At 72.7% G+C, this 110909-nt stretch carries 105 protein-coding genes and 2 pseudogenes (2 of these 107 running past the window's edge); 39 read left to right on the top strand and 68 right to left on the bottom strand.

Features of this window, described 5'->3' with window-relative positions:
- Both ACNNMR_RS08580 and ACNNMR_RS08575 read right to left on the bottom strand, forming a co-directional pair.
- A protein-coding gene (locus ACNNMR_RS08580) for a PhoX family protein (RefSeq protein WP_419993933.1) crosses the window boundary here: on the bottom strand, positions 1-1483 show its 5' portion. Its footprint begins 608 nt before the window's first position; 1483 of the gene's 2091 nt are visible here — the first part of the coding sequence; the start codon lies at positions 1481-1483; its stop codon lies beyond the left edge, outside the window.
- A gap of 111 nt (positions 1484-1594) precedes the next feature.
- Positions 1595-2119: a GNAT family N-acetyltransferase gene (locus ACNNMR_RS08575; RefSeq protein ID WP_419993932.1), complete on the bottom strand. Its 525-nt coding sequence runs from the start codon at positions 2117-2119 to the stop codon at positions 1595-1597.
- A 66-nt stretch (positions 2120-2185) separates the two neighbouring features.
- Here ACNNMR_RS08575 and ACNNMR_RS08570 point away from each other — a divergent pair, with 66 nt between their 5' ends.
- Complete coding sequence (locus ACNNMR_RS08570; protein WP_419993931.1) at positions 2186-3130, top strand: hypothetical protein; 945 nt, start codon at positions 2186-2188, stop codon at positions 3128-3130.
- Between the two features lie 265 nt (positions 3131-3395).
- Here ACNNMR_RS08570 and thiO read toward each other — a convergent pair whose 3' ends face one another.
- Both thiO and ACNNMR_RS08560 read right to left on the bottom strand, forming a co-directional pair.
- Positions 3396-4535, bottom strand: coding sequence for a glycine oxidase ThiO (gene thiO, locus ACNNMR_RS08565; RefSeq protein WP_419993930.1), 1140 nt, complete (start codon positions 4533-4535; stop codon positions 3396-3398).
- Positions 4536-4617: 82 nt separating this feature from the next.
- On the bottom strand, positions 4618-5604 hold the full coding sequence (locus ACNNMR_RS08560; RefSeq protein ID WP_419993929.1) for an aldo/keto reductase: 987 nt from the start codon (positions 5602-5604) through the stop codon (positions 4618-4620).
- A gap of 145 nt (positions 5605-5749) precedes the next feature.
- On the opposite strand from ACNNMR_RS08560, the gene ACNNMR_RS08555 reads away from it, so the two are divergent.
- Positions 5750-6358, top strand: coding sequence for a hypothetical protein (locus tag ACNNMR_RS08555; protein ID WP_419993928.1), 609 nt, complete (start codon positions 5750-5752; stop codon positions 6356-6358).
- A gap of 4 nt (positions 6359-6362) precedes the next feature.
- Here ACNNMR_RS08555 and ACNNMR_RS08550 read toward each other — a convergent pair whose 3' ends face one another.
- On the bottom strand, positions 6363-7220 hold the full coding sequence (locus ACNNMR_RS08550) for a sigma-70 family RNA polymerase sigma factor (protein ID WP_419993927.1): 858 nt from the start codon (positions 7218-7220) through the stop codon (positions 6363-6365).
- A gap of 136 nt (positions 7221-7356) precedes the next feature.
- Between ACNNMR_RS08550 and ACNNMR_RS08545 the strand changes: the two genes are divergently transcribed.
- Positions 7357-8580, top strand: a complete 1224-nt coding sequence (locus tag ACNNMR_RS08545; RefSeq protein ID WP_419993926.1) for an amidohydrolase family protein — start codon at positions 7357-7359, stop codon at positions 8578-8580.
- 14 nt (positions 8581-8594) lie between these two features.
- Here ACNNMR_RS08545 and ACNNMR_RS08540 read toward each other — a convergent pair.
- The 3 genes and pseudogenes from ACNNMR_RS08540 to ACNNMR_RS08530 all read right to left on the bottom strand — a co-directional run.
- Positions 8595-8808, bottom strand: a pseudogene (locus tag ACNNMR_RS08540) (integrase core domain-containing protein); the annotation flags it as partial.
- A gap of 17 nt (positions 8809-8825) precedes the next feature.
- Positions 8826-8936, bottom strand: coding sequence for a helix-turn-helix domain-containing protein (locus ACNNMR_RS08535; protein ID WP_419993925.1), 111 nt, complete (start codon positions 8934-8936; stop codon positions 8826-8828).
- Between the two features lie 69 nt (positions 8937-9005).
- Entirely contained in the window at positions 9006-9869 is an 864-nt protein-coding gene (locus ACNNMR_RS08530) for an alpha/beta hydrolase (RefSeq protein WP_419993924.1), read from the bottom strand.
- Positions 9870-9994: 125 nt separating this feature from the next.
- Between ACNNMR_RS08530 and ACNNMR_RS08525 the strand changes: the two genes are divergently transcribed.
- Together ACNNMR_RS08525 and ACNNMR_RS08520 are read left to right on the top strand one after the other, a co-directional pair.
- On the top strand, positions 9995-10651 hold the full coding sequence (locus ACNNMR_RS08525) for a TetR/AcrR family transcriptional regulator (RefSeq protein WP_419993923.1): 657 nt from the start codon (positions 9995-9997) through the stop codon (positions 10649-10651).
- Between the two features lie 131 nt (positions 10652-10782).
- The gene (locus tag ACNNMR_RS08520) at positions 10783-11181 is read left to right on the top strand and encodes a VOC family protein (protein ID WP_419993922.1); all 399 of its coding nucleotides are present in this window, start codon (positions 10783-10785) and stop codon (positions 11179-11181) included.
- 64 nt (positions 11182-11245) lie between these two features.
- On the opposite strand, the gene ACNNMR_RS08515 is transcribed toward ACNNMR_RS08520, so the two are convergent.
- Both ACNNMR_RS08515 and ACNNMR_RS08510 read right to left on the bottom strand, forming a co-directional pair.
- Positions 11246-12514, bottom strand: a complete 1269-nt coding sequence (locus ACNNMR_RS08515; RefSeq protein WP_420000296.1) for a TerD family protein — start codon at positions 12512-12514, stop codon at positions 11246-11248.
- Positions 12515-12530: 16 nt separating this feature from the next.
- Positions 12531-13568 (bottom strand): DMT family transporter, encoded by a 1038-nt coding sequence (locus ACNNMR_RS08510; RefSeq protein ID WP_419993921.1) that lies wholly within the window; start codon positions 13566-13568, stop codon positions 12531-12533.
- 81 nt (positions 13569-13649) lie between these two features.
- Here ACNNMR_RS08510 and ACNNMR_RS08505 point away from each other — a divergent pair, with 81 nt between their 5' ends.
- On the top strand, positions 13650-14234 hold the full coding sequence (locus tag ACNNMR_RS08505; RefSeq protein ID WP_419993920.1) for a TetR/AcrR family transcriptional regulator: 585 nt from the start codon (positions 13650-13652) through the stop codon (positions 14232-14234).
- Between the two features lie 9 nt (positions 14235-14243).
- On the opposite strand, the gene ACNNMR_RS08500 is transcribed toward ACNNMR_RS08505, so the two are convergent.
- Complete coding sequence (locus tag ACNNMR_RS08500; protein ID WP_419993919.1) at positions 14244-15053, bottom strand: NAD-dependent epimerase/dehydratase family protein; 810 nt, start codon at positions 15051-15053, stop codon at positions 14244-14246.
- A gap of 147 nt (positions 15054-15200) precedes the next feature.
- On the opposite strand from ACNNMR_RS08500, the gene ACNNMR_RS08495 reads away from it, so the two are divergent.
- Together ACNNMR_RS08495 and ACNNMR_RS08490 are read left to right on the top strand one after the other, a co-directional pair.
- Complete coding sequence (locus tag ACNNMR_RS08495; protein ID WP_419993918.1) at positions 15201-16142, top strand: 5-dehydro-4-deoxyglucarate dehydratase; 942 nt, start codon at positions 15201-15203, stop codon at positions 16140-16142.
- Positions 16143-16168: 26 nt separating this feature from the next.
- On the top strand, positions 16169-17368 hold the full coding sequence (locus tag ACNNMR_RS08490; protein WP_419993917.1) for a hypothetical protein: 1200 nt from the start codon (positions 16169-16171) through the stop codon (positions 17366-17368).
- A gap of 90 nt (positions 17369-17458) precedes the next feature.
- Here ACNNMR_RS08490 and ACNNMR_RS08485 read toward each other — a convergent pair whose 3' ends face one another.
- On the bottom strand, positions 17459-20236 hold the full coding sequence (locus ACNNMR_RS08485; RefSeq protein WP_419993916.1) for a reprolysin-like metallopeptidase: 2778 nt from the start codon (positions 20234-20236) through the stop codon (positions 17459-17461).
- 174 nt (positions 20237-20410) lie between these two features.
- Between ACNNMR_RS08485 and ACNNMR_RS08480 the strand changes: the two genes are divergently transcribed.
- The 3 genes from ACNNMR_RS08480 (at position 20411) to ACNNMR_RS08470 (ending at position 25393) form a co-directional block, all read left to right on the top strand.
- Complete coding sequence (locus ACNNMR_RS08480) at positions 20411-21001, top strand: TIGR03086 family metal-binding protein (RefSeq protein ID WP_419993915.1); 591 nt, start codon at positions 20411-20413, stop codon at positions 20999-21001.
- A gap of 92 nt (positions 21002-21093) precedes the next feature.
- Positions 21094-22548 (top strand): NCS2 family permease, encoded by a 1455-nt coding sequence (locus tag ACNNMR_RS08475; RefSeq protein WP_419993914.1) that lies wholly within the window; start codon positions 21094-21096, stop codon positions 22546-22548.
- A gap of 19 nt (positions 22549-22567) precedes the next feature.
- The gene (locus ACNNMR_RS08470; RefSeq protein ID WP_419993913.1) at positions 22568-25393 is read left to right on the top strand and encodes a DEAD/DEAH box helicase family protein; all 2826 of its coding nucleotides are present in this window, start codon (positions 22568-22570) and stop codon (positions 25391-25393) included.
- A gap of 11 nt (positions 25394-25404) precedes the next feature.
- On the opposite strand, the gene ACNNMR_RS08465 is transcribed toward ACNNMR_RS08470, so the two are convergent.
- Positions 25405-26466 carry a P1 family peptidase gene (locus ACNNMR_RS08465; RefSeq protein WP_419993912.1) on the bottom strand — a complete coding sequence of 354 codons (1062 nt, stop codon included), beginning with the start codon at positions 26464-26466 and terminating at the stop codon, positions 25405-25407.
- Between the two features lie 184 nt (positions 26467-26650).
- Here ACNNMR_RS08465 and ACNNMR_RS08460 point away from each other — a divergent pair, with 184 nt between their 5' ends.
- Complete coding sequence (locus ACNNMR_RS08460) at positions 26651-26968, top strand: hypothetical protein (RefSeq protein WP_419993911.1); 318 nt, start codon at positions 26651-26653, stop codon at positions 26966-26968.
- Between the two features lie 86 nt (positions 26969-27054).
- Here ACNNMR_RS08460 and ACNNMR_RS08455 read toward each other — a convergent pair whose 3' ends face one another.
- The 3 genes from ACNNMR_RS08455 to ACNNMR_RS08445 are packed head-to-tail and all read right to left on the bottom strand — an operon-like array spanning position 27055 to position 29518.
- On the bottom strand, positions 27055-27627 hold the full coding sequence (locus ACNNMR_RS08455) for a hydrolase (protein ID WP_419993910.1): 573 nt from the start codon (positions 27625-27627) through the stop codon (positions 27055-27057).
- A gap of 41 nt (positions 27628-27668) precedes the next feature.
- Positions 27669-29066, bottom strand: a complete 1398-nt coding sequence (locus tag ACNNMR_RS08450) for an MFS transporter (RefSeq protein WP_419993909.1) — start codon at positions 29064-29066, stop codon at positions 27669-27671.
- The gene (locus tag ACNNMR_RS08445; protein ID WP_419993908.1) at positions 29063-29518 is read right to left on the bottom strand and encodes a MarR family winged helix-turn-helix transcriptional regulator; all 456 of its coding nucleotides are present in this window, start codon (positions 29516-29518) and stop codon (positions 29063-29065) included. The genes ACNNMR_RS08450 and ACNNMR_RS08445 overlap by 4 nt, the downstream gene beginning before the upstream one ends.
- Before the next feature lie 128 nt (positions 29519-29646).
- On the opposite strand from ACNNMR_RS08445, the gene ACNNMR_RS08440 reads away from it, so the two are divergent.
- Genes ACNNMR_RS08440 through ACNNMR_RS08430 form a run of 3 tightly spaced genes read left to right on the top strand, consistent with a single transcriptional unit; the run spans position 29647 to position 33274 of the window.
- The gene (locus tag ACNNMR_RS08440; RefSeq protein WP_419993907.1) at positions 29647-30129 is read left to right on the top strand and encodes a (2Fe-2S)-binding protein; all 483 of its coding nucleotides are present in this window, start codon (positions 29647-29649) and stop codon (positions 30127-30129) included.
- Positions 30126-31136, top strand: coding sequence for an FAD binding domain-containing protein (locus ACNNMR_RS08435; protein WP_419993906.1), 1011 nt, complete (start codon positions 30126-30128; stop codon positions 31134-31136). The genes ACNNMR_RS08440 and ACNNMR_RS08435 overlap by 4 nt, the downstream gene beginning before the upstream one ends.
- Entirely contained in the window at positions 31133-33274 is a 2142-nt protein-coding gene (locus ACNNMR_RS08430; protein ID WP_419993905.1) for a xanthine dehydrogenase family protein molybdopterin-binding subunit, read from the top strand. The genes ACNNMR_RS08435 and ACNNMR_RS08430 overlap by 4 nt, the downstream gene beginning before the upstream one ends.
- On the opposite strand, the gene ACNNMR_RS08425 is transcribed toward ACNNMR_RS08430, so the two are convergent.
- From ACNNMR_RS08425 to ACNNMR_RS08410, 4 genes are all read right to left on the bottom strand, one after another.
- Complete coding sequence (locus ACNNMR_RS08425) at positions 33271-33612, bottom strand: DUF6191 domain-containing protein (RefSeq protein WP_419993904.1); 342 nt, start codon at positions 33610-33612, stop codon at positions 33271-33273. The two genes, ACNNMR_RS08430 and ACNNMR_RS08425, sit on opposite strands and share 4 nt — an antisense overlap.
- A 4-nt stretch (positions 33613-33616) precedes the next feature.
- Positions 33617-34267, bottom strand: coding sequence for a response regulator transcription factor (locus ACNNMR_RS08420; RefSeq protein WP_420000295.1), 651 nt, complete (start codon positions 34265-34267; stop codon positions 33617-33619).
- 113 nt (positions 34268-34380) lie between these two features.
- Positions 34381-35814 carry a histidine kinase gene (locus ACNNMR_RS08415; protein ID WP_420000294.1) on the bottom strand — a complete coding sequence of 478 codons (1434 nt, stop codon included), beginning with the start codon at positions 35812-35814 and terminating at the stop codon, positions 34381-34383.
- A 12-nt stretch (positions 35815-35826) separates the two neighbouring features.
- Positions 35827-36831 carry a hypothetical protein gene (locus ACNNMR_RS08410; RefSeq protein WP_419993903.1) on the bottom strand — a complete coding sequence of 335 codons (1005 nt, stop codon included), beginning with the start codon at positions 36829-36831 and terminating at the stop codon, positions 35827-35829.
- 136 nt (positions 36832-36967) lie between these two features.
- On the opposite strand from ACNNMR_RS08410, the gene ACNNMR_RS08405 reads away from it, so the two are divergent.
- The gene (locus tag ACNNMR_RS08405; RefSeq protein ID WP_419993902.1) at positions 36968-38128 is read left to right on the top strand and encodes a serine hydrolase domain-containing protein; all 1161 of its coding nucleotides are present in this window, start codon (positions 36968-36970) and stop codon (positions 38126-38128) included.
- A gap of 18 nt (positions 38129-38146) precedes the next feature.
- On the opposite strand, the gene ACNNMR_RS08400 is transcribed toward ACNNMR_RS08405, so the two are convergent.
- Positions 38147-38920, bottom strand: a complete 774-nt coding sequence (locus ACNNMR_RS08400; protein ID WP_419993901.1) for an IclR family transcriptional regulator — start codon at positions 38918-38920, stop codon at positions 38147-38149.
- A gap of 117 nt (positions 38921-39037) precedes the next feature.
- On the opposite strand from ACNNMR_RS08400, the gene ACNNMR_RS08395 reads away from it, so the two are divergent.
- The gene (locus tag ACNNMR_RS08395; protein ID WP_419993900.1) at positions 39038-40558 is read left to right on the top strand and encodes an aldehyde dehydrogenase (NADP(+)); all 1521 of its coding nucleotides are present in this window, start codon (positions 39038-39040) and stop codon (positions 40556-40558) included.
- Between the two features lie 7 nt (positions 40559-40565).
- The gene (locus ACNNMR_RS08390) at positions 40566-41162 is read left to right on the top strand and encodes a DUF1349 domain-containing protein (RefSeq protein ID WP_419993899.1); all 597 of its coding nucleotides are present in this window, start codon (positions 40566-40568) and stop codon (positions 41160-41162) included.
- Between the two features lie 7 nt (positions 41163-41169).
- On the opposite strand, the gene ACNNMR_RS08385 is transcribed toward ACNNMR_RS08390, so the two are convergent.
- The 8 genes from ACNNMR_RS08385 to ACNNMR_RS08350 all read right to left on the bottom strand — a co-directional run bounded on the left by ACNNMR_RS08385 (position 41170) and on the right by ACNNMR_RS08350 (position 48288).
- Positions 41170-41898: an N-acetylmannosamine-6-phosphate 2-epimerase gene (locus ACNNMR_RS08385; protein WP_419993898.1), complete on the bottom strand. Its 729-nt coding sequence runs from the start codon at positions 41896-41898 to the stop codon at positions 41170-41172.
- Positions 41895-42893 carry an ROK family protein gene (locus ACNNMR_RS08380; protein WP_419993897.1) on the bottom strand — a complete coding sequence of 333 codons (999 nt, stop codon included), beginning with the start codon at positions 42891-42893 and terminating at the stop codon, positions 41895-41897. Before ACNNMR_RS08380 ends, ACNNMR_RS08385 begins: the two co-directional genes overlap by 4 nt.
- 14 nt (positions 42894-42907) lie before the next feature.
- The gene (locus tag ACNNMR_RS08375) at positions 42908-44365 is read right to left on the bottom strand and encodes an exo-alpha-sialidase (RefSeq protein WP_419993896.1); all 1458 of its coding nucleotides are present in this window, start codon (positions 44363-44365) and stop codon (positions 42908-42910) included.
- 118 nt (positions 44366-44483) lie between these two features.
- On the bottom strand, positions 44484-45173 hold the full coding sequence (locus tag ACNNMR_RS08370) for a FadR/GntR family transcriptional regulator (protein WP_420000293.1): 690 nt from the start codon (positions 45171-45173) through the stop codon (positions 44484-44486).
- Positions 45174-45250: 77 nt separating this feature from the next.
- Positions 45251-46333, bottom strand: a complete 1083-nt coding sequence (locus ACNNMR_RS08365; protein WP_419993895.1) for a hypothetical protein — start codon at positions 46331-46333, stop codon at positions 45251-45253.
- A 26-nt stretch (positions 46334-46359) separates the two neighbouring features.
- The gene (locus tag ACNNMR_RS08360; RefSeq protein WP_419993894.1) at positions 46360-47535 is read right to left on the bottom strand and encodes a serine hydrolase domain-containing protein; all 1176 of its coding nucleotides are present in this window, start codon (positions 47533-47535) and stop codon (positions 46360-46362) included.
- A gap of 88 nt (positions 47536-47623) precedes the next feature.
- Entirely contained in the window at positions 47624-48016 is a 393-nt protein-coding gene (locus ACNNMR_RS08355; protein WP_419993893.1) for a fic family toxin-antitoxin system, toxin component, read from the bottom strand.
- Entirely contained in the window at positions 48013-48288 is a 276-nt protein-coding gene (locus ACNNMR_RS08350; RefSeq protein ID WP_419993892.1) for a hypothetical protein, read from the bottom strand. Before ACNNMR_RS08350 ends, ACNNMR_RS08355 begins: the two co-directional genes overlap by 4 nt.
- A gap of 82 nt (positions 48289-48370) precedes the next feature.
- On the opposite strand from ACNNMR_RS08350, the pseudogene ACNNMR_RS08345 reads away from it, so the two are divergent.
- A pseudogene (locus tag ACNNMR_RS08345) lies at positions 48371-48660 on the top strand (aminoglycoside phosphotransferase family protein); the annotation flags it as partial.
- Here ACNNMR_RS08345 and cobC read toward each other — a convergent pair.
- The 17 genes from cobC to ACNNMR_RS08260 are packed head-to-tail and all read right to left on the bottom strand — an operon-like array spanning position 48638 to position 68768.
- Entirely contained in the window at positions 48638-49726 is a 1089-nt protein-coding gene (gene cobC / locus ACNNMR_RS08340) for an Rv2231c family pyridoxal phosphate-dependent protein CobC (RefSeq protein WP_419993891.1), read from the bottom strand. The pseudogene ACNNMR_RS08345 and the gene cobC overlap by 23 nt on opposite strands.
- Complete coding sequence (locus ACNNMR_RS08335) at positions 49713-50654, bottom strand: sirohydrochlorin chelatase (protein ID WP_419993890.1); 942 nt, start codon at positions 50652-50654, stop codon at positions 49713-49715. Before ACNNMR_RS08335 ends, cobC begins: the two co-directional genes overlap by 14 nt.
- Positions 50651-51316, bottom strand: a complete 666-nt coding sequence (locus ACNNMR_RS08330) for a precorrin-8X methylmutase (RefSeq protein ID WP_419993889.1) — start codon at positions 51314-51316, stop codon at positions 50651-50653. Before ACNNMR_RS08330 ends, ACNNMR_RS08335 begins: the two co-directional genes overlap by 4 nt.
- The gene (locus ACNNMR_RS08325; RefSeq protein ID WP_419993888.1) at positions 51313-51516 is read right to left on the bottom strand and encodes an indolepyruvate ferredoxin oxidoreductase subunit alpha; all 204 of its coding nucleotides are present in this window, start codon (positions 51514-51516) and stop codon (positions 51313-51315) included. The genes ACNNMR_RS08330 and ACNNMR_RS08325 overlap by 4 nt, the downstream gene beginning before the upstream one ends.
- Entirely contained in the window at positions 51504-53258 is a 1755-nt protein-coding gene (cobJ, locus tag ACNNMR_RS08320) for a precorrin-3B C(17)-methyltransferase (RefSeq protein ID WP_419993887.1), read from the bottom strand. The genes ACNNMR_RS08325 and cobJ overlap by 13 nt, the downstream gene beginning before the upstream one ends.
- Positions 53255-54625: a precorrin-6y C5,15-methyltransferase (decarboxylating) subunit CbiE gene (gene cbiE / locus ACNNMR_RS08315; protein WP_419993886.1), complete on the bottom strand. Its 1371-nt coding sequence runs from the start codon at positions 54623-54625 to the stop codon at positions 53255-53257. The genes cobJ and cbiE overlap by 4 nt, the downstream gene beginning before the upstream one ends.
- On the bottom strand, positions 54622-55773 hold the full coding sequence (locus ACNNMR_RS08310; protein WP_419993885.1) for a cobalt-precorrin-5B (C(1))-methyltransferase: 1152 nt from the start codon (positions 55771-55773) through the stop codon (positions 54622-54624). The genes cbiE and ACNNMR_RS08310 overlap by 4 nt, the downstream gene beginning before the upstream one ends.
- Positions 55774-55791: 18 nt before the next feature.
- Positions 55792-56598, bottom strand: a complete 807-nt coding sequence (gene cobM, locus ACNNMR_RS08305) for a precorrin-4 C(11)-methyltransferase (RefSeq protein WP_419993884.1) — start codon at positions 56596-56598, stop codon at positions 55792-55794.
- A complete protein-coding gene (gene cobI / locus ACNNMR_RS08300) occupies positions 56595-57335 on the bottom strand; it encodes a precorrin-2 C(20)-methyltransferase (RefSeq protein ID WP_419993883.1) in 741 nt (246 codons plus the stop codon). The genes cobM and cobI overlap by 4 nt, the downstream gene beginning before the upstream one ends.
- Positions 57332-58777: a cobyrinate a,c-diamide synthase gene (locus tag ACNNMR_RS08295; RefSeq protein WP_419993882.1), complete on the bottom strand. Its 1446-nt coding sequence runs from the start codon at positions 58775-58777 to the stop codon at positions 57332-57334. Before ACNNMR_RS08295 ends, cobI begins: the two co-directional genes overlap by 4 nt.
- Positions 58771-59370: a cob(I)yrinic acid a,c-diamide adenosyltransferase gene (gene cobO / locus ACNNMR_RS08290; protein WP_419993881.1), complete on the bottom strand. Its 600-nt coding sequence runs from the start codon at positions 59368-59370 to the stop codon at positions 58771-58773. The genes ACNNMR_RS08295 and cobO overlap by 7 nt, the downstream gene beginning before the upstream one ends.
- Complete coding sequence (locus ACNNMR_RS08285; protein ID WP_420000292.1) at positions 59370-61457, bottom strand: putative cobaltochelatase; 2088 nt, start codon at positions 61455-61457, stop codon at positions 59370-59372. Before ACNNMR_RS08285 ends, cobO begins: the two co-directional genes overlap by 1 nt.
- 38 nt (positions 61458-61495) lie before the next feature.
- Positions 61496-65218, bottom strand: a complete 3723-nt coding sequence (gene cobN / locus ACNNMR_RS08280) for a cobaltochelatase subunit CobN (protein ID WP_419993880.1) — start codon at positions 65216-65218, stop codon at positions 61496-61498.
- Positions 65215-66720 (bottom strand): cobyric acid synthase, encoded by a 1506-nt coding sequence (locus tag ACNNMR_RS08275; protein ID WP_419993879.1) that lies wholly within the window; start codon positions 66718-66720, stop codon positions 65215-65217. The genes cobN and ACNNMR_RS08275 overlap by 4 nt, the downstream gene beginning before the upstream one ends.
- Positions 66717-67754: a cobalamin biosynthesis protein gene (locus tag ACNNMR_RS08270; protein WP_419993878.1), complete on the bottom strand. Its 1038-nt coding sequence runs from the start codon at positions 67752-67754 to the stop codon at positions 66717-66719. Before ACNNMR_RS08270 ends, ACNNMR_RS08275 begins: the two co-directional genes overlap by 4 nt.
- A complete protein-coding gene (locus ACNNMR_RS08265) occupies positions 67751-68521 on the bottom strand; it encodes a CbtA family protein (RefSeq protein ID WP_419993877.1) in 771 nt (256 codons plus the stop codon). Before ACNNMR_RS08265 ends, ACNNMR_RS08270 begins: the two co-directional genes overlap by 4 nt.
- Before the next feature lie 22 nt (positions 68522-68543).
- On the bottom strand, positions 68544-68768 hold the full coding sequence (locus ACNNMR_RS08260) for a CbtB domain-containing protein (RefSeq protein ID WP_419993876.1): 225 nt from the start codon (positions 68766-68768) through the stop codon (positions 68544-68546).
- A 318-nt stretch (positions 68769-69086) separates the two neighbouring features.
- Here ACNNMR_RS08260 and ACNNMR_RS08255 point away from each other — a divergent pair, with 318 nt between their 5' ends.
- Positions 69087-69902, top strand: a complete 816-nt coding sequence (locus tag ACNNMR_RS08255) for an AfsR/SARP family transcriptional regulator (protein ID WP_419993875.1) — start codon at positions 69087-69089, stop codon at positions 69900-69902.
- A gap of 8 nt (positions 69903-69910) precedes the next feature.
- On the opposite strand, the gene ACNNMR_RS08250 is transcribed toward ACNNMR_RS08255, so the two are convergent.
- Together ACNNMR_RS08250 and ACNNMR_RS08245 are read right to left on the bottom strand one after the other, a co-directional pair.
- On the bottom strand, positions 69911-70810 hold the full coding sequence (locus ACNNMR_RS08250; protein WP_419993874.1) for an HAD family hydrolase: 900 nt from the start codon (positions 70808-70810) through the stop codon (positions 69911-69913).
- The gene (locus ACNNMR_RS08245; protein WP_419993873.1) at positions 70807-72222 is read right to left on the bottom strand and encodes an MFS transporter; all 1416 of its coding nucleotides are present in this window, start codon (positions 72220-72222) and stop codon (positions 70807-70809) included. Before ACNNMR_RS08245 ends, ACNNMR_RS08250 begins: the two co-directional genes overlap by 4 nt.
- 144 nt (positions 72223-72366) lie before the next feature.
- On the opposite strand from ACNNMR_RS08245, the gene ACNNMR_RS08240 reads away from it, so the two are divergent.
- A complete protein-coding gene (locus ACNNMR_RS08240; RefSeq protein WP_419993872.1) occupies positions 72367-73161 on the top strand; it encodes a class I SAM-dependent methyltransferase in 795 nt (264 codons plus the stop codon).
- 10 nt (positions 73162-73171) lie between these two features.
- Here ACNNMR_RS08240 and ACNNMR_RS08235 read toward each other — a convergent pair whose 3' ends face one another.
- Both ACNNMR_RS08235 and ACNNMR_RS08230 read right to left on the bottom strand, forming a co-directional pair.
- Positions 73172-73747, bottom strand: a complete 576-nt coding sequence (locus ACNNMR_RS08235) for a histidine phosphatase family protein (protein WP_419993871.1) — start codon at positions 73745-73747, stop codon at positions 73172-73174.
- Between the two features lie 69 nt (positions 73748-73816).
- Complete coding sequence (locus ACNNMR_RS08230) at positions 73817-75124, bottom strand: alpha/beta fold hydrolase (RefSeq protein ID WP_419993870.1); 1308 nt, start codon at positions 75122-75124, stop codon at positions 73817-73819.
- A 36-nt stretch (positions 75125-75160) separates the two neighbouring features.
- Here ACNNMR_RS08230 and ACNNMR_RS08225 point away from each other — a divergent pair, with 36 nt between their 5' ends.
- The gene (locus ACNNMR_RS08225; protein ID WP_420000291.1) at positions 75161-75673 is read left to right on the top strand and encodes a GNAT family N-acetyltransferase; all 513 of its coding nucleotides are present in this window, start codon (positions 75161-75163) and stop codon (positions 75671-75673) included.
- 56 nt (positions 75674-75729) lie between these two features.
- On the opposite strand, the gene ACNNMR_RS08220 is transcribed toward ACNNMR_RS08225, so the two are convergent.
- Entirely contained in the window at positions 75730-77769 is a 2040-nt protein-coding gene (locus tag ACNNMR_RS08220) for an ATP-binding protein (RefSeq protein WP_419993869.1), read from the bottom strand.
- Between the two features lie 87 nt (positions 77770-77856).
- Between ACNNMR_RS08220 and ACNNMR_RS08215 the strand changes: the two genes are divergently transcribed.
- Together ACNNMR_RS08215 and ACNNMR_RS08210 are read left to right on the top strand one after the other, a co-directional pair.
- Entirely contained in the window at positions 77857-78489 is a 633-nt protein-coding gene (locus ACNNMR_RS08215) for a DsbA family oxidoreductase (protein WP_419993868.1), read from the top strand.
- Positions 78490-78549: 60 nt separating this feature from the next.
- On the top strand, positions 78550-79611 hold the full coding sequence (locus tag ACNNMR_RS08210) for an aminotransferase class V-fold PLP-dependent enzyme (protein WP_419993867.1): 1062 nt from the start codon (positions 78550-78552) through the stop codon (positions 79609-79611).
- 31 nt (positions 79612-79642) lie between these two features.
- Here the strand turns inward: ACNNMR_RS08210 and thpD are convergent, their stop codons facing one another.
- The 4 genes from thpD to ectA form a co-directional block, all read right to left on the bottom strand.
- Positions 79643-80536, bottom strand: coding sequence for an ectoine hydroxylase (gene thpD / locus ACNNMR_RS08205; protein WP_419993866.1), 894 nt, complete (start codon positions 80534-80536; stop codon positions 79643-79645).
- 6 nt (positions 80537-80542) lie between these two features.
- Positions 80543-80941: an ectoine synthase gene (locus ACNNMR_RS08200; protein WP_419993865.1), complete on the bottom strand. Its 399-nt coding sequence runs from the start codon at positions 80939-80941 to the stop codon at positions 80543-80545.
- Between the two features lie 89 nt (positions 80942-81030).
- Entirely contained in the window at positions 81031-82293 is a 1263-nt protein-coding gene (gene ectB / locus ACNNMR_RS08195; protein ID WP_419993864.1) for a diaminobutyrate--2-oxoglutarate transaminase, read from the bottom strand.
- Positions 82294-82360: 67 nt separating this feature from the next.
- Entirely contained in the window at positions 82361-82912 is a 552-nt protein-coding gene (gene ectA / locus ACNNMR_RS08190) for a diaminobutyrate acetyltransferase (protein ID WP_419993863.1), read from the bottom strand.
- Between the two features lie 322 nt (positions 82913-83234).
- On the opposite strand from ectA, the gene ACNNMR_RS08185 reads away from it, so the two are divergent.
- Positions 83235-84332 (top strand): amidohydrolase family protein, encoded by a 1098-nt coding sequence (locus ACNNMR_RS08185; RefSeq protein ID WP_419993862.1) that lies wholly within the window; start codon positions 83235-83237, stop codon positions 84330-84332.
- Positions 84333-84444: 112 nt separating this feature from the next.
- On the top strand, positions 84445-85395 hold the full coding sequence (locus ACNNMR_RS08180; protein ID WP_419993861.1) for an SCO1860 family LAETG-anchored protein: 951 nt from the start codon (positions 84445-84447) through the stop codon (positions 85393-85395).
- Positions 85396-85513: 118 nt separating this feature from the next.
- On the opposite strand, the gene ACNNMR_RS08175 is transcribed toward ACNNMR_RS08180, so the two are convergent.
- Both ACNNMR_RS08175 and ACNNMR_RS08170 read right to left on the bottom strand, forming a co-directional pair.
- Positions 85514-85741 (bottom strand): hypothetical protein, encoded by a 228-nt coding sequence (locus tag ACNNMR_RS08175; RefSeq protein WP_419993860.1) that lies wholly within the window; start codon positions 85739-85741, stop codon positions 85514-85516.
- Between the two features lie 26 nt (positions 85742-85767).
- Positions 85768-86961: an anion permease gene (locus ACNNMR_RS08170; RefSeq protein ID WP_419993859.1), complete on the bottom strand. Its 1194-nt coding sequence runs from the start codon at positions 86959-86961 to the stop codon at positions 85768-85770.
- Positions 86962-87198: 237 nt separating this feature from the next.
- On the opposite strand from ACNNMR_RS08170, the gene ACNNMR_RS08165 reads away from it, so the two are divergent.
- Positions 87199-87792 (top strand): class II aldolase/adducin family protein, encoded by a 594-nt coding sequence (locus ACNNMR_RS08165; protein WP_420000290.1) that lies wholly within the window; start codon positions 87199-87201, stop codon positions 87790-87792.
- A 50-nt stretch (positions 87793-87842) separates the two neighbouring features.
- Here the strand turns inward: ACNNMR_RS08165 and ACNNMR_RS08160 are convergent, their stop codons facing one another.
- The gene (locus tag ACNNMR_RS08160) at positions 87843-89228 is read right to left on the bottom strand and encodes an alpha/beta hydrolase (RefSeq protein WP_419993858.1); all 1386 of its coding nucleotides are present in this window, start codon (positions 89226-89228) and stop codon (positions 87843-87845) included.
- Between ACNNMR_RS08160 and ACNNMR_RS08155 the strand changes: the two genes are divergently transcribed.
- Positions 89194-90963, top strand: a complete 1770-nt coding sequence (locus ACNNMR_RS08155; protein ID WP_419993857.1) for a serine/threonine-protein kinase — start codon at positions 89194-89196, stop codon at positions 90961-90963. The two genes, ACNNMR_RS08160 and ACNNMR_RS08155, sit on opposite strands and share 35 nt — an antisense overlap.
- A gap of 118 nt (positions 90964-91081) precedes the next feature.
- On the opposite strand, the gene ACNNMR_RS08150 is transcribed toward ACNNMR_RS08155, so the two are convergent.
- On the bottom strand, positions 91082-92443 hold the full coding sequence (locus tag ACNNMR_RS08150) for a hypothetical protein (protein ID WP_419993856.1): 1362 nt from the start codon (positions 92441-92443) through the stop codon (positions 91082-91084).
- Positions 92444-92558: 115 nt separating this feature from the next.
- A complete protein-coding gene (locus ACNNMR_RS08145) occupies positions 92559-93464 on the bottom strand; it encodes a neutral zinc metallopeptidase (RefSeq protein WP_419993855.1) in 906 nt (301 codons plus the stop codon).
- A 181-nt stretch (positions 93465-93645) separates the two neighbouring features.
- Here ACNNMR_RS08145 and ACNNMR_RS08140 point away from each other — a divergent pair, with 181 nt between their 5' ends.
- From ACNNMR_RS08140 to ACNNMR_RS08130, 3 genes are all read left to right on the top strand, one after another.
- Positions 93646-95244 (top strand): ABC-F family ATP-binding cassette domain-containing protein, encoded by a 1599-nt coding sequence (locus ACNNMR_RS08140; RefSeq protein WP_419993854.1) that lies wholly within the window; start codon positions 93646-93648, stop codon positions 95242-95244.
- 311 nt (positions 95245-95555) lie between these two features.
- Positions 95556-95774 carry a helix-turn-helix domain-containing protein gene (locus ACNNMR_RS08135; RefSeq protein ID WP_182853556.1) on the top strand — a complete coding sequence of 73 codons (219 nt, stop codon included), beginning with the start codon at positions 95556-95558 and terminating at the stop codon, positions 95772-95774.
- A 64-nt stretch (positions 95775-95838) separates the two neighbouring features.
- On the top strand, positions 95839-96630 hold the full coding sequence (locus tag ACNNMR_RS08130; protein ID WP_419993853.1) for an enoyl-CoA hydratase/isomerase family protein: 792 nt from the start codon (positions 95839-95841) through the stop codon (positions 96628-96630).
- A gap of 532 nt (positions 96631-97162) precedes the next feature.
- Here ACNNMR_RS08130 and ACNNMR_RS08125 read toward each other — a convergent pair.
- On the bottom strand, positions 97163-97771 hold the full coding sequence (locus tag ACNNMR_RS08125) for a hypothetical protein (RefSeq protein ID WP_419993852.1): 609 nt from the start codon (positions 97769-97771) through the stop codon (positions 97163-97165).
- Positions 97772-97875: 104 nt separating this feature from the next.
- Between ACNNMR_RS08125 and ACNNMR_RS08120 the strand changes: the two genes are divergently transcribed.
- From ACNNMR_RS08120 to ACNNMR_RS08095, 6 genes are all read left to right on the top strand, one after another.
- Positions 97876-98343, top strand: coding sequence for an Asp23/Gls24 family envelope stress response protein (locus ACNNMR_RS08120; RefSeq protein WP_420000289.1), 468 nt, complete (start codon positions 97876-97878; stop codon positions 98341-98343).
- Positions 98344-98362: 19 nt separating this feature from the next.
- Positions 98363-98557, top strand: a complete 195-nt coding sequence (locus ACNNMR_RS08115) for a hypothetical protein (RefSeq protein WP_165235135.1) — start codon at positions 98363-98365, stop codon at positions 98555-98557.
- Positions 98558-98617: 60 nt separating this feature from the next.
- Positions 98618-98992 (top strand): hypothetical protein, encoded by a 375-nt coding sequence (locus ACNNMR_RS08110; RefSeq protein ID WP_420000288.1) that lies wholly within the window; start codon positions 98618-98620, stop codon positions 98990-98992.
- Positions 98989-99639, top strand: a complete 651-nt coding sequence (locus tag ACNNMR_RS08105) for a DUF6286 domain-containing protein (RefSeq protein WP_419993851.1) — start codon at positions 98989-98991, stop codon at positions 99637-99639. Before ACNNMR_RS08110 ends, ACNNMR_RS08105 begins: the two co-directional genes overlap by 4 nt.
- Positions 99640-99644: 5 nt before the next feature.
- Entirely contained in the window at positions 99645-100241 is a 597-nt protein-coding gene (amaP, locus tag ACNNMR_RS08100) for an alkaline shock response membrane anchor protein AmaP (RefSeq protein WP_419993850.1), read from the top strand.
- Between the two features lie 296 nt (positions 100242-100537).
- Positions 100538-101890, top strand: coding sequence for an NAD(P)/FAD-dependent oxidoreductase (locus ACNNMR_RS08095; protein WP_419993849.1), 1353 nt, complete (start codon positions 100538-100540; stop codon positions 101888-101890).
- 37 nt (positions 101891-101927) lie between these two features.
- On the opposite strand, the gene ACNNMR_RS08090 is transcribed toward ACNNMR_RS08095, so the two are convergent.
- The 5 genes from ACNNMR_RS08090 to ACNNMR_RS08070 form a co-directional block, all read right to left on the bottom strand.
- The gene (locus ACNNMR_RS08090) at positions 101928-102683 is read right to left on the bottom strand and encodes an SDR family oxidoreductase (protein WP_419993848.1); all 756 of its coding nucleotides are present in this window, start codon (positions 102681-102683) and stop codon (positions 101928-101930) included.
- Positions 102684-102687: 4 nt separating this feature from the next.
- Complete coding sequence (locus ACNNMR_RS08085) at positions 102688-103494, bottom strand: SURF1 family protein (RefSeq protein ID WP_419993847.1); 807 nt, start codon at positions 103492-103494, stop codon at positions 102688-102690.
- A 43-nt stretch (positions 103495-103537) separates the two neighbouring features.
- The gene (locus tag ACNNMR_RS08080) at positions 103538-103771 is read right to left on the bottom strand and encodes a hypothetical protein (protein WP_419993846.1); all 234 of its coding nucleotides are present in this window, start codon (positions 103769-103771) and stop codon (positions 103538-103540) included.
- A 62-nt stretch (positions 103772-103833) separates the two neighbouring features.
- Positions 103834-104862, bottom strand: coding sequence for a DEDDh family exonuclease (locus ACNNMR_RS08075; protein ID WP_419993845.1), 1029 nt, complete (start codon positions 104860-104862; stop codon positions 103834-103836).
- An 85-nt stretch (positions 104863-104947) separates the two neighbouring features.
- The gene (locus ACNNMR_RS08070) at positions 104948-106414 is read right to left on the bottom strand and encodes an MFS transporter (protein WP_419993844.1); all 1467 of its coding nucleotides are present in this window, start codon (positions 106412-106414) and stop codon (positions 104948-104950) included.
- A gap of 27 nt (positions 106415-106441) precedes the next feature.
- Between ACNNMR_RS08070 and ACNNMR_RS08065 the strand changes: the two genes are divergently transcribed.
- Positions 106442-107347, top strand: coding sequence for a LysR family transcriptional regulator (locus tag ACNNMR_RS08065; protein ID WP_419993843.1), 906 nt, complete (start codon positions 106442-106444; stop codon positions 107345-107347).
- Positions 107348-107375: 28 nt separating this feature from the next.
- On the opposite strand, the gene ACNNMR_RS08060 is transcribed toward ACNNMR_RS08065, so the two are convergent.
- Both ACNNMR_RS08060 and ACNNMR_RS08055 read right to left on the bottom strand, forming a co-directional pair.
- On the bottom strand, positions 107376-109940 hold the full coding sequence (locus ACNNMR_RS08060) for an MXAN_6230/SCO0854 family RING domain-containing protein (RefSeq protein WP_419993842.1): 2565 nt from the start codon (positions 109938-109940) through the stop codon (positions 107376-107378).
- 171 nt (positions 109941-110111) lie between these two features.
- Positions 110112-110735 (bottom strand): TetR/AcrR family transcriptional regulator, encoded by a 624-nt coding sequence (locus ACNNMR_RS08055; protein ID WP_419993841.1) that lies wholly within the window; start codon positions 110733-110735, stop codon positions 110112-110114.
- A 58-nt stretch (positions 110736-110793) separates the two neighbouring features.
- Between ACNNMR_RS08055 and ACNNMR_RS08050 the strand changes: the two genes are divergently transcribed.
- On the top strand, positions 110794-110909 hold the start of the coding sequence (locus tag ACNNMR_RS08050) for an acetoacetate decarboxylase family protein (protein WP_419993840.1). It continues 682 nt past the right edge of the window; only the first 116 of its 798 coding nucleotides appear in the window; its start codon is at positions 110794-110796; the stop codon falls past the right edge of the window.

The raw sequence follows: 110909 nt of genomic DNA, 5'->3' as shown, positions 1-110909 counted from the left end.
CCATCTTCGTGGCGCCCATCTTGTCGGCCGCGAGCCGGGTGTAGACGTACACCTCCTCGGCGCTGAAGCCGGGCACGAACGACTTGTCGCCGCTGGCCAGCGCGATCCACTCGCCGCTGCCGTCGAACTCGCCGTCGGCCGGGTGCTTGCCGGTCCCGTCGATCTCGCCCGCCGGGGAGTCGCCGGTCAGCTTGGCGACGTAGAGCGTGCCCTCGTCCAGCAGCCCCATGTTGTGCTCGCGGTCCGCGCGCGAGTGGCCGCGGCGCATCCTCTTGCTGCTGACGAACTTGTAGAAGTAGTCAAAGCGCTCGTCGTCGCCCATGTAGACCACGGCCCGCCCGTCGCGGGTCAGCCGCGGCTGCGCCGCCTCGTGCTTGAAGCGGCCGAGCGAGGTGTGCTTGCGCGGCGTGGAGTCCGGGTCGTACGGGTCCAGCTCGATGACATAGCCGAAACGGTTCGCCTCGTTGGGCTCCTTCAGCAGGTCGAAGCGGTCGTCGTACCGCTCCCACTTGCGCTCGCTGGCCTCGCCGATGACGCCGTAACGGGCCAGCTTCGCCTTGGTGTCGGCGTCCGCGACCTTGCCGCCGTTGGCGAAGTACTGGTTGAAGTTCTCCTCGCCGGACAGCACCGTGCCCCACGGCGTGGTGCCGCCCGCGCAGTTGTTGAGGGTGCCCAGCACCTTGCGGCCCGACGGGTCGGCGGTGGTGCGCAGGTGCTTGCTGCCGGCGGCCGGACCGGTGACGCGGAACTCCGTGGTGGCGGTGATCCGGCGGTTGAGGTGGTGCCGCGGTACGGCGCTGAGCTTGCCGCTGCGGCGCTCGCCGGCGACGGCGACGACCGACAGGCCGTGCGCGGCCCAGGCGATCTCGACCTGCTCGCGGGTCGGGTTCTCCTCGTCGTAACCGGCGAACATGAGCACCTCGTCGGTGTACTCGTGGTTCGCCACCAGCAGCTGGCGCCCGCGCTCGCCGCGCAGCGGCAGCAGCGTCAGGAAGTCGTTGTTGTACCCGAACTGGCCGGCCTGGGCCTTGGCCGACTGCTTGTCCGGGTCGAAGGCGGGGGCGCCGCGCAGGATCGGTTCGCCCCAGCGGATGACGACGTTCTGCTCGTAGCCGTCCGGGATGGTGACGGCGTCGTTCTTGTTCGGCGCGACGGCGTCGAAGCGCAGGCCGCGGGCCGCCTTTCCGGTGCTGCCCGCGAACGTACCGCCGGGGGCGGTCGGCTCGGCGGCGGCTGCCGGGGTGCCGTTCGCGGTGCTCGCCGCGACCGCGCTGCCGGTGGCGACGGCCACGGTCGCGGCGGCGCCGGCGCGGAGCATGGAGCGGCGGGATACGGCCGACGCGATGATGTCGCCTGCATAGGCGTTGTCGCTCTTGTTCGGCACCTCGTGGAAGCACGCGTCGCCGCAGCGGAAACGGCAGGTCATGGCGGACCGGCCGCCAGGGTGCGAGCTGGTGCCGATCAGCGGCAGGTTCTTGCGCACTCTTTTCCCCTCCCAGGGTTCGGGACGGTGTGGACGCTAAGTGCGCATGCCTGACGCGGGGCGTCGGGCGTCTGAACCCTGGGTGAACACCGGTGTCCTTGTGGGCGGTGCCTATAGGCGGCCGAAGGGCTCGGCGTACGTGAAGGGGCCCTTGAGCGCCGGGTTGCCCGGGTCGTACGCGGTCAGCGGGCGGGCCTGGAAGGCGGTGGTCCAGCTCGGGTCGGGGGACTCGATGCCCAGGTCGGCGGCGGGGACGAAGCCGTAACGGCCGTAGTAGCGCGGGTCGCCGAGCAGCACGACGAGGGGCTCGCCGAGGGCGTCGGCGGCGCCGAGGACGGCGTGCATGAGGGCGAGGCCTACGCCGCGGTGCTGGTGGTCGGGGCGTACGGAGATGGGGCCGAGGCCGAGGGTGGGGGTGCCGGCGATGTGGGCGCGGGTGCAGACGACGTGGCCGGTGATTTCGCCTTTGGCGTCCTCCGCCACGAGTGACAGGGCGGGCAGCCAGCCGTCGCACTTGCGCAGCTCGTCCAGCAGCCAGGTTTCGACGGGCTCTTCGGCGCCGTCCTTGCCGAAGGCGGCCGTGGTGACGGCGCGTACCGCCGGGATGTCGGCGGGGAGTTCGCGTCTTACGATCATGGGGACAGTCTTCCATCCTCGCCGTGTCACCGCTGCAGGTGGGCATAACGGACATACCGTTGCCTCGTGGATCTGGAGAGCATCGCCGAGGAGTTGTACGGGCTGCCGCCGGCCGAGTTCATCGCGGCCCGGGACGGCCATGTCGCGACGGCCCGGCGGGCGAAGGACCCGGCCCTCGCCAAGCAGATCGCCGCACTGCGCCGCCCCACGCTCGCGGCCTGGGCGAGCAATCTCCTCGTACGCTCCGAGCCCGCCCAGGTCAACACCCTGCTCCACCTCGGCGAGGGCCTCCGCGAGGCCCAGTCGACCCTCGCAGGCGACCAGCTGCGCGAGCTGTCCCGCCAGCGCAACACGCTGGTCGGCGAACTCGCGCGCGCCGCGCGCCGGCTGGCGTCGGAGGCGGGTCATCCCGTCGGCGACGCGGTGCAGCAGGAGGTCGAGTCGACGCTGCACGCGGTCCTCGCGGACCGGGACGCGGCGGGGGAGTGGGCGTCGGGGAGGCTGGTGAAGCCGCTGGTGGCGGGGGCGGGGTTCATGGCGGGGGGTGGCGGTGGGGAGGGGCGGCATCTGACGGCGGTCCCGGATCTTGCGTCGGGTGCGGACGGGGACGAAGGCGACGGGGCGGTGAAGCGCCGGCGGGCGGGGGCGGCGAAGGGCGAGGCTGCGCGGAGTGCCGCCCGGGGCAAAGCCGAGGCCGCTCGGGCCAAAGCTGAGGCCGCCCGATCCGCCGCGGACGAGGCCGAGGCAGCGGCCCGCGAGCGGGAGGCGGAGGCGGTGGAGGCCGCCTCTCAGCGGGACGCGGCGGCGGACGAGCTGGCGGCCGCCGAGGCCCGTGTCGCCGACCTGGAGCGGGAGCTCGCGGCCGCCCGCACCACGGCTCAGGAGGCCCGTACGAGCCACGACGAGGCCCGCCGCCGCGTCACCGCCGCCACCCGCGCCGAAACCAAGGCCCACCGCGCGGCGGCCACGGCCGCGACACACGCGGAGAAGCTGGAGGCCGCGGCGCGGTAGCTGCCGGCTGTCCGCCAACACGACGGCCCTCGCTGCGCAGTGCTCCCGCTCTGCCGCCGCGCGGCGCTCCCGGCGCCCGCCCGCTTCCGGCGCTCGCCCGCTCCCGGCGCTGCCGCCGCGCAGCGCTCCCGGTACCCGCAGGCTCCGGCGCTGCCGCCCCGCGGCGCTCCCGGCGCCCGCCCGTTTCCGGCGCTCCCGGCGCCCGCCCGCTCCCGGCGCTGCCGCCCCGCGGCGCTCCCGCTCCCAGTCTCGCGCCCCGCGCCCCTCACCCCCCGCCGAAGCGCCCCGCCGCAAACGGCTCCGCCACCCCCGGCAGCTCCCCCTCCACCAGCGCCTCCGCCACCACATCCGCCGTCACCGGCGCAAGCAGCACCCCGTTCCGGAAGTGGCCGCTCGCGACCAGCAGGTCAGGCAGCGCGGTCGGCCCCAGCACCGGAGAGTCGTCCGGGGTCGCCGGGCGGAGGCCCGCCGTGGTGCCTGCGAAAGTGAGCGTGTCCACGTCGGGGAGCAGGGACTGGGCGCGGGTGAGGAGTTCGCGTACGGCGCCTGCGGACGGCGTCGTGTCGTGGCCGGCGTCCTCCTGCGTGGCGCCGATGACGAGTTCGCCGTCGCGGCGGGAGACCACGTACACCGGGGAGCCGTCCACCATGCCGCGCAGGCTGCGCCGGACGGACGGCGACGCCGAACGCAGCCGCACCGTCTGCCCCTTCACCGGCCGGATCGGCGGGACGGCGCCCGCCGGCACCCCGCCGATCGCGTGCATGCCGCTGCCCGCGGCCAGCACCGTACGCCCGGCCCGCACCTCCCGCCCGTCCGCCAGCCGCACCCCCGCCGCCCGGCCGCCCTCGGTGAGGAGCGCGGCGACCGGCTGGTCGTAATGCGTGCTGCCGGTCTTCAGCGCCGCGGTGAGCAGCGCCGGTACGAGCCTGCGCGGGTCGATGCTGCCGTCCTCGGGCAGGAGCAGCCCGCCGCGTACGCCCGGCGTCAGGCCCGGCTCCAGCTCGCGGCATTCGGCTTCGCCGAGGGTGCGGCTGGTGACGCCCAGCGACTCCTGGAAGCGGCGGAGCTCGGCCAGGTAGCCGAGCCCGGCGTCATCGAGGGCGACCTCGAGGATGCCGTCGGCGCGGTATCCCGTATCGGCGCCGGTGAGCTCCTCCAGCTCGGCGACGAAGGACGGAAAGCGGAGGCTGGAGGCGATGCAGAGGCGCAGCAACGGCTCCTTGCCGTATTTGAGTTCGCCGACGGGCGTGAGCATCCCGGCGGCGGTGTGCGTGGCCCCGCTCCCCGGCGCCGGGTCGGCCACCGCGACCCGCAAGCCGCGCGCGCCCGCCTGCCAGGCGATCCCGAGTCCGATGACCCCGCCACCGGCGATGACCACGTCGTACGGCATGCTCCTCAGCCCCATCCCTGTCGACTGTGCGGTCAGCTGCCGGCAGCAGCGTCCGCCGGCTCACTGATCCAGCTGCCCGCCCAGTCTCACAGCCCCCTCATCGCACCCCGTCCAGCCGCGCCCGCTGCTCCGCCGTCAGTTCGAGGTCCACCGCGGCCAGGCTCTCCTCCAGTTGCGCCACCGACGACGCGCCGATCAGCGGGATCACCGGGACGTCGCCGCCGAGCAGCCATGCCAGCACGACCTGGTTCACCGTGGCGCCCGTGGCCTGGGCGACCTCGCGGAGGGCTTCGAGGCGGCGTGGGGTGCCCGGGTGGTCGAGTTCGGGGGCGAGGGGCTTGTCGGCGCGTACGTACGCGCCCTGCAGCAGCGGGGAGTAGGCGACCAGCGTCAGGTCCGGCTCCTCGCGTACGTAACTGAGCAGGTCGCCGTCGGCCACCCCCTGGCTGCCGTCGGGGGACAGGTCCCCGGGCAGGTCGGTGCGCCGTCGCAGGTAGGTGTGGTGGTACTGCAGCACGTCGTACCCCGGCAGCCCGGCCTCGGCCGCGATCCGCCGCGCCCGCTCGACCTTCCACGTCCAGTGATTGCTCACCCCGAGCAGCCCGACCGCGCCCTCGGCGACCTGCTCGGCGAAGCCCTCCACGGTCTCCTGCAGCGGCGTCCGCGCGTCCTCGATATGCGCGTACAGCAGATGCAGCCGCTCCATCCCGAGCCGCTCCCGGCTCGCCTCCACCTGCTCGCGGATCACCTTCGCGGACAGCCCTTCGGCGTTGTCGAGGTACGAGGTGCCCGGCGCCAGCGGCCGCGCCCCCAGCTTGGTCGCGACGGTGAGCTCGTCGCCCACCCCGCGGCTGCGCAGCCACCGCCCGAGGACGGCCTCGCTCTGCCCGCCCTGCGATCCGTCGTTCCAGAAGGCGTAGTTATTGGACGTGTCGACGAAGCTGCCACCGGCCTCCACATACCGGTCGAGAATCGCGAACGCCGTCTCCTCATCGGTGCGGGTCCCGAACAACATGGCCCCAAGACTCAGCACACTCACCTCACGCCGCTGCCCGGAAGCAGCCCCGATCACGCGATACTTCATGCTCTCTCCTCCCACACCGGCCCGCCTTCCGGGCCGCCGCTGCGGGGGAGTCTGCGTCCTGGAGCGCACTCCAACGCAAGGCCTTCGAGCGCTCGGCGCTGACGGGTAGGGTGGCGGGCCGACCGGGGTCGTATTAGGGGGAAGATTGCGTAGCACTGCCATTTGGCGTATTTCCGTCGCTGTTGCTATCGCCGTTATCGGGGGCGTCACGCTTGGCTCGCTTTTCGGCGGGGAGGGCGAGGACAGTCCGCCATCGGCGGCGGGGCAGCGGCTGTCCAAGTACGAGGCCATTCCGCTGAAGGGGAAGGGGGCTTCGGAGGCCGACGAGGCCATGGATGGTGGCCGGTTGATAGCTGCCGCTGAGGCCGGCAGAGCCCGGCTGTTCTTTTATGTGGAGGGGAAGCGTTGCGGCGTTTACGTGACCAGTCCTGATCCCAAGAAGGTGGAGGACAGGATCAATCTTCTCGCCGGGGCGCCCGAGGATGTCGAGCCGGACGACGATTCCGTGCCGGGCGGGCCCTACATGAAGGCAAGCATCTCGGGTGGGGTATCGGGTAAGCCGGCGCCCGCGGCGACGCTGGCGTGTGCTGACGGCACGATGTATGTCGAATACGACGCTGCTGAGCGGGCTAAGGCCACGAACCCGACGGGGCCGGTGGCGGTTGCCGATTCCGGCGAGAATCCGGGCAGCACGGTATTCGTTGTCGGGCGCGATTCCACCCGTCAGGCCGTCCTGGAGAAGGTCGCCGGCTGACGGGTCAGGGGAGTCGGGGGAGCTTGTCCGGGTTGGTGGTTGAGTAGATTCGGGTTATCTGTCTGCCGTCTTGGGTGAGATTCAGGACGAAGAGGGCTAGTGGGGAGCCGTTTAGGGACATTACGGCTGCGGAGTCGGTGCCGGCTCTGTGGTGTTGGATCGTTAGGTGGCCCGGTAGGCGGCCGTGGATCGCCGTGAATAGTTTCGCGATTCGGCCGCGGCCGTGCACCGGGTGCGGGCTCCAGGCCGGGCCCTTTCCGCCGCCGTCGGTCCACAGGGTTACGTCCGGCGCGAGGATGCGGAGCAGGGCCTCCAGGTCGCCTCCTACCGCGGCGTCCAGGAAGCGTTGCGTCACCTCTCTGCATACCTTCGGGTCGGCGCGGTAGCGCGGGCGTCTGGCGTGTACGTGTTCGCGGGCGCGGTGGGCCAGTTGGCGGATCGCGGCCGGGCGGCGGTCGAGGATGTCGGCGATCTCGGTGTGGGCGTAGCCGAAGACCTCGTGCAGGACGAAGACCGCGCGTTCCAGCGGGGTCAGGGTCTCCAGGACCACCAGCATCGCCATCGAGTACGACTCGGCGCGGACGGCCGGATCGCCGTCATCCGCGATGAGCAGCTCCGGCAGCCACTGGCCGACGTAGGTCTCTTTGCGGCGGTTGATCGCGGCGCGGCGGGCCAGGGCCTGGTTGGCGGCGATGCGTACGAGGTAGGAGCGCGGGTTCTCGACCCCGCCTGAACTCGACTGCCACGACAGCCACGTCTCCTGCAGCACCTCTTCGGTGTCGGCGACGCTGCCCAGCATGCGGTAGACCACCGAGAACAGCAGCTCGCGGTGGCCGAGGAAGATCTCGGTGGAATTGGTCATCACAGCTGAGAGTGCGGGCGGCGGTCCGAGTGTGACATCGCGGCGCGGAAGTGTAACTCACGTCACACGGTGTCACACTCGCCGGCTCCACTTCCCTCTTGGTTCGCGTAATCAATCTCAACGAGAGGGGCACGGAATGATTTCCCGGAGGGACTTCAGCTTGGCTGCGGCGGCGAGTGCGCTTGGGGCGGGGGTGACGGTGGCGGCGGGGTCGGGCGCCTCGGCCGAGGCCGAGAGTCGCCCGCAGCGCCGGCATCGTGGGCGCACGGTGATCCGCAATGTTCGGGTGTTCGACGGCGAGCGGACCCTGCCGCGCGCCAGCGTGCTGATCGACGGCGACCGCATCGCCGGGCTCCACGGCGGGCGCGCCGATGTCGTGGTGGACGGGGCGGGGATGACCCTGCTGCCCGGCCTCATCGACGCGCACACGCACGTCGATGACGGGAATCTGGCGCAGGCGCTGCGCTACGGGGTCACCACCGAGCTCGATATGTTCTGCCTGCCGGAGAACTTGGCCGGGCAACGGAAGCTGGCCGCCGAGCGGGATGACGTGGCTGACCTCCGCAGCGCGGGCGTGCTCGCCACCGCTCCCGGCGGGCATCCCAGCCAGCTTGTGCCCGGGGTCGAGTTCGACACCGTCGCCCATGCCGGGGAGGCGGAGCGGTTCGTCGCCGACCGGGTGGCCGAGGGCTCCGACTACCTGAAGATCGTCATCGATGGTGGGGTGCAGGCCGGGAAGCCCTTGCCCAGGTTGTCGCCCGAGACCGTCGTCGCGCTGGTCCGTGCCGGCAAGGCCGCCGGGCTGCGTACGATCGCGCACGCGATCACCCTGCGGGACATCGAGAGCGCCCTCGACGCGGGGGTCGACGGCCTGGCACACGTCTACTGCGACACCGGGCCGCAGGCCGAGCGCATCACCAGGAGGATCGCCGCCCAAGGCGTCTTCGTCATCAGCACGCTCGCTTACTTCGAGGCCGTCGACCTCGGCGCCGAGAACGCCGTCCGGGCCGCCGACGCCCTGCGCCGCGCCGGGGTCTGCGTGCTCGCCGGTACGGACGCCACGCCGGCCACTCCCGCGCACGGCGCCGCGCTGCACCGCGAACTTGAGCTGCTGACCGAGGCCGGGTTCCGTAACGAAGCGGCGCTCGCGGCCGCCACCAGCATCCCGGCCCACCGCTTCGGCCTCACCGACCGCGGCCGGATCGCCCCCGGCCAGCGCGCCGACCTCCTCCTCGTACGCGGCAACCCCATTACCGACATCACGGCGACCAGCGCAATCGCCGGAGTCTGGCGCGGTGGCGTAAGGGATTCCGGGATGGCCGTGAGCGGTTCGGGCGGCTGGTCGAACACGATCCGGTAGTCCCTCCCGGCAGTCCGGCTGATAGGTGGTCGTCCCCCGAGTGCGGCATGGGGTCGATCATGGTTGTAGTAGTTCACGAACTCAGCGAGGGTGACGCGGCGTTCACGCTCGGAGCTGTAATCGCGGACGTGCGGCCGCGGTGACGGCCTTCTCGTCGTCCAGGGCCTCGGTGTAGGCCAGGCGGGAGTGGTCGTCGAGCGCCGAGTGCAGATAGGTGTAGCCGACCTTGCCTGTCCCCCGACGCACTAGGACACGGTGCACGGGTTCTCGCCGTGGGAGCGCCAGCGGGCGTACCACTTGGCCAGGCAGCGGCGGGAGATCCCGGCTTCCGTCGCGACGTGCGCGATCGTGTGCATATGGGCACCAGCAGGCGCGTGTTCGTGCTGAACGGCATACAGGCCGATGCGGGATTCGGATGTGCGGCGTCACTGGAGGTCGGTGGTGAACCAGCGGGTGGTGAGGTCGATGGTCTCTTGCAGATGGTCCTCGAAGAGTTCGAAGTGTGTTTGGGGGATCTCGACGATGTCGAGGCGGGGGATGGGGCTGAGGGCGGTGCGGGCGGCGGCGGCTGGAGTGATGGCGTCGTCGGCTGCGAGTACCGCGTGTACGGGCGACGCGATCGCTGAAAGGTTCTCGGCAGGACGGTAGTTGGCGAGGTTCCACAGGGAGGCGAGCGTGACCTCGTTGCGGTAGCTGGGCGCGTTCACGGTCATCCGCTCGGTCCAGCCCCAGGCGCCGTCGCTGGTCATCGCCGCGAAATCGCCGGGGTGACCCACGCTGGCGATCATCTGCGGCTCCTCGCCGGCGGCCATACGCTTGGCGGCGTCCTCGATGGCCGCCAGGAGTTCGGCGGGCTGGGCCGAGACGTCCAGCCCGGTGAAGGGGATGAGGACAACGGTGGAGCGCACCCGCGGGTCACCGGTGGCCACACCGAGGGCGTGGCCACCGGACATGCTGGTGCCGAAGACGCCGAGGCGGTCGGCGTTGATGTCGTCGCGGGCGGCGAGGTAGTCGAGTGCGTGGCGGTAGGCGCTCTGCTGGGCGTCGAGGTCCATGTGCTGGCGCGGCTCACCGTCACTGGCGCCGAAGTTCGCGTAGTCGAAGGTGAGGACGGCGATGCCCGCCTCGTTCAAGGCCGCGGCATAGGACGGCATGAGCATCTCCTTGACGCCGCCGAACCCCGGCGCCATCGCCACTGCCGGGACCGGGCCGGTGGCGCCGTCCTGCAGGTAAAGGTCGCCGGCCAGGCGGATGCCGTCCGAGTCGAAGTTCACCGTGGTCATGGTCATCGCATGCTCCCTGGGCGGTCAGAGGCCCGACGGTCGAGCCTTCCTCAAACATAACCGAATCCAAGTTCAGGTTCACATTTTGCTATTCTGTAAAGGTCCACAGGTGCGAAACCGGGAGGAACCGTATGCCGTCGCCGGGAAGGCGCCCTGCGCAGCAGGAGCGCAGCCGGATCACGGAGCGCAAGATCCTTGACGCGGCCCGGCGCGCGCTGGCCGAGGGCGGCTGGGAAGGTCTTGCCGTGGCGAAGGTGGCGGCGGTGGCCGGGGTGTCGGTCGGGTCGGTCTACGACCGGTTCACCGACAAGAACGGCCTGGTCCATGCCGTTCAGCACGACATGCTCGACGAGGTCGACGTGGACCTGCGCAACGCCTTCGCCCGGCTCGCGGAGCACACTGAAACGCCCCCGGCCCAACTGGTGGCGGACGCGGTGCACGCGCTGGTCCTGCAGGTGATCCGGCACGGTGCGGTGATGAGCCCGCTGATCCTGCGTGCCGCCGCTGACCCGCCCCTGCAAAAGCGCGGCAACGCCACCAGTGCCCTGGCGGAAGAGCTGTTCACCTCGCTGATACTCGACCGCGCGGGTCAACTCACCTGCCCGCACCCGCAGACGGCGGTGCCGATGGCCTTCCGCGCGGTATTCAGCACGGTCATGTGGCAGGTCATATTCGGCCCCGGCGCGGGAGCGCACCATCCGATCTCCGAAGACCAGCAGCTCCAGGAACTGATCACGCTCTGCCAGGCGTACCTGCTGCCCGCCAAAGCGGCGGAGGACGGACGGTGAGTGCATGCCGTACGTTCAGGCGCTGACGGCCGGCATGCTGGTCGGAGCGGTGTACGCGCTGCTGCGGGTGCGCTCCCTGAAGCACGCCAGCGGCACCAATCTCCAGAGACATCACAACTAGGCTGCGCACGATGACTGCCCCCAAGCGCCACCTCGACATTGTGCTCGACTGCCAACGCGCCGCCCCGCTCGCACGATTCTGGGCCGTGGCGCTGGGGTGGGAGGTGCGGCCGTATGACGAGGCCGAGGTGAGTCGGCTCGCGGCACTGGGGCTCACCCCTGAGACCGATCCCTCGGTGGCCGTGGATCATCCTGACGGGACGATGACGCTGTGGCTGGACGAGGTGCCCGAGCCGAAGCAGGGCAAGAATCGCATGCACCTCGACATCCGGGTGCGGGATTCGGCGCACCTGGAGGAGTTGCTGAGCCTCGGGGCCCGGGTCTTGGCGCGGCAGAGCGAGTGGTGGACGCTTGCCGATCCTGAGGGGAATGAGTTCGACGTGATGGAGCCGCCGGGTACTTCGCGGTGATTCCCCGTGGCCACCGCCCTCGCCGCCCCGAACCGGGCGGCGAAGGTGGTGGCCCGCGTGCGCGTTACAGGGCCGCGGCCGCCGGCTTGATCAGGCTGCGGACCGTGCGGCCGTCCAGGTACTGGCCCATGGCGGTCATTTCCCATTCGCCGCTGAACTGCTTGATCATCTTGCACATCAGGACCGCGGTGTTGGGCTGGGAGCCGGTCAGGTCGAAGCGGACCAGTTCCTCGTTGGTCTGGGCGTCCAGGAGGCGGCAGTAGGCCTTGGCCACGTCGGTGAACTTCTGGCCGGAGAAGGAGTTCACCGTGAAGACCAGGCCGGTGACCTCCGGGGGGAGGCCGCTGAGGTGGACGGTGATGGCTTCGTCGTCGCCTGCGCCCTCGCCGGTGAGGTTGTCGCCGGAGTGCTGGACCGCGCCGCCCAGGATCTGGAGCTTGCCGAAGAAGCAGGCGTCGATCTTCTTGCGGTCGGGGCCGTACGCGATGACGGACGCGTCCAGGTCGATGGACTTGGCGCGGCGGCCGGCGCCGTAGGCCGGCTCCCAGCCGAGGCCCATCTTGACCGAGCTGAGGAAGGGCTGGCCGCCCTTGACCAGGGAGACGGTCTGGTTCTTCTGGAGGCTTACCCGGCCCTTGTCGAGATTGATCTTGCCGCCGCCACCGGCGGCAGCCGGGGCCGGGGGTGCGGCATGGCCCTGCGGGGGCGGCAGCGGGGCCGCCTGCTGGCCGGCCGGCGGGGGCGGGGGCGTCTGCGCCATCGCGCGGGGCGGGGGCGGCGGCGTCGCCTGCGCCGGGGCCGGGGGCGGCGGGGCCGCCTGGGCCTGCGGCGGCGGGGTCGGGCCCGGGTCATCGACGCTCACGCCGAAGTCCGTGGCGATGCCCGCCAGGCCGTTCGCGTATCCCTGGCCCACCGCGCGCACCTTCCACGCGCCGCCGCGGCGGTAGATCTCCACGACCAGCAGCGCCGTCTCCGCGCCCAGCTGCGGCGGGGTGAAGGTGCCGATCACCGTGCCCGCGACGGCGTCGCGGACCGTGGCGGTCGGCTCCGTGCCCGAGAAGGTCGCGCCCGGCTGGTCCAGGCTCGCCGTCACCACCACCTTGTCGATGTCGGCGGGGACGGCCGCCGTGTCCACCGTGATCGTGTCGGCCGCGCCGGTCGACTGGTGGGTCACGCCCGGGCCCGACGGCTGGTTGAAGAAGATGAAGTCGTCGTCAGAGCGGACCTTGCCGGCCTCGCTGATGAGGAGGCCGGAGACGTCCAGGCGGACGGGGGCGGTCACGTCCACCGCCACCCGCACGGCGCTGAGCGGGAGGTTCGAGCCAGGGGTCATCGCAGTCATGACCGGGCTAACGAACGGTCTGGCTTTGCGGTTCCTTTGCAGTTCCCTTTTCCGAGGTCAGGTACGCCGGATTGGGTACGGAGCGGGTGGGTTCGGAGGGGATCGTTCCGGCCCCGGCGCGCTGCCGGCGTCCACCCACGCTCGCCGCGATCACCCCCGCGAGTGACACCGCCATCCCTGCCACGGCCAGCGGGCCCGGCCGGTCGCCGAACATCGCGTACGCCCACACCGCCGTCGTCGGCGGCGTCAGATACATCAGCGCGCTGGTGCGGGTCACCCCGCGCCGGGACAGGCTCAGCCAGTAGAAGCCGTAGCCGCCGACGGTCGACAGGAGCACGACCCAGGCCACCGCCGCCCAGAAGGCCCCGCCCTCCGGCGGCGCGCCGCGGCCGCCCGCGAGCGCCACGGCCGAGAAGAGCGCGGCGCTGGTCAGGCAGTGGATCGGGAGGGCGTCGACGGCCGGGAGCGGAGCCTTGGCGCGCCGCTCCAGGAAGCTCGCGCCGAGCAGCGCCGCCATCCCCGCGAAGGGGAGCGCGTACGCCCAGGTGGGGGTGGTGCTCGCCGTCGACATGTCGTCCCGTACGACCATGGCCACCCCCGCGAGGCCGATGACCAGGCCCGCCCACTGGCGGCGGGTGACGGTCTCGCCGAGCAGCCGTCCCGCCAGGGCGCCGGCGGCGAGCGGCTGGAGCGCGGCGATCAGCGCGGCGGTGCCCGTGGGGACGCCGAGGCCGACCGACCAGACGGTCGCGCCCAGGTAGCCGCCCTGGGAGAGGGTGCCGATGGCGGCCTGTTCCGCGAGGGCGCGGCGGGTGAGGGGGGTGCGGCGGGCGGCACGAGTGAGGCGGCTGCGCCTGGCGCCGATCGCGCGATACAGCAGCCAGGCGCCGCCCAGCAGTGCCGTCGCGGCGATGAAACGCCACATCAGCAGGGTGTCGGCGGGGGCCTCGCGGGTGCCGAGTTCGGCGCCTATGAAGCCGGAGCTCCAGAAGACGACGAGGCCGGCGGCGATGCCGGTGCCGGTGGCGGTGGCTGCGCCGGGCATGGAGTCTCCCTCCGCGGAGGTATACAGATCGGTTTACGTTCCGCCCCCCAGTGAACTAGACCGATCTGTATACTGCAAGTCATGGCTCAGACGACGGTTACGCCCGGTGCGCGGAAGATCCTCGACGCGGCCGCGGAGCTGTTCTACGGGCAGGGCATCAACGCGGTCGGCGTCGATCTCATCGCCAAGCACGCCGGGGTTACGAAGAAGACGCTGTACGACCGGTTCGGGTCGAAGGACGCGCTGGTCGTGGCGTATCTGACGGAGCGCGATCAGCGCTATCGCGACTGGCTGCCCGCGGAGGTCGAGCGGCGCTCCGCAGGGGCGAGCGCGGGCGAGCGCGTCCTCGCCACCTTCGACGCGCTGGGGGAGTGGATGCGGATCGAGAATCCGCGCGGCTGCGGCTTCGTGAACGCCGCGGCGGAGCTGCCGGACCCGGCGCACCCGGGCCGGGCGGTGATCGACGCGCAGAAGCGCTGGATGCGCGGCTATCTGCGCGAGCTCAGCCAGGAGGCGGGAGTTGATGACCCCGGCCGCCTGGCCGACGAGCTACTGCTGCTGCATGAGGGCGCGACCGTGCTCAACGGCCTCGCGGTCGTCGAGGACGTGATCGCGCTGGCGCGAGGGTCAGCCGCCCGGGCGCTTGATGAACGAATGACAGGCTGAGCGGCCCCGTCAGCTGGGCCACCGCGGCGGGTTGCTGACCCACGGCCCGCCCATGTGCGCGTGGTCCGGATTCGCCGGATCCAGCTCGCCGTCCTCCGCCACCAGCTTCGCCGCCCACGGCTCCGAGTCGTCCCGCGGCTCGTACCCGAGCGAGCGCGCCGTCGTCAGATCCCACCACAGCCGGGTGTTGGCCGACGACCCGTACACCACCGTGTGACCCACCTCCGGGGCCGTAAGCGCCGCATGGAAGAGCCGCGCCCCGTCGTCCGGGCTGAGCCACAGCGAGAGCATGCGGACCGTGGACGGCTCCGGGAAGCAGGAGCCGATGCGGATCGAGACGGTCTCGATGCCGTGCTTGTCCCAGTACAGCTGCGCGAGGTCCTCGCCGAAGCACTTGGAAAGCCCGTAGAACGTGTCCGGGCGATGCCGCGTCTCCGGCGGCAGCTCTGCCGAGCCCGCCTCCGGCGTCGGGCTGAAGCCGATCGCGTGGTTGCTGGAGGCGAAGACGATACGGCGGATGCCCTCCTGGCGGGCCGCCTCGTAAATGTTGTACGTGCCCTGGAAGTTGCTTCGCAGCACGCTCTCGAAGTCGGACTCGAGGGAGATCCCGCCGAGGTGCAGGATCGCGTCGACCCCGCGCACCGCCTCCCGTACCGCCGCCGGGTCGGCCAGATCCGCGGTGAGCGCGTCCGGCGCGTCGGGCACCGGCTTCACGTCGCACAGCCGCAGCTCGTATCCGTACTCCGGGAGCCGGTCGCGCATCAGCGTGCCGACGCCGCCTGCCGCTCCGGTGACGAGGACGGTGCGGGGAGCGGGCATTGGGGCCTCCTTGCGGCGCTTTACGGGCGGTGATCCGGGACCTTGACCGGTGTGCGCGGGCTAGCCTAGCGTGGCTGCGTTCACGAATATAGACGACAGTCAGAAACGTGTACCCGTGCTGTCACAGGGATATCGCAGGGAGCTTCGATGACTCAAGGCCCGCCCGCGCTCGCCGACCGGCTCGACGGTCTTCTCTTCTTCCCGGTCACGGCCTTCGGCGCGGAGGACGGCGGCGTGGATCTCGAGGCCTACCGCGCCCACGTACGGGCCGGGGTCGAGGCGGGGGCGGGGGCCGTCTTCGCGTGCTGCGGGACCGGGGAGTATCACGCGCTGTCCCCCGAGGAGTTCAGCGACTGCCTCAGCGTCGCCGTCGAGGAGGGCGCCAGGGGCGGCGTGCCGGTGATCGCAGGGGCCGGCTACGGCACCGCCCTCGCCGTCCGCTACGCCCGGCTCGCCGCCGCCGCGGGCGCCGACGGGCTGCTGGCCATGCCGCCGTACCTCGTCCAGGCCGAACAGGCGGGCCTGGTCCGCCACTACGAGACGGTCGCCGCCGCCACCGACCTGCCCGTCATCGTCTACATGCGCGACAACGCCGTCTTCACCCCCGCCGCCGTCGTCGAACTCGCCCGCCACCCCAAGGTGATCGGCCTGAAGGACGGCCTCGGCGACCTCGACCTGATGCAGCGCATCGTCAGCGCCGTACGGGCCGAGGAGGCCGACCGCGACTTCCTGTACTTCAACGGCCTGCCCACCGCCGAGCTGACGGGGCTCGCCTACCGCGGCATCGGCATCACCCTCTACTCCTCCGCCGTCTTCTGCTTCGCCCCCGAGATCGCCCTAGCCTTCCGAAAAGGGTTGGTCGAAGGGGACGACGCGCTCTGCGAGCGGCTGCTCGACGGCTTCTACCGGCCATTTGTCGAACTGCGCAACCGTGGTCGCGGCTATGCGGTTTCGCTCGTCAAAGCCGGGGTACGCATGCGCGGACTCGACGTCGGCGAGGTGCGGCCACCGCTCACCGAACCTGCGCCGGAGCATGTGAAGGAGCTGGCCGCGCTGATCGAGCGCGGTCCGGCGCTCATCGACGGATGACCGATCACTGAGGAGAGTCCTTACCCGTGAAGACCTCCGCCTTCCTCTACCCCTGGGACGTCGTCGGCGACCCCGCCGCCGCCGACCGCGTCGCCGCCCTCGGCGTCGACCAGGTGACGCTGGCCTCCGCGTACCACTCCACCCGCGCCCTCACCCCGCGCCACCCCCGGCACCGCATCGTCACGGCCCGCCACGCCGCCGTCCTCTACCCCGTGGACGAGGCCCGCTGGCTGGGACGGCGGCTCCGGCCGTACGCACAGGACTGGGTCGCGGGCGAGGACCCCTTCGGGGAGGCGGCGACGGCGCTCGGCGCGGCCGGCCTCGACGTACACACGTGGGTGGTGCTCGCGCACAACTCCCGTATGGGCGCCGAGCATCCGGACACCTCCGTCGTGAACGCCTACGGCGACCGCTACCCATGGGCCCCCTGCATCGCCCAGCGCGAGGTCCGCGACTACGTCGTGGAGCTGGCGGCGGAGGCCGCGGTGCGGCCGGGGGCGGCGGGCTGCGAGCTGGAGTCCCTCGGCTGGTACGGGCTGGCGCACCTGCACGCGCACGACAAGATCGGTGGGGTGGCGCTGGGCGGGGCGGCTCAGTATCTGATGTCGCTGTGCTTCTGCCCGGCCTGCGAGGCCGGTTACGCGTCGGTGGGCATCGGGGCGGCGGAGCTGCGCTCCGTCGTGCGGCGGGCGCTGGGGCCGGTGTGGTCGGGCGAGCCGGGCGCGGGCTCCGCCGACCGGGCCGGGGAGTGGGCCGAGGTGGAGAAGCTGCTCGGCGCGGACCTCGCGGCGGCGACGCTGGCGTGGCGCACGCGGGCGGCGCGGGAGACGCAGGAGGCGGCGATAGACGCGGTGCGGGTGCACGCGGAGCCGGGCTTCCAGGTGCTGCTGCACGCGGATCCGGCGGTCCACCGGTGCGGCGCGAATGCCGGCGTCGACCCCGGGCACATCCTTGCCGAGGCGGACGGGGTGGTGCTGCCCTGCGGGGGCGGGCGCGCGGCCCGCGAAGCGGTGCTGGGGCCGTTCAAGGCGGCCGGCGCCGAGGGCGAGTCGAGGGTGCTCGCGGCGAACTTCACCGTGGTCGGCGGCATGGGCGGCAGCCCGGCGACGCTGGGGGACGACGCGGCGCATGCGGTGTCGCTGGGCGCGACGGAGCTGCGGCTGTACCACGCGGGCCTGGCGTCGGACGGCGACCTGGCGGCGGTACGGGACGCGCTGCGCGCGTAGACGCGGGGGCGCATAGCCGCGTAGGCGCGGGACGAAGCGCCGAAGGCGCCGCCGGACCACCCCGGCGGCGCCCGGTGTACGCGGGTCGGGTTACTTCCTCTTGGGCTTCGCCTTGGCCTTGGCCTTGCTCCCGTGGATCGTCGCGCGAGTCTCCGCGGCCTGTGCACTGATGGTCGCGAGGACCGGCTTGGGAAGGCCCTTGTCGCGGAATGTCGCCACCATCTTCTCCAGGACGGCGTCCGCCTCCACGAGGTTTCCGTCCTTGGCGTGGACGCGCGCGAGGCGGCGCATCGCCGCGTTGAGCGTGATGTTGTCGAGGCCCACCTCGCCCGTGGAGGCCTTGATGGCGGCGCCGAGCTGCTGGACGCTCTCCTTGATGTTGGGGTCGCGGACGACGACCCGGCCGTCGCGGATGTGCTGGAAGTGGCGGCCGGCGTTGGCGCCGCGGGCCAGCAGGGCGTGTGCCGTCAGCGGGTGGTCCGGGTAGCGCTCGATGGCCTCCTGCAAGGCGTCGTTGCCGTGCTGCAGTTGCGGTGCGTCGGAGCCGTGGAAGGCCAGCAGCTGGCCCTGGTCGTCGCCCATCAGGTACTCGCCGACGGCCCGGTCGCCCGAGGCGATCGGCTGGCGGACCCGGAGCGCCCGGGTGGCGGAGACCACCCGCGAGCCGTCGGGACCGCGATAGACGGCGGTGACCTTGTACAGGCCGGGCTCGCTGAAGTAGAGCCCGTCAGCGCCGTAGCCGAGGTATGCGCTCGCGTAGACGGCCGGCATGGCCGCGGTGAGCTTGACGGTGGTCTCGTCCGCGCCATGGCCTCCGCAGGTGCGCGAGAGGGGACGGAAGAGGCGGGCCCGGCCGTACGGGTCGATGACCGACACGGTCACATGGCCTGCCGTCGGGCTCAGGTCGGACGCGACGGTGACCTCGTCGCCGTTGCCGCTGCCCAGCTTGAGCTGGGCGACGACCGGCTCGCCGTACTCGAAGACGGACTGCCCCTGAAGCTCCAGCACGAGGCCGGATTCGTCCGTCAGCGGCTGTGCGAAGATCTCGCCGGCCGCGAGGTCACTGGCCGCGTTGGTGGCCCAGTTGCTGCCTCCCATGATCACGTGCCGGTAGAAGCCGTGTCGCAGGTGCCGGAGCTCGTTGTCGGTGAACCGGAACGGGAACGAGCTCCAGTACGCGTCGGTCCCGTTGGCGGTCGGCCCCTGATAGTTCTGCGGGTAGTTCATCCACGACAGATCGCCGTAGCCGTTCCGGGGCCCGAGCGGCGCCGGCGGGTTCACGCTCGCCTTGTCCCACGAGTGCACCAGGTTGAAGGCATGGCCGAGCTCGTGGACGTACGTATGCATGTCCCAGGCGCGGCCCGCCAGGCCGGCGTCCTGGATGCTCTGCGCGAACACGGCCATGCCCTGCCGCTGCAGCCCTGCCAGGTAGTCGAACATGATCCCGATCGCCCCCGAGCCGCCGGCGTACTTGCCCGCCACCAGGGCCCACAGCTTCCACTGCGGCACATCGCGGTACCCGCTGAAGTGGGCCACCATCGCCGTGTGCAGCTCGGCGTCCGACCACAGCAGGTCGGTGCCCGATTCGGTGGTGTCGAGGACATTGCGAGTGCCGGTGGTGCGCAGGTCTATGCCCGCCTCGGAGAAGGCGCTGGGCACGGTGATGACCCGGTTGACGTATCCGGGCGGGGTGGTGGCGTCGGCCGTGTCGTAGCCGGCGAGCTCGGTCTGCCCGGTCACCATGTCGAGTTCGTAGTCGACGGTGCGGAAGGCGGCCGTTTGCCAAAGGAGTTGCTGCCAGAGGTGGTGGTAGTAGTTCGCGTCGTTCAGCGTGAGCCAGGGGGCGGGCCGGCGCGACTGACCCACCTCGGTCAGGTAGATGAGGAAGTTGGTCTTGATGAGCTCTGGCGCCGGGGTGTCCCAGGCCAGGCCCTCTCCCGTCACCACGACGTAGGTGTCCGTCCAGCGCACGTCCGCGCTGGTCGAGCGGAACGAGTTGGCGTAGGTCGTGGTCCCGCCGGACACCGAGAAGATGTCGCCGCTGATCATGGACAGCGTGCCGGGGCGGTCCACATCGAGCCGCACCTCGATGATCTTGTCGGCGCTGGTGCCCCGGTACGTCCCGGACAGCGGGAGGTACTGCCGCTTGAATGCCGCGGGCAGCGCGTCCAGGCCCGTGAGCAGAGAGGTGAGCGAGCCGGACTTCTCCACCCCGGTCTGCCAGTTGAGGATCAGCCCCTGCGTCCCCTTGACGATCAGTGAACGGGGTACGCCGCCGGACGCGGGCGCGAGCGCGACGACGTGGTCGAGGTCCGAACGGAAGTCGGCCGGCAGCGCGGCCCAGCCCGGCTGGTCGGGGCCGGGGCCCTCGGTGATCAGCACATTGCGTTCGATGGGCTGCCACGGCACATCCGGGTTGTAGGTGAGGACCCGGTTGCCCTTGAACACGTACGTGCGCCACTGCGGCCCCGTCGCGCCGGGGGCCTGCAGCAGCACGTCGACGCCGGACTGGAAGTCGGCGGGCAGGAACTGCAGCATCGCCAGCGGCTGCTTCTGCACGACGCCCGTGCCCACGCGGTACGTCAGGCTTTCGCCGCGGGTGATGAACAGGAAGTTCTTCGCCCCGTTCGACTCGTCGGGCAGTTGCAGCACGGCCTCGGGATATAGCGCGAAGTCCTGGTACTGGGCCTGCGCCAGGTCCGCGAAGGCGCCACCGTACGCACTGGCGGTCGATGACTCGGACAACAGACCCGACTCGCTGATGCTCGCGGCCGTCCCGGGCCGGAGGAACATCGCGGACCACCCGTCCGCCTTCGGGTACGACACTGCGCAGCGGAATCCCGTTTCCTTGTGCCTGAGGAACGCCATCAGCGCCCCCCTCTCTGGAAGGATCGCGGCTCGACATGCGCGAACGCTGAGGCCATCACCTCACCACCGGACCAGGGCCTGCGCAGCGCCGATTGTCGGCCAAGTGGCGATGAGTTTTCGGCGGAGCCCGGGTCTCCATATGTGGCAGCGATCACCGCAGATGGAGGTACGGACATGAGTGTGCACGTGGACCTGGGGGCGCAGGCCGGAGTGGTGGCCAAGGTGGCCGCCGGGGTTCGGGATGAGCAGCTCGACGGGCCGACTCCCTGCCCCGAGTACACCGTCCGCGATCTGCTGGCGCATCTCGTCGGGCTCGCCGTGGCCTTCCGGGACGCCGGCCGCAAGGACCTCGGCGAGTCGACCAACACCGACCCGGGCGCGGGGCTGCCGCCGCTGCCCGCCGACTGGCGCGACGCCCTGCCCGCGCGGCTCGGCGAGCTCGCCGAGGCCTGGCGGGAGCCGGGTGCGTGGGACGGGATGACGCAGGCCGGCGGCTTCACTTTCCCGGCGGCGGAGGCGGGCCTCGTCGCCTGCAATGAAATCGTGATCCACGGCTGGGACCTCGCCCGGGCCACCGGCCAGGCGTACGAGCCAGACCCGGCCGCCCTCGACGCCTCGATGCGGCTGCTGGCGGCCGGGAAGGACGAGGCCGAGCGCGGCCCGTTCGGGCCGGTCGTGGCCGTACGGGACGATGCCCCCGCGATCGACCGGGCGGCGGGGCTGGCCGGGCGGCGGCCCGACTGGGAACCGCTGCCGGTGGCGTGATCACGTAACACTTCGAAAACCTGAAACGGCGCCTCAGCGGGCACAATCCCCCTGCCAGTAACACGCGTTCCAGTCCGCTGAGGAGCACCGCCATGTCAGGACAGGTGACAGACAAGGTCCCGCCGCCACCCGCCGCGGGTGGCCGCAATCCCCTCGACCGCTTCTTCCGGATCACCGCCCGGGGGTCCACCCCCGGCAGGGAGATACGCGGCGGGTTCGCCACCTTCTTCACGATGGCGTACATCCTCGTCCTCAACCCGATCATCCTCGCCGGCGCCGAGGACAAGTACGGCAACCACCTGTCCATCGCCCAACTGGTCACCGTCACCGCCCTGGTGGCCGCGGTGATGACCATCGCCATGGGCGTCGGCGGCAATCTGCCGGTCGCCATCGCGGCCGGGCTCGGGCTGAATGCCGTCGTGGCGTATCAGATCGCGCCGCAGATGAGCTGGGCCGATGCGATGGGCCTCGTCGTCCTGGACGGGCTCGTCATCTGCCTGCTGGTGGTGACCGGGCTGCGGGAAGCCGCCATGCATGCCATTCCGCAGGCGATGAAGCAGGCGATCAGCGTCGGGATCGGGATGTTCATCGCGTTCATCGGCTTCATCGACGCCGGGTTCGCCACCCGGATTCCCGGCGAGACGGGGTCGGTGCCGGTGCAGCTCGGCGGGACCGGGCGGCTCGAAGGGTGGCCGGTGCTGGTCTTCTGCCTGGGGGTGCTGCTGACCGTCGCGCTGCTCGCGCGTGGGGTGCGCGGCGCGATCCTCATCAGCATCGTCGCAATGACCGGCGTGGCGATCGTGATCAACGAGATCGCGGACATCAAGAACGCGGCGTGGGGGCTGACCGTGCCTTCCTGGCCGGACGACGTCGTGGCCACGCCGGACTTCGGGCTGCTGGGGAACTTCAGCCTGCTCGGGGCCTTCGACGAGGTCGGCGCGGTCACCGTCGTCCTCATCGTCTTCACGCTCATCCTCTCCGACTTCTTCGACACCATGGGCACGGTCGTCGGCGTCAGCAGCGAGGCCGGACTGCTGGACGAGCAGGGGCGGGTGCCGAACATCGGGCGGGTGCTGCTTATCGACGGCGCGGCGGCCGTCGCCGGGGGCGCCGCCTCCGCTTCCTCCAACACCGCCTACATCGAGTCGGCGGCGGGCGTCGGCGAAGGCGCGCGTACGGGCCTCGCCAACGTCGTCACCGGTGGCCTCTTCGCCCTCGCGCTCTTCTTCGCCCCGCTGGCCGCCATCGTCCCGGCCCAGGCGGCCGCACCCGCCCTGATCGCGGTCGGATTCCTGCTCATCGCGCAGGTCCGGCACATCGACTGGACCCGCTATGACATCGCCATCCCGGCCTTCCTCACCATCGCCGTGATGCCGTTCACGTACTCGATCACCAATGGCATCGGGGCGGGGTTTATCGCGTACTGCCTGATCAAGACCGTCCTCGGCAAGGCCAGGGACGTGCACTGGCTGCTGTGGGGCACGTCGGCGTTCTTCGTCGTGTACTTCGCCATCGACCCGGTGGAGCAGCTCCTGGGTGTCAGTTGAAGCGCCTAACCTTGGCCGGATGACGGGGAGCAAGGCCGCCGGGGTGATGGCGGGGGTGCGGGAGCCTGCTGGGCTGCGGGTGCATCAGGCCGAGGCGCTGGCGGAGTTGGAGCGGGTCTTTGCCGGTGGGCGGCGGCGGGCGTGGGTCGTGCTGCCGCCGGGGACCGGGAAGACGCTGGCCGGGCTCGAGGCGGCGCGGCGGCTCGGGCGGCCGGTGGTCGTGCTCGGGCCGAACACCGCTATCCAGGGACAGTGGGTGCGGGAGTGGGGCCGGCGGTTCGCGGGGGCGCCCGCTGCCGGTACGGGGCGGGGGCTGGAGGACGCGGTCAATGTCCTCACGTATCAGGCGCTGGCCAACTTCGACCCGGATGCGGAGGTGGACGAGGAGGGCGGCGCCTCCGCCGCGCCCGCCTCGCATATCGAGCGGCTGCGGCCGCAGGGGCGGGAAGTCGTCGAGGCCATGCGCGGGCTCGGCGACTTCACGCTGCTGCTCGACGAGTGCCATCACCTTCTCGATACGTGGGGGGAGCTGGTGGCGGAGCTGCTGCGGGAGCTGCCTGCGGCCACCGTCATCGGGCTGACCGCCACGCCTCCTGAGCGGCTGACGCGGGGCGAGGCGGCGCTGGTCGATGAGCTCTTCGGGCCCGCGGTGACGGGGCCGTCCATCCCCGCTGCCGTACGGGAGGGGTTCCTGGCGCCGTTCGCGGAGCTGGCGTGGCTGACCGCGCCGACCGCGGAGGAGGGAGAGTGGCTGGCGGCGGAGGCGGAGCGGTTCACGGAGCTGACCACGGATCTGCTCGATCCGGGGTTTGCGTCGGTGCCATTCCTGGAGTGGCTGGACGAGCGCGTCGTCGCGCGGCGGCGGGCGGGGTCCGACCGGCCTGCGGTGTCATGGCCGCGCTTCGAGCGCGAGCATCCTGATCTTGCCGCGGCGGCGCTGCGCTTTCATCACGCCGGGCTGCTTGCGCTCCCTGATGGCGCGCGGGTACGGGAGGAGCACCGGCACGCGCCCGGCGCCGCCGACTGGGTGTGCCTGCTCGACGACTACGTCACCCGCTGCCTGCGCCGCGGCGGGACGGCCCGGGATGCGGCGGCGGTCGAGGCGATCCGTACCGCTCTGCCGGCCGTCGGCTACGCGCTGACTGCCCGCGGCGTACGGGGCGGCCGCTCGCCGGTCGACCGGGTGCTGGCGCGCAGCGCCGCCAAGACCCGGGCGGTGCGGGAGATCCTCGGCGCCGAGCAGGCGGCGCTCGGCGACCGGCTGCGTGCGGTGGTGCTCTGCGACTACGAGCGGGCCACGGCCACCCTTCCGGCCCGGCTGACCGGCGTACTCGATGAACAGGCGGGCGCGGCGCGGCTGGTGCTGGCCGAGCTGCTGGCGGATGAGCGGACGGCGGCGCTGGAGCCGGTGCTGGTGACGGGTCGTACGGTCGCGGCGTCGGCGCGGACGGCGAAGGCGCTGGCGGAGTTCTGCGCGGAGCGGGAGCCGGGGGTGCGGCTGGATCCGATCGATCCGGCGGGGGACGGGCCCGTAGAGCTCACCGGGTCCGGGGGGTGGCAGAGCAGGCGGTGGGTGCCGCTGGTGACACGGTTCTTCGAGGAGGGCGGCGCGCGGGTGCTGATCGGGACCCGGGCGATGCTGGGGGAGGGGTGGGACGCGCGCGGGGTGAACACCCTTGTCGACCTCACCGAGGCGACGACCGCGACCGCCGTTGTGCAGACGCGGGGGCGGGCGCTGCGTACGGATCCGGCGTGGCCGGAGAAGACCGCGCATACGTGGTCGGTGGTGTGTGTGGCGGCCGGGCATCCGAAGGGGGCGGCGGACTGGGAGCGGTTCGTGCGCAAGCACGACGACTACTTCGGGATCACGGATGCGGGGGAGGTGATGGCCGGGGTCGCGCATGTGCATCCGGAGCTGTCGCCTTATGCGCCGCCGGGGGAGGGGGAGTTCGACCGGTTCAATGCGGTGATGCTGCGGCGGGCCGGGGAGCGGGAGCGGGTGCGCGAGCTGTGGCGGGTGGGGGAGCCGTATGACGATCGGCTGGTGCATACGGTGCGGGTGGCTGGGGGTGGGGTGCGGACGCCTGCTGGGCCGGAGCGTGCCGGGGCCGTCCCGGGGGTCCCTCCCGCCGCCGTCCCCGCCGCGCGCGGGATCACGCCGGTGCGGCGGCCGCGCTGGTGGCCGCCCGTCGCGGGTGGCGTCGCCGTGGATCTGGCGGTGGCGCTTTCGGTGCCCGAGTACGGGGCGGCGGCCGGGGTCGCCGCGGGTGCGGCCGCGTGGTGGGGTGCGCGGGCCGGCGGGCGTGCCGTGGCGGGGCGGCGGCAGCTGCGGGCGGCGGCGCCGGTCCCGGGGGAGGCGGATCTGACCGCGCTGGCCTACGCGTTGGCGGACGGGCTGCGCGGAGCCGGGCTGACGCCGCGGGGTGCGGAGGCCGTGGTGGTGGCGCCGGGGGAGACGGGCACGTACCGGATCGAACTTGCCGGGGTGCCGCCCGCGGCGTCGGCGTGCTTTGCGTCGGCGTATGACGAGCTGATCTCGCCGGTGACGGCTTCGGCGCGGTATCTGCTGCCGCGGTGGGTGGTCGGGGAGCGGGGTTACGTGGCCGGGTGGCGGCTGCTGGCGGGGCGGTCGCGGGCGAATGAGGCCGTGTATCACGCGGTGCCGGCGGTGCTCGGGGAGAACCGGCGGCGGGTGGATGCGCTGGTGGCGGGCTGGCGGACGTGGGTCGGGGTGGGGGAGCCGGTGTATGCGCGGAGCCCGGAGGGGGTCGGGCTGCTTGCGGCGTGGACGGGGGTGTCGCCGGTGGAGGGGAGTACGACGGTGTTGCGGGCGGCTTGGGCTTGAGGGCGGGTGGGCTACTCGCCTTCTGTCTTCCGAGTGCGGAGCAGCTTGCGGACCTCGTTCAGGGGGATCGCGCGGCGGGTGGTTCCGGCGTGGCCGGTGACCGTCGTGGCCATGAAGAGGGAGTTGTAGATCGCTTCCTCGGTGGCGTCGAGGGCTGCGCGGAACAGTGGGGTGGTGGCCGAGTTGGGGAGCGGGCCGGTGGCGGGGGCCGGGGGTTCGCGGACCTCGGGTGAGGTGGAGAAGGCCAGGGCGATGTCGCCGCTGCCGTTGGAGTAGGAGGCGCCGGTACGGGCCATGGCGAAGACCGCGCGGGCCGCAAGGCGTTCGAGGTTGCGGGCGTGCAGAGGGGCGTCGGTGGCGAGGACCAGCATGCAGGAGCCGTCGGCGGAGGTGTCGGTGGTGTCGGTGGCGTTGTCGGGTGACAGGTGTTCGCCGACCGGGGCGCCGTCGATCCGTAGCGCGCCGCCGTAGTTGGTCTGGACGAGGGCGCCGACGGTGTGTTCGCCGACCAGCCGTGAGGAGGTGCCGATGCCGCCCTTCCAGCCGAAGCACACGGTGCCCGTGCCCGCGCCGACGGTGCCCTCCGCCACCGGGCCGCCGGTGGCGGAGGCGATCGCCGCGCGGACGTGCTCGGCGGTGACATGGCGGCCGCGGATGTCGTTGAGCTCGCCGTCGTTGACCTCGCCGACCAGTGCGTTGACCGAGCGCACGGACTCGTTGCCGGGCTGGTCCAGCGTCCAGCCCACGGCTCCGTCGAGGCCGCTGGCCACGGAGAGGGTGTTGGTCAGGACGATCGGCGTTTCGATGGTGCCCAGCTCGGCCACCTGCACCGAGCCGGCGAGCTTGCCGAAGCCGTTGCCCACGTACACGGCGCCGGCGTTCTTCTCCCGGAACAGGTTGCCGGGGTGCGGCACGATCGCCGTAACCCCGGTCCTGACCCCCGGTTCCTGAACGAGGGTCACCTGGCCGACCGCGACCCCGGCGACATCGGTGATGGCATTGTGACGGCCGGTCGGCAGCCCGCCAGGCGCCACGCCCAGGTCGCGGGCGCGGGCGCGGATGTCCGTGGTCACGGGGTCCTCCAGTCGTCGCCGGGTCGCGATCCTACGTGCGGGAGGCGTGGCCGCGGCGCTCTTAAGCGCCGGGTAAGCGAAGGGCGGGTCTGCGGCCCGTGGGCGAGAGGGAAACGAAAGGCGCATCCTTGGCAGCGTTCCTGGTGCCGGAACACGCCGGCCGAATGGGAAAGCAGGAACAGCCATGTACCGGAAGAAGATCGCAGCCGTCGCCGCCTCCGTGATCGCCCTCGCGGGTCTGGGAGCCGGCGCTGCTCACGCGGCCCAGCCGACTACGGGCGCCGGCGGCGGCCACGGCGCCGTCGCCGGCAAGGCGGTCGAGCGGGCCGGTGAGCACGCCGGCCAGGCCGAAGGCGCCGTGGTCACCGTCAAGAAGACCGCGAACGGCAGCACCGTGACCACCGCCAAGAAGGCCGAGGACGAGGGCTCCCCGGCCCGCACCGAGCCGGCGAAGCCGGGCGCCGACAGCGTGCCCGCGCATGTCATCGGCAAGGCGCGCTGAGCCCGGACGGGGACAACCCGGGCACAAAGCCGCGGGCGGCTCGGGCTCTTGCCCGGCCGCCCGCTTCCGGTGCCGGCCCCGTCCGGCTACTTCAGCAGCGCCAGGACGTCCGCCGCCGTGCCCGTCTCGCCGAGCCGCGGGAAGATCCGCTGCACGCTGTTGGCGTGGGCATCGCCGTCCATGTCGGTCATCGCGTCCGTGGCAAGGGTGACGTGGTAGCCGTGCTCGTGCGCCGCGCGGGCCGTGGACTCCACGCCGATGCTCGTCGCGATGCCCGTCAGGACGATCTGGGTGATGCCGCGGCGGCGCAGCTGGAGGTCGAGGTCGGTGCCGTAGAACGCGGACCAGTTGTGCTTGGTGACCCGGATGTCCTTCGGGCCGGTGGCCAGTTCAGCCGAGAGTACGTCCCAGCCTTCCGGCAGCTCGCGGCCGCCCGCAGCGGCGTCCGTACGGCCCGGGACGGCGTCCGCGCCGTCCGCCCCGAAGGAGACATTGACCAGGACCACCGGCAGGTCGCGGGCCCGGAAGGCGTCGGCGAGCTCGACGTTCTTCTCCAGGACGCCGGCGGACGGGTGGGGGGCGCCGGGGATCCCGAGGATGCCGTTCTGCAGGTCGATGACGACCAGCGCGGTCTTCGGGTCGAGGGTGGTGACGGCCATGGTGGTGCTTCTTTCTGGTGTGAGTGTTCTCTTTGCGGGGGTCAGGCGGTGCGGCCGACGCGGCCCAGGGACCGGTCGGCGAGCGTCGCCGCGGTGAGGACGGCCCCGACCGCCAGCAGCATCCAGCCGAGCTGGTGCACGCCGGCCGTGGTGGCGCCGTCCTGGAAGGCGGCGGCGTTGGCCGCGGATGCGACCAGCGCGCCGAGGTAGGTGGAGGTGCGCAGCAGGCCCGCGGAGGAGCCCATGCGCTCCGGGGTGGCCTGGGCGTAGAGGGCGTTCTGATTGGCGAGGCCGATGAGGCCCTGGGGGATGCCGACCGCCACGCCGAGCAGCGCGAGCAGCAGCAGCGGGCTGCCGCCGCCGAGGGCCAGGAAGGCGGCGCCGGCGGCGAGCTGGACGAAGGCGCCGACGACGAGCTTGCCGCGGATCTGCGGGCGACGCCCGGTGGCGGCGGTGACCGCGATGGCGGCGAGCGACATGGGCAGCAGCAGCAACCCGGCCGTCGACGCGCTCAGCGACCGGCCCTCCTGCAGCCACTGGCTGAAGCCGTAGAGGAAGGAGTACGACGCGGTGTACGCCAGCAGCTGGCGGGCATAGGTGGCGAGCAGCGGGGCGTTGCCGCGGAGGATGCGCAGGTCGATGAAGGGGTCCTGGGCGCGCAGCTCCCGTATCGCGAAGGCCGTGCCGGCGGCGGCGGCGACTGGCAGCAGATACCAGTCCGAGGCGCGCGGCTCGACCAGGAAGAGCATCAGCGAGGTCAGCATCGCGGCAAACAGCACCATGCCGGGCAGGTCCACGCCCTGGGCCTTGGCCGGCTGCGCGGCGAGATCGCGGCGGCGGGGCAGCCACAGCCAGCCGAGGAGCAGGCAGGCGAGGGACAGCGGCACGTTCACCGCGAAGATCAGGTGCCAGCCGCCGGCGCCGATCAGCAGGCCGCCGAGGGTGGGGCCGATGACGGAGATGACCTGGTTGGAGATCGACAGGGCCGCGAGGATGCCGCTCGGGCTCTTCATGCCGGTGCGCTCCTGTTCGCTGCGGAGCAGGTACATGGACGCGGGGTACGCGGCCGAGGTGCCGAAGCCGAGCAGGACGCGGGAGAGGACCAGCACGCCGAGGGTGGGGGCGAGGACGCCGAGCAGGCCGGCGAGGCCCACGAGGGCGGTGCCGGAGAGGTAGAGGAGCTTGGGCCCGTACATGTCGACCAGGCGGCCGATCACCGGCTGGCCGACGGCCGTGGCCACATACAGGCCCGAGACCAGCCAGATGGTCTGCGACGGCGGCGCGTCGAAGGCGCGGCCGATCGGGATCAGGGCGACGGCGAGCATGGACGAGTTGATCGGGTTCAGGATCGAACCCAGGATCATGGGCGGGATCAGCTTCCGGTTGAAGCCGGGGGCTTCGCGCCGCGCCTGCCGGGCCGCCGCGAGCTTTGCCGTCATTGCGCTATCACCTCGTCCAGCAGCGCCATCGCCTCCGCGATGGTGTGCAGCTGCTCCTCCGTGCACTGTGCCTGCAGCGCCTGCGCCAGCAGCACCTGGCGGGCCCTGCGGTCGCCGTGCCGCTGCGTGCGGCCCCGTTCGGTGAGGGTGATCACCTGGCGCCTGCCGTCCGCGGGATCGGGGCGGCGGATGACGTAGCCGGCCTCCTCCAGCGCCGCGACGATCTTCGCCATGGACTGCGGGCGCATGCCCTCGGCGGCGGCGAGCTCGCTGGCCGAGGAGGGCCCGAGCTTGTCCAGCCGCGCCATCGCGGAGACCTGCGACGGGGAGAGGTCCCCCTCGCCGGGCAGCTCCCGCACCTTGCGGCGCAGTCTGCTGAGCACGACCCAGGTGGCCTCGGCGGCGCGGAGCGCGGGCTCGGGGACGGCGGGGCTGTCGATCTTCTCGGTCACGATCACCACCGTAAAACCTTCAGCCCAGGCTGTCCAGTTTCAGCTGTGCAGTTTGGGCTGCACATTGAAATGATCAAGGACTGGGAAAATCGCTGCCGCCCCGATGGCGGCTGGCTTACCGTCGCCGCGTGACTTCCGACGCAGAGCTCAGCCACGATCTCGTACTGACCGTGAACGGCGAGAAACACGCCATAGGCGCCGACATCAGAGCCACCCTGCTCGATGTCCTCAGAGATCGCCTCCGCCTCACCGGCACCAAGAAGGGCTGCGACCGCGGCGAGTGCGGCGCCTGTACGGTGCTGATCGACGGCCGCCGCACCCTCTCCTGCCTGACCCTCGCCGCCGCCGCGGACGGCAACGAGGTCAGCACCGTCGAAGGCCTCGCCGCCGCCGACGGCGAACTCCACCCCGTGCAGCGCGCCTTCCACGACAACGACGCCTTCCAGTGCGGCTTCTGCACCCCGGGCCAGCTGATGTCCGCCGTCGCCTGCATCAAAGAGGGGCATACGGACACCGACGACGAGATCCGCGAGTGGATGAGCGGCAACCTCTGCCGCTGCGCCGCGTATCCGCAGATCGTCGCCGCCGTCCGAGAGGCGGCCGGCCGATGAAGACCTTCGCGTACGAGCGCGCCACCGACGCCGCGGCCGCCCGCGCCGCCCTCGCCGAGCCCGGCACCCAGCTGCTCGCCGGCGGTACCGAGCTGCTCAACTGGATGAAGGAGGGCATCGCCGCCCCCGACAGGGTCGTCGACATCAACGCCCTCCCGTACGACCGCATCGAGGCCACGGAGCAGGGCCTGCACCTCGGCGCCCTCGCCCGGATGAGCGACGTCGCCGCGCACCCGGACGTCGCCCGCGACTATCCCGTCCTCGCCGAGGCTTTGCTGCGCTCCGCGTCCCCGCAGCTGCGCAACATGGCGTCCATCGGCGGCAATCTGATGCAGCGCACCCGCTGCCCGTACTTCCGCGCCGACACCCCGCTGCCCTGCAACCAGCGCGAGCCGGGCTCCGGCTGCGTGGCGCTGCACGGCGGCAGCACCGAGGCGCACGCGATCTTCGGCGGGCGCACGGATGGCGGCCCGGGCGAGCAGTGCGTGGCCACGCACCCGTCCGACATGGCGGTCGCGCTGGCGGCGCTGGACGCGGAGGTGATCGTGCTGGGCGCGGGCGGGGAGCGGCGGCTGCCGATAGCCGAGTTCTACGTGCCCGAGCCCGCCCGCCGCACCGCGCTGGAGCCCGGCGAGCTGATCACCGGCGTCACCGTCCCGGCAGCAGCGCACACCTCGGCCTCGCACTACCTGAAGGTGCGGGAGCGGGTCAGCTACGAGTTCGCGGTCGTCTCGGCCGCCGCGGCGGTGACCCTCGACGGCACCGCCATCGCTTCGGTCCGCCTCGCCCTCGGCGCCGTCGCGCACCGCCCCTGGCGGCTGCCCGCGGCCGAGGAGGCGCTGCGCGGCGTCGACGCCGGCGACCGGGCCGGGGTCGAGGCCGCCGTCGCCGCGGGCTTCGCGGACGCGACGCCGCTGCCGGACAACGCGTTCAAGGTGACCCTCGCCCGCCGCGCTGCCGTGCGCGCGCTGCGCGAGGCCGTACGAACTGGAGGCGAGCGCGCATGACGATCATCGAAACCCCAGGTCTGCGCCGCCCCGACGGCCCACTGAAGCTGACCGGCAGCGCCGGCTACGCCGCCGACACCACCCCGGCAGGCACCGCCCACGCCGCCTTCGTCGGCGCCACCGTCCCGCACGGCCGGGTCGCCGCGATCGACGCGGACGCCGCCCGCCGCGCTCCCGGCGTCGCCGCCGTCCTCACCCACGGCGACCTGCCGGACCTGAGCGGCGCGCAGCTGGCCCAGTCCTGGGTGCCGCTGACCGACGACCGGGTCCGGCACGAAGGCCAGCCGCTCGCGATCGTGCTGGCCGAGACGCTCGAACAGGCCCGGCACGCCGCCACACTGGTGCACGTCGAGTACGCCGGGATCCGCCCCGCGGCCGCCTTCGCCGACGCCGAGGACGCGGTCGAGGCGACGCCCTTCCTGTCCCCGACCGACGAGTCGACGGGCGACGTCGACGCGGCGCTCGCGGCCGCCGACACGGTGCTCACCCGCACGTACACGACGGCCGACCGCCACCACAACCCCATCGAGCCGTCCTCGACGCTCGCGGCCTGGGAGTCCGCCGACCGCCTCACGGTCCACGACTCCTCCCAGGGCATCTCCTCCACCCAGGCGATGCTCGCCACCGCCTTCGGCCTGCCCACCGAGAACGTCCGCGTCATCTGCCCGTACATCGGCGGCGGTTTCGGCTGCAAGGGCTACCCGTGGCCGCATCAGGTGCTCATCGCCGCCGCCGCGAAGGTCGCGGGCCGGCCGGTGAAGCTGTCGCTGACCCGGGCCGAGATGTTCACCTCATGCGGCCACCAGCCGACCACGCTGCAGACGATCACCCTCGCGGCGGCCGCCGACGGCCGCCTCGGCGCGCTGCGCCACCACAGCGCCAACGCCAGCTCCCGCGACGACGACTACCCGGAGCTCGTCACCGAGGCCAGCGGCCACCTCTACGCCGCCGACGCCATCGAGCTCCGCCGCCGCGTCCGGCACCTCGACCGGCCGCAGCCGACGCCGATGCGGGCGCCGGGGGCGGGGATGGGGATGTTCGCGCTGGAGTCGGCGATGGACGAGCTGGCGGGCGAGCTCGGGATCGATCCCGTAGAGCTGCGGCTGCGCAATGAGCCCGAGCGGGACCCGCTCAACGGGCGCCCGTTCTCCTCGCGGAAGCTGCGGGAGTGCCTGGTCGAGGGCGCGCGGCGGTTCGGCTGGGCCGAGGCGCGGCAGGCGGAACCCCGGGCTCGGAAGGCCGGGGATGCGCTGGTCGGGCACGGGATGGCGGTGTCGTTCATGCCGACCTTCCGCTTTCCGTCCAGTGCTCGGGTACGTATCGGCGCCGACGGCACGGTGACGGTGGCGTCGGGGACGCAGGAGATGGGCACGGGGCTGCCCGGCGTGATGACCGCGATCGCGGCCGAGGCGCTCGGCGTCGACCCGGGCGTCATCGAGGTCAGCCTCGGCGATACGGAGCTGCCGCCCGCGGGGATGACGGCGGGGTCGTCGTCGACGATGGGCGTCGGGTCCGCGGTGCACCTGGCGGCGACCGAGCTGCGGAAGAAGCTGGAGGCGCTGGAGGCCCGCAGCGGCCCGGCGGCCGGTGGCCCGGCGGGGCTGCTGCGGTCTGCCGGGGCCGACTCGCTGGAGGCGGAGGCGACTTGGGCCCCTGAGGAGGACGCGGGTCCGGGCGGGAGCCCGGCCGGATACTCGACGGGCGTCCACGGCGCGGTGTTCGCCGAGGTGCGGGTGGACGAGGACCTCGGCCTGGTGCGGCTGGAGCGGGCGCTGGCGGTGTACGCGGCGGGGCGGATCATCAACCCCCTCGCGGCCCGTAGCCAGATGACCGGCGGCATCGTCTGGGGTCTGGGACAGGCGCTGCTGGAGCACTCGGACTTTGATCCGGGCCTGGGCCGCTTCCGCTCGAAGAACCTGGCGGGCTATGTGATCCCGGGCAATGCGGATGTACCCGCGATCGACGTCCACTTCCTCGATGACCACGATGAGCATGCGAGCCCGCTGGGTGCGAAGGGCATCGGCGAGATGGGGCCGGTGGGGGTTTCGGCGGCGATCGCGAACGCGGTGTTCAACGCGACGGGGGTGCGGGTGCGGGACCTGCCGATCGGGATCGCGGATGTGCTGCGGGGGGACTAGGGCCTAGTCCCGCCTTGCTCGCCTCTCGCGTCGGGGAGGACGATGTGGGCGGTGCCCTTCGCGAGGTCGATACGCGTCCGCGGCGGGGCACCGTCGCCCTCCTCGTCGCGGCGCAGCTCCTCCTGCTGCTGTTGCTTGATCTCGACCAGCTTGTTGCCGTTGAAGATGAGGGTGAACTCGTCGAACGCGGCGCCAGTCACCGGCCGCCGTGCGACGCCGCGCCGGAAGAGGACGGTGCGGCCCTTGAAGAAGCGCCGCAGCACCAACTCCGTTCCGCAGCAGATGAACAGCAGCAGCGCCAGCCCGGGTATGACGGCCTCGCTCCACATCCCCGCCATCGGGCTAGCCCCCCGCCCCGGGGTTCACGAACCCCGTCTCGTACGCGACGATCACCGCCTGCGTGCGGTCGCGGGCGCCGAGCTTGGCCAGGAGGGCGGCGACGTGGGTCTTCACCGTGGCCTGGCCGACGCCGAGGCGGGTGGCGATCTCGGCGTTGGTCAGGCCGGCGGCCATGTGGCGCAGGACCTCGGCCTCGCGGTCGGTGAGTTTCGCCCGTAGGCCGTCCGCGCGGCGTTCGCGCGCGTGCTGGTCGGCGAGGGCGCGGATGGCGGCGGGGAACAGCAGCGCGTCGGCGCGGGCGACCAGCCGGACGGCGTCGACGAGGTCGTCCGCGCCGGACCGCTTGAGCAGGAAGCCGGAGGCGCCGGCGCGCAGCGCGTCGTAGACGTAGGAGTCGTTCTCGAAGGTCGTGACGACGACGATGCGCGGCGGCTGCGCCATGCGGGCGAGGATCTGCTCGGTGGCGCGGATGCCGTCCACGTCGGGCATGCGGACGTCCATGAGGACGATGTCGGGGGTCAGTTCGCGGGTGACGGACACGGCTTCCGCGCCGGTTGCGGCCTCGCCGACGACCACCATGTCGGGCTCGGCGCCGAGGATCGCGCGGAGCGCGGTGCGCACCATCTGCTCGTCGTCTGCGAGCACGATGCGCAGGGGCTGCGCGGGGGTGCCGGGCGGATGGGTCGCGTTGTGGGCAGCCGCGCTGCCGGGGGCGGACCGCCCGCCCGCGTCTGAGGGGCCGTGCGTCGGCCTGCCCGCGGCCGCGCTCACAGCGGCAGCCTTGCGGTGAGGCGCCAGCCGCCGTCGTACGGGCCCGCCTCGACGTCGCCGCCGAGGAGCGCGGCGCGCTCGCGGATCCCGATGAGGCCGCGGCCGCCGCGGGGGGCTCGGGGGCCGGGTTCCCCTGCGGGGGTCCGCTCCTGAGCGGGGTCGGCTTCCGCCGCCGGGTCTCGCTCCGCGGCCGGGTTCCGCTCCGCCGCCGGGTCCCGTTCCGCGGCCAGGTTCCGTTCCGCGGCCAGGTTCCGTTCCGCGGCCAGGTTCCGTTCCGCCGCCGGGCTCCGCTCCGCCCTTGCGCCCCCGCTGCTCCGCTCCGCCCTGACCGGCCGTCCGTTCTCGATCGTCACCCTCAACTCCGTCCTCTCCACCTCCATGTCGAGCACCGCCCGCACTGCCCCCGCGTGTCGCAGCACATTCCCCAGCCCTTCCTGGACGATCCGATACGCCTCCCGCGAGACCTGCGGCGGCAGCATCGCCAGGTCGCCCTCGACCCGCACCGCCACCTCCGCGCCCGCCGCCCGCGTCCGCTCCAGCAGCCCATCCAAGTCGCGCGCCAGCTCCGGCGCCGGAGCCGTGCGCGAGTCCCGGCCCGGGGCCGTATCCGTACCCGACCCCGCATCCCCCTCCCGCAGCACCCCCAGCACCCCGTCCAACTCCGCCACCGCATCCCGAGTCGCCGACTCGATCGCCCCCAGGGCCTCCCGTACGAACTCCGGGTCCCGGTCAAAGACCTTCCGCGCCGCACTGGCCTGCAGCGTCACCGCGCTCAGCGCATGCCCCACCGAATCGTGCAGCTCTCGCGCCAGCGCATTCCGCCGCGCCAGGTCCGCCGACCGGGCCTCCGCCGCCGCCAGCTGATCGGCCGGGGTCGGGCCGAGCAGCGGCGACGCGCACCGGGCGAGTGCCCAACCCGCGCCCGCGACCAGCGCGGTGAGCGCCGCCAGCATCGCCGCCCCGAGCAGCGGCGCCGACCACAGCGGTACGTCCAGCAGGTCGTAGTCCCGCCCCTCCGCATCCCGCAGCGACGGCGCGAACGGCAGCGCCATCAGCACCGCCCCCATCGGCGGCACCGCCAGCGTCGCCCCGCTGAGCAGCCCGCCGACGCCCACGTGCAGCGTGAACCACCCCGCCGTCCGCCGCCGCGCCGCCCACGACCGGTCCGCGCCCGACGCCTCAAGTTCCGGCGTACACAGCGCCCGTGCGGCCGACGTCTCCAGCGTCCGTACGAGCGGGAAGGCGAGCCCGGTGGCCGCGACCGCCGGCAGGCTCATTCCGTACGCCGCGAACTGCCAGCCCAGCGACCGCTCGGGATCGGACATCGGCCAGAACAGGCCCACGACCACCGACATCAGCAGAAAGTACGGCATTAGCAGCGCGCCGCCCAGCAGCAGATGGACCCAGCGCAGCTGGATCATGCGCAGCATCGCAGGCACGGCTCAGCCCTCCCGCAGCTCCGCGAGCAGCTGCGCGCCCAGCAGCAGCGTCAGCGTGCCGGTGATCATCTCGCCAGCGTAGACGAGGTTCATGGCCTGGGAGGGCTGGTTGCCGCCGCCCGGCAGCGCATCGCCGCCGAGCGACACGGCCAGCAGCCAGCCCGCCCACGCCGCCAGCGCCGCCCCGCCGGTCCAGCCGAGGGCCACGACGGTACGCATCCGCACCCGGGGCCGCAGGCCGGGGAAGGCGGCGAGCAGCACGCCGGCCGTGGCCGCCAGGGCGAAGGCGGCGGCCGTGGCGTGGATGAGGCGCTGACCCCCGGTCTGCTCCGCCAGTACCCGCGCGGACAGGCCCGCGTCGCCGCCCGCGGCCCACAGCCCGTTCGCCCCGGCCACCGCGACCGCGAGCACCGCCGTGACCACGGCGAACGTGCGCCGCACCGCGGCCGTCGCCCCGGCGCTCCGCAGCCCGCCCACCCGCCCCCGCAGCACCGCACCCCAGCGCTCCCGCCCGTAACGCACGAAAAGCCACCCCAGCGCCAGCGCCTGTACCCCGAAGCCGGTGTACACGACGCCGAACACCCACTCCGCGAGGAAGGGTTCGTCGTCCGCCGGGTCCGCCGCCCCGGACCCGACCCCGAGCAGCCCCGCCACCAGCTGCAGCGGGAACCCGACCACGACCGGCGCCAGCAGCCCCGTCGCCACCCACAGCGGAAGCAGCAGCAGCCACCCCGGCAGCCGCCGCCCCCACGCCCGCGTGAGCGCGAAGGCGAGCACGATCACGGCCGCGTCCATCGCGACCGTGGCGGCGTTGGCGGCGAACAGCACGCCCTCATTGCGGCGCAGTTCGCTGCCCGCCGGGATGCCGATGTGGCTGCCGGAGAGCCACGCGAGCTTGAGCGTCAGATACGGCACGCAGGCTGCGATCGCGACCACCCGCAGCGCGGCGGGCAGCCGGTCGGTCCTGCCAGTGGTGGGCGCCTCCTGAAGGCGCAGCGCGGTATCCATGCCTTCACGCTCCCGCCGCACCGCCCCCCGCGCGTCCGCCGCCGCGACGATCCGCCTCCGCCGCGCGGCGGAGGAATACCCGGTGTGGAGGTGAGGTTGGCTGATCCAAAAGCACCGATCCCGAGGGGGGACGATCATGTCCAGTGCCGTTCAAGGAACCGTGGCCGAGGGCTTCGAAGGCGTACGGGACGAGTTTGCCGCCGCCCTCGCCGAGGAGCGCGCGGCCAACGGCGCCGACAACGCCGCACAGCTCGTGGTGCACACCGGCGGCGAGCGCGTCGTCGACCTGTGGACCGGCCCCGGGCTCGACGCCGACTCGCTCACGCCCGTCTACTCCATAACGAAGGCCGCCACCTACCTGACCGTCGCCCTGCTGGTCCAGGACGGCACCCTGGACCTGGACCAGCGGGTGGCGCACTACTGGCCGGAGTTCACCGGTGAAGGCAAGGAGCGGCTCACCCTGCGCGAGCTGCTGACCCACCGCGCCGGGCTGATCGGCGTCGATGGCGGCTTCACCCCCGACGAGCTCGCCGACGACCGCAAGGTCGCGGAGCGCCTCGCCGGGCAGCGCCCGTTCTGGCGCCCGGGCGCCGCCTTCGGCTACCACGCGGTGGTCATCGGCGCGCTCGCCGGCGAGGTGGTGCGGCGGGCGACCGGAAAGTCCGTCCAGGAGATCTACGAGGAGCGGATTCGCGCCCCGTACGGCCTCGACCTCTACCTCGGCCTGCCGGCGGAGTTGGAGCCCCGGGTGGTCAGCGCCCAGCAGATGGTGCCCACCGCCGAGCAGAAGGCAGGTCTCACCGCCGCCGCGCCCAGCCCGCACAGCCTCCTGGGCATCTCCTTCGCGGCGAACAACCCCGCGACGGCCGACATGACCTCGCTCGCCAACACCCGCCAGGTGCATGCCCTCGGCCCTGCGTCCTGGGGCGGCCTCGGCAGCGCCCGCGGCATCGCGAAGCTCTTCGCCGCGGCGGTCGCCGAGGTGGACGGCCGCCCGCCGCTGCTGAAGCCGGACACGGCGGCGGAGTTCGCGCAGATCCACGCCACCGGGCACGACGTCGTGGTGCGCCAGCACGTCTCGTGGGGCATCGGCTTCAAGGCGATCGGCGACTTCCACCCGGGCGTCGGCGCGCTGTCCTTCGGCCACGAGGGCGCGGGCGGCCAGCTCGGCTTCGCGGACCCCCAGTCCGGCTTCGCTTACGGCTACAACCGCCGCCGCTTCGCCTTCCCGGGCGGTGAGGCGCCGGAGAACGCTCGCCTGATCAAGGCGGTGGTCAAGGCCGTACGGAACGCCTAGGTCTCGAAGAGCCGGCCCTCACAGATGCCGCGTCGCCAGCGTCAGCCGGTCCCTGGCGTCCTGCAGGGCGTCCTTGATCATCTGCTCGTGTCCCGGGGTCAGCCGCGCCACCGGCACCGAGCAGCTGATCGCGTCCCGCGCCGGGGTCCGGTACGGGATGGCGACGCCGAAGCAGCGCAGGCCGAGGGTGTTCTCCTCGCGGTCCACCGCGTACCCCTGCTCGCGGATCGCGTGCAGGTCCTCGATGAGCTCGTCGATGTCCGTGATGGTGTGCTCGGTCAGCGGGCGCAGCGTCTCCGGCAGCAGCTTGCGGACCTGCTCGTCGGTGTGGGTGGCGAGTATGGCCTTGCCGAGGGACGTGGAGTGGGCGGGCAGCCGGCGCCCGACCCGCGTGAAGGGGCGCAGGTAGTGCTGCGACTGGCGGGTGGCCAGGTAGACGACGTTCGGGCCGTCGAGGCGGGCGAGGTGGATGGTCTCCGTCGTGTCGTCGGAGAGCCGGTCCAGGGTCGTACGGGCCGCGGAGACGACCTCGTCGCCGTCGATGTACGAGGTGCCGACCAGCAGCGCGCGGACGCCGATGCCGTACCGCGTGCCGGTGGCGTCCGTCTCCACCCAGCCGAGGTCGGTCAGGGTGCGCAGGAGCATGTACAGACTGGATTTGGGGTAGCCGACCGCCTGCTGTACGTCCGCAAGGGTGTGCATCCCGGGGCGGCCCGCGAAATACTCGAGCAGCTCTACGGTGCGGACCGCGGACTTGACCTGGCCGCCCTGGGCTGTCTCGTCAGCCGACATGCGCGCTTGACCCTTCGCTCGTCCAAAGGATATGACCGTATTCATACATGGAGACGGCGTTCAGTATATCGAACGGCGTCCCGCGTGGCACAGCTATCACGTGGAAAGGACACCGCGGTGACCGCACCAGTCTGGAGCGTCGACCCCCGTAACGGAAAGCAGCGGGAGGAGGTCGCCGCCGAGGCGAGCCCCGAGGAGGTCGATGCCGCGGTCCGCGCGGCCCACGCGACCCTCGGCTCCCTCGCCGACCGCAGCATACGCGCGGCGCTGCTGCGCGCCGCGGCCGACCAGTTCGACGCGCACGTCGAGCAGGTCGTCGAGTGCGCCGACGCCGAGACCGCCCTCGGCCCGGGCCGGCTCACCGGTGAGCTCGGCCGGACCGCGTACCAGCTGCGCGCCTTCGCCGACGTGGTCGAGGACGGCGGCTTCCTCGACGTCATCATCGACCACGCCAATGCGTCGCTCGCCCCGCCCCGCCCCGACCTGCGCCGCTGGAAGGTGCCGGTCGGCGTCGTCGCCGTCTACGCGGCCAGCAACTTCCCGCTCGCCTTCTCCGTCCCCGGCGGCGACACCGCCTCCGCGCTGGCGGCCGGCTGCCCCGTCGTGATCAAGGCACACCCGGACCACCCGGCGACCTCCGAACTGTCAGCGGCGCTGCTGCGCCGGGCGGCGGTCGAGGTGGGCCTCGACGAGGGCGTCATCGGCCTCGTACACGGCTTCGACGCGGGCGTGCAGCTGGTGAAGCACCCGCTGGTGTCCGCGGCCGGCTTCACCGGTTCCGTACGCGGCGGGCGGGCGCTCTTCGACGCGGCGGCGGCGCGGCCGAAGCCGATCCCCTTCCACGGCGAGCTCGGGTCGCTGAACCCGGTCGTCGTCACCGAGGAGGCGGCGCAGGAGCGCGGCGAGCAGATCGGCGCGGGCCTGGCCGGGTCGATGACGATGGGCGTCGGCCAGTTCTGCACCAAGCCCGGCTTCGTGCTGGCGCCCGCGGGCCCGGCCGGCGACCGGATGCTCAAGTCGCTCACGGAGGCGGTGAGCGACTCCGAGTCCGGCGTGATGCTCGACGGGCGGATGCGCGAGGCCTTCCTGGCCGGGGTGCAGGAGCGGGCGGCGCTCGACAGCGTCGAGACGCCGGTGACGCCGGGCGCGGGCGGCGAGTACACGGTGAGCGCGGGTTTCCTCACGGTGGATGCGGCGTGGCTGACCACGGGCGAGGCGCACGACCTGCTGCTGGAGGAGTGCTTCGGCCCGGTGACGGTCGTCGTGCGGTATTCGTCGCGGGACGAGCTGACCGACGTACTGGCAAAGCTCCCCGGCAACCTGACCGCCACCGCCCACATCGGCGAGGCCGAGGCGGCGGGCGAGGGCGCGTCCCTGCTGGCCGACCTCACGCCGCTCGCGGGCCGGGTGCTCGTGAACGGCTGGCCGACGGGTGTCGCGGTCGCTCCGGCCCAGCACCACGGCGGCCCGTACCCGGCGACGACATCGGGGTCGACCTCGGTCGGCGGCACGGCCATCGAGCGCTGGCTGCGCCCGGTCGCGTACCAGGACGCCCCGGCGGCGCTGCTCCCGCCGGAGCTGCGGGACGGCGACGGCGCGGGCGTGCCGCGCCTGGTCGACGGCGTACGGGAAGGCTGAGCGGACGATGAACATCCCCGAGCTCCCCTTCCCGCTGACGGCCTCCGGCCCGGCCGCGGAGTGGTCGTACGAGGACGGGGCGCTCGGCGCCACCGCGGGCCCGCGGCAGGACCGTTTCGTCCCGCCGACGGGCCCGCCCGGCGCGCTCACCTCCGACGCCCCCCGCCTGACCGGCCCGGTGGCGGGCGACTTCCAGCTGCTGGCACGGGTGCGCGTCGACTTCCGCGCGGCCTTCGACGCGGGCGTGCTCTACCTGCACACCCCGGCCGGCGAGTGGGCGAAGATCTGCCTTGAGCTGTCCCCCGAGCTGCCGTACGTCTGCACGGTCGTCACCCGCGAACACTCCGACGACGCCAACGCCTTCGTGGTCGACGGCGACACGTACTGGCTGCGACTGAGCCGCGCCGGGCGGGCGTTCGCGTATCACGCGTCGGCGGACGGGGAGACGTGGACCTTCGTCCGGACCTTCACGCTGGGGGTGGGGGACGGTCCGGTGGAGGCCGGTTTCCTGGCGCAGTCCCCGGTGGGGGAGGGGTGTCGGGTGGTCTTTGACCGGATCGGTTTCCGGGGCTACGGGGTCAAGGAGCTGCGGGACGGGAGCTGACGTCCGGTCAGCTGTCGAGACCGCCGACGAACAGGCGGGTCAGGGCCGTTGGCGCGGTGATGGCGGTGCCTACGACGACGCTGTGGGCGCCCGCGGCCAGGGCCTGTGCGGCCTGGGCCGGGGTGGCGATGCGCCCTTCGGCCACGACCGGGGTGCGGATGGTGGCGGCCAGGTCGGCTACGAGGCGTAGGTCGGGTTCGGGCGACTGCGGCGACCCCGGTACGTACCCGGAGAGGGTGGTGGAGACGAAGTCGACCGCGAGGGCAGCGGCTTCGCGGCCTTCGGTGAGGTTCGATACGTCGGCCATGACCTGGGCGCCCGCGGCGTGGACGGCGGTGACCAGGTCGGCGAAGGTGCTGCCGTCGGGGCGGGGGCGGGTGGTCGCGTCGGCGGCTATGACGGTGGCGCCGGCGTCGACCAGGGCGAGGGCGTGGCGGACGGTCGGGGTGATGCGGACGGCGGTTTCCGGGCCGTCCTTCCACAGGGCGATCACCGGGATGTCGATGGCTTTGACGGTGGCCGCCACGACTTCGGGGCTGTTGACGCGTACGGCTGCCGCGCCGCCGGCCTGGGCGGCCTGGGTCATGCGGACGAGGGTGTCGGGGTGGCACATGGGGTCGCCGTCCGGGGCCTGGCAGGAGACGATCAGCTTTCCGGCGAGGGTGGCGGCGAGGTCGGCTGGGGTGGCGGTGGCTTCGGGGCTGGGCAGGGGGTCGGGCGGGGGCGGGGCGGTCATCGGGGGGCTCCGGTGGCGTGCGGATGGTGCAGGGGGTGGGTGCGAGTGAGGGTGGCGGCGCCGAGGACGGCGGCGTCGTGGCCGACGCGGGGTGGTTGCGGGGTCAAGCCCTTGAGGGGCGGGATCAGTTCGGCTTGGAAGGCCTCGCGGAGCGGGGTCCAGTAGGCGGCGCCGATGCGGGTGACGCCGCCGGCGATGACGACGCGGTGCGGGCCGAGGGCGTTGGCGAGCCCGCCGAGGACGCGGCCGGTGGCGCGGGCGCCGAGGGTGATGGCTGCGGTGGCGTGCGGATCGCCGTGGGCGGCGCGGGCGGCGATGGTCTGGAGCCGGTCGGCTGGGGTGGGGGTCGAGCGCGCCGGGTCGGTCGAGCGGGCCGAGTCGGTCGAGCGCGCGTACCGGGCGGTGATGGCAGGCCCCGAGGCGATCGCCTCGAGGTGGCCCGTACCGCCGCAGGTGCACGGGAGCCCGTCCGCCTCGGGGCTGGGGAGGTGCCCGAGGTGGCCGGCGACGCCCGCGGCGCCGACGAGCATCCGCCCGCCGACGGCCACGGCGCCGCCGATCCCGGTGCCGATGGCGGCGTAGATCAACGGGGCGTCGGTGACGCGCGGTCCGCCTCCGCCCTCGGCTTCGCCGAGCTCCGTTGCCGCCGCCGCCCGCACGTCGTTGTCGCATGCCACCGCGAGCCCGGTGCGACTCGCGAGGCCCGCGGCCAGCGCCGTGCCGGCCCAGGCGCGGATCGCGTCCGTGGAGCTGACGACCGTGCCGCTGCCCGGGTCGATCACGCCGGCCGCGGCGAGGCCGATGGCGGCCGTGTCCGGTGCCCGTACGGCCGCGGCGGCCTCGGCCAGCGCGTCGAGCACGGCCTCCGGGCCCGCGGTGGCCGGGGTGGGGAGGGTGTGGCGGGCGCGTATCGCTCCGTCGTCCCCGACCAGGGCGGCGTCGATCTTGGTGCCGCCGAGGTCGAGGCCGACGACGAGCGGGGATGGTGCGGGCATGCGGACTCCGTCGATCACTGCGTGATGGTGAACGTGCTGTCACCGTAAGCGTGCTGGCTGCCGCGGACCTGATAGTCCGCCGTCGCCCGTACGGACCCGGCGCCCGCGCCCGCGGGGACCGTCACCGGCACCTTCACCGTCGCGCCCTGTCCCGGCGCGAGCGCGGGGACCTTCACGGCAGGTGCGCCGTACCCCTGCGGCAGCTTGAGCGAGACCGAACCCGCGGGCAGGGATACGTCGTTCTGGCTGACCACCCGCACCGACACCGCCGTCGTGGCGCCCGCCGGAAGGCCGGCCGGCGGGGTGACCGTGACCGGGGCGCAGACGCCCGCCAGCCACCGCAGGTCGAAGGACGAGTACGTGATGTGGCGGTAGTTGTCGCGCTCCCAGAGCAGGCCCATGCGCGGGTTCGCGCCGGTGCCGTCGGAGAGTGGGGTGAGGGTGGAGTAGCCCGCGGAGCCCGCTTCCACCGTCCTGCGGATCGGCCAGTTCTCGCCGTTGTCGCAGGAGAGGCGGACGGTGAGGTTGCTGCGGGCGCCGGAGTTGGCGGTGTTGCTGAAGAGCAGCCAGGACGCGCGGGGGTGCGAGGCGGCGACGTCCGGGGCGAAGCGGGTGATCGAGCCGTTGTTGGCGGGGTCGGGGAGCTCGGTGTCCGGCTTCAGGGGTGAGTACGTGGCGCCGCCGTCGCGGGAGTAGGCGACCGTGCGGTACGGCGCGGCGCGGTTGTTGAGCATGATGCGGCCGTCGGAGAGTTCGACGGTCTTGTTCTCGTCGCCGGGGCCGACCGGGGTGCCCGTCCGCCAGCTGTCGCCATGGTCGTCGCTGTAGGCGCTGACCGCGTAGTTGGTGCCGTTGTGGCGGATTGCGTACTGCTGGATGAGCCGCCCCTTGTACGTGCCGTGCCGGACCTGGATGCCCTCACCCGACGCCGCGAACGTGCCGCCCCAGGCCGGGTTCTTGATGTCCGCCGTGATCCGCTCGTGCTTCCAGGTCAGGCCGTCGTCGTCCGAGTAGCTGTAGTCGGCCTGCAGGACGTCGGGGTCGCTCTCGTCGTTGCCGGTGGCCGAGCCGGCGAAGCCCTGGTTCACGGAGGCGGCGTAGAAGAGGAAGATCCGGCCGGTCTCGCGGTCGACGAGGACGCTGGGGTCGCCGTAGCCCTTGGGGGCGGCCTCCTTGCGGACGACCTGCTGCGCCTTCCAGGTGGCGCCGCCGTCGGTGCTGCGGCGGATGACGACGCCTATGTTGCTGGGCAGGTCGGCGAGGGTGGGGCGGGCGTCGTACGCGGCGAGGAGGGTGCCCTTGGTGGTCTTGGTGAGGGCCGGGATCCGGTAGTTCGGGGAGCCGGTGCCGGCCGTCGCGAGGTCCTGGGAGGTGAGCTCGCGGGGTGCGGTGGCGCCGTGGGCGCTCGTCGTGAGGGTGGCGGTGACGGCGAGCGCGGCGGTGAAGGCGGCGAGGGAGAGTCTCCGGGGCATGGGAAGGGCCTCTCTCTGGTGTGGTCTGACGTAGGACGTCTGATGTCTGCTGCTCTGGGACCTTAGAGACCGGCCGTGAAGCGCGTCAAGTGGGGTGCGGGAAGGTGTCGGCGCCGCCTCAGCGGCGGGCCCGGGCCTCCGCGATGCGGCGGCGCAGCGGCGCGTAATGCTCGCTCAGCGCCGCCGTGAACTCCGCCGCGTCGCGAGCGCGCACGGCGTCCACGATGCGCTGGTGATGGGCGATGGTGGCCGCCTCATCCTCGGGCGTGAACATGTCGAGATGCGGCGCCACGATGACGTACACATCCCAGAACGCCGCCGACAGCTGCCCGATCAGGTCATTCCCGAGCGGCGTCACGAGCAGCGTGTGAAAGGACCGGTCGGCATCGACAAACCCGTGCCCCGCCCCCGCCTCAGCCGCGCGCATCGTATCGACCAGCCCTTGCAGCCGCTCGATCTGCGCCTCCTCGAGCCCGCTGACCAGCCGCTCGGCCATCCCCCGTTCGAACAGTTCGCGCACCTCGATCAGATCCGCCAGCACCTGGAAGTCATCGTCCGGGCTCAGCAGCCCGCGAAAGGTGAGGCTCTCGATGAGCGCCGACAGGCTCAGCCGCCCGACATACGTGCCGTGCCCGTGCCGCACCTCGACGATGTCGAGCGCGGTCAGGATCCGGATCGCCTCGCGCACGCTGGAACGGCTGGCGCCGAGCGCCTCGCAGAGCGCGGGCTCGGTGGGGAGCGGGTCGCCGGGGCGGAGCTGATTCTGCAGGATGTACGCCTTGATCCCGTCGACGACTTCCTGCCGCATCGGCTGCCGCACCGCCACCCGGGGCTCCTTCCGTAGGCTCGTCACGCTATCAAGGCATCGGACATCAGATGTCCCGGTCAGCGGAGCAGTCGCACGCCCGTGCAGCCGTGCCGCTTCGCGGACGCCTCGGCGAAGGCGGTGAGGGCCTTGTCCGTGTACGGGCGGTCCAGCTTCGGGCCGATGTCGAGGAGACGGGAGAGCGTGTAGACGGCCTTGTCGTCCTCCGGTCCGCCGCCGGGGCAGGTGGCCTCGGCCCGTACGACGAAGGAGGTCAGCAGCGGGTCGCCGCCGCGGAGATTCCGGGCCCAGGAGGTGAGCATGCGCTGGTCGTCGGCGAAGGTGCCGTAGAAGGCGGAGAGCCGGTAGCCGCGGTCGACGCGCTTGTCGAAGAGGAAGCAGTCCTCGATGGGCGCCTTGCCGACCGGCGTCTCGAGCGCGCGGGGGTACGGGGCCGAGCCGGGCACGCCGCGGCAGGAGCCGGTGGCCTCGGCGAAGGGGGTGGTGTCCTTCGCTTTGACGTCCTGCCAGTCGAGGAGTGCGGGCACGGTACGTACGGTCCGGCCAGGCTCGGCATCGCAGCCCCATTTCTCCGCGGCGCGGGTGGCCGTGCCGGTGGCGAGGCGGGCGAGGTTGGCGCGGTGGGTCGGCTCGCGGTAGGAGCGGTCGGTCCAGTTGGTGGCGTAGAGGGTGAGGCTGTCGCGCGTATTGCGGCAGTCGAGGGTGACGACGGCGTGGCCCTCGTCGCGGTCGCCGTCGAGGTGGTGATTGAGCATCCCGGACCAGCCGCTGCCGATGGGGGTCGAGGCCACGGCCTGGTAGTTGCTGGAGTCGCGGTCCGATTCGCTGTGCGGGGCGCGGGCGTTGGAACGCCACTCCAGCCGGATCACGGTGCGCCGGTCGTACCCGTCGTCCACGTCGACCCAGCAGATCCACCGGCGCTTGCGCGGGTCGGCGGCGTCGTTGTGCTCGGTGCTGGCCTTGAGCTCCTCGGCCCCGAGCAGCGCCCGCGCCTCACCCGGATCCACGGCGCCGTCGCACGCCGCTTCCACGTCCCGCGAGTCCTGCCACCGCCCGTACGACCCGCCGGCGAAGAACCAGCCGGCGGCGATCGCGAGCACGGCCACGAGGCCGCCGGCTGTCTTGATCAGTCTGCTGCGCACCGCGGCAGACTAGCGGGCGCGTTGGGTCAGTCCTGCGGGCGGGTGAGCAGGTCGGCGACGCGGGCGACCATTTGGCTTTCGTCGCCGTTGCGGGCGGTCGTCGGGTGGTAGGTGAGGATGAAGCGGCGGCGTCGGTCGCGGGTGGAGAAGGCGGCGTTCTTGTAGCCGTACGTCTCGCCGGTCTTGCCCCAGAGGGTGACGCCGTTGACGACGGCCTGCTGCAGGCCGGTGGTGTACCGGGCGGGGGAGCCGTCCAGCATGCGCACGTCGTCGGGCGGGAGGGTGAACATCAGCTGGAGCAGGTCGGGCGGGAGCAGCTCGCCGTCGAAGAGCGCGGCGAGGAGGCGGTCGAGGTCGCCGGTGGTCGAGATGATGTCGCCTTCGCCGCGGGCGGATGATTGGTCGTACGCGGTGATGTCCCGGAGGCTGCCGTCGGCCATGGCGAGGTAGCCGTGTACGTGGCGGCCGTGGATGCGCGGGTCGTCGCCGGGGATGACGGTGCCGGTGAGGCCGAGCGGGTGGAGGATGCGGGCGGCGACGGCGTTCCCGTACGGGCGGCCGGTGAGCCGGTCGATGATGAGGGCGGCGAGGACGTAGTTGATCCCGCGGTACTCCTGCCGGGAGCCCGGTTCGAACTTCAGCGGCCCATGCGTCGCCGTAGCCACCCACTCCTCCGGCGTCCAGTGATCGAAGCGATGCCGGAACACCTCCTCCGCGGTCTCGGGCTCGGGGATTCCGACGTGATCGGGGAGCCCGCTGGTGTGATTCAGCAGGTGGGCGAGGGTGATGGGCGCGAAGCGGGCGGGCAGGAGGCCGGGGAGCAACCGCCGCACGGGCGCGTCTAGGCGGACCCGCCCTTCAGCGACGAGCTGGAGCGTGACGGTGGCGACGAAGACCTTGGTGATGCTGCCGATACGGACCTTGTGCAGGGGGGTGGGGGGCCGCCGCGTCTTGATGTCGGCGACGCCGGCGGTCCCGTACCAGCTGCCGGATGCGCCCCCGATCCGCAGCTGGGCGGCGGTGGAGGGCGGATGCTCGAGGTCGTCGATCGCCGCCTGAAGTGCGGCAGGATCCAGCGGCGGCAGCGACGCATCGGCGGCGACGGCGCGACGAGCGGGAAGCGCGACGGAGCCGGCAACGGCGGCCACCCCGGAAAGCGCGACGCCGGCGAAGCCCCTCCGTGACATACGAGTTGAGATCATGCCCAGCAAGCTGCCAGCACAGCCCGCCCCGAACATCGGGGCCCACCCCCCACGCGCCCCTGACCACACCCTGAGGCACGAGCGAGGGTCAGCTTTCGAGCGTCCAGGCTTTGAGCGTCCGGGCGACCTCTACGAGGGGGATGCCTGGGCCGATGACTCGCCGCATGAGGTCAGCGATATCTGAAGCCTTTACGTCGACGGAGAGCGTGAGCTCGTTTATGGATAGCACGGCCCGGGTTGCAGCCCACGCAGCATCGGCCTGTGAATGCTCCAGCCAGGGATGGCGCAACAGGGTGTCGAGGACGGCGGCGGCCTTGAGATGGGCGCCCCAGTAGACGTCCTGATTCAGCATATGGGCGGCATGGCGGTGGGCTGCCGCGTAGGGGACGCCGTAGTCCTCGATGGCTGGGGATCCGGGCACTTGGGCTGCAGCCTGTAGCAAGGATGGGAAGTCGATCGGGAACCCGGGCGTAGCGGTCAACTGGCGTCCTTGAGGGTCTGCTCGGGGTCGAAGCCCATCTCCTTGCTAGTGCTGCGCGGGCGGGCGGCGAGCTCGTCGTTGAGGTCGTCGAACTCGCCCTTCCAGCGCTGCAGCGAGTCACGGAAGGCAGCCAGGAATGCTTCCCGAGTCTCGTCCCGGTCGAGAGCCAGCTGGGAGCGTCCGTATGCCTGAAGCGTCATGCCTAGCGCGGCGGCGCGGCGGCGGATCTCGTTGTGCTCTTCTTCGGTGAGCCGCAGGATGAGGTTGGCCATGAAGCCAGCGAATCAGTCGATCAGTCTTGATTGCAACATCGCGGTCACACGTCACCCGAACGAGTTCTTTGGAACAAGGGTGCGCTGTTCGCGGGTCGATGACCTGATCGATTTTGATCTGGCGGCGCCTGGGCGAGCCGTATGGGATGTGGCCATGACCGCCCGTTACTGGGTTCCCATGCTCGATCCCACGTCCGCGGCAGCTTCGTATCCACCGCGGTCTGCCGGAGCTTCGTCGTCGGCCGAGTGGGCGATGGTGATCCCGTCTTTGTCCAAGCGCTGGCCGGGCAGGGTGGCTGGCGGCGTTGGGATCGTATTCAGGAGTGGCTGGTGGCCCAGCGCCCGGTCTTCACGGCTGCCTTGGTGGGGTGACAGCGAGGGCTTTGCGTAGTGCTACGGCCAGTTGGTCCGTCGTATGCGGGTCCCGTACTGCCAGTCGTAGCCAGTCCGGGCCCAGGCCCGGGAACGTATCGCCGCGGCGGAGGGCGAAGCCGAGGTCGCGGAGGTGGGTGCGGAGTTGGGTGGCGCCGGGGGTGTGGAGGAGGACGAAGGGGCCGTGGGCGGGGGTGGTGATGGTGAGTTCGGCCAGTTCCGACAGGCGGGACAGTAGGTGGGCGCGGTCCGTTGTGAGCTGCTGGGCCGCCACTGCTGCCTCCGTCAGGGCGTACGGGGAGGAGCATGCCTCTGCCGCGGCCAGTGCCGGGGTTGAGACCGGCCAGAGGGGCTGGGCCTGTTCCAGGGCTGCGATCAGGGGTGGTTGGGCCAGCGCGTAGCCGATGCGGAGGCCTGCCAGGCCCCAGGTCTTAGTGAGGCTGCGGAGGATGATCAGGCCGGGGGAGGGGGGTAGGGCCTCCGGTTCGCCTGGGATCGCGTCCATGAAGGCCTCGTCCACGACCAAGGTGCGGCCGGGGCGGGTCAGGGAACTGATGGTTGCTGCCGAGTGGAGGATCGACGTCGGGTTGGTCGGGTTGCCGATCACCACCAGGTCGGCGTCGGCCGGGATCAGGGACGGGTCCAGGCGGAAGCCGTCCTCGGGGGTGAGGAGGACGCGGTGGACCTCGTGGCCCGCGTCCCGCAGGGCCGCTTCCGGCTCGGTGAATTGGGGGTGGACGACCACCGCTTTGCGGGGGCGCAGTGCCCGGGCCAGCAGGACGAAGGCCTCCGCCGCGCCCGCTGTCAGGAGGACGTGGTCGGACGGCACGCCGTGGCGGGTCGCCACCGCCTCGCGGGCCCTGCGGCCGTCCGGGTAGGCGGCAAGGTCGTCGAGCGAGGCGGCTAGGCGGGACTTGAGCCAGGGTGGGGGTGTGTCGGCGCGGACGTTGACGGCCAGGTCGGTCAGGGCGAGCCCGGGTGCGTCCCGGACCTCCGCGTCGCCGTGGTGGCGGAGGTCCGGGGTGGTGGCGCCCGCAGTGGCCGGGGTCGGGTCAGTGGTGGGCATGGGCGTGGTGGTGACCGTGGCCGTGGCCATGTCCGTGGCCGTGGTGGTGGCCCCCGTCCCCGTCCTCGTCCGGGTGGTAGTGCGGCTGCTGCGGCAGGCCGACCTTGTCCTCGAAGCCGGGGAGGGCGATGCGGTAGACGCAGGAGTCGCAGTTCATGCGGATGTCGCCGGCCACCGCCTCGCGGTAGCGCTCCATGACCAGGTCGAGGAGCTCCGGCTCGGGGCCGATCACGTCCGCCGTACGGATGTCCAGGTCGGGGTTGGCCGTCGCCCAGTCCTGCGTCTGGTCGCGGACGCGGTCCGGGAGGATGCCCGTAAAGAGGAAGTACGGGAGGACGACGATGCGGCGGGCGCCCAGGCGGCGGCAGCGGTCCAGGCCCGACGGGACGTCCGGCGCGGCGAGCGAGACGAACGCCGTCTCCACGCCCGCATAGCCGCGGCCCTCCCAGAAGAGGCGGGCGGCCTTGTGGACTTCGGAGTTGGCGTCGGGGTCGGTGGAGCCGCGGCCGACCAGGAGGATCGTCGTTTCCTCGCGCGGGGCGCCTGCCAGGGCCTCGTCCACGCGGCGTTCCAGGACGGTGAGGAGCGACGGGTGCGGGCCGAGGGGGCGGCCGTACGTGTAGGTGAGGCCCGGGTGGCGGTCCTTCTCGCGGGCCAGTGCCGCCGGGATGTCGCCCTTCGCGTGGCCGGCGGAGACGAGCATCAGGGGGACGGCGGCGAAGTGCCGTACGCCCTGCTGCGTCAGCTCGGTGACGGCGTCGCCCAGCGGCGGCGGGGAGAGCTCGATGAAGCCGCCGGCGACGGGGAGTCCGGGGTTACGGGCGCCCAGCTCGCGTACGAATGCGCGGAACGCCTCCGCGCCGGCGTCGTCCCGGGTGCCGTGGCCGGCGATGAGGAGGGCGGGGGAGGCGGGGGTGGGCGCGGTCACTGGGACTCCTTGAGGGTGGTGGTGCTGGTTGGTGCGGGTGTTGTCGGTAGTGCGGGTGTTGTCGGTGGTGCGTAGAGGAGGGCGTTCACGGCGGCTGCCGCCACCGCTGAGCCGCCCTTCTCGGAGACATTGCTGACGGCGGGCAAGCCGCTGTCGCGGAGGGCCTGCTTGCTTTCGGCGGCGCCGACGAAGCCGACCGGGAGGCCGATCACGAGGGCGGGGGCCGTATCCAGGCGGATGAGCTCCTCCAGGGCCGTGGGGGCGCAGCCGATGACCCAGACGGCGCCGGGTCCCACCTCCTCGTACGCGAGGCGGACGGCATGCGCGGAACGGGTCAGGTCGGGCGCCGACTTGGCCTCCGCCAGGCGGCAGACCGTGGGGCGGGCGGTGATGCCCGCCGCGACCATCTCGACGTCGGTGACGATGGGCGCGCCCGCCGTGAGTGCCGTGTGGGCCCGCTGGAGGGCGGGCTCGTCGCAGACCAGGTCGTCGGCGTACGCAAGGTCGGCGCTGGCGTGGATGACGCGCTCGACGACGGCTCGGGTGAGCGGCGGGAAGTGCGAGGTGTCCAGGCGGGCGCGGAGGCGGCGGTAGGACTCGGCCTCGATGGGGTGGATGGTTCTGGGTGTTTTGGGCGGGTGGACGCTTCTGGGCGCGGTCATCGCTGCGCGGGCCTTTCCTCGATGGCGTCGGCTGGGCAGACCTCGATGCACTCGAGGCAGCCGGTGCAGAGGTCGGGGCGGATGCGGAGTTCGCCGCCGTGGGGGCGGATCGCGTGGGTGGGGCAGGTGAGGAGGCAGGCGCCACAGCCTTTGCAGTCGGTGGTGACCGTGACCGGGGCGGCGGGTATCAGACCTGCCATCGGTACCCCCGCGGGGTCACCATCCGGCCGCCCGCGATGCGGGTCGCGGAGTTGCCGACCACGACGACGGACATCATGTCCACGGTGTCCGGGTCGAGTTCGCCGAGCGTCGTGACGCGGTACGACTCGCCGGGGCGGGAGGCGTTGCGGACCACGCCGACCGGGGTGGCGGGGCCGCGTCGCTCGGCGAGGATGCCGAGGGCCTTCGGGAGCTGCCAGTCGCGGCCGCGGCTGCGCGGGTTGTAGAAGGTGACCACGAAGTCGCCGTCCGCTGCCGCCCGTACCCGCTGCTCGATGACCTCCCACGGGGTGTGCAGGTCGGAGAGGCTGATCGATGCGTGGTCGTGGCCGAGCGGGGCGCCGAGGAGGGCACCGGCGGCGAGTGCCGCCGTCACGCCGGGGACGCCCACGATGTCGAGGTCGTCGGCGCTGCCGGCCGCGACCAGGGCCGGGGAGGCCATGGCGTAGACGCCTGCGTCGCCGCTGCCGATCAGGGCGACCGCGTGGCCGGCGCGGGCTTCCGCGACGGCCGTACGGGCGCGCTCTTCCTCGGCGCCGAGGCCGGATTCGAGGATGCGGGTCCCGGGGCGGAGCAGGTCGCGGATCTGGTTCACGTACTGGTCGAGGCCGACGACCACCGAGGCGCGGCGGAGCTCGTCGCGGGCGCGCGGGGTGAGCAGGTCGCGGGCGCCGGGGCCGAGGCCGACGAGGGTGAGGCGGCCGCGGGGGCGGCGGCGGGCGATGGCGCAGGTGGCCATGGCGGGGCGGCCTTCGGCGGGGGCCGATTTGCGCTTCGGGAGTACGAGTTCGGCGCCGGGGCCCGCCGCTGCCAGCGCTGCCGCCTCCGCGACGCTGGGCGTGCCGACGGCGGCGAGGGGGGCGGCGGACGGGTTCGGTACGGCGACGGCGGCCAGCTCGTCGGCGGGGTGGGTGCGCAGAGGGACGCCGAGCTGCCGGGCGGCTGCCAGCAGGCCCGGCTCGTCCGCCTTCGCGTCGACGGTGGCGAGGGCGGCGATGGAGAGGGGGCTGAGGCGGGCTTCGAGGAGGGCGGCGGAGATGAGGGTGAGGATCTCGTCCGCGGGGGCGCCGCGGCTGGCGCCGATACCGAGGATGAGGGAGGGCGGGCGGAGGGTTGCCTGGGGAGTTGGGTGGGCTGCTGGCCTGTCCGGTATCTCCGGCGGCTCCGTGCGGTCGGTCACGTACAGGGTGGGGGAGGGGCGCTCGCCCTCGGCTCCTGCCGCGGGCACCACGTTCTCCGGCAGCGCCGGCAGCGGCCACACCGCGTCCGCGCGGAGGGCGACCCGCTCGCCGTCCAGGATCGCGCGACCCACGGCCGCGACGTCGCCCTCGACCGGCAACCCGAGTTGGTCCAGGCCCGAGACGTCCCTCGCATCGCTCGCCGTAGTGACGACCGGCGTGCAGCCCGGCAGCAGCTCCGCCACCTCGCGGGCGAGCGTATTCGCGCCGCCGCCATGGCCGCCGAGCAGCGCCACGGCGTGCCGTCCTGCCTCGTCCACGCAGATCACGCCCGGGTCGCTCGCCTTGTCTTCCAGGAGCGGGGCGAGGATCCGTACCGTCGCGCCCGTAGCGAGGAAGCACACCAGCTGATCGCACTCGGCGAAGGCGCGCCGCATCGCCTCGCGGACCGGGCCGTCGTAAACCCGGCAGCGGCCGGGCAGCGCGGCGGCGAGCCGGTCGCGGGCGGTCGCGCCTGCTCGGGTGGCTGAGATGAGGCCGATCACTTGGGTGCTCCTTGGAGGGTGTTGCTGTCGGGGCGCAGGCCCCAGAGGACGAAGACGGGGTTGGTGGCGGCGAGGCGGGTGACGTCGCCGGGGAGGGGGGCGAGGCGGGAGGACTGGAGGAGCAGGCCGTCGGTGGTGAGGCCTGCGGCGGTGAGTTCGGCGCGTACGGATGCGACGCGGTCGAGGGCGGCGAGGGTGACGACTACGGCGCGGGTTGCCCTGCGGGCGGCGGCCGCGACGATGGCCGGGAGGTCGGCGCCGCCGCCGCCGATGAAGACGGCGTCGGGGGTGGGGAGTTCGGCGAGGGCGTCGGGGGCCTCGCCGCGGACGGTCTGTACGGACACGCCGTGGGCGGCCGCGTTGGCCTGGATCTGCTCGGCGCCGTCGGCTGACTTCTCCACGGCGATGGCGGCGGCGCCGAGGCGGGCGCATTCGACGGCTACGGAGCCGGAGCCGGCGCCGACGTCCCAGATCAGATCGCCGGGGCGGGGTGCGAGGCGGGCGAGGGCGAGGGCGCGGACCTCGTACTTGGTGATCATGCTGTCGCGGTGCTCGAAGTCCGCTTCGGGGAGGGCCCATTGGGCGGGAAGCGGCGGCGGTCCCGCGATGGTACGGGGGGCTGGGGCCAAGGCCCGGGATTCGTCGAGTGAGATCACCACGCTGACCGCGTCCGGCCAGGCGCGGGTGGCGGCCTCGGCGGGGGAGAGGCGGACGATCTGCTCGTCGGGGGTGCCCAAGGCATGGGCGACCAGGAGGGTGCGGGGTGGGGCGGTGGCGAGGGCGGCGCCGATCTCGGCGGGGCCCGCGCCGGGGCCGGTGAGGACGGCGGTTTTGGGGTGGGCGCGGCAGACGTTGACGGCTGTACGGAGGGCACGTCCGTGGGCGCTGACGACGATGGCGTCATCCCAGGGGAGGCCGGCGCGGGCGAAGGCCTGGGCGATGGAGGGGGTCGCGGGGTGGATGTCGAGGGCGGCCGGGCCGAAGCGATCCGCGAGGACGCGGACGATGCCGAAGAAGCCGGGGTCGCCGGAGGCGAGGACGGCGATGGTGGGTGTCGGTGCCGGTGCCGGTGTCGGTGTCGGTGCCTGTGCCGGTGCCTGTGGATAACTCAAGGTGGGGGTGGGGGCGGACGATAGCCTGGAAGGGGCGTGGCCCCCGGGAGGGAGGGGACTGTCACTGGAGGCGTGCAGCACCTCCGCCATCCGCTCCACCGCCGGCTCCAGCCGCCCCAGCACCACCCGCTCCACCCCCTCCGGCAGCTCCGCCGCCTCCAGGTGGCGCCGCGCGCCCACCACCAGCGCCACCCCCGCCGGCACCCGCGCCGAAGGCGCGCCCGCGCCCGTACCCACACCTATGACCGTGATCAAGGCAGCAGCCCCCCACCCCAACTAGCCACCAACCGCTGCCCCGTGAAGTCCACCATCGCCGCCTCCGCCGCGACCCGCCGCTCCACAAAGCGCTCCATCACATCCGCCACCCGCCGGCACAGCTCCGTCCCCGCCGGCTCCAGCACCCCCGCCGCCTCCCACAGCTCGTACGCATGCCGCGCCGTATTAGCGCCCCCGACTTCCTCCGCCAACGACGCGTCCCCACCCACCGACCGCGTCACATCAGCCAGCACCCCCGGATCGACCTTCGACCGCGTGTAATGCGTCATCAGCACCCCGGCAGCCAGCTTCGTCAGCTTCCCCGCCATCCCCACGAAGACGACCCGCTCGACCCCGCCCTCCACCGCCCGCCGCAGCGCCGCCCCCGTAAAGTCCCCGACCTCCACGAAGCACACCTGCGACAACTCCGGCAGCAGCCCCATCGCCCCCCGCTCCGTACGCCCCCCGGTGCACAGCACCACCGCCCGCTCCCCCTGCGCCGCCGCCACCGACACCGCCTGCTCGACGCTCGCGCGCCACGAGGCCGTCGAGAACGGCCGCACAATCCCCGTGGTCCCGAGGATCGAAATCCCGCCCAGAATCCCCAGCCGCGCATTCGTCGTCTTACGCGCCCGCTGCTCCCCGTCCGGCACCGAGATCGTCACGTCCACACCCCGCGCCGACAGGTCGATCACCTCCGCCACCGCCTGCGTGATCATCTTCCGCGGTACGGGATTGATCGCCGGCCCGCCGACCTCCAGCCCCAGACCCGGCTTGGTCACCACCCCGACACCAACACCCCCATGCAGCTCGATACCCGGCTCGGCCCGCCAACTCGCCGTCGCCGTCAGCTCCGACCCGTGCGTGACATCCGGATCGTCACCCGCGTCCTTCACCACCACGGCCTCGGTACGCCCCGGCCGCAGCTCCGCCGACCGCTCCACCGCGAAGGTCACCCGCCGCTCCGACGGCAACGCCACCTCCACCCACTCCTGCGCCTCCCCGGTCACCAGGTGCAGCGCGGCCGCGCGCGCCGCAGCGGAGGCGCAGGTGCCGGTGGTCCAGCCGGTGCGCAGCGCTTCGGGCCGGACCTTGGCCGTACGGGGCAGGTCCGGCTCGCGGAGTTCGGGTTCGCGGGGATCGCTCATGTTGGAAGATTCGGTTGCTCAGGTACGGGACTTAAGAACCCGGCGCGCCTCACGGTCCGCCTTGCGGTAACCGTGGAAGTGCCCCGGATGGTAAAGGTGCGACCGCGTCCCGGACGCGGCGAGCGCCGGCCCGACCAGGAAAAGCGTGTGCTTCCAGAGCTTGTGCTCCTTGACCGTGGCCTCCAGCGTCTCGATCGTGCAGCGCAGCACCAGCTCCTCCGGCCACGTCGCCTGATACGCCACGACCACCGGCGTCTGAGGCCCGTAACCCCCCGCCACCAGCTCTGCCGCCAACTGCCCCGACCGCGCCGCCGACAGGAACACCGCCATCGTCGTCCCGTGCCGCGCGAACTCCCGCACCTCTTCCCCCGGCGGCATCGGCGTCTTGCCGCCACCCAGCCGGGTGAGGATGACGGACTGCGCCACCTCGGGGATGGTCAGCTCACGACCGGCGAGCGCGGCCACGGCGGAGAAGGACGAGACGCCGGGGATGATCTCGACCTCGATGCCCATCTCCGCACAGCGGTCCACCTGCTCCTGCGTCCCGCCCCAGAGCGCGGGGTCGCCGGAGTGGATACGGGCGACGCGCAGCCCCTCGCGCGCGGCGCGCTCGTACACCGCCACGACGTCCTCCAGCGACATCGCCGCCGAGTCGAGGATCTCGGCGTCGTCACGGGCGTGCTCCAGGACCTCGGCCTGGACCAGGCTCGCCGCCCAGATGACGACATCCGCCTCGGCGATCGCCCGCGCGGCGCGGAAGGTGAGCAGGTCGGCCGCGCCGGGCCCGGCTCCGACGATGGTGACTTTCGAGCTGGTGGCGGTCACAGTTTGCCTCCGCGGGTGCCGTCGCGCCGGGCGGGTGCGATGAGGGTGGACAGGTAGGGGAGCGGAGTGTCGTCCGCGGCCAGGTCGGCGGCCGGGCGGATCGACTCCTCGGGCAGGCCGAGCGAGGAGCCCCAGACGGCGCCTTCCGTACGACCGCTGGCGCGCAGCGCCGCCGCGACCTCGGTGGCCTGGCGGCCGAACTTGTACGCGACGACCGTGCCGTCGCCGTCGAGTGCCTGCTTGAGGGCCGCAGCGCCTGCCGTTACGGGCACCAGCGTCAGCGGCTCGGTGCCCTCCGTCAGCACCGCGCCGCTGCGGGCGGCGAGGTCCTGCATGGCGGTGATGCCGGGGACCGTCTCGATGCGTACATCTGGCAGCAGCTCGGTGACCGTCGCGGCGAGGTAGGTGAAGGTGGAGTAGACATTGGGGTCGCCGATGGTCGCGAAGGCGACGGTGCCCTGCTGCCGCAGCAACTCCGTGACCCGCCGCCCTGCCGCGTCCCACGCGGCCTCGCGGCGGGCGTGGTCGGTGCGCTCGTTGAGCGCGAAGACGACGCGGACGAGCTTGGCGTCGTCGGCGTAATGCAGGACGGTCGCTTCCGCGCGGCCGGGCCCGGTGGCGCCCTCCATCACGGGGACGACGACCGCGGCGGCTTCGCGGAGGGCGTTCACGCCCTTGACGGTGACGAGTTCGGGGTCGCCGGGGCCGACGCCGACGCCGATGAGGCGGGCGGTCATGCGGAGCACCTTTCGATCAGGCGGGTGGCGGTGGTGGGGTGTGCGGCCCAGTGCGTGTGTACGTAACTGGCGTGGACGCCGCCCTGGATGAAGCCCTCGGTGCGGCGGGGGGCGGGGTGGGTGATGCCCCAGGCGGGGGTCGCGGTCTCGCCTTCGACGGTGGTGCGGTGGAATTCGTGCCCGCGGATCCGCGTGCCCGCGGGGGCGAGGGCGCTGTCGGTGAGGGCGACGGCGTCGCGGTAGCCGAGGGTGAGCTTGTCCGTCATACGGGCTTCGGCGTCGAGGACGCCGCACATTTCCTTGTCGTCGAGGCGGCGGCACAGGTAGAGCAGGCCGGCGCATTCGGCGGCGATGGGGGCGCCGGTGGCGGAGAGGTCGGTGACGGCTTTGCGGAGGGGCTCGTTCGCGGCGAGATCGGCCGCGTACGCCTCGGGGAAGCCGCCGCCGATGACGAGGGCTTGGGTGCCCTCGGGGAGCTGCTCGTCGTGAAGCGGGTCGAAGGGCACGACGGTCGCGCCGGCGGCGCGGAGGAGCTCGGCGTGTTCGGCGTACGAGAAGGTGAAGGCGGGGCCAGAGGCGATGGCGACCAAGGGGCCGCCTCGGGCACCCTGACCTGGCCCCGCGCTGCGCGCGGGAATCGCGCCTCCGGCGCTCGCCCTCAAGCGCCGGACGGGCTTGATTTCGGCGCTCCGCGCCTCACCGCCCAGTGCAGCTGCCGCGTCCCAAGGCTCCGCCGGCAGCTCCGGCGCGCTCCGCGCCAGCCCCATCAGCGCCTCCAGATCACACCCCGCCCGCACCCGCTCCGCAAGCTCGCCGACCCACGCCACGGCCTCCGCCCGCCGCTCCGCCGCCGGCACCAGACCCAGGTGCCGCGACGGCACCTCAAGCCCCGAAGCCCGCCGCAAGGCACCCAGCACCGGCACCCCGGCACCCTCCAGCGCCTCCCGCAGCAACTCCTCGTGCCGATCCGAGCCGACCCGATTCAGGATCACCCCCGCCACCCGCACCCCCGCGTCCCACGACGCGAAGCCATGCACCAGCGCCGCCACCGACCGCGACTGCGACGACGCGTCGACCACCAGCACCACCGGCGCCCGCAGCAGCTTCGCCACATGCGCCGTCGAGGCGAGCTCGCTCGCGCCCGCGCCGTCGTACAGGCCCATCACGCCCTCGACCACGGCGACATCCGCGCCCGCCGCCCCGTGCAGGAACAGCGGCGCGATCAGGTCCTCGCCACAGAGGTACGGGTCCAGATTCCGGCCAGGCCGGCCCGTCGCCAGCGCGTGATAGCCGGGGTCGATGTAGTCGGGGCCCACCTTGTGCGGGGACACGGCCAGGCCCGACTCCGCGAAAGCCGCCATCAGGCCCGTGGCCACGGTCGTCTTGCCGCTGCCGGAGGCCGGGGCGGCGATGACGAGACGAGGGACGGCCGCGGTCACCATTCGATGCCCCGCTGGCCCTTCTGGCCGGTGTCCATCGGGTGCTTGACCTTTCCCATCTCCGTCACCAGGTCGGCCGCGTCCAGCAGCGCGTCGGGAGCGTTCCGGCCCGTGATCACCACGTGCTGCGTGCCCGGCCGCTTCGCGAGTACGTCCACGACCTCGGCCGTGTCCACCCAGCCCCAGTGCATCGGATACGCGAACTCGTCCAGCACGTACAGCTGATACGTCTCCGCCGCGAGATCCCGCTTGACCTGCTCCCAGCCCTCGCGGGCCTTCTCCTCATTGCTCAGCTCGGAGTCGCGCTGGATCCACGACCAGCCCTCGCCCATCTTGTGCCAGTCCACGCTGCCGCCCTCGCCGGACGCCCCGAGCACCCGCAGCGCCCGCTCCTCGCCGACCTTCCACTTCGCGGACTTCACGAACTGAAACACCCCGATCGGCCACCCCTGATTCCACGCCCGCAGCGCGAGCCCGAAGGCGGCCGTCGACTTTCCCTTCCCGATGCCCGTGTGCACGACGAGCAGCGGTCGATTGCGGCGCTGCCGCGTCGTGAGGCCGTCGTCGGGGACGACGGCAGGCTGTCCCTGTGGCATTACGCGGCCCTCCCGGTCGTCCGTACGTCCCGCACCAGCCCGGACACCGCGTCCGCGCGCAACTCCTCCGGCGCCAGCGCCTGCGCGGCGAGCGCACCCGCGAGTTCGGTGGCGAGCCCGAGCCGCACCGGGCCCGACTCGCAGTCGAGGACTACCGAGGCGACGCCGTCCGCGGCCAGCAGGCGCGCCGCGCGGGTGGCCCGTACGACGGGGTCGGGGCCGCCGGTCGCGCGGCCGTCGGTGACGACGACCAGCAGCGGGCGGCGGGCGGGGTCGCGCATGCGCTCGATGCGCAGTACGTCGTGGGCCTTGAGGAGGCCCGCTGCCAGGGGGGTGCGGCCGCCGGTGGGGAGGCGCTCCAGGCGGGCGGCGGCGGTGTCGACCGACGACGTCGGGGGGAGGGCCAGGTCGGCTTCCGCGCCGCGGAAGGTGATCAGGCCGACCTTGTCGCGGCGCTGGTACGCGTCGAGGAGGAGGGAGAGGACCGCGCCCTTCACCGCGCTCATGCGCCGGCGCGCGGCCATCGAGCCCGATGCGTCGACTACGAAGAGGACGAGGTTGGACTCGCGGCCTTCGCGCGCCGCTTCGCGGAGGTCGTCGCGGTCCAGGACGAGTCCTGGGGTGCGGCGGCCGCGGGCGTGCTGGTGCGGGGCTGCGGCCTGCAAGGTCGCGGTGAGGTGGAGCTTGCCGAGGGTGCCGTGGGGCCTGCGGGCCCCGGTGGTGCGGCCGTCGTTGGTACGGGCCCTTGAGCGGCGGCCTGCCGCGCCTTCGCCGGTGCCGGGGACCTCGAGGCGGCGCGTACGGAAGGGGTCCGCCGGGGCTGCGGCCGGCTCGGTCTCGGTGCCGGTCGCGTCGCCGTCCTGCGGTCCGCCTGCGCCCGCCCGTGCCGCCCCGCGGGCGGCCCGCTCGCTCGCATGCTCGGCTTGGTCGCTGGCGGGGTGGGCTTGGTCGCTCGCATGCTCGGCCTGGTCGCCCGCGGGCTCGGCTTGATTGTCCGCAGGGTCCGAAGGCCCGTCAGCCGCCGCCCCCGACGGCCCCGCGTCCGGCCCGGAGTCCTCCGGCCGTCGTCCACCCCCCGGACCCCCGTCCGGATCCGGGTCCTCATCCTCACCCGCGTACTGCTCCAGCGTCTCGTCCAGCTTCTGCTCGTCCAACCCAGGCGCGTCGAAAGGATTCCGCCGCCTCCGATGCGGCAGCGCCAGCAGCGCCGCCTGCCGCACGTCCTCCGCCGTTACGGCCCTGCGCCCCGACCACGCCGCCAGCGCCGTCGCCGTACGGGCCATCACGATGTCCGCGCGCATGCCGTCCACCTCGAAGGCCGCGCACGTAGCCGCGATCTGCCGCAGCGCCGCGTCGCCGAGCAGCACCTGCGGGAGCAGGACCCGCGCAGCCGCGATCCGCTCCCGTACCGCCGACTCCTCCGCCGCCCAGCGCGCCGCGAAGCCCGCCGGGTCCGCGTCGTACGCGAGTCGGCGCCGTACGACCTCCACCCGCTCGTCCGGCTCCCGGGACGCGGCGACCTCCACCGTCAGCCCGAAGCGGTCCAGCAGCTGCGGGCGGAGCTCGCCCTCCTCCGGGTTCATCGTCCCGACCAGCAGGAAGCGCGCCGCGTGCCGGACCGAGACGCCTTCCCGCTCCACGTAATTCGCGCCCATGGCCGCCGCGTCCAGCAGCAGGTCCACCAGGTGGTCGTGGAGCAGGTTGACCTCGTCCACGTACAGCACGCCCCGGTGCGCATCCGCCAGCAGCCCGGGCTCGAAGGCCTTCACGCCCTCCGCCAGCGCCCGTTCGATGTCGAGCGCGCCCGTCAGCCGGTCCTCGGTCGCGCCGACCGGGAGCTCCGCCATCCGCGTCGGACGCGACTCGCCCCCGCCGCCCGCCTCGTGCGGACCGTCGGGGCACTGCGCGTCCGGCGCCGCCGGGTCGCACGCGAAGCGGCAGCCCGGCACCACCGCGACCTGCGGGAGCAGCGCGGTAAGCGCCCGTACGGCCGTGGACTTCGCCGTGCCTTTCTCGCCGCGGACGAGGACGCCGCCCACCGCAGGGGACACGGCATTCAGCAGCAGCCCGAGCCGCAGCTCGTCCATGCCGACGATCGCCGTAAAGGGATAGGGGGTGGTCGTGCTCACTGCTGTTCCTCCAGGTCGCCCTCGAGCTCCAGATACGTCTCCCGCAACCGCCGCAGCGTCGCGTCCTCCGGCTCCGCCCACAGGCCGCGGTCCGCCGCCTCCAGCAGGCGTTCCGTCATGCCGCGCAGCGCCCAGGGGTTGGACTTCTTCATGAAGTCCTGGTTCGTCTCGTCGAAGACGTACTCCGCCGCGAGCTTCTCGTACATCCAGTCGTCGACCACGCCCGCCGTCGCGTCGTAGCCGAAGAGGTAGTCGACGGTCGCCGCCATCTCGAAGGCGCCCTTGTAGCCGTGCCGGCGCATCGCCGCCATCCAGCGCGGGTTGACGACCCTGGCCCGGAAGACGCGGTGCGTCTCCTCGCCGAGCGTCCGCGTCTTGACCTGCTCGGGTACGGCCGAATCGCCCACGTACGCCTCCGGGTTGTCCCCGGTCAGGTGCCGGACCATCGCCACCATGCCGCCGTGGTACTGGAAGTAGTCGTCGGCGTCGGCGATGTCGTGCTCCCGCGTGTCCACGTTCTTCGCCGCCACCTGGATGCGCCGGAAGGCCGACTCCATGTCGCCGCGCGCCGGGCGGCCGTCCAGCCCCCGCCCGTACGCGTAGCCGCCCCACACCGCGTACACCTCTGCCAGGTCGGCGTCCGAGCGCCAGTTGCGGGCGTCGATGAGCGGCAGCAGCCCGGCCCCGTACGCGCCCGGCTTCGACCCGAAGATGCGGGATGTCGCCCGCCGCCGGTCCCCGTGCTCCGCCTCGTCCTCGTCGGCGTGGGCGCGCACGTAGTTGGACTCGGGCGGCTCGTCCAGCTCCGCCACCGCCCGTACGGCATCGTCGATCAGCCCCACGACGTGCGGGAACGCATCCCGGAAGAAGCCCGAGATACGGACGGTGACATCGATGCGCGGCCGCCCCAGCTCCGCCACCGGCACCACCTCGAAGCCCGTCACCCGCCGCGACGCCTCGTCCCACACCGGCCGGCAGCCGAGCAGCGCCAGGATCTCGGCGATGTCGTCGCCCTGCGTGCGCATGCACGCCGTGCCCCAGACCGTCAGGCCCACGGACTTCGGGTACGCGCCGTTGTCGGCGAGGTGGCGGGCCAGCAGCGAGTCGGCGAGTGCGCTGCCGACGTCCCAGGAGAGCTGGGAGGGGATGGCCTTCGGGTCCACGGAGTAGAAGTTGCGGCCGGTCGGAAGGACGTTGACCAGCCCGCGCGTGGGCGAGCCGGACGGGCCCGCCGGGATGTAGCCGCCGTCGAGCGCGTGCAGGATGTGGTCGATCTCGTCGGACGTACGGGCCAGCCGCGGGATGACCTCGCGGCCGGCGAACTCCAGCACGCGGGCTGCCTCCGGCAGGGGGGTGCCGAGCACGGACGCGACCACGGGCGCGGCTGCCGCCGCATCCCAGCCGCGGGCCTCCATCTCCTCGGCGAGGCGACGCGCCACGCTCTCCAGGATGTCGATGGCATCCGCCGCGGTACGGGCGGGGGGCTGGCGCTCGGCACCGGGAGCATCGCCGTCCGCCGGTCCGGCTGTGCCCGCCCGTTCCGCCCCTGCGGAACGCACGCCCACAGCCTTGAGCTCCGCCGGCACGACAATCCGGGCCCCCGGCTCCGCCAGCAACTCGGCCTCCACCAGCCCGAAGTGCTCCGCCAGCGCAGCCCGCAGCCCCGGCAGCGCCCCGCCCACTCCGCCCCACACCTGGGCGGACCGCAGCACCGCCAGCGCCAGATTCACCCGCGGCTCACCCTCGGGCCCGGCACCCAGCACATGCAGCCCGTCCCGGATCTGCACATCCTTGATCTCGCACAGCCAGCCATCGATATGCATGACGAACTCATCGAATTCGTCCTCGCCCGGCTGCTCATCCACATGCAGGTCGTGATGCAGCTCCGCCGCCCGTACGAGCGTCCAGATCTGACTCCGCACCGCCGGCGCCTTCGCCGGGTCCAAGTCGCTGACCAGCGCGTACTCATCCAGCAGCTGCTCCAGCTTGGCCAGATCCCCGTACGAGTCCGCCCGCGCCATCGGCGGCACCAGGTGGTCGACGACGGTCGCATGCCCGCGCCGCTTGGCCTGGGTGCCCTCGCCCGGGTCGTTGACGATGAACGGATACACCAGCGGCAGCTCCCCGAGCACCGCATCCGGCGCGCACTCCGCCGACAGCCCAAGCCCCTTGCCCGGCAGCCACTCCATCGTCCCGTGCTTGCCCATGTGCACGATGGCGTCCGCGCCGAAGGAGTTCTCCAGCCACCGATAGGCGGCCAGGTAGTGATGTGACGGCGGCATGTCCGGATCGTGGTAAATGGCGATGGGATTTTCGCCGAAGCCGCGCGGCGGCTGGATCATCACGATGACATTGCCGAACCGCAGCGCCGCCAGCACGATGTCGTCGCCGTCGACGTACAGCGAACCCGGCGGCTCACCCCAGTGCTCGCGAATACCCTCCCGCAGCCCCGGCTCAAGCCCCGCGAACCACTTCTCATTGTCCGCCAGCGGCACCCGCGCCACCGCCGCCGCCAACTGCTCCTCGGTCAGCCACTCCACATCGTGCCCGCCGGCCGCGATCAGCTCATGGATGAGCGCGTCACCGTTGTCCGGATAGCCGTCCACCCCGTACCCGGCCGCTCGCAGCGCATCCAGCAGCCGCACCGCCGAGGCCGGCGTATCGAGCCCGACCGCGTTTCCCACCCGGGAGTGCTTCGTCGGATACGCGGTGAAGACGATGCCGATCCGCTTCTCCCCGTTCGGCTTGTGCCGCAGCCGCGCATGCCGTACGGCAATCCCGGCCACCCGCGCCGCCCGCCCGGGCTCGGCCACGTACACCGGAACCCCGTCCGGCCCCTCCTCCTTGAACGAGAACGGCACCGTCACAATCCGCCCGTCGAACTCCGGAATCGCCACCTGCATCGCCGCATCCATCGGCGACAGCGCGGCATCCGAGGCCTCCCAGGCGGCCCGCGACGACGTCAGACACAGCCCCTGCAGCACGGGCACATCCAGCTCCGCCAGCGCGCCGACATCCCAGGTCTCGTCATCCCCACCCGCGGACGCATCGCTCGCCCGGGTCCCGCCGGAGGCGAGCACGGTGGCGACCAGCGCATCCGCCTGCCCAAGCAGCTCATACAGCCCCGGGTCAGCGCCCCGCAGCGAACCGCAGTACACCGGAAGGGCATTGGCCCCGGCGGCCTCGACGGCCTCGCACAGCACATCCACGAAGGCGGTGTTCCCGGACAGCTCATGCGCCCGGTAGAAGAGCACACCGACGGTCGGCCGGCCGTCGATCCGCCCGTACGACCCGTGCACCCCGTATTGCGGCATAGCCCGCGGCCCGGCGAAGCCGTGCCCGGTGAGCAGGACGGTGTCGGAGAGAAAGCGGGCGAGCTCGGCGAGATTCTCCGGCCCGCCTTCGACGAGGTACTTGAGCGCCTCCGCGACAACCCCCGCCGGCACCGTCGACTCGGCCATCAACTCGGCGTCGGGCACGGACTCTCCGCCCAGCAGGACGGCGGGCACTCGGCCGGCGGCAATAGCGGCAATGCCGTCCTCCCAGGCCCGCTTCCCGCCCAGCAGCCGGACGACCACGATATCCGCGCCGTCCAGAAGGCCCGGCAGCTCGCGTGCCGCGTCCACCCGCGCCGGGTTGGCGATCCGGTAGTCCGCCCCCGAGGCGCGGGCGGCAAGGAGGTCGGTGTCTGCCGTCGACAGCAGCAGGACGGTGCTCATGGTGCTCCCGGTGCAATAAAGGGCAGCCCCGCAGGCGCTCCCCGCTCTATCAGCCGCAGCAGCGCTTCCGTGTCCGCGTGCTGCTCGATCAGGTCCCCGAGCCGGTCCAGCTGCTCCTCCCGCAGCGCCCCGAAGCTCGTGTCCGGCGCGGGTACGAAGGCCCGGCCCGCGTCCGCCGCCACCCGCCGCAGGAACGCGCGCCGGAAGCCGTCGCTCTCCAGGGAGCCGTGCCAGTGCGTGCCCCAGACGCCACCCACCCGGCAGCCGTCCAAGAAGGCCTCCCCACCCCGCACATCCGCGACGCCGTGGTGGATCTCGTAACCCTCGACGGACTCGCCCAGCGCCTCGCCGACCGGCCGGGCCAGGGTCTTCTCGACGGCGAACCGCACCCGCACCGGCAGCAGTCCGAGGCCGTCCACCGCCCCCGCCCGCGACTCGACCTCGTCCTCGATCCGCTCGCCCAGCATCTGGAAGCCGCCGCAGATGCCCAGCACCGGCCGCCCCTCCGCGGCCCGCCGCGCAATGGCCTCCGCGAGCCCGCGCTCCCGCAGCCAGGCCAGCGCGCGTACGGTGCCGCGGGTGCCGGGCAGCACCACCAGGTCGGCGTCGACCAGCTCCTCCGCCCGGTCCACGAACCGCACCACGACACCCGGCTCTGCGGCCAGCGCGTCGACATCGGTGAAGTTGGACATCAGCGGCACCGCCGCCACCGCGACCCGCAGCACATCGGCCCCGTGCGGCGGCGCGACCGTGCTCTCGCGCACCGCGCCCCGCAGGGACACCCGCAGCCCGTCCTCCTCATCGATGCCGAGCCCGTGCGTGAACGGCAGCACACCGAGCGCGGGCCGCCCGGTCAGCGCCTTGAGCTGCTGAAGCCCCGGCTCCAACAGCGATACATCGCCCCGGAACTTGTTCACCAGATACCCGGCCACCAGCGCCTGATCCGCCTCCGCCAGCAGCGCTGTCGTACCGAAGAACGAAGCAAAGACGCCGCCCCGGTCGATGTCGCCGACCACGACCACCGGCAGCCCGGCAGCCCGCGCCAGCCCCATGTTCACGATGTCGTTGTGCCGCAGATTGATCTCGGCGGGACTCCCGGCCCCCTCACAGATCACCGCGTCGTACGAAGCCCGCAGCTCCTCCAGCGCCCCCGTCACCACCGGCAGCAGCGACTCCTGCCGCCCGCCCGCGTGGTACCCACGCGCACTGAGCTCGCCCACCGGCCGCCCCATCACCACGACCTGACTGCTGCGGTCGCTCCCGGGCTTCAGCAGCACCGGATTCATCAGCGCACTCGGCTCCACCCGCGCCGCCGCGGCCTGCATCGCCTGGGCGCGGCCGATCTCGGCGCCGTCCCTGGTGACGTACGAATTCAGGGACATGTTCTGCGCCTTGAAGGGCGCCACCTTCACGCCTTTACGCGCGAGCCACCGGCAGATTCCGGCGGTCACGACGCTCTTGCCGGCATCGGAGGTGGTGCCGGCGACGAGCAGGCCGTTCATGTGCGGACCTTTCGGTGGTGCAGGCGCCTTCGGCGCAGGACGGTGTGCCCGGCGAGGGTGGTGGCGAGGGCGAGGTGGCAGACGCGGCCCGAGAGGGTGACGGCGCGCTGGATGTCGTGGACGCCCACGGCACGACCCCCGCCATTCAGGACCGGGCGCTCCTCGACGCGCCCCCCGTACGCCAGCGGACCGCCGAGCCGCACCCCGAGGGCACCCGCGAAGGCGGCCTCCACCGGCCCCGCGTTGGGGCTCGGATGCGCCCCGCCGTCCCGCCGCCAGGCGCGCAGCGCCCCGTACGCATCGGGCCCCGCAGCCGCGGCAAGCAGCGCGGTGAGCCGCGCACCGGGCCACCCCACCACATCATCGAGCCGCGCAGCCGCCCACCCGAACCGGGCATACCGCGCCGACCGGTGACCGACCATGGCATCGAGCGTGTTCACGGCCCGGAACCCGGCCAGCCCGGGAACTCCCCCCAAGGCGCCCCAGACCAATGCGCCCACGACGGCATCAGACGTGTTCTCGGCTACGGACTCGACAACGGCCCGCGCAATCTCCTGCGCCGACAACGCCTGCGGATCCCGCCCGCACAACCGCGGCAACAACTCCCGCGCCCGGCAGAGATCGCCGCCGGCCAGCGCATCGCCGATACGAAGCGCCTCCCGCCGCAACGAACTGCCCCCCAGCACGGCCCAGACGACCCCGCCCGCAACAGCCGCCCGGCGACGCTGAGGAGGAGTGGAGCGACGCCGCCGAAAAAACCCCCTTGGTCCTGCCAAGGAGACCACAGAGGTTTTTTCGGTGGTGTCGCGGAACTCCGCCCCCGACGTAGCGGCAGCCGCAGCCACCACACCCCCCGCGCACAGCGCAGCGTAAAGCACCCCGGCATCCCGCCGATCGCGCCACAACCGCCGCTCGACGGCGCCGGCAGCCCGCCCGAACACCGCGACCGGATGCCAGGCCCCGCCCGGATCCCCGATCGCCAGATCGGCTGCGTAACCGCCCACCGCGCCCACCGCGTATGGACTGACTCTCATTGGACGGCGGCCGCCCCGACCACATCGCCACCGCTACCGACACCCCGCCGCCCAGGCACCAGCAACCGCTCCGCCAGCTCCCCGAAGACCAGCCCAAAAGCAGTCCACAGCGTCACATGCACAGCCAGCGTCGCCACCCGGAACTCCCAAAGCACATCGGCGGGGAAGTGCCCGACATCAATGCCGGACCCGGGCATCAGAACGAAAGCCGCCCACATCGCCAGCACAAACCCAGCACCGCCCGCAACCGAGGCCCACCACCCCCCGATCCGCGGCGTCAGCGCCTTCCCGGCCAGCACCGCCGCGACACAAAGGATCACCGCCAGCGCGACCAGCAGGAAGTACAGCGCCGTCCGCCGCCCGATCGTCTCGGGATCACCCACCGCCGGCGGGTTGGCCGGGTATTTCAGGAACGGCACCACGTAGACGCACACCAGCGCGGCACCCGCGGTCAACGCGCTGACGGCGCGCGGGCCGAACCGGCCCATCCGCCCCAGCCCGTAGCAGATCACCAGCGCCGCGATGCCGCCGATCGCGACGCCGTAGACGAGCACACCCGTCGCCAGCCCCGCGGTCGACTGCATGGTGCGGGTGACGAGGGGCGCCTCACCGTGCTCGTGCGCCCCGGCGTTGTGCTCCTCGAAGGCGATCGCGGCATCGACCGCGGGTTCGCCGAGGAAGTACGACACCAGCAGCGCAAAGCCGCCCGCCAGCAGCCCGGCGAGCATTCCGCGTACGAGCATGCCTCGTACAGCTATGGAGTTCATGAGTGCGAAGTTCCCCCGCCGGTCAGTGGCAGGGGAAGCCGAGGAGGTGCCGGCCGTCGTGCACCCACTCGTGCACGTTCGTACCGGAGAACACCGAGGTGGCGCCCTGCTCGGCGCCGACGAAATACAGCAGGACGAGCATCAGGACACCGACGAAGACCGCCCAGGGGGCGAGCGTCTTGAGCGAGACCGGCGTAACAGCCTGTGGCTGCGCCGAAGCAGCCTCGGGCGCAATGGACTGAGCCATGATGATGAAACCTCCCCGGGATTCACGCGTCCCGTTCGGTGGAGCAGATGACGACGGAGCGGGTCTGACTCTCCGCCCCGCGGGGCGGTCTCACAGTGGCGCGGCCGTGCCGGAGTCTCACCGGGCTTCCAGTGCGCCGTCGTCGGGTCGCGCTGACGATACCCCCTGCGGAGACCGGCGGCCAAGACGGCCCTGGCCTGGTGTGATGTAGCGGACTGTGGAGGCGGGAGGGACGCGGAGGAGAACGGCTTCCCAGCCGTCGGCGCCTCTGCCATCATCGCGGTGGCGGCCCGGTGCCGCCGGTCTTCGGGGGAAGCCATGAAGTTCCGTGTTCTCGGCCCGGTCGAGGCCTGCGCCGGCGACGGGCGGCCGATCGCACTGCCACCGACGCTGACCCGGCTGCTGGCCGGGCTGCTGAGCCACCCCGGCGAGTTCGTGCCGGCGGAGGCGCTCATCGGCGCGGTGTGGGACTTCGCCCCGCCGAAGGCGGCAGCCAAGAGCCTGCAGATACACGTGCATCACCTGCGCCGGGCGCTGGGGGCGGAGCACGTGGTGTTATCGGCCGGGAGCTACGCCCTGCAAGTCCCGCCCGGCGCCTGCGATGCCGGGCGCTTCGAGAACCTGGCGGCCGAGGCGCGCTCCGCGGCTGTCGCCGGGGAGGCGGCGGACGCGGCCCGGCTGTTCGCGCAGGCGCTGGCCCTGTGGCGCGGCCCCGCCTTCGCGGGCCAGGAGTGTGCGGTCCTCGTACGGGAGGAGGCGGCCCGCCTGGAAGCGGCGCGGCAGCGCGTCACGGAGGAGCGCATCGACGCCGATCTGACGCTCGGCCGGCACGGCGAGGTGGTGGCGGAACTCACGGCCCTGGTCACCCGCCACCCGCTCCGCGAAACGCTGCGCGCCCAGCTGATGCTGGCGCTGCACCGGCTGGGAAGAACCGCGGAGGCGCTCGTCTCGTACGAGGAGGGGCGACGGCTGTTGGCGGAGGAGTTGGGCATCGACCCGGGGGCGCAGCTGCGCACGCTGTATCTGGGGCTGCTGAGGGGAGACCCGGCGCTGGCGGCGTCCGGACAGGGAACGGGGGCGGTACCGGGGCCGGTTACCAGGCAGCCGCCGCACGAGGTTCCGCGGCGCGGGTAGGCAGGCGGTCAGGTCCGCGCAGGCGCGCCCGGCGGAAGCCGGCGGCCGGCCACGGGCCGGAGGGCTGGGCCGAGTGCCGTCGGCGGTGCATCATCGTCACCACCACCCGCCGTGGCCAGCACTGCGGCTACCGCCCCGTCGACCGCCGGAACTCGCAGCACCGCACGACCGCGGCCCGCGGCACCCAGCAGCCCCGGCAGCCGGCCTCCCACCACCACTGCCTGGTCGGCGGCCCGCAGCAGCCCCAGGTCGTTCACGTCATTCCCCAGCGCGGTGAATCGTCCGCCGTCCGGTCCCAGCAGCGCCCGCAGCGCGACCGCCTTGTCCACCCCGGCCGGTGTGACGTCCACATCGCCCGTACGCTCATGTGGGAACAGCCGCGCCCGCGGCCCGGCGGCCGAGCGCACCGGACCCATCCGGCCCGCGGCGTCCGCGACGGCGACCTTGACCACCGGACCTGGCGGCGGCACGGCACCCGAGAGACCCACCACGCGGCGGTGCTGCCCCATCCACGGAAGCGTGCGCACGGAGCTGGCCCAGAACCAGTCGCCGTACTCGACGCAGAAGTCAAGGCCCGCCCCGCGCAGTCCGCGCGCCAGCGCGACCACGGCGTCCCGCGGCAGGCACACCCGGCCGCCGGTGCCCGAAGTGTCCCGCCACAGTGCGCCGTTGCAGCAGATCAGGTCGAAGGCGTCCGTGAGCGAACCGAGCAGCCGCCGGGTCCCGCGCGGGGACCGGGACGTCGCCAGCACCAGTCGGGCACCCCGGCCGGCAGCCAGCCGGATCAGCTGGGCCGTGACCGCAGGCCCTGGCGGCGCCCCGTGGAAAGCGAGCGTGCCGTCGAGGTCGGCGACGATGACATCCGTACGGGCGGGAAGCACGCCCGGCGGCAACTGGCCGCAGCTCACGGGGACACCGCCCGTCGGCCCCGGGCCACGAGCCACGCCGCCGCCCCGCCGACCAGCAGGAAGCCCGCGGCCACCAGCATCCCGGGCCCCGCGGGCCCGACCGCACCGGGGCGCGGCACGAGGGCGAGTGCGGTGAGGAGCGCCATGCCGCCGGCTCCGCCCACGTTCTGCCAGGTCGTCACCACCCCTGACACCGTCGCTCGGCAGTGCTCAGAGGCAGCGTCCACCGCGCCGATGGTGGCGGCCGGGAAACACAGCGCGAGGCCGGCGCCGGTCAGCACCATGGCCGGCAGCACGCCGTACGCAGGCCGGACACCTTCATCGGAGGCGGCCAGCAGCCCCAGCGCGAGCAGGATCAGCGCCATGCCGGCGGCGAGCGCCCGCCCGACGCCGAGCCGCGTCACGATCCGGGCCCCGTACGCGGACAACAGCGAGAACGCCACCGGCTGCGGGAGGATCAGCAGGGACACCCGGAACGGGTCGACCGACCGGCCCAACTGCAGCTCCAGGCTGATCACATACATCGATCCCAGCACCGCGGCGAAGACCGCCGCCAGCGCCACGCAGCAGGCCAGCACCCGCGGCGCGCGCACCGCTGCCGCCGGAAAGCCGTCGATCCCGCCCCGCCGGACCAGCGCCGCGCCCGCGGCCCCCGCCGCGGCGAACTCGGCCGCCACCAGCCAGGCCGCGGAGCCGCCGGTCCCGGCGACGGCGTGCACGGCGAGCAGCAGCGCGGCCGTGAGGAGCGCGGCCCCCGTCCAGTCCACCCGCTGCGGCGCTTTGCCTGCCGCGGGGGAGAGCCGGGAGCACACCGCCAGTACGAGCAGCACCACCGGCAGCAGAATGGCGAAGCCGGCCCGCCAGCCGAGCCAGGTCACCACGAAGCCGGGCAGTACGAGACCCAGCGAGAAGCCCGCCGCGCCCATGGCCCCGAACAGCGCGACGACCCGGTTGCGGCGCGCCCCGGCCGGCAGCCCCGCGGTGATCAGCGCCAGCGCCGCCGGAGCGCTCAGCGCTGCCCCCGCGCCCTGCACGAACCGTCCGGCCGCCACCACCCACGCGCCCGGCGCCAGCGCACACAGCGTGCACCCGGCGCCGAAGAGCGCGACCCCGGACAGGAACACCGCGCGCCGATCGCGCGCGTCGCCGAGCCGCCCGGCCACCGGCAGCAGCCCTGCGTAACCCACCAGGAACGCGGTCACCACCAGGCTGAGCAACGCGGGCCCGGGCCTGAACTCGGCGGCGATCTCGGCCACTTGCACGTTGATGCTGGACGAGCTCATGCCCTCCAGCAGCAGCGCAAGGCTGATCACCGTGGTGCGCCACCAGGCGTGCGGCGGCCCCCCGTCGGTCTCCGCACGCGGTTGCTTCCCGATCCCGGACGCGGCTCGGCCCGCATCTTCGACTGTCATGCACCCTCCCCGTGTCAGGCGGCTCCAGCCTGGACGACGGCGGTTGTCGTCCGGTTGTCGTGCGGCTGCGGCGGGTGTCCGGACGCCGGCGGCGCGGCTAGCGTGACCGGTCAACCGGACCACGTCACGGGGGAGGGGCGCCGCATGCGCCGACACGAATACGTCTTCAGCACCGAGTCGGATCTGGGGCTGCGGCAGGTCCGCACGCTCGAACTGCTGCTGGACGGCGCCACCGAGGAGATCCTGGCGCCGATCGGCCCGTCACCCGGCGCGCGCTGCCTGGAGGCGGGCGCGGGCGGCGGCTCCATTGCGCGGCTGCTCGCAGAGCGGGCCGGGCCGCACGGCGAGGTCGTAGCCGTCGACACCGACACCAAGTGGCTGGACGGGCTGCCCGGCGTCCAGGTGCACACCCACGACATCAACGAAGGACTGCCGGTGGCCGGCCCGTACGACCTCATCCACGCCCGGCTGCTGCTGATGCACCTAGGGCGGCGGCGGGAGATCCTGCGGATGCTGGTGGACGCACTGGCGCCCGGCGGCTGGCTGGTGACCGGCGACTTCGGGGACCGGTCGCGGCAGGTCCTGGCGGCGCCGAGTGCTGCCGACGCGGAGCTGTTCGAGCGGGTGCAGGACATCGGTCAGCGACACGTACTTCCGCTGGTGGGCATGGACATGGGCTGGGCCGCCGAGGCCGATGGCGAGATGGCCGCCGCGGGGCTGGTGGACCTGGACGGACTGGCGTACCGGCCGACGGCCGCGGGCGGCTCACCCGGCGCCCTGCTGCATCACAACCACACTCTGCAGATGGAGCCGTTGCTGCTGAAGGCCGGGATCACGACCGAGGAGCTGACGCGCTACCGGGCGCTGATGGCCGATCCGCGGTTCCGGGCCTGGTTCTTCGAGTTCGTCTGCCACCGGGGGCGCAAGCCCGCCGCATAGGCGCCCGCCGTTACGGGCCGAGCGGCCGGCCCGTGCGGAGGTTCCAGCGGCCGGCGCGGCCGCTCAGCTCGGTCAGCGACAGCGGTGGTACGTCCAGCCGCCAGAACGCCTGCGCCGGCAGCTGCAGCGCGTGCACCACAGCGGCCCGTACCACCGCGACGTCCGCCACCGCGACGGTCCGCCCGGCGGGAGCCGCGGCCAGCCAGCCGCCGACCCGGGCGACGAGGTCGAGCAGCGATTCGCCGCCGTGCGGGGCGGCCGCCGGGTCGGCCAACCAGGCGGCGACGGCGTCGGGTTCCGATGCCGCGATGTCCTGCAGCCGGCGGCCGCGCCAGCTGCCCACGTCCCAGGCGGCCGGCGCCGCGGCCTCGCCGGGGTCGAGTCCCAGCACGGCGGCCGTCTCACGGCAGCGCACGGAGGCGGCGACACAGGCGTGCGTGCTGCCCGCCGCGGCCTGTGCCGACTCCGCGACGGCCCGCGCCGACTCCCTCGCGTGTGCGTCGAGTCCGGTCGCGCTCCCGAAGACGGCGGCCCGCGCCTCGGCGGCACTCATCGCCGGTGCGATCAGCAGCACCCGTACCGTCACCGCGCCCGTCCCTTCCCCCGCACGCCAGATGGACCCGAGCACGGTACCCGCATCCGGGGACCCGGCCGCTCACACCTCCCCGCGGGCCATCCCGATCAGCCGGTCGAGTACCGCCCCGTTGCTGACCCGCAGCCCGTCGTGCTCCCACTCGTTGGTGACCCACACCCGCACGCCCGGCACCGCATCCGCCGTCGCCAGGGAGTCCGTGCAATCGACGTACATGTCGTCGTGGTACACCGCCGCGTACACCGGCACCCGGTTCGCCGCCAGCCGCCGCGGATCGTAGAGGTCCGGCCAGTCCTTGCGCTCCGCCAGCAGGTGCGCGGTCTGCCGCAGCGGCCGCAGGACCGGGTCCTGGTCGAAGTGCCAGGGGTAGCACATCTCGCCGGTGAAGAGGAACGGGTCGTCCGCCTGTCCCTCCCAGGTGAACTGCGGGAACTCCGCCCGTACCCGCTGCGCCGCCCACCCCGTCGGCTCATTGCCCGCCGACCGCTGGGCGTAGATGGACTCCTGCAGCAGCGCGTACAGCGGATGCGCGGCGAAGGAGAGGCGCCGGGCGGCCTCTGCGAGGAAGGCGTCGGCGAGCTCGTGCGTGCCCGGGACCCAGGCGTTCTCCAGCAGATAGTGCAGCTCGTCCGAGCCGTTGCCGGAGCCCAGCGCCAGCCCCAGCGACTGGAAGGACTCCACCGTCAGCCGTGCCCCGTTCGGCAGCGTCACATCCTGTTCGCGCAGGTGGGCGGCGATACGGCGGGCGGCGTCCTGGTCGCCGGGGTAGCGGGCGTAATGTGCCTCGTTTTTCGCCTCGACCCTCGGGTACGCCGCCCGGTACACGTGCTCGGCCGTGGACCGGAGCCCGGGCAGGCCGCCCGTGATGAACGCCTCGCGGACGTGCTGCGGCGCGTACGACAGATAGGTCATGACGCAGAAGCCGCCGAAGCTCTGCCCCAGCACCGACCAGCTGCCGCTCGGGCCCACCACCCGCTTCCGCAGCGCCTCCGCGTCCCGCACGATCGTGTCGGCGCGGAAGTGCGACAGACACTCCGCCTGCACCTCCGGGGTGCCGCGCTGCGGCAGGGTCTGCCTGGTCAGCGGAGTGGAGCGGCCGGTGCCGCGCTGGTCGAGCAGAAGGACGCGGTAGTCCTTCAGCGCCCGCTTCAGCCACCCGGACGTCCCCAGCGGACGGTGCGCCGCCATGCCGGGGCCGCCCTGCAGGAACAGCAGCCACGGCAGCCCGCTGTCCCGCTCCCGCCCCGCGGCGACGGCCTCGCGGGCGTAGAGCTGGATGCGCTCGCCGCCGGGGGCGTCGTAGTCCAGCGGGACATCGAAGGTGTGGTCGGTGAGGACAACGCCGGGCTGCCGGATGACGATCGCGGACATGCTCTCACCGTAGCCGCGGGCGCCGGAGGCGGCATGATGCGGACCATGGATGCGCCCTCCGTTACGTCCGTCCAGGTGCCCGTCACCGTCCGGGACCTGCGCCATGCCGACCTACCGGGGTGCGGCTGGTCGGGTTCCGCGCTGCATGTGCGGCACATCGGCGACGCCCTCGACCGGGCCGCGGCCGGTGAGGCCGACTACGTCGCGCTGTGCCCGCCCTCCGGCCTCCCGGTCGCCATCGGCGGCGTGGACTACGCGCCTCGCCCGGACGCCGGCACCCTGTGGCAGCTCGCCGTACACCCGGCGCTGCAGTCCTGCGGCCTCGGCACCCTCCTCGTCAACGCCCTGGAGGAACGCGCCCGGGCCCGCGGCCGCGCCTGGGCCGTACTCGGCGTCGAGGAGGCCAACCCGCGCGCCCGCGCGCTGTACGAGCGGCTGGGCTACGTGGCGTACGGGAGCGAGCCCGACGCCTGGGACGAACTCGGGCCTGACGGGGCCGTGCGGCGCCACGAGACGATGTGCACGCTGCTGCGCAAGCCGCTCTCCTGAGCCGGCACCGCGCCGGCCCAGCCGGGATCGCTGCCCGGTTGCTGCTCAGTTCCTGCTCAGCGGGGAGCCGTTGCGTTCTCCTCCAGCCGCAGCTGTCCCGTCTCCACCGCCCACAGCAGCTCGGTGAGCCGCTCCGTCGCCCGCGTCAGATGCCGCCGGTACGTGGAGAACGGCAGGCCGAGCAGCTCCGCCGCGGCCTCCTGCGTCGGCGCCGGGCGCAGGAACGTGCGATCCAGAGCGCGCAGTTGGGCGGCGGCACGCGGCTCGTCGCCGAGCCGGTCCGCGGCGGCGGTGAGGGTGGCGCGCAGCCGGTCCGCCACGCCGCCGCTGCCGCCGGCGGCGAGGCGGGTGCCGGTCAGCGGGTTGGCGCCGAGCCGGTCGGGCCGGTGCAGATCACGCAGCGCGGCCCGTACCGCCGCGGCGAACCGGTCGCGGCCCAGCGGCGGCGGTCGCAGTGCCTCCGGTGGCGGCGGGCCGCCCGCGCCGGTGAGCTCGCGCTCGGCCATGAACTCCAGCCAGTTCTCCACCGGGCAGCGGCGCCAGTCGATCGCGAAGACGGTGTACTCCAGGTCGCCGAGCGGCACCGGGAACTCGTGCGTCAGCGCCAGATAGCCGAACGACGGCCGCCAGAATTCCGGATCGAGCATCGGGCAGAACGACCAGGCCAGCGGCCGGGTCAGCCACGACATCGCGCACCCCACACAGCCGGCCAGCACCCCGTACGCATCCCGCTGATGCGCCACCGCCCCCGACGCGAAGCGGGTGATGCTGATCTCCTCACCGTCCCGCACCGGCGACAGCCGCTCCGCCTCCGCCAGCACCTGCTCCACCACCGGGTCGGCGACCGGCGGCTCGGCCCCGGCCGGGCAGATCAGCTCGTATGTGAACCCCGCGATGCCCGCCGGCGACCGCACCACCATCAGGTGCTGCGGCGCCGCCTTGAGCCAGCGGGCCGCCAGCTCCACGCTCTGCGGCCCCTCGAACCGCTCCAGGATCTCCAGCACCTGGCGGTGATCCTCGGGCCGCGCCGGGGCGACCGTCGGCGAGCCCTGGTCCCGCAGGGCCCACAGCGAGCGGCCGAGCGGGCCACGGCGGTGCATGTACAGCTTCTGGTGCGCCCAGAGCCTCCGGTCCGAGCCGCCGCGGCGCAGCTCGGCGGTGGCGTGGACGTGCACGATGCTGTTGACGCGGCGGCAGGTTTCCGGGGAGCGGCGGCGCAGGTCGGCGTCGAGGAGGTCGCGGACCAGGTCGTGCGGGTAGAGGCCGTCGGCACCGCGGGTGATGTACGGCTGCGCCTCCAGCCACGCCCACACCTCCTGCGCCTGGTCGCCGACGGCGCTGCGCAGCAGATCCTCGGTGGTCAGCCAGGCCGACGCGCACAGCGCCCGGCCGAGCTCGTGCGCCTCGCCCGGCGCCTCTCCGACGAGCTGCTCGACCAGCACCGCGACCAGGTCGGGCGCGTCGGCGAGGCCTGCGGGCACGTTCTCCGAGCCGGCCGCGTCGGCCAGCAGCGCCAGCGTCAGCGGATGCCCCTTGCCGAGCGCGGCGAGGTGCGGGCCGAGCCCCTCGGGTACCCCGGCGAGCGCCAGCAGCCGCAGGCTCTCCGCCTCGCTCAGCGGCGCGAGCGGGAGCAGCGCGGCGAGCTCCCGCCACGCCGGGTCGGCACGCCAGGACGGTCCCGGCGGCGTCCGGCCGAGGAACACGGCGACCGTGTCGGCGGGCAGTCCGGGCAGCAGCTCGTCGCGGATCCAGTCGTCGATGGCGGCCAGCTGCTCGTACCCGTCGAGCAGCAGCACCCGGCCGCCGGTGGCGCCCGCCTTCTCCTCCGCGGCTTTCAGCGCATACCGGAATCCCTCCGGCGTGCAGTCGACGTCCCGCCCGTCGACGGCGACCGGAATCCGCCCGCGGGCGCGGGCCTGCCGCCGGAACTGCTGCAGCAGGGCGGTCTTCCCGATGCCGCCAGGGCCGTGCACATATAAGACGCGCCGCGGCGTCTCCCCCGAGAGCGCGGATGTGAAGGCGGCGAGCTCGTGCTCCCGTCCGACGAAGCCGCGACTACGGGCGGCGTCGATCGCGCCGCCCAGGTCATTGCTCATGACGTCCCCCTGGACGAGTCCCTTGCGGACCCACATGGCCCCCACCATCCCAGGAATATCCGCTTCCGCCTCGTGGTTTGCGCTGGCATGCGAGTAGAGATCTGGTCCGACATCGCCTGTCCCTGGTGCTACATCGGAAAGGCCCGCTTCGAGAAGGGGCTCGCCGCCTTTGCCGGGCGGGAGGGCGTCGAGGTGGTGCACCGGTCCTTTGAGCTCGATCCGAAGGCTGAGCCGATCGGGGATGAGCTGGTGACCGAGATGCTCGCCCGGAAGTACGGCGTCAGCCGGCAGGAGGCCGCGGGCATGGAGGAGCGGGTCGCCGAGAACGCCAGGTCGGAGGGGCTCGGCTATCGCACCGGGCGGCGCGGGGGCAGCACCTTCGACCTGCACCGGCTGCTGCAGCTCGCCAAGGCGCGCGGGCGTCATGCGGAGCTGCTCGATGCTTTCTACGCGGCGAATTTCGCCGATGCCGAGCACCTCGGCGACCCGGACATCCTCGTCCGTATCGCCTCCGCCGCCGGCCTCGACGCCGACGAGGCGCGCAAGGTCCTCGACGACCCGGCCGCCTACGCCGACGACGTCCGCGCCGACGAGCGCGAGGCCGCGGAGCTCGGCATCAGCGCGGTGCCGTTCTTCGTGATCGACCGCAAGTACGGCGTCTCCGGCGGCCAGCCCGCCGAGGTCTTCACGCAGGCGCTGCAGCAGGCGGCGGCCGAGTAGCCGACGTCCGCAAGCGCCTCCGCACGCACCTCCGCAAGCGCCTCCGTAAGGTACGTCCCCATGGACGCCCTGATCAGCACCGAATTCCGCCCGAAGGTCACCCACCTCGACACCGCCGCCACCGGCCTGCTCCCGGCCCGCGCCGCCGCCGCCCTCCGCGAGGGCGTCGACGCGCTCACCGGGGCCCGGCCGCTCGGAGCCAGTCAGCATGAGGCCGTCGCCGCCGCGCGCAGCGCCTTCGCGCGGATCGAGGAGGTGCCGGAGGAGTGGGTGTCCGTGGGGAGTTCGGTGTCGATCCATGTCGGGATCGTCGCGGAGGCGCTTCCCGCGGGCGCCGAAGTGCTGCTCCCCGAGGGCGACTTCAGCTCACTCGTCACGCCCTTTCTGATACGCCGTGACCTGCGCGTGCGCGCCGTACCCGCCGACCGGATCGCGGACGAGGTGCGGCCGGGCACCGACCTGGTCGCCGTCAGCTCCGTGCAGTTCGACAGCGGCCGGATCGTCGACCTCGACGCGGTCAGGGAAGCGGCCCGTACGCACAACGCCCGCACCCTCATCGACACCACCCAGGGCGTCGGCTGGCGCCCGCCCGTGGCGGCGGACTTCGATGTCACCGTGTGCGGCGCGTACAAGTGGCTGATGCATCCGCGCGGCGGCTCGTACCTCACCGCCTCCGAGGAGGCGCGGGAGTGGCTGCGGCCGCTCTTCGCGAGCTGGATGGCCGCCGCGGACCCGGGGGCGAGCGTGGCCGGGGGAGTGCGCGAGCTGGCGCCGACCGCCCGCCGCTATGACCAGAGCCCGCCGTTCCTGCCGTACATCGCCGGACAGCACACCCTCGCCCTCATCGAGGAACTCGGCGGCCCCGGGCGCATCGGCGCCCACAACACCGCCCTGGCGGACCGCTTCCGCGCCGGGCTCGTGGACCTCGGATACGAGCCCGCCCCCGCGCCCGGCTCGGCGATCGTGAGCCTCCCGGGCCGCGCGGATCTGGTGGAGCGGCTGAAGGCGGCCGGCATCGTCGCCTCCGCCCGCGGTGGCCTGCGCGTCGCCTTCCACCTCTACAACACCGAAGCGGACGCCGACCGCACCCTCCAGGTGCTGGCCGACGCCCGCTCCGACTAGACAGGGCTCCAGGCGGCGGAGCCGCAAATTGTCACAGCACCGGCGTGAAGTCCCGCGCACCAATGAACTCCGGCCGCCGGATCGGCGCCGCGAACGGCTCCACCGCAGTGTTCTCCACGCTGTTGAAGACGATGAAGACATTGCTGCGCGGGTACGGCGTGATGTTGTCGCCGGAGCCGTGCATCGCGTTGCAGTCGAACCAGGTCGCCGAGCCGGGGGCGCCGGTGAAGAGCTTGATGCCGTGCGCATCAGCCATCTTCATCAGCGCCTCGTCGGACGGCGTGCCCGCGTCCTGCATCTGCAGCGACTTTTTGTAGTTGTCCCTCGGAGTTTCCCCCGCACACCCGAGGAATGATTTGTGCGACCCCGGCATGATCATGAGGCCGCCGTTGGTTTCGTAGTTCTCGGTGAGCGCGATCGAGACCGAGACGGTGCGCATGTTCGGCAGGCCGTCCTCGGCGTGCCAGGTCTCGAAGTCCGAGTGCCAGTAGAAACCGGTGGCCCCGAAGCCGGGCTTGACGTTGATCCGGGACTGGTGGACGTAGACGTCCGAGCCCAGGATCTGGCGGGCCCGCTCCAGCACCCGCTCGTCGCGGACGAGGCCCGCGAACACCTCACTGATCTTGTGCACCTCGAAGACGGTGCGCACGTCCTGGGATTGCTTTTCGACGATGGAGCGCTCGTCGGCGCGGATCCCAGGGTCGGAGACGAGTCGGTCGAGTTCGGCCTTGTAGATGTCGACCTCGTCCGGGGTGATGAGCTGGTCCATCGCCATGAAGCCGTTGCGCTCGTACGCCTCCAGCTCCCACGGGTGGATCGGTCCCTCCGCGTCGGGCCCGGACCAGACGACCGGGTCCTGGCGGGGGGTGTTCACCTCGGTTGCGCCACGTGTCGGATAGAGATCTGTCACGGTGGCCGTGGGCATGGTGGTTCAGTCCTCCTCAGTCAGCAGTGGATACACGCCGTTCTCGTCGTGGTCCTCGCGCCCCGTGACCGGCGGGTTGAAGACGCACAGGCAGCGGAAGTCTTCCTTGATCCGCATGGTGTGCTTCTCGTGCCCGTTGAGCAGGTACATCACGCCGGGCGTGATGCGGTGCTTCTCTCCGGTCTCGTCGTTGGTGAGCTCCGCTTCTCCCTCGATGCAGACGACGGCCTCGATGTGGTTGGCGTACCACATCGAAGTCTCGGTACCCGCATAGAGCGTGGTCTCGTGCAGGGAGAAGCCGACCTTCTCCTTGGCGAGAACGAGTCGCTTGCTCTCCCAGGTTCCGGACGCGGCCTTGACGTGCCGGTCCGTGCCCTCGATGTCCTTGAACGATCGGACGATCACGGTGTTTTCTTACCTTTCTTCTTTCGTGCCCCCGGGCCGGCCCCGTGGTGTCGGGGCCGGCCCGGAAGTCTTACTGAAGACTGTGCCTGTCAGGCGGTCTCACGGATAGCCCGCGCGAGGGTCCGCAGCCCCTCGTCGAGCTCGTCGGGCGTGGTGGTCAGCGCCGGCAGCAGCTTGACGACCTCGCTCTCCGGACCGGAGGTCTCGATGATGAGACCGAGGTCGAAGGCGCGCCGGGCGATCTTGTTGGCGCGCGTCTTGTCCTCGAACTCCACGCCCCAGGCCATGCCCCGGCCGCGGTAGGACGCGCCCGAGTGCTCGGCGCAGATGGTGCGCAGCGCGGCCTCGATCTGGTTGCCGCGCTCGATGGTCTGCTTCTCCATCTGCCCGTCGGCCCAGTACGTGTCCAGGGTCGCGGTCGCGGTCACGAAGGCCGGGTTGTTGCCGCGGAAGGTGCCGTTGTGCTCGCCCGGCTCCCACACGTCCAGCTCCGGCTTGAAGAGCGTCAGCGACATCGGCAGGCCGTAACCGCTGATGGACTTCGACAGGGTGACGATGTCCGGCGTGATGCCCGCCTCCTCGAAGGAGAAGAACCCGCCGGTGCGGCCGCAGCCCATCTGGATGTCGTCGACGATCAGCAGCATGTCCCAGCGCTTGCAGACGTCGGCGAGCTTGCGCAGCCACTCGGCGCTGGCGACGTTGATGCCGCCCTCGCCCTGGATGGTCTCGACGATGACCGCCGCCGGCTGGTTGAGGCCGGAGCCGGAGTCCTCCAGCAGCCGCTCGAACCAGATGAAGTCCGGGGTCTGCCCGTCGAGGTAGTTGTCGAACGGCATCGGGGTGCCGTGGACGAGGGGGATGCCCGCGCCCGCCCGCTTGAAGGCGTTGCCGGTGACGGCCAGGGAGCCGAGCGACATGCCGTGGAAGGCGTTGGTGAAGGAGATGACCGACTCGCGGCCCTTCACCTTGCGGGCCAGCTTCAGCGCGGCCTCGACGGCGTTGGTGCCTGTCGGGCCCGGGAACATGACCTTGTACGGCAGGTCACGCGGCCGCAGGATCACGTCCTGGAAGGTCTCCAGGAAGGCGCGCTTGGCGGTGGTGCCCATGTCGAGGCCGTGGGTGATGCCGTCGCGCTCGATGTAGTCGATCAGCGCGCGTTTCAGCACCGGGTTGTTGTGGCCGTAGTTCAGGGATCCGGCGCCGGCGAAGAAGTCGAGGTAGGTGTGGCCGTCCTCGTCGTACAGATAGCTGCCCTGGGCCCGGTCGAAGACCGTGGGCCAGCCACGGCAGTAGCTGCGCACCTCCGACTCCAGGGTCTCGAAGACGCTCAGGTCCGGCTGGGTGATGGTCACAGCGAATCGCTCCTGTTTCACAGAAGAGGGTGAAGTGGGGGGTTGGCTTCGGATGGCTTGCGGTTGGTCAGTCCGTCAGCGGGCCAATGGTGTAGAGCAGCTCCGGCTCGTGCTCGCCGCCCTCGGGGAAGACCTCCCCGGGGAAGAGCACCTCGCGGTCCACGCCGGCGCCGTGGCGGCGGGCGAAGGAGCGGAAGAGCCGGTCGGACGCGGTGTTGTCCGGCGTGATGGTGGTCTCCAGGCGGGTGACGCCGTGCGCGGCGCGCACCTTCGCGTCGAGCCCGTCGAGCAGCTTGCCGGCGAGGCCGCGTCCCTGATGGGTGGCGTCGACGGCCACCTGCCATACGACAAGGGTGTCCTGGCGGTCCGGGCGTATGTAGCCGGTGACGAAGCCGACCGGCTCGCCGCCCGCGCCGCGGGCCACAATGGACGTTGCCGCGAAGTCGCGACACCACAGCAGGTAGCTGTAGGAGGAGTTGAGATCCAGGGTTCTGGAGTCGCGGGCGATCCGCCAGATCGCGGCTCCGTCTTCCACCCGGGGCGTGTCGAGTGCCGTCTCCTCCGTGCTTTCCGAATTGCTCTCTGTCGGTCCTGCTAGGTCTGCTTGTGCGGCAGTCATGCGGATTAAATTTACCGAGGAGAAATGCAAAACGCACGTCTCGAAGGTCTTACACTGATCGTTCGAGTGTGTTATGGCGCAGGTCGCGAAGTGTCCGTTCTGCCCGGGTATTACTGGACGAAACGGACACCCTGTGGAGTGAGTCACACCTTGTAAATTGGATGCAGAATCTTGGTGTTTAAGCTCTGGGAATCGGGGCAGAAGAAAAACGGCGGAATGCACCCTGAATTCCTTACTTAAATGCGCCGCCAATTCACTCCGCGTGACGATTGCACGCCCCCGGTCGCCGGTATGCCACCTTCCGCGGCCTAGGCTGCCCCCTATGAGCGATGGCGCGGTGCTGCACGTACGTGGCCGGGTGCTGACCGGTCCCGGGGACGAGGATGTACGGGACGAGCTGTGGGTGCTGGACGGCCGCATCACCTTCCGCCGCCCGGTCGGCGACTACGACGTCACCGAGATCGACGGCTGGGTGCTGCCGGGCCTCGTCGACGCCCACTGCCACGTCGGCCTCGACGCCCACGGCGCCGTCGACGAGGTCACCAGCGAGAAGCAGGCGGTGACCGACCGCGACATCGGCGCGCTGCTGCTGCGCGACGCCGGATCCCCCGCCGACACCCGCTGGATCGACGACCGCGAGGACCTGCCCCGCATCATCCGCGCGGGCCGGCACATCGCCCGTACCAAGCGCTACATCCGCAACTACGCACACGAGATCGAGCCGGAAGACCTCGTCGCGTACGTCCGCCAGGAGGCCCGCCGCGGCGACGGCTGGGTGAAGCTGGTCGGCGACTGGCTGGACCGCGGGACGGGCGACCTGGCCTTCTGCTGGCCCGCCGGGGTCGTCCAGGACGCCATCGCCGAGGCCCACCGGCACGGCGCCCGCGTCACCGCGCACTGCTTCGCCGAGGAGTCCCTCGCGCCGCTGGTGGAGGCGGGCATCGACTGCATTGAGCACGCCACCGGGCTCACCGAGGACCTGATCCCGCTCTTCGCCGAGCGCGGCGTCGCCATCGTGCCGACGCTGGTCAACATCGCCACCTTCCCGGCGATCGCGGCGGGCGGCGAGGCCAAGTTCCCGCGCTGGGCGGAGCACATGCGCAGGCTGCACGAGCGCCGCTACGAGACCGTGCGGTCCGCGTACGAGGCGGGGGTCCCCGTGTACGCGGGCACGGACGCGGGCGGCGGCCTCGCGCACGGCCTGGTTGCACAGGAAGTAGCCGAACTGGTGGCCGCAGGGCTCCCCGCGCGCGCCGCCCTGTCGGCCGCCTCGTGGGGCGCGCGGGAGTGGCTCGGGCGCCCCGGGATTGACGAGGGAGTGTCCGCGGACTTCGTGGTGTACGAGTCGGATCCGCGGGATGACGTGCGAGTTCTGGGGGCGCCGAGGCGAATTGTGCTGCGCGGGAAGGTAGTTGGCTGAAGAGCCTAAAACCACCCGATGGGGTGAATGGACGCTGAGTTGTCACGGCGTCACCCTTAGTGCGTAAACATGGCGGGGACATTGACCAGTTGAACGTTCGAGAGGTCCCGCCTTGAACAGCACCGCCGTCGCCCTCACGGCCCGCCGCACCGCCACCATCCTCGCCGCCACCGCGCTCATCGGCGCCTCGGCCCCCGTCCTTGCCCACGCGACCGGCGGCGGTGATACGGGCTCGGGTGACGGGCGCGCGTCCGCCGCGGTGCTGCGGAGCGAGCTCGACGTATCGCTGCTGAACAAGACCATCAATGTCCCGCTGCGGGCCACTCTCAACGAGGTGCACGCGCCCAAGGCCGCCGAGAAGACCGCGCTGACCCTCAGCCTCGACGGCGTCAACAAGGGGCGGCCTTTCCAGATGCTGGGCGCCGATGTGGCCACGGCGAAGGCCTCCTCCGACAAGCACAAGGCGGAGGCGATGTCCCGCCTCGCGCGCGCCAAAGTGCATGTGCCCGGGCTGCCCGCGCTGTCGCTGATCGAGGTCGGGGCCGTCACGTCCACGGCGGTCTGCGCCGCGGGCGAAAAGCCCGTGGCGGACTCCAAGTTGGTCGGCCCGGTGCGCATCCTCGGCAAGAAGCTCAATGTCACGGCAGGCGGCCCGCCCGCCAAGGTGACCGTGCCCGGCGTAGGCGAGGTCACGCTCGGCTTCTCCCAGACCCACACGACCGACCGGGACGCGACGGCGGCGGCCCTGAAGCTGACCGTGTCCGTCAACCCGCTCAAGCTCAACGTGGCCGAAGTCGAGGGCGAGATCGCCCTGGTGGAGGCCAGCTGCCACGCGCCGTCGGCGCCGAAGGGCCACAGCGGCCGCACCCTGCCCGCGCCCGTGGAGAAGCCCGCCGAGAAGGACGTCAAGGCGCAGGGCGCCGCGGCCCCGGCCAAGCCGGGCGCGAACCTCGCGGAGACCGGCGGCGACAGCAACACCCCGTACCTGATCGGCGGCGCGGCCATCCTGGTCGGCGCGGGCCTCGGCTCCCTCGCGCTGGCGCGGCGGCGGGCGGGCCGCTGAGCGGCTCCGCCGCGGACGGGCGCCGCCGCGGACGGGCGCTGCCGAAAATGCCGGGGCTCCGCCCCGGACCCCGCATGGCTTCGCGCCGGGGGTCCGGGGCGGAGCCCCGGCATGTCGCCTACTTGACGATCAGATAGATCCCGTACGCCACCACCGCGGCACACACCGCGAAGCACACCATCGCGCCCGCCCGCGCCCCGCCCGAGGGCGCCGCGGCCTCGCCGCCCTCCGGGGCGGCCTTGCGCGCCGTGCCGATGATGCCGAGCGTGAAGACGCCCACGATGCCCACGGTGACGACGAGGCTGACGCCGAAGACCTCGCCCAGTGCGGCCCAGTCGATGCTCATGTTCCGTATTCCTTTCGAGCGGGCCGTCAGGCCGTGGCCCGGCTGGCCGCCGTCGTGCCGGTCGGGGCGGCGGGCGCCGGGATGGTGACCGGGTCGACCGGCGCGTCGGCGTCGGCATGGACCTCATTGACGTTCGTGTGGTCCACCGCATTGCGGCGGGAGGCCGCCCAGATCGCGGCGCAGGCGGCGATGCCGAGCACGGCCACCACGACCACACCCCAGTCGCCCTGCCCGGCGAGGAACGCCGCGGCCCCCGCGACCAGACCCGCGGCCGGCAGCGTAAGACCCCAGGCGGCGACCATCCGGGAGGCCGTCGACCAGCGCACCACGCCGCCCTTCTTGCCCACGCCCGCGCCCAGGATCGAGCCGGAGCAGACCTGCGTCGTGGAGAGCGCGAAGCCCAGGTGCGAGGAGGCGAGGATGACCGTGGCCGAGCTGGTCTGCGCGGCGAAGCCCTGCGGGGGCTGGATGTCGGTCAGGCCCTTGCCCATGGTGCGGATGATCCGCCAGCCGCCCAGGTACGTACCCAGCGCGATGGCCACCGCGGCCGAGACGATGACCCACATGGGCGGGTCCGAGTTGGGCGCCACCACGCCACCGGTGATCAGCGCCAGGGTGATCACACCCATGGTCTTCTGCGCGTCATTGGTGCCGTGCGCCAGCGAGACGAGGGCGCCGGAGGCGATCTGCCCGGCGCGGTAGCCCTTGGCGGTGTCCTCCGGGTGGCGGTTCTTGCCCAGCCGGTACGTGAGCCGGGTCGCCGCCATCGCCGCGATGCCCGCCACCAGCGGGGCGGCGATCGCCGGGATGAGGACCTTCATCACGATCGCGTCCGCGTGGATGCCGCTCCAGCCGACCGACACCAGCGTGGCGCCGATCAGGCCGCCGAAGAGCGCGTGCGAGGAGCTGGAGGGAAGCCCGGCGAGCCAGGTGAGCAGATTCCACACGATGGCACCGACCAGCCCGGCAAAGATCACTTCGGGCTTGATACCGGCCCCTTCGTCGATGATGCCGCCGGAGATGGTCTTGGCCACTTCCACCGAGAGGAAGGCGCCGACGAGGTTGAGAACCGCGGACATCGCCACCGCTGTCTTGGGCTTGAGAGCCCCGGTGGAGATCGTGGTGGCCATGGCGTTGGCCGTGTCGTGGAACCCGTTCGTGAAGTCGAACACCAGGGCCGTGACGATCACGACTCCGATGAGGAGAGTGAGGTGTTCCATGTACCCAGCAATCCACTCGAACGTAAGGGGGCGAGTGGAACGTAGGAAGCCAGAGTGAACGGAAGATGAACTAGGCCGGTCCGCGTGATGACACCGTCGAACGGATAAGGGCAAGAGGCCCTTGAGTGCGCCTCCGAAAGCCCTGCCGAGTGTGAATGACCATGAACCTATCGTGAAGCGGAATGAGGGATCGAGTTGCGCGAAGCGTGGCTGGAGCTGGCGGCGACGGCACGGCGGATGACCGAGGACGCCCTGGTCGTAGGCACATCGGGCAATGTCTCGGTGCGCGTCGGCGACGACCGGGTGCTGGTGACGCCGAGCGGCGTCCCGTACGAGGCGCTGGCGACCACCGACCCCGTCGCGGTGAACCTGGCCGGACAGCAGGTGAACGGGAAGCTCAAGCCGACAAGTGAGCTCCCGTTGCACCTCTCCATCTACGCGAGCACGCCCGCGCGCGCCGTCGTCCACACGCACGCCGTCCACGCGACGGCCGTCTCGACGCTCGTGGACGAGGTCCCGCCGATCCACTACATGACGGCGGCGCTGGGCGGGGTGGTGCGGGTGGCGCCGTACGCCCTGTACGGGACGGAGGAACTGGCGCGGGGGATGGCCGCGGCGCTGGCGGACCGCACGGGGTGCCTGCTCCGTAACCACGGCACGATCGTGTACGGCGACACGCTGGCGGAGGCGTACGACCGGACCGCCCAGCTGGAGTGGATGTGCCGGGTCTGGCTGACGGCGCGGTCGGCGGGGGTGGGGGAGCCGGCGCTGCTGACGGAGGCGCAGGTGGCGGCGGCGGGGGAGAAGCTGCGGGGGTACGGGCAGCGCTGACGCGCTGGCCAGTGCGGCTGGCGTGCTGGTCAGAGCAGCGGGCGTGCTGGTCAGAGCAGCGGCGTCAGGAACCTGCGCAGCGTCTCCTCGTACGCCGCCGGATCCACGTTCCACAGCGCCGCGTGCCGCCCGCCGGCGACAGGATGCAGCGTCGCCAGGTCGGGCGAGCCCGCCACCAGCGCCCGCGAACCGGCCCAGTCCGCGACCGTATCGCCGGGCCCGTGGATGACGAGCGTCGGCACGGCCGGGAGCGCGGGCCGCACGGGCTCGTCGTACGAGTCGAGCCCCGTGCGCGCCTCGGCCGACAGCTCGGCGAGCCGGGCCAGCGCCCGCGGCAGCCCCCGCTCCGCGGCGAGCGCGCGCACCGCCGCGCGCCAGTCGAGCACGGGGGAGTCCAGCACCAGCCCGGAGACGTACTCCTTCACCGCCGACCGCTCGGCGGCGAACAGCGCCATCGTGGCCCCGGTCGACCACCCGTACAGCACCACATGCCGCGCCCCCTGCCCCAGCGCGTACCGCACCGCCGCGTCGAGGTCGCGCCACTCGTCGTGCCCGAAGCGGACGACGGCGTCGGGCGCGCCCGGGTCGCCGCGATAGCCGAGCGCCAGGACCGGGAGGCCGGTGCGGTGGAGGGCGGGGAGGACGTTGAACACCTGCTCACGGCTGGCCCCGAGACCGTGCGCGGCGATCACCCAGGTGGTGCGGGTGGCGGGCACGAACCAGGCGGGGAGGGTGCCCGCCTCGCTGGGGATCTCGACGTCCGAGTAGGTGAGGCCGAGGGCGGCGGGGGTGCCGGTGTGGAGCTGCGGGGTGAGGCGGAGCCGGGCGCCGGGGCGGAGGCCGGGGCCGGCCTCGTCGAGGTGGCGGACGATGCGGAGGGGGTCGGCGCTGCCCGGGTCGGAGTGACTCGGCTCGGAGTGACTCGGGTCGGAGTGGCCCGGGCGGGAGCCGCCCGGGTCCGCGTCGCCGATCGGAGGGCCGACCACGCCCTGGGTGCCGTCCGGGCCGGCGAGGGCGTAGGTCCCGGGGAGTTCGGCGGCGGGCGTGCGGCCGAGGGTGACGCGGCCGCCGCCCACGCGGTCGCCGGCCACGCCCAGGACGGTGACGTCCGCGTCGCCGAATCCGGCGGGTCGGTCGCCGGCGAGTGCGGCGCCCGCACCGTAACGCCCTGCCGCGATGGCGAGTCCCGCGGCGCCCAGCAGCGCGGCACCGGCGACCGCTGCGGCGCCGCCGAGACCGTTCGAACGGCGGGGCGGCGCGGGGGCGTCCCAGACGACGCGGGGCACGGCCGGGGCCAGGGCTTTTCGGGATCCGGCCGTACGGGATCCGCGCCGCCGCGGCGGCTGTGCCTGCGCGTTGGCGCCGCCGCCGAGCCAGCCGGCCGCGGCGGCACCCAGGACGGTGGTCGCGGCCGCAGCCGCACGCAAAGGGCGCATCGCCCTTCATTGTCGGAGGAGTTTCGCCCTCCGGCCAGTCAGGCACCCGCACCGGTGTACCTCGGCATGGTCGGTGATCGCCGCGACCGGTACGGTGTGCGATCGACCAAGACCGAAGAGGGGACCGCATGCCCGGGGCGCCGCCGGCACCGACGGACGGGAACGAGTTTCACGGCTACACGCTGCTCCGTCGGCTCGGCTCGGCTCCGGCGGGATGGGTGTCGTCTACCTCGCCACCCGCCCCGACCTCCCCCACCCGGTGGCGCTGAAGGTGATGCGGCCCGAGCTCGCCGACGATCGCGCCTTCCGGGCGCGCTTCACCCGGGAGATCGCGGCGGTGCGGGCCGTACAAGGGCTGCACACCGCGCGTATCATCGACGCCGGGACGGCCGAGGGACGCCCGTACCTCGTCACCGAGCACATCGAGGGCCCGCCCCTCTCCGAGGCGATCGCATCGCGCCCACTCGGGTCCGGGGAGGTCCGGCAACTGGCCCGGTCGCTCGCCGTGGCCCTCTCCGACATCCATGACGCCGGGATCGTCCACCGGGACCTGAAGCCGGCCAATGTGCTCATGGGGCGCGACGGGATCAAGGTCATCGACTTCGGCATCGCGCAGATCGCGGATGCCTCCACGATGCTGACGGGGACGGGGGCCGCGATCGGCACGGCGGGGTACATGGCGCCGGAGCAGGTGCGGGGGACGCCGGGGCCGGCGACGGATGTGTTCGCCTGGGCGGTGACGGTCGCGCATGCGGCGAGCGGGAGGCCGCCGTTCGGTACGGGGCCGACTGACGCGGTGATCTACCGCATCCTGCACGAGGAGCCGGACGCGGGTGCGCTGCCACCGGGGCTGGTGGAGCCGGTCCATGCCGCGCTCGCGAAGGACCCGTCGGCTCGGCCGACGGCCGCGCAGCTCATAGCGATGCTTGACGGCCGGCTGACCGCACCCGCCGTCGAACCGCGCACCGCACCGCTGCCGCCCCCGCCTCCCACCGCCGCCACCCAGCCGCCTGCCCCGCGCCGAAGCGGCGCCCGGCGATGGGTGTTCCGACTCCTGACGATCGCCGTCATCTTGGCCGTGATCAGGGGAATCGTCGCGCTGGCCGGCGCCGAAGACACCGGCGGCGATGACGCCGAGCAGCCCCCCTCCGGCGGGCCCACCAACTCCGCAACAGCCACCGCGGCCGACCGCGTGCACTACAACCCCTTCAAGGCCGGCCACAAGATCCTCCGCCACGCCCACGGCTCCTGCACCAGCCCCTCAGCTGTCGCCCCCACCCGAGCCGACGCGTACTCCTGCTCCGGCACCCTGGACGACCCGCCGGTGGCGGAGATGGACCCGCAGGTCGAACTCGACCCCTGCTTCGCCCCGCCCGACCGCGCGGGCGCCCTGCTGTGCCCGGACACGGTGGAGGTGAGCGCCGACGGCTTCAGCTTCAAGCGCGTCATCCAGTTCGAGCCGACCGAGGCCATGCCGGACCCGGCCCCGGAACCGTCCCCGACCGACGGCGGCTTCTACCCCATCGGCGTACAGCTCAAGGACGGCAACCACTGCCACACCGACCCCTCGGCAACCACAGAGGACGGCCCCCGCGAACTGACCATGCCCTGCGCCGGCGGCTTCGTCACGGTGAACCTGGACGACCCGCTGACCGGCTGGACGGGCAAGTACCAGGCACCACAGACCACGAAGAGCCAGGCGGTCACGATGAAGATCGCGAAGGTCTTCGAGTAGACGCAGGAATGCGCGCCCGACCCGCGCGAAACCAAGCCCGTCCGGCGTTTGAGGACGAGCGCCGCCAGGCGCGACAATCCGCGCTCAGCGCGGGCCAGGGACGGAGGCAGCCCGGGGCCTACGCCCCGCCCGTATGCACCTCGAAAGCCGCCCTCCGCACCGCCTTCGCCAACGCCGGATCCGGATGCGCCGCCGCCAGGGCGACGAGCACCTGCACCGTCCGCGGATGCCCGGCCTCCCGGACCTCCCTGAGCAGCTCGGGCACATTGCCCTGGACCGCGGCGTCCAGATGGCTCACCAGCAGCGGCGCCTCACCGTGATCGGCCACCGCCGCCGCCGTGTCCAGCCACAGCCACGTCGCCTCGCGCCGCGTCAGCGCCTCGGGCGCGTCCTCCGGATCCGCGCCCTCCTGCTCGGCCAGCCACAGCACGGCGTACGGCCGCAGCACCGCCTCGCCGCAGGCGGCTCGTACCGCCGACGCCGCGGGCGCGCCGACCACCCGCAGCGCCTCGAAGGCGAGGCCGCGCACCAGCGCGTCGTCGCCGCGGGCGGACTCCAGCAGCTCCGTCACCGCGCCGCCGGTGGGCCGGGCGGCGAGCCAGGCGCGGTACTCCGCGCGTGCGGGGCCCGGCGAAAGCCCCGCGCAGCCGCGCAGCATCTCCGGTGCGGGCTGCTCGATATTGCCGCCGGCGGGGCTCTGCGCGGCGACGCAGATCTGCTCGAGCTTCGTCCACACCGCCCAGTGCCCCAGGGGAGTGAGGGCCGCCTCACGACGCTCCGCGTCGAGGGTGAGCGCACCGACACCGGCCAGCGCGGTCAGCGTCCAGCCCAGCAGCGCGGGAAGCTCGTCATCCGTATCGGAAGCGCCGGGCGCACCATCGCGCAGCTCCGCCACCCGCTGCCGCAGCAGATCGAGCAGCGCCGGCACCCGCATCGGCCCACCGGACAGATGCAGCAGCGCCAGCACCTGCGGCGTCGCCACCACGACCTCCGCGACCGCCGCCGGATCCGCGTCGTCGGCCGCCGGCCGGGCGAACGACCAGGCGTCGAAGAGCGCCACCCAGCCACGCAGCACCGCACTGTCGTCCCGGTCCCAGGCCCGCAGCCGCCAACCGGGCCTGGCCCGCTCGCCATGCAGCTCGATCAGACCCGTCAGCAGCGCGAAGTCCCAGTCCCGCCCGGCATCGGCACCGCCGAAGGCGGCCTCCGCGGCTTTACGGGACGGCGCCGGCGCGGACTCGGCCCCTGCCGCCGAACGGGAGGGCATCCGCCCTGACTCCGCCCACCGCGCCACCCGTACCGCCCCCGCCAGCAGCTCCCGCGCCTGCGCCGCCAGGCGCACCCGCGGGGCGATGCCGTCGGGCACGCGCGGCTGCCGCCGCGTCCGGTGGCGGACCGCCCGCCGGGCGGAGGCGGCGATCTCCCGTGTGGGTTGCCGCGGTACGAGCTGGAGCCTGGGGTCGCGCGATGTGCCGTCCATCACGGAGACAGTCTTCCCCGTGGCTGCCGGAAAGCCCAATCCGGGGGTGGGTTGGCGGTCAGGAAGGGCCGCCACCCGCTCCGCCACCCACTCCGCCACTCCCTCCGCTACCCGCTCAGCGGAAGGTGTCGCACTGGTTCATGTCCCCCGTCTTCAGCCCCTGCGCGAACCACGCCTGCCGCTGCTTGGACGACCCATGCGTCCAGCTCTCCGGATTGACGTACCCCGTCGCCATCTCCTGGATCCGGTCGTCGCCGACCGCGGCCGCCGCGTCCAGCCCGTCGCGGATGTCGTCCTCGGTCAGCTCGGTGATCAGCGGCCGGCCGGTGGTCTTGTCGGGGGTGGTCATGGCGTTACGGGCCCACACCCCCGCGTAGCAGTCGGCCTGCAGCTCGAGCCGGACCGAGTTGCTCGCCGTGCCCTGGCCCGTATTGGGGCCGATGCGGGCGAAGACGCCGGTCAGGTTCTGTACGTGGTGGCCGTACTCGTGGGCGATGACGTACGCCTGGGCGAACGGGCCGCCGCGGGCGCCGAAGCGGCTCTGCAGCTCGTTGAAGAAGCTCAGGTCCAGGTACACGTTCATGTCCGCCGGGCAGTAGAACGGGCCCACCGCCGAGCTCGCGTTGCCGCAGCCGGTGCTGACGGAACGCGAGTAGATCACCGTGTTGGCGTCCTTGTACGTGCCGCCGCGCTTCTGGAACTCGTCCGACCAGTAGTTCTGCAGGCTGTTGGTGATCGCGACGACACGGCAGTCCATCTTGTCGTTGGCGTCCGCGCCGGTACGGCATTCGCTTGCCAGGTCCGCCGTGTCCGTGGCCCGCGGCCCGGGGTCGGGGGTGGCGTCGTTGAAGCCCAGATTGCTCGGGCCCACCCCGAAGAACGCCCCGACCAGCGCCACGATGATCGCGAGCAGCCCGCCACCCTTGACCGCCGTGCCGCGGCCACCGCCGAAGCCGCCTCCGCCGCGGCGCACGTCCCGTACCTGTGAAGGATCCAGGCCGGCCTTGTCGTCGAACTGCATAGGGATGAGTATGGTCGAAATCGCTCATACCCGCCCTTTACGGGCATGGCCCTGGCAGCTAATTGGGTTGCGGCCCCCCGTAGACTGGCCGCATGGCCATTCTCCTCGTGCATTAGGCGGCGTAGACGACTCCCACGCCCTGTCCGTCCGCCATCCCTTCCTGCTGCCTGGAGAAACCACCGTGATCACCGCCACCGGTCTGGAGCTGCGCGCCGGCGCCCGAATCCTGCTCGAGTCCGCGTCCTTCCGCGTCTCCAAGGGCGACCGCATCGGCCTCGTCGGCCGTAACGGCGCCGGCAAGACCACCCTCACCAAGGTCCTGGCCGGCGAGGCCCAGCCCGCCGCCGGCACCGTCACCCGCAGCGGCGAGGTCGGCTACCTCCCGCAGGACCCGCGCACCGGCGACCTCGACATCCTCGCCCGCGACCGCATCCTCTCCGCCCGCGGCCTCGACACCGTCATCCGCCGCATGCGCGAGGACGAGGACCGGATGGCCAACGGAAAGGGCGCCACCCGCGAGAAGGCCATGAAGCGCTACGAGCGGATGGAGACGGAGTTCCTGACGAAGGGCGGGTACGCCGCCGAGTCGGAGGCCGCCACCATCTCCGCCAGCCTGGGGCTGCCGGACCGGGTGCTGGGGCAGCCGCTGCATACGCTGTCGGGCGGCCAGCGCCGCCGCGTAGAGCTGTCCCGGATCCTCTTCTCGGACTCCGACATCATGCTGCTCGACGAGCCGACGAACCACCTCGACGCCGACTCCATCGTCTGGCTCCGCGACTACCTGAAGACGTACCACGGCGGCTTCATCGTGATCTCCCACGACGAGGACCTGGTCGAGACCGTGGTCAACAAGGTCTTCCTGCTGGACGCCAACCGCTCGGTCATCGACATGTACAACATGGGCTGGAAGCTGTACAAGGCCCAGCGCGAGGCCGACGAGCGGCGCCGCAAGCGCGAGCGGCAGAACGCCGAGAAGAAGGCGGCCGCCCTCAACTCCCAGGCCGACAAGATGCGCGCCAAGGCGACCAAGACCGTCGCCGCGCAGAACATGGCCCGGCGCGCGGAGCGGCTGCTGGCAGGGCTGGAGGAGGTCCGCCAGTCCGACAAGGTCGCGAAGCTCCGCTTCCCGGAGCCGGCGCCCTGCGGCAAGACGCCGCTGATGGCGGAGGGGCTGTCGAAGTCGTACGGCTCGCTGGAGATCTTCACGGACGTTGACCTGGCCGTGGACAAGGGCTCGCGGGTGGTCATCCTCGGCCTGAACGGCGCCGGCAAAACGACTCTGCTGCGGCTGCTGGCGGGCGTCGAGAAGCCGGATACGGGTGCGGTCGTGCCGGGGCACGGGCTGAAGCTCGGCTATTACGCGCAGGAGCACGAGACGCTGGATCCGGACCGTACGGTGCTGGAGAACATGCGGTCGGCGGCGCCGGACATGGACCTGGTGGAGATCCGGAAGATCCTGGGGTCGTTCCTGTTCTCGGGGGACGACGTGGACAAGCCGGCGGGCGTGCTGTCCGGCGGCGAGAAGACTCGCCTGGCGCTGGCGACGCTGGTGGTGTCGTCGGCGAACGTGCTGCTGCTGGACGAGCCGACGAACAACCTCGACCCGGCGAGCCGCGAGGAGATCCTGGGCGCGCTGCGCACCTTCACGGGCGCGGTGGTGCTGGTGACCCACGACGAGGGCGCGGTGGACGCGCTGCAGCCGGAGCGGATCATCCTGCTGCCCGACGGGGTCGAGGACCTGTGGGGCGATGACTACGCGGACCTGGTGGCGCTGGCCTGACCGGCTGCTGATCGACTCGTTCTGGATCATTCGGCTCATGCCTTGATCCATCATCTGAGTGAGATCTGCTCGTACCACCGATCGATCCACCGGATTGGCGGCGCGCCAAGGTCATCGTGCGCCGTCTGCGTGGTATGCGCTTCCTCACCGCTGTGACCTGCGCCAACGTTGGATCTTGCGGGATTCTCGGCGTTCCGGACTCGCCCCTGTCCGGAAAACCTGTTGCGCGGACCTTGCCGAATGGGTGGCCAGCAAGCGATAAAGGGGTGATCATGAGAGTCCAGAGCGCACTTCCGTATGAGGAGGCACGGGTGGCCGAGACTCTGAAGAAGGGCAGCCGGGTTACCGGCGCCGCGCGCGAAAAGCTCGCGGCAGACCTCAAGAAGAAGTACGACTCCGGTGCGAGCATCCGGGCGCTGGCCGAAGAGACCGGCCGCTCCTATGGATTCGTGCATCGGATGCTCAGCGAATCCGGCGTGACCCTTCGCGGTCGCGGCGGTGCGACAAGGGGCAAGAAGGCTTCGGCCTGACGCCTGGTGTGGCATGTGCCACCCGGCCGGCTGCTCGGCCGGCCGGGTGGTTACTGTTCGGTATATGACTTCAGGTGCTGTGAATCAGGACGGCGTACGGGTTGAACTCGACGCCGAGCAAGCCGTAGCCACGATCACGCTTGACCTGCCCGAGCGGCGGAACGCGCAGTCTCCCGCCATGTGGCGGGCGCTCGCCTCGGCGGGTCGTTCGCTTCCCGGCAGCGTGCGGGTGGCGGTGCTGCGGGCGGAGGGCAAATCCTTCTCCGCTGGGTTGGACCGGCAGGCATTCACGCCAGAGGGCTTTCCCGGTGAACCCGGTTTCGTAGAGATGGCCGGGTATTCGGACGACCGTCTAGACGCTCTCATCGCGGAATACCAGGAGGCATTCACCTGGTGGCGCCGTAATGACATCGTTTCCCTCGCCGCGGTGCAGGGGCATGCGATTGGCGCGGGCTTTCAGCTGGCACTTGCCTGTGATGTGCGGGTGTGTGCGGACGATGTGCAGTTCGCGATGCGCGAGACCAGCCTTGGGCTGGTTCCGGACCTCGGCGGTACGCAGCCTTTGGTGCAACTCGTCGGGTATGCGCGGGCGTTGGAGATCTGCGCTACGGGGCGCATGGTGCATGCGGAGGAGGCGGCGCGGGTTGGGCTCGCCAACTTGGTGGTGCCGGCGGGGGAGCTCGCCGGGGCGGTGAGTGACTTGGTGGGGGCGTTGCTTGAGGCGCCGCGGGATGCGGTGGTGGAGACGAAGGCGTTGCTTCGGGGGGCGTTGTCGCGGTCGTATGACGAGCAGCGGGGGGCGGAGCGGGGGGCGCAGGGGCGGCGGTTGCGTGACCTTGCGGGTGTCTCTGACTGAGTTGCTCCTTCCCACCCGCCCGCCCGTTGCTGTGTGCGGCAGGGCGCACCCTGGTTTGGGTGGGTGGGCCGGGGCCGGGGTTCCACGACACCACCGAAAAAACGTGGCGGTCAGCTCGCTGCTCGGTGCTGGGTTTTTTCGGCGGCGTCGTTCCACCCCGGCCCCTCCCTGGGTGGGGCGGCCTGCGGTCAGCCGGGGGGTGGGGTGCGGGTGGCTTGGCATCGGATGGTGACGGCCGCGTCGCCGGGGTGCGGTGGGGGTGGTCTGGTGGGCGCCGGCGCTGCGGAGGGTGTGGCCCGGAGGGGCTGCGGGAGCGTGGCCCGGCACCGGGACTAGGGCAACCAACGTCTAGCGGAGCAGCCCCTCCGGGCCACACCCGGAACCACAGACCCAGCCCCGCGCACCACCACCCCCCAAGCCGCACCAGGCCGCGCGGGCGAGCGCACGCAAATCAAGCCCGCCCGGCGCTTGAGGGCGAGCGCCGCCAGGCGCGATCGTCCAGGGCGCGGCAACCTCGCCGCTCGACGGCGGGTCAGCGGAGAGCGGTGATCAAGATCGCTGCGGTGTCCGCGGGCTCGGCCGAGCGCAGCTCTCGCACGATGTCCAGGGTCCGGCCGCCCGCCAGCGGCAGCTCCACGTGGAGTTCGTCGTGCACCCGGTGCAGCACCGGAGCCGCGAGCCCCGAGGGTTCATCGGGAGGCGGTGTAGGCGCGGGTGTCTCCAGCAGGTCGCTCACCCGTACGTCCACCTCCGACACCTCCAAGCCCACCGCCAGGTCCGCCGCCTCGAACAGCGCCTCCCGCAAGGCGCCAGCCGCATCGCGCAGCGAGCGATCCTGCGAGAGCGCCACCGCGCACTCCGCGGTGACACGCAGCGGCCCCGGCGGCAGCGCGCTCGCCGGCGGGCGCACCGCAGGTTCCGTCCACACCTCGGGATCCGCCAGCGTCAGCCGCACCGAGCGCAGCTCGACCCCGGAGACCTCGGAGACCCCTTGAGCCGCACCCCCGCCCCCGGCGGCATTGCGCAGCACCGCCGCCACCGCCGCCTCCGCGATCCACGCCCCATCCTTCGCCCCGCCCAGCGGCAGCAATCGCCCGAGCCCCAACTGCTCGCGCACCGCCTCCCGCAATGTGTCGGCCATGGTCTCCATCCTGCCGCCTCGGGTAGACCTCCCATAGTGTTGACGTCGGTCGAACGCACAGAAAGGGTGACGCGGTGAACAGCGAGGCCACGGTCAGGCAGAGCATGTCCCCGGAGCGACCCGCGGCCGTGGAGCCGGCGGGGCCTAAGACGCTGGGGACGCGGCGGGGTACCGGGGATCCGGCGACGCGGGGGCGTACGACCATCTCCGACGGTGTCGTCGAGAAGATTGCGGGGCTGGCGGCGCGGGATGTCGTTGGCGTGCATGCGATGGGGGGCGGGTTTTCCCGTACGTACAGCGCCGTTCGGGAGCGGGTGCCGGGGACCGGGAGTCCTAAGTCGGCCGCGGGTGTCAAAGCCGAGGTCGGTGAGGTGCAGACGGCCCTCGATCTTGAGGTCATCGTCGATTACGGGGTGGCCATCTCCGATGTCGCTCGCGATGTGCGGGAGAACGTGATCTCCGCCGTCGAGCGGATGACCGGGCTTGAGGTCGTCGAGGTCAACATCGCCGTCATCGACGTCAAGTTGCCTGACGATGATGATGACGACACCGAGCAGCCGCGGCTGCAGTAAGTAGGGAAGCGGGATCTCCATGAGTATGGCTGTCGTCGGGCTCATCGCCGGCATGGCGCTCGGCTTTGCCGGGTATTTTGGCGGATTCGGGGCCTTTCTGCTGGTGGCGGCGCTCGGCGCCATCGGCTTTGTGGTCGGGCGGGTGCTCGACGGGGACCTTGAGCCGGGGGACTTCTTCCGGCGGCCGTCCGAGCGCGACGACCGGCGGCGGTGACGAGCCGTGGCGCCCGACGCCGAGGTGACCGATGGCGAGGTGCCCAACGCCGATGGCGAGGTGACCAACGCCGATGGCGTGGTGACCGACGCCGATGCCCGCGGTGTGCCCGCGCATGAGCGCGGAGCCACCCGTATCGAGGACCGGGTCATCGCGAAGATCGCCTCGCAGGCGGCCCGCGAGGCGTTGCTGGGTGCGCCGGGGACGGACGCCGCTCATGCGGCGGTCGTGGTGCGCGGTGCGGCCGCCCGGATCCGGGTCGGCGTCGAGCTCGGGTTTCCCTCGGACATCGGGGCGCAGTGCCGGGTGGTGCGTCACGCGGTGGCGGAGAGGGTAAAGGCCTTGGCCGGCTTCGATGTCCCGGAGGTCAGCGTCGAGGTGGAGCGGCTGCACTCCACCCGGCACGGCGGTCCGCGGCAGGGGAGGGTTCGATGAGCGAGGACGAGGGGCGCACGTCGATCGTCTTGGAGAAGGGCGGTGGCTGGGAGCAGTCCGCGTCCTCGGCCGTACATGACCCGGGCGACCGTCGTGCGGGTCCGGCGGAGTTCCGGTTCTGGGCGGTGCGGCGGGTGCCGGCCGCGCTGGTCGCCGGTGGCGGGGTGCTGCTGGCGGGGGTGTTTCTCTACGACATCGTGAAGGTGCGGGCGGAGCAGCCGGGCATGGCCTGGCGGCACCGGCTCGCGGATGAGCTTGCCGTACGTACCGCTGGTGATGCCTGGGTGCTTCTCGGCGGTACGGCCGTGCTGTTGCTCGGCTGCTGGCTGCTCTGGCTCGCCTGCAGCCCCGGGCTGCGCGGGGTGCTGCCGATGCGGCGGCCCGCCGGGGACGTGCGGGCGGGCCTCGACCGCGCCGCCGCCGCCGTGGTGCTGCGCGACCGGGCGATGCAGATCTCCGGGGTGCAGGCGGTGCGCGTCGGGGTGGGGCGGCGACGGGTGACGGCCCGGGCGGATGCGCATTTCCGGGACCTGGACGACGTACGGACGGACCTGGATGCCGTGCTCGGCGAGGGCATCAATGAGCTCGGGCTGGCCCGGCGGCCGGCGCTGACGGTGCAGGTGCGGCGTCCGGATCCGAAGAGGTGAGCGGGATGCTCCGAGTGGTCAACCGGGTGCTGCTCGGCCTGGCGGGGGCTGGTCTGGTGCTGGTCGGGCTGGGTGTGCTGCTGGCCGGCTTCGGGCTGCCGCGGCCGGGCTTTCTGCCGGTGGACGGTCCCGATGACGTGCTGGTGAGCGATGCGGACCGGGAGCGGCTGAGCTCGTACGACTGGTGGTGGCCGACGGTGATCGCCGTGCTGTCGGTCGCGGTGCTGCTGGGCCTGTGGTGGCTGGCCGCGCAGCTGCGCCAGCGGCGCCTGGGCGAGGTGCTGATCGATACGGGCGAGGACGACGGCAGCCCGACCCGGCCGCGCGCGCTCCTGCGCGGCCGCGCGCTCGAGGACGTACTGGAGGCGGAGGCGACGGCCATCGAGGGCGTCGAGCGTGCCAGCGTCAGCCTGCTCGGCCGCAGGTCGTCCCCGCAGGCCCACATCGGCCTGGTCCTCGCCCCGCGGGCGCGCCCGGGGGCGGCGGTGGAGCAGCTGCGCACGGGCGCCCTGCGCGAAGCCTGCGACTCCACCGGCCTGTCCACCCTGCCCGCCGAGGTCCGCCTGCGGGCGGTGAAGCACCGCCCGGAGCGCGTCACCTAGGGCGACGGCTTTACTCGGACAGACTGTGTCCGAGTAAAGCCGCGCGCAAGCGCAGCGGGAGAAGGTGGGGTCGCGTGAAGCTGTCCAGCGGGGTACGCGCCCGAGGCCTGCACGAAGCGCTGCGCCATCGGCCGCGCCATGGACGCCGCCGACGCCGCCTGGCGGGCCTCGCTGGCCGGAGTCGCCATTGCCGACATCGTCACGGCAGTGGAGGGTGACAGGGGGTCCGAGGCGCTCCCGGGCGTGGGGGCCTGGCTGACCGCGCGGGTTTGACTCGGACATCGGAGGCGACAGTCATGCGCGAGATCCTGATAGTCGGCGGCGGCTACGCGGGCTTCTACACCGCGTGGCGGCTGGAGAAGAAGCTGCGTGAGGGGGAGGCGCGGGTTACCGTCGTCGATCCGCGGCCCTATATGACGTACCAGCCCTTCCTGCCGGAAGTGGTGGCCGGTTCGGTGGAGGCGCGGCATGCCGCGGTGTCGCTGCGGCGGCACCTGCGCCGGACCCGAGTGGTTGCCGGGGCGGTGACGGGCATCCGGCACGACGGCCGCACCGTGACCGTCCGGCCCGAGAGCGGCGCGGACTACGAGCTCGCCTATGACCTGCTCGTGGTCACCGCCGGCGCCGTGACCCGTACCTTCCCCATCCCGGGCGTGACCGAGGCCGCCTTCGGCCTGAAGCATGTCGAGGAGGCGGTGGCGATCCGGGACCGGCTGCTCACCTCGTTCGACCGCGCGGCCGGGTTGCCGGCCGGACCGGAGCGCCGCAAGCTGCTCACCGCCACCTTCGTCGGCGGCGGCTTCTCCGGTGTCGAGGGCTTCGGCGAGTTGCTCTCGCTGGCGACCGGACTGCTCAAGCGCTACCCGGAAATCGCCGCTGACGAGCTGAACTTCCACCTGGTCGAGGCGCTCGGCCGGATCCTTCCCGAGGTCACCGACGGCCCCGGCGAGTGGGTGGTGCGGTCGCTGGAGAAGCGCGGCGGCCGGGTGCACCTGAACACCCAGCTCACCTCCGCCGAGGACGGCCATGTCGTGCTGTCGGACGGCGAGGAGTACGACTCGGGCCTGATCGTATGGACCGCGGGCAACGGCGCGAACCCGACCGTGCACAACCACACCGACCTCCCCGTCGACGACCGCGGCCGGCTCGTCGTACGGCCCGACCTCCGCGTCGGTACGGCGGACAGCCCGGTGCCGGACGCCTGGGCGGCGGGCGACGACGCGGCGGTGCCCGACCTCGCGGTGCCGGGGGCGAACACCGTCCCCAACGCCCAGCACGCGGTGCGCCAGGGCAAGCTGCTGGCGAAGAACATCGCGGCCACCCTGCGCGGCCGGCCCACCAAGGACTATGTGCACCACAGCCTGGGCGTGGTGGCGACGCTGGGCCTGGGCCGGGGGATCTTCCAGTACAAGCGGCTGGTCATCAAGGGCCTGCCGGCCTGGCTGATGCACCGCGGCTACCACGTCCTGGCCGTACCGACGTGGGAGCGCAAGGTGCGGGTGCTCGCGGTCTGGCTGACCGCCGGTCTTCACGGACGGGACATCGTGTCGCTGGCCTCGGTGCAGCACCCCAGGAGGGCGTTCGTGTCCGGGGGCGACCCGCTCGGCGTCGGGCAGCGGGAGCCGGAGGGCGCCCGGTCGGCGCGCTGAGCGGCCTCGGGGCAGCGGAGCGTGCCCCCGAAGCCGCTCAGAAGCCCCGCCGCATGCCGCCGTCCACCGGCAGCATCACGCCGGTGAGGTACGAGGCCGCCGGGCTCAGCAGGAAGGCCGTGGTCTTCCCGAACTCGTCCGGCGTCCCGTACCGGCGCATGGGGATCATCGATTCGCTGCGCTCCCGCGCGGCGTCCGCGTCGCCGCTGAGGGAGTCCAGTTCGCGCACCCGGTCGGTGTCGATGCGGCCGGGCAGCACGCCGATGACACGGACGCCGCGCGGGGCCAGCTCGTTGGACAGCGACTTGGCGAAGCCGGCCAGGCCGGGGCGCAGGCCGTTGGAGACCGTCAGGCCCGCCACCGGCTCATGGACCGAGCTGGACAGCACAAAGCCGATCACGCCGCCCTCGCCGAGCTCGCCGGCCGCTGCCCGCGCCAGCCGCACCGCGCCGAGGTAGACCGAGGCGAACGCGGCCTCCCACTGGTCGTCGGTGATGTCCTCGGTCTTGCCGGCCGGCGGGCCGCCGACGCTGATCAGCACGCCGTCCAGGGTGCCGAAGTGCTCGCGGGCAGCGGCGATGAGGCGGCCCGGGGTGGCGGGGTCGGCGTTGTCCGCGGCGACACCCACCGCGTTCTCGCCCAGCTCGGCGGCCGCCGCGGCCACCGCCTTCTCATCCCGCCCGGAGAGGACGACCTTCGCGCCCTCCGCCACGAGCTGCTCCGCCGAGGCGCGGCCCAGGCCGCGGGTGGCTCCGGTGACGACGTAGACGCGGTCCTGCAGTCCAAGATCCATGGGGTCATTTTGCCGTGACCGGCTCGGCGGCCGCCACGTCGGGGGTGTCTTCGGACCGTGCCGACTCGCGCTCCTTGCGCTCCCTGCGCACCAGCACCCACCATCCGAAGGGCACCGCCGCGGCGAAGATCCACCACTGGATCGCGTACGCCAGATGCGGGCCGATGCCGCTGTGGTCGGGCGGCGCCACGCGTTCGGGCTGCTGGCCCGTGGGTGCCGGGGTGGTCTTGGTGAGCTGGATGTAGCCGCCGAGGATCTTGCCCGGGAGCTCCTTCGCCAGCTTGTCGCCGTTGATCAGCATCACCTGCCGGCCGGGCAGGCCCTCGCGGTCCTTGATGCTGCTGGCTTCCGTGGTCTCGTCGGCGAGCAGGCGGCCGGTGACGGTCACCTCGCCGGCCGGCGGCTTCGGCACCGTCGGGAACTTGGTGAGGTCCTGCCCTGCCGTCACCCAGCCGCGGTTGACGAGGACGAAGCGGCCGTCGTCGAGGCGGAGCGGGGTGACGACGAAGTAGCCCTGCTTGCCGTCGGTCGAGGTCCGCTGGCGTACGACGACCTCGTGGGCGGCGTCGTAACGGCCCTTGGCCGTCACCGTGCGCCAGGTGTCTTCGTCGGAGACCTCGTGCCCGGGGGAGGTCAGGTCCGCCACGGGCAGCGGCTTGGCCCCGAGCTGGTGCGCGACGTGGTCGTTGCGGTCCACCCGCGCCTCGTGCCGGTGCAGCTGCCAGAAGCCCAGCTCAATCATCGCCGGGATCAGGAGGACGGCGAACAGGGTGAGGGACACCCACTGCCGGGTCAGCAGGAAGCGGTACACCCCTCGACGGTACCCCTCGGCCGACCGCCGCCCGCCCGCGGGGCTATACGTGGGCGATGATGCCCTCGACGCCCTCCTGGCGGGCGCAGTGGGCGCCGCAATACCAGTGCCCTTCCGACTCCACGCCCTGGCCGATGACCTGGCAGGCGCAGTGTTCGCAGATGGGGGCCATCCGGTGGATGGCGCAGGCGAAGCAGTCGAAGACGTGGACTTCGCCCTGGGCGTGTACTTCGAACGACATCGCGTAGTCGTTGCCGCAGACCTCACATCGAGCCATGGGGCCAGCCTGCGATCCGGCGGCGGCGCCGGGGTGCTTCGTACGGGCGCGTCGGGCGAGCTTCACTCCGCCGGGCGCACGTGCTGCAGCAGCTGGATGAACGCCGCCTCGTCCACCACCGGCGTGTGGTGCAGCGCCGCCTTCGCGACCTTGCTGGTGGGGGCGTGCGGGTCGTTGGTGACCAGGAGGCTGGTCAGCCTCGACACACTCGACGCCACGTGCAGACCCGCCTCGATGGTCCGGTCCTCCAGGAGGAAGCGGTCTATCGACGTGTCGCCCGAAAAGGCGACCCGCATGCCCTGCATGAGGGTGCCGCCCGGCTCGTACCGGCCCGGATTCGGATACGGGCACGGCGGGAGCCGGCGGGCCGGGCGCCAGCTGCGCCAGGTCGAGGACGGGGGCGAGGACTGGGGCGTACGGGAGGCGGGGATGCCTGCCGGCTGCGGTCCTTCCGCCCATTCCTTCAGCGGCTGGCAGGCCAGCAGCGGCAGCCGCAGGCCCGCCTCCGCCGCCCGGTGCAGGGAGGGGCGGAAGATCTCGGCGAGCACGCGGGCGTCGTCCAGCGCGTGGTGGGCGCGGCGCTGCGAGACGCCGTAATACCGGGCCAGGGATTCCAGCTTGAAGTTGGGGAGGGGGAGGCCCAGGTCCTTGGCCAGGGCGATGGTGCACAGCCGCTGGCGGACCGGGGCCATCTCGCCCGCGCGGGCGTACTCCCGGGCGATCATCGACCAGTCGAAGACGGCGTTGTGCGCCACCAGGACGCGGCCTTCGAGGCGCTCGGCGAACGCCCCCGCGATCTCCGGGAATCGCGGCGCGTCGGCCAGCATCTCGCTGGTCAGCCCGTGGATCCAGACCGGGCCCGGGTCGCGGTCCGGGTTCACCGTCGTATACCACTCGTCCTCGATCGCGCCGCGCGCGTCCACCCGGTAGACCGCCGCGGAGATGATGCGGTCGTGCCTGGCCAGGCCGGTGGTCTCGACGTCGACCACGGCATAGCCGCCCGGATAGCCCTCCGGCCAGGCGGGTGGCGCGAGCGGCAGCTGGTCGGGTACGGCGGGGGCTGCCGGCGCTGCCGCGTGGTCTTCGAGCATGGTCCTGGAGCATAAAGGGCGGGTACGACATCGCCGTACGGGAGGGGGCGGTCGGACGATCACGCCGGACGTCTCCCCGAGCGTGTCACCGCCCCCGCGACCACACCGTCGCAAGGCCTGCGGCGCCGCCCGCGAGGACGACGATGCCCGCGGTCCTGAGGTCCCCGCACGTGCCCAGCACCGCCACGCCGAGCGCCGCGCCCGCCTGCCTGGCTGCGTTGAGGGCGCCCTGGCCGGTGGCGGCCAGTTCGGCGGGGGCCGAGGAGGAGAGTTCCGCCGTGGCCGACGGGATCGACAGCGTCGCCCCCACCGCCAGGACGAGTTGTACGGCGGTGATCAGGCCGAGCGGTGCGTCGTGGCCCGCGAAGGCGAGCAGTCCGCCCGACGCCGCCACCGCCGTGAGCCCGCCCAGCATGGCCGGGCGGGTGCCGGTGCGGGCGACCAAGCGGCCGGTGAGCAGCGGCAGTACGCACATGGGCAGGGTGAGCGGGAGGAAGGCGAGGCCGGCCTGCAGCGGGCGCAGGCCGCGGTCCTCCACCAGCCACTGGGTGAGCAGGAACAGCACCCCGTACACGGTCCACGTCGCCGTCGTCGCCGTGACCACCGCCGCCTGTACGGGACGCAGCCGCAGCAGCGCGGGGGGCAGCGCGGGGGCGGGCACCCGGCGTTCGGCCACCGCGAGGGCGGCGAAGGCCGCGGCGGCGACGAGCAGCGCCGCCACCGGGAGCGGGCGGGCCCAGCCGGACGTACCGGCGTCGATGAGGCCGAAGGTGAGGGCGGAGAGGCCGGCGACCGAAAGGATCAGGCCAAGGGGGTCTCCCCTGCGCGAGCGAAGCCGGGAGCTCGGGGAAGGGCCGGTGCGGGGAGGAGCGGCGGCGGGGTTGTTGCGGAGGTTGCGGGCGGCCCAGATGGCGAGGGCCGCGATAGGCGGGTTGACCAGGAAGACCAGGCGCCAGCCGCCCAGTTCGACCAGCGCGCCGCCGAGTACCGGCCCCGCGATCATGCCGATGCTGCTCAGCGCCGCCCACGCGCCGACCGCCCGCGCCCGCCGCGCCGGTTCCGGGTAGAGCGAGGCGAGCAGGGCGAGGGACGCCGGGACCATGCCGGCGCCGGCCGCGCCGAGCAGCGCCCGGCCGCCGATCAGTGCGGCGGCGCCGGGGGCCGCGGCGCACAGCAGGGAGAGTGCGGCGAAGGCGGCCAGGGCGTAGCGGTAGACGCGGCGCGCGCCGAAGCGGTCGGCGACCGCGCCCGCCGCGAGGAGCAGGCCCGCGAAGACGACCGTGTACGCGTCCGCGGTCCAGGGGAGCGCGGCCGCGGAGGCGCCGAGGTCGGTACGGACGTCGGGGAGGGCGACGTTGAGGATCGTGGTGTCGAGGAGGACGAGGCCGTTGCCGGCGACGATGCCGGCGAAGCCGATGGCGGTTCCGGACCGCTTGGCAGGCTCAGGAGTGCGTGGCGCGGTGGCGGGTTTCCGGGTGTCGGCGGTGTTCATGCCGGTCAGATTCGCCCGCGGCGCGTAGATCAGGACAGGCCGGAAATCCGATGGCGGCATCGGAGAATCCGATGACACGCTCTCGGCATGGACTCACGCTATCTGCGCGCCTTCGTCGCCGTCGCCGAGCACGGCGGGATATCCGCCGCCGCCGCACACCTCGGCTATGCCCAGTCCAGCCTCAGCGCCCAGCTGCGCCGCCTGGAGGGCGAGCTCGGCTCCCCGCTGCTCACCCGCACCAGCACCGGCGCGCCGCTCACCGACGCGGGCCGCCGCGTCCTCCCGTACGCCCGCCAGGCCCTGGAACTCGACGACCGCATGCTCCGCGCCGCCGCCGACGAGCGGCCGCGGCTGCGCATCGGCGCGCTGGAGACGCTCGCCAGCGAGTGGGTGCCGGAGCTGATCACGGCCCTCGCGCACGGCGCCGCGGGCGACGAGGCGCGCGCCGAGGTGAGCATGGCGGTCGGGCCGCGCAGCCGGCTCTACGACGACCTCGACGCGGGCCGCGTCGACGTGGTCTTCGTCTTCGACAACGGCAAGCCCGCCCCCGGCCGCCAGTCCGTCGTCGCCCGCGAGCGGGTGGTGCTGGTCGCCGGGCCGACGCACCCCCTCGCCGGGAAGCCCGCCGTCACCGACGAGGACCTGCTCGCCCACGACTTCCTCATCGCCGAGCTCGGCTGCACGTCCCACATGCTCTTCGACCGGTACGGCGAGGACCTCATGGACCGCGCCCATATCGCCATGGTGACCGGGTCGTTCGGGGCGCTGCGGCGGCTGGCCGCGCACGGGCAGGGGGTGGCGCTGCTGCCGCACCTGGTCGTCGGCCGGGAGCTGGCGGACGGCGACCTGGTGCGGCTCGACCTCGTCACGCAGCCGGAGCCGATCGCCGTGCAGGCGCTGTGGCGGCCGGAGCTGGGCCCGGCGGAGCCGGCGCTGCGGGGGGTGCTGGAGCTGGCGCGGCGGCATGAGCTGCCGTCGGTCACGGCGGCGTGAGGCGTGCTGGCTCGGTCGACGTACCGCTTCAGCCCAGCGCCGCGAGCAGGTCGCTCGCCGCGAGCCGGTCGAGGCCGCAGCCGTCCACCGGGCCCGGGTAGAGGCGGTACACCTCGCCCTTCGCGCCCCGCGGCTCGAGTGTGCCGCCGTCGACCAGGAGCAGCAGCGCGTCCCGGCCGGACACGCGGTCGTCCGCATAGAGGTCCAACTGGCGCTCATCCGGCCGCTTCAGGCCGCGCACCCGGGCCGCGAAGTCGCGCGCCGGCTCACCCTCCCAGCGGTGGTACGTCCACGCCTCGCCGGACTTCAGCACCGTCACCTCGGCGCACCGCGCCGCCGCATGCCAGCAGGCCAGGTCCCACATCGTCACCCGGCTGCCGCCGGTGAAGTACGCCGTGAGGTCGCGGCCCAGCCGCGCCAGCCCGCCGCGGTGCTCCTCGACGTCGTGGTAACCGCCCTCGGCCGGAAGGTGGATGTCCGTCCACAGCGCGCTGCGCTCGGCCAGGTCCACCACCATCGGCACGCACACCCGCGACTCGCCCGACAGGTCGAAGCGCTGCCGCACACCGCGCGGATGGAACGCGCTGTCCCGGCGCTCGGCGTCCGGCAGCTCCATGAAGCCCGCGAAGGCGTCCTGCAGCTCCTCGAAGGGCACGTCGTTGTACGCGAAGACGACGACCAGCGCGTACCGCGCGCCCGCCCCGGTCAGCCGGCCCAGGTCGAGATCGACGTACTCCGTCGAGCCGTCCGGCGGCGGCGCCGAGGTGAGGTCGCCGGAGTGGATCGCGGCGGTGTCGCGGTAGCGCATGTCGGTGTAGTCGCACAGCCCGGCGAACTCCCAGTCCGCGTCGAAGAACGCCACCGACAGGTCGAGGTCGACCCGCGTGCCCTCCGGCTCCGTCCAGTGCAGGAAGAGCCGCAGCACGTCTCCGTCCGGCAGCCGCTGGGTGCTGCCGCGCGGCACGCTCACCAGCGCCGGGGACGCGGTCCGCTCGGCGAACGGCGCCGCGAGGCGGGCGAGGCCCGCGTCGAGGACGGCGGTGTCGTGGCGGGGTGCGGTCTCCAGGCGACGAAGGATCTCGGCCTCTAGGAGGCCGGAGATGTGGGCGGTGGTGTGCCGGGGCAGCGGCGGGCGGGCGTCGTAGATCGCGTACGAGCGCGCGATCTGGCCGCGCGGGAAGAACACGCGGCGCTCGGCAGGGAGATGGCGGTTGCGCAGGGTTCCGTACGCCGAAAGCAGCGGGCCGGGGCCGACCTTGGGCAGCGCGCGCTCGAGCGCGGGCAGCAGCGGCTCGGGCAGCGGCGACTCCGACAGTCGCAGCAGGTGGTCGAGGCGCCGGACCAGCTCGCCCGGTCGCTTGGCCAGCAGCGCGGTCGCCCGGTCCGTGTCCCCGTCGGCCAGCGCCTGCTCGACGTGGGCGGCGAAGCCGACCGTACGCACCCGGCCGCCCGCGTCGAGGGCGAACGCATTCTTGTCCGCCTGTCGCAGCTCCGCCGCCACCGGCGGCACCGTCTCCGGCGCCGTGCCGCGCAGCACCGCGAAGGCCAGCGCCGCCCGCGGGTAGCGGGACGCGTGCTCGTACGGGTGCAGTGGCTCGGCCGCGCGCTTCCACAGGCGGCGGTGGCGCAGCAGGTCCTCGGCGACCTGGGCGGGCGGGAGCGCGTCCAGGACGGCGAGCAGGTCGCGGCGCAACGGGCGCGGGAGGGTGTGGAAGCGCGGCGGCGCCGCGGTCAGGCCGGGGTCGCCGCCGGACCAGGCCACGAGCAGCCGCAGCACGTCCGTGGCGGTGCGCAGCAGCCGCGGCAGGTGCTCGCGCGCGGCGGCGCGGGTCTCCGGCAGGTGCAGGAGGACGCGCAGGACCATGGCGTTGGTCTCGCGTACCGGAATGTGCTCGGGCAGCCAGCCCAGGTCGGCGGGCGCGTGCCCGACCAGCACCACCAGGTCCTCGGCGTCCTGCTGCGACAGCGGCGTGCGGCGGTCGAGCAGCCGGCCGAGCGCCCGCGCGGCGTCGTCGGCGAGGCCGGCGCCGAGGGTGAGGAGGCGCAGCGGGCCTGCGGCTGGCCGCGCGGGCGGGGTGTCGTCCGTACGGGACGGCTGCAGGAACGGGTCGCCGGGCGTGATGCGCACCCGGCAGATGGGGCAGCCGGTGTAGTCGGAGCCGTCGAAGCAGGTGCGGCAGACCAGGTGCGCGCACGGCGACACCGGGTGCACGGAGCCGACCGTGCCGCACAGCACGCACGGCTGCGCGGGCGACTGCAGCAGCAGCGAGAAGACCCGGTCGACGTACAGCGCGTGCGTGTCGCGCGGCGTCGAGCGCGGGAAGCGGCGGAAGAGCGGCATGTGGGTGCGGTCTGCGCCGAGTTCACGGTCGAGGTTCTTGAGGAGGCGGGCGCCGGTGGTGGCCAGGTCGTGCGGGCGCAGGCGCGCCAGCGCGTCCCGCAGCCGGGCGCCGAGCGCGGCGTTGCGGTCGAGCAGCTCGGCCTCCAGGGCCACGAGCCCGGCGGCGTTGGACTCGTATGCCTTGGGGGCGGGTGTGCCGTGCGGATGGACGGTGCCGGCGTGGCGCAGCAGCACCGCGTGCAGCGTCGACATGTTGCTGAATCCCCCTGGTGATTTCCCCTGATTTCCCCGCTGAATGAGAGCGCGGGGGCGGAGAGTGGGCGCGCTACTGCTGATTTCAAAGATCAAGGAAGGAAGCACGCCGCGGAGCCGCCCCCGCGTGTGCTCCACCGTAGTTTCCGCCCGCCCGCCCGCACCACTCCTTTACGGCCCCAGCAGCCCGTCCACCAGCGCCCGCGCCGCCACCGTGAACAGCCGGTCCACGTCCACCTCCGCCGCCAGCGCCCGGGCCAGCGCCGGATCCTGGTCGGCGGTGCCGGCGTCCCACAGCTCCTGCTCGCCAGGCCGCTGCACCGGTGCCCGCTCCCGGTTGCGTTCCAGCACCACGAAGCCGACCACCTGGAACTGCACCGCCCGCACCGCCTCCGCGGCCCGCGCCCCGCGCAGCCCCGCCGCATGCACCTCGCGCACCAGCGCCTGCGCGACCGGCTGGAACATCTGCTCCGTACGCCCGCGCTCGTGCACCAGCGCCACCAGGTGCGGATGCGCGCGCAACTCCCGCCGCAGCGCCCGGGCCAGGGACACGATCCGGTCCCGTGGCGTCCGGCCGCGCGGGCGGATCTCGCCGAGCTCGGCGACCGTCCGGGACACGAGCTCGGCCAGCAGCGACTCGCGATTGCCGACATGCCAGTAGATCGACGTGACCGCCGTCCCCAGCTCGGCCGCGAGCTTGCGCATCGTGAGCGCCTCGACGCCCTGGTGCTTTACGAGTTCGGCGGCCGTGTCCAGAACCAGGTCCCGGCTGAGCCGCGGGTGTTCACCTTTCACGCGTTCCGTTGTAACGGTGTTACAGGCCGAAAGGGAAGACCGGCGAAGGGTGATACGCATGGCACGCGTACGGTACGGCCCGCGCGGCGAGGCCGAGATCAAGGCGGCGCGGGAGGGCAGCGCGAAGCTGCCCGACATCTGGTCGACGGGCGTCGTGGCGGTGTGGGAGTCCGA

The sequence above is a fragment of the Streptomyces boninensis genome, assembly GCF_048572725.1.
In the GTDB taxonomy this organism is placed as follows: Bacteria; Actinomycetota; Actinomycetes; order Streptomycetales; family Streptomycetaceae; genus Streptomyces; species Streptomyces boninensis.
The sequence above is the reverse complement of the archived record's forward strand: the minus strand, read 5'-3'. Positions and strand labels throughout refer to the sequence as shown.

Coding starts and splice junctions, on each gene's coding strand:
- ACNNMR_RS08575 (WP_419993932.1), bottom strand. CDS start 2,119: ATGATCGTAAGACGCGAACTCCCCGCCGACATCCCGGCGGTACGCGCC.
- thiO (WP_419993930.1), bottom strand. CDS start 4,535: ATGGGGCTGAGGAGCATGCCGTACGACGTGGTCATCGCCGGTGGCGGG.
- ACNNMR_RS08560 (WP_419993929.1), bottom strand. CDS start 5,604: ATGAAGTATCGCGTGATCGGGGCTGCTTCCGGGCAGCGGCGTGAGGTG.
- ACNNMR_RS08550 (WP_419993927.1), bottom strand. CDS start 7,220: ATGACCAATTCCACCGAGATCTTCCTCGGCCACCGCGAGCTGCTGTTC.
- ACNNMR_RS08545 (WP_419993926.1), top strand. CDS start 7,357: ATGATTTCCCGGAGGGACTTCAGCTTGGCTGCGGCGGCGAGTGCGCTT.
- ACNNMR_RS08535 (WP_419993925.1), bottom strand. CDS start 8,936: ATGCACACGATCGCGCACGTCGCGACGGAAGCCGGGATCTCCCGCCGC.
- ACNNMR_RS08530 (WP_419993924.1), bottom strand. CDS start 9,869: ATGACCATGACCACGGTGAACTTCGACTCGGACGGCATCCGCCTGGCC.
- ACNNMR_RS08525 (WP_419993923.1), top strand. CDS start 9,995: ATGCCGTCGCCGGGAAGGCGCCCTGCGCAGCAGGAGCGCAGCCGGATC.
- ACNNMR_RS08520 (WP_419993922.1), top strand. CDS start 10,783: ATGACTGCCCCCAAGCGCCACCTCGACATTGTGCTCGACTGCCAACGC.
- ACNNMR_RS08515 (WP_420000296.1), bottom strand. CDS start 12,514: ATGACCCCTGGCTCGAACCTCCCGCTCAGCGCCGTGCGGGTGGCGGTG.
- ACNNMR_RS08510 (WP_419993921.1), bottom strand. CDS start 13,568: ATGCCCGGCGCAGCCACCGCCACCGGCACCGGCATCGCCGCCGGCCTC.
- ACNNMR_RS08505 (WP_419993920.1), top strand. CDS start 13,650: ATGGCTCAGACGACGGTTACGCCCGGTGCGCGGAAGATCCTCGACGCG.
- ACNNMR_RS08500 (WP_419993919.1), bottom strand. CDS start 15,053: ATGCCCGCTCCCCGCACCGTCCTCGTCACCGGAGCGGCAGGCGGCGTC.
- ACNNMR_RS08495 (WP_419993918.1), top strand. CDS start 15,201: ATGACTCAAGGCCCGCCCGCGCTCGCCGACCGGCTCGACGGTCTTCTC.
- ACNNMR_RS08485 (WP_419993916.1), bottom strand. CDS start 20,236: ATGGCGTTCCTCAGGCACAAGGAAACGGGATTCCGCTGCGCAGTGTCG.
- ACNNMR_RS08480 (WP_419993915.1), top strand. CDS start 20,411: ATGAGTGTGCACGTGGACCTGGGGGCGCAGGCCGGAGTGGTGGCCAAG.
- ACNNMR_RS08475 (WP_419993914.1), top strand. CDS start 21,094: ATGTCAGGACAGGTGACAGACAAGGTCCCGCCGCCACCCGCCGCGGGT.
- ACNNMR_RS08470 (WP_419993913.1), top strand. CDS start 22,568: ATGACGGGGAGCAAGGCCGCCGGGGTGATGGCGGGGGTGCGGGAGCCT.
- ACNNMR_RS08460 (WP_419993911.1), top strand. CDS start 26,651: ATGTACCGGAAGAAGATCGCAGCCGTCGCCGCCTCCGTGATCGCCCTC.
- ACNNMR_RS08455 (WP_419993910.1), bottom strand. CDS start 27,627: ATGGCCGTCACCACCCTCGACCCGAAGACCGCGCTGGTCGTCATCGAC.
- ACNNMR_RS08450 (WP_419993909.1), bottom strand. CDS start 29,066: ATGACGGCAAAGCTCGCGGCGGCCCGGCAGGCGCGGCGCGAAGCCCCC.
- ACNNMR_RS08435 (WP_419993906.1), top strand. CDS start 30,126: ATGAAGACCTTCGCGTACGAGCGCGCCACCGACGCCGCGGCCGCCCGC.
- ACNNMR_RS08430 (WP_419993905.1), top strand. CDS start 31,133: ATGACGATCATCGAAACCCCAGGTCTGCGCCGCCCCGACGGCCCACTG.
- ACNNMR_RS08425 (WP_419993904.1), bottom strand. CDS start 33,612: ATGGCGGGGATGTGGAGCGAGGCCGTCATACCCGGGCTGGCGCTGCTG.
- ACNNMR_RS08415 (WP_420000294.1), bottom strand. CDS start 35,814: ATGCTGCGCATGATCCAGCTGCGCTGGGTCCATCTGCTGCTGGGCGGC.
- ACNNMR_RS08410 (WP_419993903.1), bottom strand. CDS start 36,831: ATGGATACCGCGCTGCGCCTTCAGGAGGCGCCCACCACTGGCAGGACC.
- ACNNMR_RS08405 (WP_419993902.1), top strand. CDS start 36,968: ATGTCCAGTGCCGTTCAAGGAACCGTGGCCGAGGGCTTCGAAGGCGTA.
- ACNNMR_RS08400 (WP_419993901.1), bottom strand. CDS start 38,920: ATGTCGGCTGACGAGACAGCCCAGGGCGGCCAGGTCAAGTCCGCGGTC.
- ACNNMR_RS08390 (WP_419993899.1), top strand. CDS start 40,566: ATGAACATCCCCGAGCTCCCCTTCCCGCTGACGGCCTCCGGCCCGGCC.
- ACNNMR_RS08385 (WP_419993898.1), bottom strand. CDS start 41,898: ATGACCGCCCCGCCCCCGCCCGACCCCCTGCCCAGCCCCGAAGCCACC.
- ACNNMR_RS08380 (WP_419993897.1), bottom strand. CDS start 42,893: ATGCCCGCACCATCCCCGCTCGTCGTCGGCCTCGACCTCGGCGGCACC.
- ACNNMR_RS08375 (WP_419993896.1), bottom strand. CDS start 44,365: ATGCCCCGGAGACTCTCCCTCGCCGCCTTCACCGCCGCGCTCGCCGTC.
- ACNNMR_RS08370 (WP_420000293.1), bottom strand. CDS start 45,173: ATGCGGCAGGAAGTCGTCGACGGGATCAAGGCGTACATCCTGCAGAAT.
- ACNNMR_RS08360 (WP_419993894.1), bottom strand. CDS start 47,535: ATGATCTCAACTCGTATGTCACGGAGGGGCTTCGCCGGCGTCGCGCTT.
- ACNNMR_RS08350 (WP_419993892.1), bottom strand. CDS start 48,288: ATGGCCAACCTCATCCTGCGGCTCACCGAAGAAGAGCACAACGAGATC.
- cobC (WP_419993891.1), bottom strand. CDS start 49,726: ATGCCCACCACTGACCCGACCCCGGCCACTGCGGGCGCCACCACCCCG.
- ACNNMR_RS08330 (WP_419993889.1), bottom strand. CDS start 51,316: ATGACCGCGCCCAGAAGCGTCCACCCGCCCAAAACACCCAGAACCATC.
- ACNNMR_RS08325 (WP_419993888.1), bottom strand. CDS start 51,516: ATGGCAGGTCTGATACCCGCCGCCCCGGTCACGGTCACCACCGACTGC.
- ACNNMR_RS08310 (WP_419993885.1), bottom strand. CDS start 55,773: ATGAGCGATCCCCGCGAACCCGAACTCCGCGAGCCGGACCTGCCCCGT.
- cobI (WP_419993883.1), bottom strand. CDS start 57,335: ATGACCGCCCGCCTCATCGGCGTCGGCGTCGGCCCCGGCGACCCCGAA.
- ACNNMR_RS08295 (WP_419993882.1), bottom strand. CDS start 58,777: ATGGTGACCGCGGCCGTCCCTCGTCTCGTCATCGCCGCCCCGGCCTCC.
- cobO (WP_419993881.1), bottom strand. CDS start 59,370: ATGCCACAGGGACAGCCTGCCGTCGTCCCCGACGACGGCCTCACGACG.
- ACNNMR_RS08285 (WP_420000292.1), bottom strand. CDS start 61,457: ATGGACGAGCTGCGGCTCGGGCTGCTGCTGAATGCCGTGTCCCCTGCG.
- cobN (WP_419993880.1), bottom strand. CDS start 65,218: ATGAGCACCGTCCTGCTGCTGTCGACGGCAGACACCGACCTCCTTGCC.
- ACNNMR_RS08275 (WP_419993879.1), bottom strand. CDS start 66,720: ATGAACGGCCTGCTCGTCGCCGGCACCACCTCCGATGCCGGCAAGAGC.
- ACNNMR_RS08270 (WP_419993878.1), bottom strand. CDS start 67,754: ATGAGAGTCAGTCCATACGCGGTGGGCGCGGTGGGCGGTTACGCAGCC.
- ACNNMR_RS08265 (WP_419993877.1), bottom strand. CDS start 68,521: ATGAACTCCATAGCTGTACGAGGCATGCTCGTACGCGGAATGCTCGCC.
- ACNNMR_RS08260 (WP_419993876.1), bottom strand. CDS start 68,768: ATGGCTCAGTCCATTGCGCCCGAGGCTGCTTCGGCGCAGCCACAGGCT.
- ACNNMR_RS08255 (WP_419993875.1), top strand. CDS start 69,087: ATGAAGTTCCGTGTTCTCGGCCCGGTCGAGGCCTGCGCCGGCGACGGG.
- ACNNMR_RS08245 (WP_419993873.1), bottom strand. CDS start 72,222: ATGACAGTCGAAGATGCGGGCCGAGCCGCGTCCGGGATCGGGAAGCAA.
- ACNNMR_RS08240 (WP_419993872.1), top strand. CDS start 72,367: ATGCGCCGACACGAATACGTCTTCAGCACCGAGTCGGATCTGGGGCTG.
- ACNNMR_RS08230 (WP_419993870.1), bottom strand. CDS start 75,124: ATGTCCGCGATCGTCATCCGGCAGCCCGGCGTTGTCCTCACCGACCAC.
- ACNNMR_RS08225 (WP_420000291.1), top strand. CDS start 75,161: ATGCGGACCATGGATGCGCCCTCCGTTACGTCCGTCCAGGTGCCCGTC.
- ACNNMR_RS08220 (WP_419993869.1), bottom strand. CDS start 77,769: ATGAGCAATGACCTGGGCGGCGCGATCGACGCCGCCCGTAGTCGCGGC.
- ACNNMR_RS08215 (WP_419993868.1), top strand. CDS start 77,857: ATGCGAGTAGAGATCTGGTCCGACATCGCCTGTCCCTGGTGCTACATC.
- ACNNMR_RS08210 (WP_419993867.1), top strand. CDS start 78,550: ATGGACGCCCTGATCAGCACCGAATTCCGCCCGAAGGTCACCCACCTC.
- thpD (WP_419993866.1), bottom strand. CDS start 80,536: ATGCCCACGGCCACCGTGACAGATCTCTATCCGACACGTGGCGCAACC.
- ectA (WP_419993863.1), bottom strand. CDS start 82,912: ATGACTGCCGCACAAGCAGACCTAGCAGGACCGACAGAGAGCAATTCG.
- ACNNMR_RS08185 (WP_419993862.1), top strand. CDS start 83,235: ATGAGCGATGGCGCGGTGCTGCACGTACGTGGCCGGGTGCTGACCGGT.
- ACNNMR_RS08175 (WP_419993860.1), bottom strand. CDS start 85,741: ATGAGCATCGACTGGGCCGCACTGGGCGAGGTCTTCGGCGTCAGCCTC.
- ACNNMR_RS08170 (WP_419993859.1), bottom strand. CDS start 86,961: ATGGAACACCTCACTCTCCTCATCGGAGTCGTGATCGTCACGGCCCTG.
- ACNNMR_RS08165 (WP_420000290.1), top strand. CDS start 87,199: ATGACCGAGGACGCCCTGGTCGTAGGCACATCGGGCAATGTCTCGGTG.
- ACNNMR_RS08160 (WP_419993858.1), bottom strand. CDS start 89,228: ATGCGCCCTTTGCGTGCGGCTGCGGCCGCGACCACCGTCCTGGGTGCC.
- ACNNMR_RS08150 (WP_419993856.1), bottom strand. CDS start 92,443: ATGGACGGCACATCGCGCGACCCCAGGCTCCAGCTCGTACCGCGGCAA.
- ACNNMR_RS08145 (WP_419993855.1), bottom strand. CDS start 93,464: ATGCAGTTCGACGACAAGGCCGGCCTGGATCCTTCACAGGTACGGGAC.
- ACNNMR_RS08130 (WP_419993853.1), top strand. CDS start 95,839: ATGACTTCAGGTGCTGTGAATCAGGACGGCGTACGGGTTGAACTCGAC.
- ACNNMR_RS08125 (WP_419993852.1), bottom strand. CDS start 97,771: ATGGCCGACACATTGCGGGAGGCGGTGCGCGAGCAGTTGGGGCTCGGG.
- ACNNMR_RS08120 (WP_420000289.1), top strand. CDS start 97,876: ATGTCCCCGGAGCGACCCGCGGCCGTGGAGCCGGCGGGGCCTAAGACG.
- ACNNMR_RS08115 (WP_165235135.1), top strand. CDS start 98,363: ATGAGTATGGCTGTCGTCGGGCTCATCGCCGGCATGGCGCTCGGCTTT.
- ACNNMR_RS08105 (WP_419993851.1), top strand. CDS start 98,989: ATGAGCGAGGACGAGGGGCGCACGTCGATCGTCTTGGAGAAGGGCGGT.
- amaP (WP_419993850.1), top strand. CDS start 99,645: ATGCTCCGAGTGGTCAACCGGGTGCTGCTCGGCCTGGCGGGGGCTGGT.
- ACNNMR_RS08095 (WP_419993849.1), top strand. CDS start 100,538: ATGCGCGAGATCCTGATAGTCGGCGGCGGCTACGCGGGCTTCTACACC.
- ACNNMR_RS08090 (WP_419993848.1), bottom strand. CDS start 102,683: ATGGATCTTGGACTGCAGGACCGCGTCTACGTCGTCACCGGAGCCACC.
- ACNNMR_RS08080 (WP_419993846.1), bottom strand. CDS start 103,771: ATGGCTCGATGTGAGGTCTGCGGCAACGACTACGCGATGTCGTTCGAA.
- ACNNMR_RS08075 (WP_419993845.1), bottom strand. CDS start 104,862: ATGCTCGAAGACCACGCGGCAGCGCCGGCAGCCCCCGCCGTACCCGAC.
- ACNNMR_RS08070 (WP_419993844.1), bottom strand. CDS start 106,414: ATGCCGCCATCGGATTTCCGGCCTGTCCTGATCTACGCGCCGCGGGCG.
- ACNNMR_RS08065 (WP_419993843.1), top strand. CDS start 106,442: ATGGACTCACGCTATCTGCGCGCCTTCGTCGCCGTCGCCGAGCACGGC.
- ACNNMR_RS08060 (WP_419993842.1), bottom strand. CDS start 109,940: ATGTCGACGCTGCACGCGGTGCTGCTGCGCCACGCCGGCACCGTCCAT.